Source organism: Nocardia sp. NPDC051981 (genome assembly GCF_040680715.1).
Taxonomy (GTDB): domain Bacteria; phylum Actinomycetota; class Actinomycetes; order Mycobacteriales; family Mycobacteriaceae; genus Nocardia.
This window is the reverse complement of record NZ_JBFAXK010000028.1, coordinates 1-113,752: the sequence shown is the minus strand read 5'-3', so window position 1 is coordinate 113,752 and position 113,752 is coordinate 1. Positions and strand designations below refer to the sequence as shown.

Below are 113,752 nucleotides of genomic sequence, written 5' to 3'. Positions count from 1 at the left end.
GGATGGCCAGGTTGTCTGCCTGTGTCCGGCCGCGCGGGGTCAGGTCGGGTCCGGGCACCTTGGTATCGATCAGGCCGGAGGTGTTACCGACGGACTCGGCATGGCGCACCAGGGTGATGACCATTTCGCCTGCGCCGATGCCGCCGCTGCTGCCGGAGTTGCCCCCGGAGCTTCCGAAATCGATATCGGCGGACGCGATGCCGGTGGTAGCGGTTGTGGCTACGACCGCGGTCGCCATCACCGCAATGGAAAGGCGAAGAGATCGGATTCGCATGGGTGGGAATGCCTTTCATCGTGGCGAACGCCACTTCAGGTATGCCGAAGAACCGGAATTTGGAGTGTCGCGTCTCACAGAAGCAGCTATTTGCCCGAATCGACTACGAGGTATCCCGTTCATCGGGATCCTTCGCATACCGGACCACGCGCAGGCGAAACCACCGGTAGCGGAGGTGCTGGCTGCAGAATCCTGACCGCCGCGAGCGTTGCCCCCGGGTCTGCCGGTCGTGGAAGGCGTGTCACCCGTCCGTGGCACGCAACGCGCGGGCATGTCGGGTCGGTCACTGCACCATCGACATGCAAGGTGCCCGCCGACCATGTCCTGCCAATGCCCACGCGGCCACGCGTGTCGGCCACACCGTAACCGCGACAACAACCTGATCCCGATGTCGCTCACTCGGTGGAGCAATGTGTCGACTGGATGCGAAGTGCCGCAGAGATTCCCGGCAACGGAATCATTGGGTTCTTCCACCTCGGCTGACGGTCGACGTCTTGTACCGCCGTGGCCGGCATTGACCGAATTGGCTGCGGTTACTCCGGCGGAGGATCAACCGACTGGGCCGATCCGTGGTGGGGTCGAACGTACTGTCATGCCGCATACCGCGCTGACCGAACCGGCCAGCACGGGCGGCGGCCGTCGGAACAGACTGCGGCGCAGGAACGTCCGCTACTGCCGATGAGCGTGCGCTCGCTTCGGGAGAAGTGGCGCCGATGTGCGGATGTTCGAGAACGGCAACCCAATACGATCGGCGGGATGGATGTCTATGAGGCTGTGCAGAGCAGGCAGTCGATTCGTGCGTTCTCCGACCATCCCGTGTCACGCAACATTCTCGACAGGGTGCTGACAGCCGCTGTCCGCACACCATCGGGCGGCAATCTGCAGCCGTGGCACATCTACGTTCTGAGCGGTGACCGGCTGGCGGAGCTGAAGAAGCGGATCGCCGAGCGTGTGGCCTGCGGTGATACCGGCGACGAGCGCGAGTTCGCCTTCTACCCAGCGCAACTGGGGTCACCGTATCGGGAGCGCCTGGCGGATATGGGTGCTCGCCGATACGGCGCGCTCGGTATCGGCGTCGATGACGCACAGGCCCGGGCGCGAGTTCGAGCCGAGAACTGGAACTGTTTCGGCGCTTCGACGGTGCTGTTCTGCTACCTGGACCGCGACATGCCAGCGCCACAATGGGCAGATGCGGGCATGTTCCTCCAGACGGTGATGCTGCTCCTTCGCGCCGAAGGGCTACACAGCTGCACGCAGATCGCTTGGGCGGAATACCACCACACCGTCAACGAGATGATCTCTCCACCGAACGAGCGAATACTCTTCTGCGGCATGTCCATCGGCTACGCAAACCCTGCCTCGACCCATCCCTCCATCCCTCGAGCTCCCCTCGCCGAAACAGTGACGTTCCTGGAGTGACCAACCGTCTCAACCAACCAGACAGGCGCACGACCGACATCCTGTATTACCGCATCCCGCGCTGACCGAACAGCCGGGCGTCGTCCGGCACTCCATGGCGTAGTTATCCTCGCCGGCCAGTCGCAGCTCGACCACGCCTGCGGCTTCGAGGTCCCGGAGTCGATCACCAGCACCAGGGGCGTTATCCCCTCGATCCGAAATCCTCGGCGTTCCCGCTCGCGGTTGGATCGATGTCGTCGATCGCGCGCGTCAGGCGTGCCGCCACCTCGCTGTGGTCGTGAACCGACAAGGCCTGGTTGACGATCAGCCAATCTGGGATGTCGTCACCGTGGACGTACTTGCAAAAACAGTTGTAGATCGCGTAGTAGGCGAACTCGACCGGGTCAGGGAAGACCAGATCGTCGTCCTGCAGCGCGGTGATGGGCTCGAGGTATCGGCCGCCGATATCCGCGAGATCCACACCAGCGCGAGCGGAGCGAAGGGCATCGGCCGGAAGCTCGACATCCACGTGGTGCCTCATCCCGACAACCGAGTCCCGGTAGCGAAGCCGGGCGGGCCCGCCCCGGACGTAACCGAGCCAGATCGGAAGGGCGTCCTCGCACAGCGATAGGTGAACCTGTCGTCGGCGATCAGCGCCCAACTGGAGGAAGAGTTGCCTCGGCGTCATGAGCGATTCTAACGAAACCTCAGGACTCGGCCGACAACCTGCGTGCCGTGGCCAACAATCACACTCATTTGCCGCTGACCGCGCTGACCGAAGCGGCCGGGGCGCCGCTGTCGCGGCGTAACACGTTGACCTCGACCACGATCCAAGCTGGCATACGGGCAGGGTGAGGAGACGACGGCATGAGAAGACCATGCGGGCGCCGGCTGTGGTGGGCGCGGGTCGCTACAGGCGCGGTAGCGGCGGTGGCGCTGATCGGCGGTGGCTTGATTGCTTTCTGGTCCAGTGACAATCCGGCACCTCCCGTGACCGAGCTTCCGCCTGTCACCGTGCCGCTGCCCACGAAACACTGGGTGGACAGCGGGAACTGACATATCCGAGGACCTCGTTCGAAGTTTCCGAAGAGAGCCTGACCGACCCACGATAATGCCGCATACCGTGCTGACCGAACCGGTCAGCGCGTGGCGCCGGCGGTCGGAACCTGTTGCGGCGCAGAACGTCCGCTACTGCCGATGTGAGTGCATTTGCGGTCCGGTGGACGACCCCGATTCAGTGAGAGAGCAGGAAACGTTGTCGCATAGTCGTTTCGAGCCGATAGCGTAGCGACGCGGAAAGGAGATGCGTGGCGCACATATGGGTGACGGTGTGCCTGCCACCGGTGGCCATCGACGACGTTGCCGGCTCGCTCGGGAGGGCGCTGGCCCCCTTCGAGATGTACCGCGGCTATGGGTACCGCGAAATGTGGAACTATTGGCGCATCCGGGGTGGCGGTGAGGGCAGGGGGTTCGTCGGCACCGTCAAGGATCTTCCTCGGCCCTGGCCATCGCGGCCCTCGGCATCTCCGCCGGCACCGCCTATGCCGATCCCGCCGCCGTGGCCCCTCGGCTCCCGGGATCCACTGGGACACCAAGATCGAGTGTGGCGATCGACCCGTAACGACCCCCGTCGGCCACCGCACTGGTGATCGCCGAAGATCCAACGGGACTCACGCCAAGTCCGCGGGCTTTGGCCTTGGCGATGCTCCTCCAAACCCACCTGATGCCAGACCAATTCGACTGCGACGCAAGACGTTTGCATGTGTAACGGACGGGGCTGGCTGCTCGATACGGTCATAAAGTTCATTTCCGTGACCGGATCCAACACGAGAAGATAGGGTGAAATGTTTCGAGTAAATCGCCTCGTCGTTCCTGGCGCGCTACTGACCGGTGCAGTGCTGATGTCCGTCGCCCCCGCGCAGGCCGAGACACCAATCGGGCCCCAGGCGAGCGAGACGCAGGCGATCGCCAACAGCGGAATTGCCAGTGGTTCGGCCGATCTGAACGACCTCTTCTGCGGAACTATCTGGCGTCCTGCCTGCTTCCCCAACGGGCTTCCGCACTGACCTGACTGGAGGACAACCCCAGCAAATCTTCGGCGGGTACACGGATGGCAGTCGATGGGATGTTCATAGCGTTGACCGCACCCGCCGCTGATCGGACTCGGTTGAACAGCGATAATCCCGAGGATTGTCAACCGAGCCCAACCCCGGATCGCACCGAATGAAAAGGCTGGACCTGCAGATGCTCGTCCGCGCGAAGCCTGATCTCGCCCCGGGAGCGAATCCTGTGGAGCCGCTGATCAACACGACACCAAAATCGCGAAGTTGGGGCCGATTCGAGGATCGACCCGCGTTGACACCGGCCGACCACGCCACTCCTCGCCTCGGGAATGCAATTCAGCGAGACCGGGATGAGGTCGGCCCACCGTCGGCGTGCGCCGACACAGCGACCGTGATTCCAACGGCCGCAGAACGGTGGCGGACAACGATTTCAACGCAGGTACACCTCCGATCGGCCACTGAAACCCGAGTCGTTCCGAGGCCGACACCGGTGCCCGTTCAGGGAAACGATTGCAACGGAAGGGATTTACTCTCGCCAGCGGGCGCCGACAGGAATCGGCAAGGCTCAGCCGCCCGGCCTACGCCGTTCGCGTGCGGCCGGTAAGCGATCATCTCGCTGCCCCGAACACACCCCCACTTTTGGGGGCAGTTAGTTCAGATAACGGAGTTAGAGGATCATCCGACGAACAGGCCATGAGTCCGAAAACTTGGAAGGTTCAACAGCTCTCAAAGGGGGGTTGGGCCGCGCGCGGGAGCCGTCTCGTGGCAATCGCATGTGGAGGCGTTGTGCTGCTCGCAGCCTGCGGCACTACGGTGGACAGCTCGCCGAGCCCAAGTGGGCCAGTGTCGGCGACCCATGCCGCTACCACGACCGCTGATACCGGCGGGGTATCAGCGCCGCCGCAACCAGCTCCGGCTGACGATGTCGCCACAACGCCCGCGAACACCGCACCTCCCACCACCGCAGTGGGAAACCCTTCCACCACAACGGCACCCACCGCCAATTCCGTGTGGGACGCCTGTTCGCTGTCGGAATCCGCGCTCAGCGCCGCGGGTTTGAATACGTCCTCCAAGACTCGGGTGCCCGATGCCGGGAACCCGGCCTCGCGCGTATGCAAGTGGCAATCCGCCGATCAGTCCTACGAACTGATCGTTACCGCCTCCGACAGCACCCTGGACGATCAGCTCGCCTCCGGCAAGTACAACGACGTGCACAGGACTCAGTACTACGGCCGAGACGTGGTCGTGTATCGCGCGGTGCAGGACACCAACAAGCTGGGTTGCTACACCGGAACGCCGGCCGCTTTCGGCAGCATCGTGCTCACAGTGCGCAATGCACGGGTCCAGACCGGCGAAGGCGAACCCTGCGCCGAAGCGAACCGTCTCGGAGCAGCCCTTCTCAGGTCACTCCCTTAATCCGCATCACCGGACATCCGAACGAAAGGTCCCACGATGATTCGAAAGACGATGCTGGCGGTCACGGCAGGCATCCTCATCACCACCCCAATGACAGCCACTGCCGGGGCAACACAGCCCGAGGTCACCACCCCGTCGGTTGTCGGCGCACAGGACATCGCGATCAGCACCGGGTCGGGCGCGGCGGATGCGTTGATCAACGGCCTGATAGCGGCGATCTTCGGCCCCAACGATCCGTCCACGTGCAAATTCCCCTACTGCTTCTGATTGTCCCGTCAGAGGCGACATTCTGATGTCGCCCTCAGATTGCGGATCAGGACGTCCGCTGGGCATCGGGTCATTTTGGGTGCAGTGCCCCCCTGACACGCCGCGCCCGTCTGCGGGGGACCAATAAGTGGTCCGACCGCTACCGTGGCGAGGGCGCGCAGCCAGCAGGTTCGTCGATGAGCCACTGCACCTCGCCTTTGGCGCTGGCTTGGTCAGTGAACCGCTGAGGATTCTGGTCGCGATGGGCGGCACATGTGCCCAGTATTGCGGTATGCCGACTGATCTTGCCCGCCGATGCGCCGGGTCCCCTGAGCCGGACCACGGCCGCGAATCCCAGCAGTCGGCTGGTGTTCTTCGGTCAGGCCGCATAGGTGTATGCCGGGGTTATCTCTGCACGCGCCATCGTTTCACGGTGACAACGGCGGGCGAAATCGGTTGAGTATCGGCGAATTTCGAGGGCACACCGATCGCGTCGAGGCCTCGACGGTACAGGTGCTGCGTCACTTGGGGGGTAGCGACGTCGATCACCACCGGACGGGGCGGGCCGGTGCTGGTGTTGACCAGGATTGGAGACAGCCACCGGATTTCCGGGGTGGGCGCTTCCCGCGGTCCTGTCCAGTAGGTGTGCCAGTGTGGCCGGCGCAGATGAGGGTGCATGCGTGAGTGATTCCGACGGGTTGACTCGCGATCGACCGACCCTGGAAACGAGCGGGCCGTTCATCGCACTCATACTGGAGGATGAGGGCGGGCGTGATGGTCACACCTGTGAGTGATTGTTCGTGTGCGATGGCCGACGATGAGATTCGTTCATGACCACAATGACTCGTCATCGGCGGCAGGCAATCACCGGGGTCACAGCCCTGATGGCCGCGGCCGCCCTGGCTGCCACGGGATGCGAAAGCGCTGCGAATCCTCCGCACTCACCACAGTCGGACGGCGGGCGCGGGCAGCTCGTTCAGGCCGAGCATTTGCGCACCTACACCGTCGATGATGTGCGGAAGGCACTCGGCGACAACGGGTTCGACGCGGGGGCAACGCAATTCGGGGTCGAAACCTATCGGCTGGTTTATCGCACAATCGATCCCGGCGGCCGGGAGACCACGGCGAGCGGGTTGCTTGCGCTGCCCACCGGCGTCGGACACGAGCTTTCGACGGTGGCGTACGAGCACGGCACACAGCCGACCAAAGCCGACGCCCCCTCTGTCGCGGGGGATGGTGGGGATGTACCGGCGGTGCTCACCTACGCGAGTGCCGGGTTTGCCGGTGTCGCACCCGATTACCTCGGCTTGGGGCTGGGACCCGGGTTGCATCCCTATCTGGATGTCCCTTCGGAGACCACAGCGTCACTGGATATGTTGCGAGCCGCGCGAAGCGAGGCCACCGCGCTCGGACAGCAGTTGGGCGGCAAGATTTATGCCACGGGGTTCTCGCAGGGGGGACCGGCCGCGATGGGGCTGGCGCGGGCGTTGCAGAACGGTGCCGACAACTCCTGGCGAGCCGCCGCGGTCGCGGCGATCGGTGGTCCGTTCGCCCTGAGGAGCGTGCAAATGCCCGCCGCGTTGGATCACAACACGCTGGACCCGGCCTCCGCCGGCTTCTATGCTGCATATTTCTTGGTGTCCTGGAATCACTTACACCATCTGTACGGCTCGCCGAGTGAGGTATTCCAGCCGCCCTACGACGCCACGATGGATCAGTTGCTGGACGGCTCGCATTCCGGCGATGAGCTACACCAAGGCTTCCCGGAAAGCATCGATCAGCTGTTGACTCCGCACGCTGTGGGAATGTTGCGCAATCCGACCGGCACACTGGCCGACGCCTTGCGCGTCTCCGACAGCACCTGCACTGACTGGACCCCACGGATGCCCATCCGGCTATATGTCGGAGAGAAAGACACCGACGTCGCTGCGGACAACAGCTCACAGTGCCGTGCCGCATTGCAGCAGCGCGGCGCCGACGCCCCGATCGTCGACGTCGGTCCGGTCGACCACAACGGGTCCGGAATCGGCGGAACAGCTCAGGTCGCGCGCTGGTTCACGCAGCTCGAGGCCGGGCGATAACACCAACCTGAACCGGAACCTCGGTCGGGGACCGTCTCACGCTGATCCTTTCCAAGACCGGCAACAGCCACGCCCGCCACCTGCTGGTCGAAGCCGCCTGGTACCACCGCAAGACCTACCGCGCCCCCACTGCCACCATGGGTGCACGCTGGGCGCTGGCACCCGCCGCGGCCCGCGCCCGCGGGCACGCCGGCAACCACCGCCTGCACCACCGGTGGGAACAGTTCACCGCCCATCACAAACGCCCCGTGATCGCCAACGTCGCCATCGCCCGCGAACTCGCCGGCTGGTGCTGGTCACTGGCAATTCTCGACGGCTGAATACTTGGCCCCAGACCGCGGCCGAGCGGGGAAACTCCGGGTCGGCGTGCGGGACGACCCGCGCTACAGCTATGGGCAGCAACACCTTTCGCGTCGCGACGCCCACGGACAGACCCCGCTCGACCGCACACGAAAGCGGTCCCGGCAACCGCCGTTACCGGGACCGCTTTCACCTGCCACTTGACAGAACCCGCCTACATATCAGCTATTGCGGATCAGGACGTTAGTGACAGATCGGGATCGTTACTACGTGGTGGCTGACGCTGTGAGGTTGTGTTGGGCCGGGGTCTGCGTGGTGGCGAGCAGGTTGTCCAGCAGCGACCGGGTGTGGGCCAGTCGTTCGATGTCGTGGGTGATCCGGCGGCGTTCTGCTTCGAGACGTACGCGGCAGTTGTCCAGTAGCAGGGATTCGCCGGACAGGCAGGTCAGGATCTGGCCGATGAGGTCCATGCCGAGGCCCGCGGCGAGGAGGGTCTGGATGTGCACCACCTTGTAGACATCGGATTCGCTGAAGATCCGGTATCCGCTGGGGGTTCGATCCGGATTCAGGACGCCTTTCTCCTCGTAGTAGCGCAGCGCTCGCACGCTGACGCCGGTCCGGTCTGCCAGCTCGCCGATCTTCACCTGGCCGCTCCGTTCGCTCCGCGGGCTTGACTCTCACGTTGACGTGAGAGTTTAGCGTGCCAGCATGCTTCGACTTGCGATCCTCATGCTTTGCGTCTTCAGTATCACGACCGGCGAGTTTGTGGTGGCCGGAATCCTGCCCGAGGTCGCCACCGATCTCGGGGTCGCCGTCGGCACCGCAGGCCTGCTGGTCACGGCCTACGCCGTGGGCATGATCATCGGTGGCCCGGTGCTCACCGCGGTGACCGCCGGGATCGACCGGAAGCGGCTGATGCTGGCGCTGCTGATTGTCGCGGTCGTCGGGAATGCGGTCTCGGCCCTCGCCCCCGGGTTCCCCGTGCTCCTGGCCGCCCGCGTGCTCACCGCGCTGGTGACCTCGACATTCTTCGCCCAAGCCATCGTGATCGCCGTGCAATCCGCGCCACCCGAGCGAGCCGGGACCATGGCGGCCCGGCTGGCGTTCGGGATGAACCTGGCCATGATCCTCGGAGCGCCGATCGGCACTCAGATCGGCCACGAATGGGGTTGGCGCGCAACATTCGCCGCGATCGCGGTTGCCTGCCTGATCGGGCTGGGTCTGGTGTACTGGCTACTCACCCCGCCCAGCGATGCGAGTCGAACCTCGGCGGTCTCGGAATTGCGGGTGTTGCGACAGCGGCCGGTGCTGGGGGCGCTGGCTATCACCGCGGTCGGCAACGTCGGTGTTCTCATGGTCTTCAGCTATCTCGCCCCGCTGCTCACCGATCTCGGCGGCCACCCCGCCGCCCGGCTGCCGGTCCTGCTCCTCGCCTACGGCGTCGGCGCGACGATCGGCAATCTGCTCGGCGGCACGCTCTACGACCGCAACCCCGGACTCTTCCAACCAGCCCTGCTCGGGCTGCTGACCGTGATCCTGGCGAGTACCTGGTTCGTCGCCACCTCGACCACACTCACCGCGGTCGCGGTCGTCGCGATCGGAATGCTCGGCTTCGCGATCATCCCCGGCATGCAAGCACGCGTCATGACGACCGCCTCCGAAGCGCCCACGTTGGCCATGGCCGTCAACGCCTCCGGTTACCAGGTCGCGGCCGCCTGCGCCGGCTTGTTCGGCGGACTCATCGCCGACTCCACCGCCGGACCCAGACCCATCTACCTCATCGCCGCGGGCTTGACCATGTGTGGATTACTGCTCACCGCCGCGGCTACCCGCACCCCACGTGGGACCCGCCGCGAAAACGCCGGAGCGCAGCGGGCGGACGTCCGCCCGTAGGCTTCGGCCCGAGCTGGCCGAGGGCTTGCGAATGCAGTCGATCGGCTTGACGCCTCCCAGCTTTGGGAACAACGCGGCCCATTGAGTCCTCGATTGGTTCCATCATGTCGAAGCGTTACCCGCCCGAGGTTCGGGCTTTGTTCGCGCGGGAACTGTGCGCCACGAGGCGCTGGAGTGATCGAGAGGTGGTGAGAGACCGTCTCCCTCGGGTCGCTGCGATGCGGAAGATCAACTGGCCGTGCGTATCCACGGCTGGCCGAACGCGCCGTCAGGCCGAGCTGAGGGCCGCTCGGAAGGCAGTGAGGGTGGTCTCGCCGGGGGTCCGGTCCAGTATTGCGAAGGTGATCTCGTCGAAGTGCCCGTTGAACCGCCCGCCGTCGGCTAGCAGTGCATGGAAGACACCGGCCACCATGCCTGGGTCGTTGCCGTAGGCGCCGCAGCCCCAGGCGCCCAGCACCAAACGCCGGTAGCCGACGGCTGTTTCGAGAATGCGCTCGGCGCGGGTGGCCAGCACCGCGGGTATTCGATACGCCTCGCTCGCCAGCTCCTGCACGATCACGTTGGTCCGGGGCGCCGGGCACGTGAGGAAGCCGACCGTATAGGGGCTGTCGAGCAGGATGCCCGTGTCGTCGCGGAAGACGGGCACGGCGGGAGACAGGATCACGCGATCGCTGTAGAAAGGGTCCGGTGTGCGGCGGTGGTGCTCGTAGTACTGCGGCACGGCCAGCAGGGTGGTGTACAGCGCCGACGCTCGGCACAGGGCTTCTTCTTGGGTGCGGGCGCCGGCGAGGTAGTGGCCGCCGGGATTGCGGGCGGACGCGAAATTCAGAACGGCGACCGGCTCCGGATCGGTGTCGAGCATCCGGCGCGCCGCGGCGAGGCTGCTCTCCCCGGTCACCGTGATGACGGTGGCGGCCTCGCTGCGGGTGGTTACCGGGACCGGGCCGGGACCGTACATCCGGGTGCCCTGGACGGCGGCTTGTACCCCCGATGTCAACGACACATAGTGTCCGCTCGGCGTCCGGTAACCGCCGGCTGCGATGATCCGCTCGTTGTCGGCGGCGATGGCTCGCAGGCGTTCGGTCACGCCCGCAATGCTCTCATGGCTCGAGTCGAACCGGATACCACCGCCGGAGGGGAAGTGCGGGCCGCCACAAAACCAAAACACGACGCCCAATCTTCGGCTACGCACACAGCCCCGTAACACGCTGTGGGCCAATCTTCTTCGGCGATGCGCTGCCGCGCATGGCTGCGGCACGTCCGTTCGAGGGGCGGAGGGGGTACCAATGCACCCCCGGATCTCGCGCGAATGATCACATCACTGGCCCTCACGGGCCGTCCCCGCCAGAGCGAAGTCGGATGACGCTGGCAGCTTCTCACTCTAATGTCACTGCGACACAGGTGTTTTCGATGCTACTCGGCTCTTACTCCTCGTCACTCACGGTTACGGTGGCGGTGTATTCAGACATGCCCAGCAGCCTCTCCCGTGCTCAAGCAACCATGGAAACAGCGAGCGACCAGGCGATCATGCCGATCGCTTCCCGCTGCACGGCACCAGAACGTCCGCTACTGCCGCATACAGCGCTGACCGAACCGGCCAGCGTGAGGTATCGGAAGATCAACTGGCCGTATCGATCCGAGGTCGGCGAAACGTCCGCTATCGCCGAGTTGAGGGTATTCACCTGGGTTCCTCAGGACCTACCCCGCCCGGTTCCGGATCAGGACTCGGCCATCGTCCATCGGGCACGTGTGCTGAAGCGCCATGAATTCGAAGCACGTCGGGCCCCCTCTGATCGGGGCACCGGAACCCGTGGCTGTCTGCGGGACAGCGATCTTGGAACAGTTGCGAGTGCTTTTCCATTCCAACAGATGGGTTTTCACACGATGACTACTGTTCGGTCTGCTCTCCGTACCGGCCTGGTGGCCACGGTTGCCGCGGCCGCGATCGCGGCGGGCTCCGCGGTTGCCGCCGCCTCTCCCACCTCGGCCGACGGGGTTCCCCTGGAACTCGCGTCGCCCGGAGGCCAGCCAGCCGTCGCCCAGCCGATCTACACACCGGACAGCGGCAGTGCCGTGATCAACCTCCTCAACCTCCTCACCGGCAGTGCTGATCGGCCGTGCAACAGCGCCGCCACCTGCCTCTGATTCGATCTTGTGTAAAGGCCGGCCATCCTCGGTTTCGTTCGATCTGCCCGCAGCGCCCCTGCTTGCCACAGGCGTGGTCTGAGCGGGCCGAGATGGATGGCCGGGTACTCGCGCCACAAGTGAAGTCGAATGAACCGTCCCGCGTTTGGGGCCGCTGGGCAGTGTTCACACTTGATCACCTTTGTGTCTCAACGGTTTTGAAGATTATGCGGGTGGTCGGCACAGTCATCGACGGCAGCTGTCAATTGGGTTCGGTGTGGCGGTTGTAGCGGGTGCGGGCTCGATTGTGGGCGTTTCGGAGGAGGGTTCGGATTGGGGCCTCGGTTCGGGGGCCGGGGTTGACGACGGCTAGCCAGGCGGCTGAGGCGTAGATCGGGTGGGGGATCAGGGTGTCGGTGGTGGTCGGGTCGAGGGAGCCTGGTTCGCGGGGAGTGTGGCCTGTCCACTCGATGAACTCGGCCCTTGATGTGTTGATGTTCAGGCGGAACGTGTTAGGGCGGTCGAGCTGGGAGGTGGTGTCGTCGGGGTAGTTCTTCGTGATGAGGGTGGCGAAGGGCTGGACTGTGGTGGGGGTGATGCCGTCGGGGGCGTAGTAGAAGAAGTAGTCGCCCCAGGCGATTTCGGGGGTGCCGTCGCCGGGGGCCGGGTGGAGGGTGAGGACGCCGCCGAGGGATTCGATGTAGGTGGCCAGGTCTTCGATGGTCATGAGTTACAGCGTTACATTGAAGTGCTCGTGTGGACTTTTCCCTGGATATAGGGAGGTGGGGAGTTGCCAAGTCGCAACTCGGGCCGATTGCGAACGGTGGATGTGGCGCGGCTTGCGGGGTGCTCGGTGCAGCAGGTCCGCAACCTGGAGAACGAGGGTGTGCTGCCGTCCGCGATCCGCACGGACGCGGGTTACCGGATGTACGGTGAAGCCCATCTGTGGTCCGTGCGGGCGTACCGGAGTCTCGCGGCGGGCGCGGGGCCGGGGGCGGCCAAGCAGATCATGCGGGCCGCGCAAGCCGGAGCCGGCACCGAGATGCTCGCGTTACTGGATGCGGTGCACGGGCGGCTCGACGGCGAGCGGCGGGCACTCGAAATCGCAAGGGCCGCAGCCAGGTTGATCGCCGAAGAACCCATCACGGATGCGCGGCCCTCGGACGAGATGGGCGTGACCGAGTTGGCGGAGGCACTGGGGGTGCGGGCCTCCACGCTGCGGCACTGGGATGCGATGGGGCTGGTTGTGCCCGGACGTGCGGACAGCCGGGGTGCGCGCAGATATGCGCCGGCCGAGGTGCGGGATGCGCGGATCGTGCATCAGTTGCGGGCCGCGGGGTACCGGATTCCGCAGTTGCAGGAGTTGATGCCGCAGTTCCGGGGTGCGCGGCGGTGGGATGCGGTGATGGCCGGGCTGGCGGCACGGGACAAGAGCATCGAGAACCGGTCCCGGGCGCTGTTCGAGGGCACGGCGGCACTCAGTACGGCTATTTCGGCGACGACCGGTGAGGGAAGATCAACTTCTCCTGAAGGACCGGCGGTTTCGGACTGAGGGAAGAATTTGCTAGCCGCGCTCTGCCGTATCCCGGGCTGTTCGGGACGGCCGAGCAACCACCGATTGCCCTGCGCAGCAGGGATTTGTGTCGCATCCGAAGATGGACTACCTCGGCTGCCGCCGCGATGCGAACCTGCGAGCGGTTCGGTGACCAGAGCGCATCCGAGGGTCATGCATCGACGAAAAGTATTGTTATCGGCCAAATTCGGCATTGGCGACGCCCTTGATGAAGGCGGACCATTCGGCGGGGTTGTAGTCGAGGGTGGTGCCGTGGGGGTTGGTGAGCGTCGCACCGCCAGCGGCGGAGATGGCGACGGACAGGTGGTCACCAATTCGGCCGGAGTTGCCGCTCAGCACGAGATCCAGGAAGGCGGGCCAGAGTTCAGGGGCGATCGCGAGCACTGGTTGATCGTGAGAGGGGCCTGCGTACTTGCTGTCGCGGATCAGTACACGGTCAGCGCCGTGGGCGACCTCGACGCAGGTCCCGTCCCCGCCGCTGAAGGTGGACTTGAAGAATTCGGCACTCACGGTTTTCACCTTAGTTCTGGCCGGCAATCTCCTTCATCAGCTCGAGCGAGCGCTGGTGGTCGAGTGCGATCGATTGGATCTGCTCGAAGAGGTACTCGAGTGCGGTGACTCGCTTCGGATCATCGACGATCTCGAAGTAGGCAGCGGCTTCGATCCAGCCCAGCGTGGGAAGGCGCGCACTCTTGAAGTCCAACAGGTGAAAGGTCGCGGAGTTGAGACTCGCGATAGCGCCGCCCGCCTCGTACGGAATGACGCGGATGTCGAGAGTGCCCGAATGCCTCTCTGCCATCTCAATCAGGTGCTGCAGTTGCCTGCTACGAATGTCGTCGTTGCCGACCTTGTACATCAGGGCCGCCTGGCCCATCACCACGGATAGCTCGAGCGGATCGGGACCTTCGAGTAGCCGCTGCCGCCGGAGCCGCGCGCCGACACGTGGCTCGACCTCGGTTGGCCTACCGGTGGTTACCCGAGCCTTCATGAGAACGCGCGTGTAGTCCTCGATCTGGAGCAGACCGGGTATCACGATGTTCTCGAAGCTGCGGATGCTCTGCGCACCGGCCTCCAGGCCGTAGTAGCGCATGAGCTGTTCGTTGAACAGGGCGGAATACTCGGCGAACGGATGGCGCCCCTTCGCAATGTCGCGAAGCGCCAACAACTCTGCTCGCTCGTCGACGTCGAACTCGAGCAGACCCATGAGGTCCTTCAGCTTCTCCTCGGCGAGCGTGCCTCGCCCCCGGGTGAGTGCGGACCAGTACTGCTGGCTGACATCGAGCGCCTTCGCGATCGTGCTCGTCTTCACTCCGCGATCGTCAGCCCGGTTCCTGATGCGCAGCATCAACTCCCAGTTGGCGACCGTTGGAGACGTACCAGTCATCTCGATCCTTCCTGCGAAGAAACCGCCAACACCGTATAGCACCGGCCAGATCCGGAGTGCCGCTTCAAGGCTTGCTGGTTGTAACAACTAGGCGTAACGTGTGATTTGAACAATAATCATAAGCCGCGGTGGCACATGGACCGCACGGCATCGAAACCCAAGATCCGCAAGCGCATTCAGCGAGGGGCTGGCGTAATGGTTTGGGACATTTGGTTTTTACTTCTGATTACCGCTACCGGAACCGCACTTCTGGCTGTCGCACGGTGGGGATTCGGCGATGCCCGTACGGCCGCACCGGGTCACGCGGGGCTGGTTGCGGGCAGATTTGCCCGCGTGCCGCTACATAACCGCTACCGCGTGCGTGGCAGACACCGCGCGTGGTGACAACGTGCCCTCTTCCCGTCGGATGAACCGGAGTCGATGGTGACCAATCCCTATATCGCGCCCGCCGATCCACCCGCGCACGACCGGGCGGCGGCGCTGCGCGACCATCCCGCATGGCACGCCGAGCCCTCGCGCGGCACGGTGTTCTCCGATCGAGAGATCGAAGCCCTCTTGCACGCCCACAGTGAGGCGTGCGAGAAGGCCGGCTGCGCGCTGCGCCGACACCTCGTGCGGTTGCGTGACGAGCGTGAGCGGGAGGGGCAGCGACCATGATCAGACTGCCCGATTGGGTGAAAGTGGGTGCGCCCGTGCGGTTCCGGATGACCGGAAGGGACGACGCGGACTGCGTCATCACCGCGATCACATCGGCCGGGCGAGTCACTCTCTGCAATGGCGAGTGCTTCGACTCGACCCACCTGACGTCCGGAAGTCACGATGCCGCACGATATTTCGAGAAGCTCAACCGCTTGTCGAGAGTGACGAAATCGGTGCGCAAAGCCTGACTCGAGGTGCCGGCGGCCGCGCTGGAAGATGCGCGCTTCGTTCCGAGGTCATCACACGCCGATGTGGAGCGCGCTGACAGCGCGCTCCACAGGATCATGAAGTGGGTATTCAGTCGATCTTGACGCTGAGGCCGTAGTCGACGGTGCTGTGACTGGGCGAGGACACGGTGAGCCGGTAGGAACCGTTGACCGGCAGGGTGACCGAGGTCCACTGGCGCTGATAGGACAGGGTTCCGGTGGGGCCGGTGATGGTGACCGTCGCGTCCGACCAGTAGGGGGTGGCCTCGACCACCATGACCTGGCCGCCGCGAGCGTCGACCTGGTAGGTGTCGTGGCTGAAGCCGGTCAGGCGCCCGCTGACGTAGCCGTTGTCGGCGCCGTAGGCGAAGTAGATCTGGTGCACGTCGTCCGCGGAGGCGGGGCCGGCGCCGAGGATGGTGGCGGTCGAGGCGGCGGCGAGGACGGCGGCGGCGAGGAATTTCTTTTTCATGCTGCCGAGAGTGAGCGGCGGCACCAATCAGATTCCAACCGAACACTATTGGCGCATATCAGCGCCACCGCTCAGCGGCCGGCGCTCTCGCGGTAGCGGACTCGTATGGAGCAAGGACACACCCATCCCAGGGTTGGAGGTCCTCACACCGACCTACTCGCGCCATTGTTGGAACGTGGAATCCCCCTGCAAAGGTGCTCACACCTTCAATCCGTACGCACTCTGAGCGACTGCCCGGGTTCGCCGCGTGAGTGCGCGCCGAACCCGGGCCCGGTCCGGCAGCCCCCACCGGACGGTTGACAGTCGTTGCGCAGGACGGGTCAGGCCGCGCCGGACTCGAAGGCCGTCATGGTGCCGACGGTGGCATCCGGCTTTTCCCAGGGGGCCGGATCCGGGAAGTAGGTTTCCAGGAATTCCGAGACGGCGCGGACCCGTTCGGCCTCCGGGACCTCCGGGAAACTGCCGTCATTGAGGCAGAAGAAATCCACGTTGCGGCGTTTGGCCAGGCCATCGAGCAGGGCCAGGCCCGTGTACATGGTGGTGTCCACATAGCGCATCTTGGCGGCCTCCTGCGGGACCGCGCGGCCCGTGAGCAGGGCGTAGTAGTGGTACAGGGAATTCGTCACCGAGATATCGGTGGCGGCGCGGAAGCGGCTGGCTCGGGTACGCGCGAAATCCTCGGCGAAGACCTGCTCCATTTCCACGAGCACACTGCGACGCAAGGGAACCGGCGTGTGCTCCAGGTGGCGGGTGATGACATGGCCGAAACGCTGGGTCAGCAGGGCGCGGTTGACGCGGGCCGCGTTCTCGAAACCGCTGCGGCGTTCGTTGTTGGCGCCCGGGCCGATTCGGGTGCCCGCTTCAATATAGCGGCTGATGCCCGCGGGAGTGAAGAACATGGACGGGCGCACGGGGCGGGCGAAGAACATGTCGTCGTTGGAGTAGAGGAAGTGCTCCGACAAGCCCTCGATGTGCTGCAGTTGGCATTCGATCGCATGGGAATTGAACACCGGCAGGTCGCTGATGTCGGAGAAGTGGTCCACCGCACGGACAATGGTGACCTTCGGGTCGTCGGCCAGCCAGTCCGGAATCCGGGAATCGGTGGCGATGAAGATGCGGCGGATCCACGGCGCGTTCTTGTGCACCGAGCGCAGGGCGTAGCGCAGTTCGTCGATCTGGCGGATGCGGGCGTCCGCCTCGTCGCCCTCGCCGACCACCACCTGCGCCATCATTCCGGCACGGCGGGCGCGGAATTCGGGGTCGGTGCCGTCCACCCACGAGAAGACCAGATCGATGTCGAAGCCGACATCGGTCGGGTTGGGGGTGAACATCCCCGCCAGGGTGGGCCAGCTGGCGTCGTAGAGCAGCACGGTGGCGGGTTCCACGTCGGCGACGTCGAAGACCATGCGGGTCAGGGCATTCGGGCGCGGGCACTCGACGGTGTCGCCGTGGTACTCCCACAGCTCGAGCTCCACGTGATGGGCCGGGTCCAGGTCGCGACCGAGGCGGAAGACATTGTGCGGCTTCTCGTTGCAGGAGAAGCCCGCGACCATCGCGGCGCCCAGCACCCGTCTCAGGGCCGACCGATGACCGCTGTCCACGGCCAGTACCAGCCGATGGTCGGCGTCGCGCACCAGCACGAACGGCACGTCCGCGGCGGCCAGTTCGCCACGCAGGTAACGCAGATCGTCGATGACCGCATCCGATACCACCAGATTCGCCGCGGTCGCGCGCCCCACCATCTCCACCATTTCCGGCTGCTGCCCCGAACCCAGATCCGCCATCACCATCTCCGCTCTCTTCGCGCTGTTCACCTCACATCTGCAGCCCCGCACCGGCGCGACCGGACGCCGGGCGGACCCGGTACCGGCAGCGTCGTGAAACCTGTTGGGCAGTCAGAAGAACGGAGCGGACAGGGCGGTGCGAGGTGTATTCCACGGTCGTCGCTGATACGGCCGGAATCCCATTCGCACTCACCTCACTCGTTCACATGGCGCCTGCCGCGCCGGTTTGGGAAAAGCTGCTGCGTTCGTCGACACCCGGATGGGCGGACGATATTCACCGGGCGGTCATCGGCCGGTTACTCGCATGACCTCGTTCAGTCGAGGGACTGTAACGAATGATGCAACCGTTATCGCTTCTCGTCAATCTGTTTCCACGCAGGTCCGGCGGTGTTTTCACAGTCGTAACGGACGAACCTCGCGGAACCGGCACGCCGCGGGTCCCGATCGGACGCCAGCGGGCCAGCGCGGCAACGGCATACACTTGCGGCAGCACAGTCCAGCTCGCTGTGTGGAGCCGATGGTGAGGTGACGGGGATGGTAGCCGAAGCGCGGGAACGTCAGGAGCCCTCGACAGTGACGGAGCCGGACGACACCGAGCCGACAGCACATCCGACCGACCACCCCGAACTGGACGCCCTGCCCGAATGGCCGCAGGACACCATTGCGGTCCTCGTCACCACCGATCCGGCACCGCACGCCATCCCGGTCTCCTGGCCGGTGCGCGCCGGTGATCGCCGAATCCTGCTCAGCCTCAAGTTCGATCGCGGCTCGCTGGCGCGGCTGCGGGAACGTCCCGAGATCGCGCTGCTGATTCTGGGCGGCGGCGATGTGGCGCTGTGCGCCCGCGGCACCGCCACCGTGATCGCCGATCCCATGCCGGACGCGGACGACTATGTGGCGGTGGAATTGACCGTCGAGGTGATCGACGACCACCGGCAATCAGCATTCTCGGTCGCCACGGGAATTCAGCGCACCGTCCTCGACGACAGCGAACTACGCTATCTGGAGAAACGAGTCGCGACGCTCAAAGCGATGGCGGCCGACCGCAACTGAGTATCGAAGGAGTCCGTGTGTCTGTCAGCTTGGCCAAGGGCGGAAACGTTTCGCTGTCCAAACAGGCCCCCAACCTGACCAAGGTCGCGGTGGCGCTGGGCTGGGACGTGCGCACCACCACCGGCGCCGATTACGACCTGGACGCCAGCGCACTGGCTTGCGGATCCAATCAGCGCGTGCTCTCCGACGCGCACTTCATCTTCTACAACAACCTGCGCTCCCCCGAGGGCACCATCGAGCACACCGGCGACAACCTCACCGGCGCGGGCGACGGTGACGACGAGGTGATCAATGTCGACCTGGCCGCCATGCCGCCGACCATCACCAATATCTTCTTCCCGGTCTCCATCCACGAGGCCGACGTCCGCCGCCAGTCCTTCGGCCAGGTCCGCAACGCCTACATCCGCGTGATCGACGCCGTGACCAGTTCCGAACTGGCGCGCTTCGACCTCACCGAGGACGCCTCCACCGAAACCGCCATGGTCTTCGGCGAGCTCTACCGCCACGGCCCTGAGTGGAAGTTCCGCGCCATCGGCCAGGGCTACGCCTCCGGCCTGGCCGGCATCGCCCGCGACTACGGCGTGAACGTGTGATCATCGCCTTCTCCGTGACCCCGCTCGGCGTCGGCGAGAACGTCGGCCGCGCCGTCGCCGAAGCGGTCCGGATCGTCCGCGCCAGCGGCCTCCCCAACGAGACCAATGCCATGTTCACCACCATCGAGGGTGAATGGGACGAGGTCATGGCCGTCGTCAAGCAGGCCACCGACGCGGTCATGGCAGTCGCCCCACGCTGCAGCCTCGTCCTGAAAGCCGACATCCGCCCGGGCGTCACCGATGCCATGAAAGCCAAGGTCGAAACCGTCGAACGGTACCTCGCCGAAGACTGAACCCGCAGACAGATCCCTGTCCTGATGTCCTAAGTTTTAGGACACGAGCCAGACTTGTGTCCTAAGATTCAAGACAACAGGACATGGAGGACAGCCATGCTCTACTCCACACCCGAAATGGATGACGTCGACACGACCGTGTTGGCCGGCATCTACCAGCGGCGGGACACCCTGGCATCCGCGATGCGAGTACCCAAGCGGTGGCCTGGGCTGTTGCGTCGCAACCTCATGGCCCGCGCCATCCAAGGCTCGAACAGCATCGAGGGCTATGTCGTCAATACAGACGATGCGGCAGCCGCAGTGGACTACGAAGAGGCACTCACCGCCGACGAACGAACCTTCGCCGAAATTCGGGGTTATCGGCAGGCACTGGGTTACGTCCTCACCATGGCCCAGGGCAACACTGCGATCGACGAATCGGCGCTCAAAGCCCTGCACTACATGATGCTAGGCCACGATCTCGGCAAGAGTCCGGGCCAATATCGCACCGGGCCGATCTACGTGCGGAAAGACAACGGCGACACCGTTTACGAAGGCCCCGGATCGGCAACAGTGCCGGGATTGATGAGTGAGCTCGCAGAAACCCTTGCCACGGAGGCTGATCCGATCATCGCCGGGGCAATGGCACATTTGAATCTGGTAATGATTCACCCCTTCCGGGACGGGAACGGGCGTATGGCACGGGCGCTACAGACGCTCGTGGTATCGCGCGGCGGCCTGGCCGAGCCGACCTTCTGCAGCATCGAGGAATGGCTCGGGGTGAATACCGAGGACTACTACAGGGTCCTCGCCAAAACGGGCGCGGGCAGTTGGAGTCCCCGCCGCGACGCCCGTCTGTGGGTTCGGTTCAACCTGCGCGCGCATGACATCCAGGCGCAGACCGTCGAGGGCCGCATGCGGCGCACCGCCGAAGCATGGTCGCGTCTCGACGATCTAGTTGCGGCTCAGAAGCTTCCGGATCGGGTAACCGACATCCTCTACGACGCCCTGATCGGCTTCCGAATCCGCCGTCACGGCTACCTCACCCGAGCTGATATCGACGAGCGCACCGGGTCCCGGGATCTGAAGGCGCTCACCGATATCGGACTGCTGGCCGCCCGAGGCGAGACACGCGCCCGGCACTATGTGGCGGGTGAGAGGCTACTCGAGCTGCGAATGAGTCTGCGCGAGAACGTTCCTCGCACCATTGTCGATCCCTACCCCCGGCTGCGCGCCGAATTGTTCGAACCCGAATAGGAGCGATCTTGGCGAGGAGTAGTCATGTTTGTCGTCGTCAATGAGTTGTTCGTGGCGGACGCGGATCGAGAAGTGTTCGAACGGAACTTCGGGGCGAGCATGCGGGGGACGCTGTCGGCGGTGCCAGGGCTGGTGGGGGCGCGGCTGATGCGCGCCCGGGAGGTCGGGCGCGGCTACGTGTCGATGCTCGAATTCGCCGATGAGGCCGCATATATCGGGTACCTGGAGTCGGATGCGTTTCGGGCGGCACACGACTGGCCCGACCACGCGCCGATCGAGAGCAACGTATTGAGCACCTATTCGGTGATCACCGACATGGTCGAGAACGTCCGGCCCTGAGCGGTCCGCGCGGTCAGGAGATGCGCTGGCGGAGCCAGGTGGGGATTTCGTCGCCGGCGCGGGGGTAGGTGGCGAGTTCGCGGCGGCATTCGTCGGGTTCGGGGATGGGGAGCCAGTCGGGAATTTCCTTGAAGGACAGGGTGAATTCGGCCTTGGTGGAGGCGGCGCGGAGGACGACCTGGCCGCTGAGCCAGGTGCCGGTCATCTGGTCGTAGCAGACTTCCTTGAGCCGGTTGAGGAGGGTGAGGATCTCCTCGGAGGGCTGGAGCTCGTCGGTGTGATCGGCGTCGGGGTCGGTCAGTTCCAGCTGGATGCCGGCGTGGCCGTCGTCGCCGACCAGGGAGAACCACAGGACCGCGAGATTCCAGCCGACGGGGAGCGCTTCGGTGAGGGCGCTCACGAGCGCGCTCTCCACCATGTCGCGATCGGGTGAGCGGGGCGCGGCCGGCGGCGCGTCGGCGGGCGCGTCCTCGACGGCACGCACCGACAGACCGGGATGATGCTCCCGCATCACGTCCACCACCATCGGCACCGGCACCGGCAACCGCTCGGCCACGATGAACAGCCGGCGGTCCGGATTGCGGCGCATGGTCACATCGCCGAGTGCCTGTACGCGGTCACGGAATTCGGCCGGATCGCGCAGCACCACCTCGGCGAACATCTCCGCGCGACCGCCCTTGCGCAGCCGCCCGATGCCCAGCCGCACCCGCTCCACCTCCGCCCACGCCACATGCGGAAACCCGCGATAGGTGAAGCCCTGGTCGGTGACCAGCAGGGTCGGCTGCGGGCGGAGCAGATCCTCGAGCATGGCGTACACCCCGAAACCGAACAACGCCATGGCCAATCCGCCGAGCACCCGCATGACCAGCTGCTCACTGCCGTCGAACACCACGAAACCGGGTAGCGCGGTCATCAATAGGAAGAAGACCAGCGCGATGATCGCACCCGTTCGTGGCGGGTAGTACTCGGTTATCGACTCGCGCCCCGAAGCATGCACCCCTCTGACGCTAGCCGAAACGAGCCGAAGGCAACACCGCCGTTATCGCCCGGCATCCCGACCGCGACGCCCGATCCGTCCGCGGTGCCGGATCCCGATCAGCCGCGCGGCCAGTACCGGTACCAGTCCGCGGCGGCCAGCGCGCGCCGCTCGCCCCGGTCGATTTCCGCGGCATCCTCGGCGGCGCGGATGGCGGTGGCGAACGCGAGAGTGGCCTTGCGCAACCGCTCTTCGGCACTGTCCGGCCCGCCGAGCTCCACGACACGCAGAGCGCCGGGAATCAGCTCCTCGGGTAAACCCGCCTTGATGCCTCGCGAGCGAACCTTCTCCGCCAGGGCCAGCGCGGGCTGCGCCATGGCAATGCCGTCCAGGCAGGAGCGCCGCGCCTTCTCGGCGGATTTGCGCTCCTCCCAAGCCTTTTCCTGGGCCGCGATCTTGTCGGCGACCGCCGCGGCCGGATCGATGCCGTATTCGCCGGGGCCGTGCTCACCGATCAGATGCGGACTGCGGTGCACCAGCTTGGACACCAGGGCCGCGGCTACGTCCGCCACGGTGAATTCCCCTGCGGCCTCGGCGATCCGGGAGTGGAACAGCACCTGCAGCAGCAGATCCCCCAGCTCCTCCTTGATGGTCTCCGCGTCTTCGGCCTGAATGGCGTCCAGGAGTTCGTACGTCTCCTCCAACAGGTACGGCCGCAGCGAATCATGCGTCTGCGTCACCTCCCACCCGCCGAAGTTCCACAGCCGGTCCATCACCTCGACCGCCTCGCCCAGCGCCGCGATCATGCGCGCGGTATCCGCCGCGGATTCGGCCGCCATCGCCTCCCGCCCCGCCTCGCCACGCCCGAAACTGCATCCCGCGCTGGGCCGTTCCGAGGCCCGCCGGACCGACTCGCCCGGCCGGGCCGACTCCGCTCCCGCGCCGTTCCCGGTACTCATCACGCCACCGCAGCCGCGGGCCGGACGCACGAAGCCGTCGGCGAGACGGCCCACCCTGCGGACGCCCGTGGCGGGATTGCGTTGGTCGGACAACTCATCGGGGAGCCAGCACCTCGGCCGCGACCTTGACATCCACTGCGCCCGGGGCCTTTCCGTCCAGGGCGAGCAGCAGGTCCGCGACGAACTGGAGCAGCTGCACGTCACGGACGCGGGCCGCGCCGACGCTGTCCTCGACGCGCGGCAGCGGCAGCTGGACGATGCCGGTCGCCGGGCGGTAGGTGGCGTTGGGGTACAGCCGCTTCAGCCGCAGCTGCTTGGAGTCCGGGAGCTGCAGCGGCGACACCTTCAGAGTGGTTCCGGTGACACCGATCTCGGCGATGGCGTACTCGCGCGCCAGCAGGCGCAGCTTGGCGACCGAGACCAGGCGGCCGACCTCCACGGGGAGCGGGCCATAGCGGTCCACCAGCTCCTCCACCACGGCCGAGAGCGCCGAATCGTCCTGGGCGGCGGCGAGTTTGCGGTACGCCTCCAGGCGCAGGCGGTCGGAGGCGATGTAGTCGGGCGGAATGTGGGCGTCCACCGGCAGGTCGATGCGGACCTCCTTGACCTCCTCGTCCACCGAGATCGGGCGGCCGTCGGCGGCGGCCCGGTAGGCCTCCACCGCCTCGCCGACCAGGCGCACGTACAGGTCGAAGCCGACGCCCGCGACATGGCCGGACTGCTCGGCGCCCAGCACATTGCCGGCGCCGCGAATCTCGAGGTCCTTCATGGCCACCGCCATGCCGGCGCCCAGATCCGAGTTCTGCGAGATGGTCGCGAGCCGGTCATAGGCGGTCTCGGTGAGCGGCTTCTCCGGCGGGTACAGGAAGTAGGCGTAGCCGCGTTCCCGCGAGCGGCCGACCCGCCCGCGCAGCTGGTGCAGCTGCGAAAGGCCCAGGGCGTCGGCGCGTTCCACGATCAGGGTATTGGCATTGGAGATGTCGAGACCGGTCTCGATGATGGTGGTGCACACCAGCACATCGAATTCTCGCTCCCAGAAGCCCTGCACGGTCTTCTCGAGCATGTCCTCGTTCATCTGCCCGTGCGCGACCACCACGCGCGCCTCCGGCACCAGGTCGCGAATCCGCTTGGCCGCCTTGTCGATCGACGACACCCGATTGTGCACGTAGAACACCTGGCCGTCGCGCAGCAGCTCACGGCGGATGGCCGCGGCCACCTGCTTGTCGTTGTAGCCGCCCACATAGGTGAGCACCGGATGCCGCTCCTCCGGCGGGGTCAGGATGGTCGACATCTCGCGAATGCCGGCGAGCGACATCTCCAGCGTGCGCGGAATCGGCGTGGCGGACATGGTCAGGACGTCCACGTGGGTGCGCAGCGCCTTGATGTGCTCCTTGTGCTCGACGCCGAACCGCTGCTCCTCGTCGATGACGACCAGGCCCAGGTCCTTCCAGCGCACCCCGGTCTGCAGCAGACGATGGGTGCCCACCACGATGTCGACATCCTTGGTGGTCATGCCCTCCAGGATTTCCCGCGATTCGGCCGCATCGGTGAAGCGGGACAGGCCCTTCACCACCACCGGGAAACCGGCCATCCGCTCGGTGAAGGTCTGCAGATGCTGTTGCGCCAGCAGCGTGGTCGGCACCAGCACGGCCACCTGCTTGCCGTCCTGCACCGCCTTGAAGGCCGCGCGCACCGCGATCTCGGTCTTGCCGTAGCCGACGTCACCGCAGATGACGCGGTCCATCGGGACCGCCTTCTCCATATCCGACTTCACCTCGGCGATGGCCGAGAGCTGATCGACGGTCTCGGTGAACGCGAAGGCGTCCTCCATCTCCTGCTGCCACGGCGTGTCCGCGCCGAAAGCGTGGCCGGGCGCGGCCTGCCGGGCGGCATAGAGCTGCACCAGCTCGGTGGCGATCTCGCGAACCGCCTTGCGCGCCTTGCGCTTCGTATTGGCCCAGTCGGAACCGCCCAGTTTGGACAGCGAGGGCATCTCGCCGCCGACATAGCGCGACAGCTGATCCAGCGAGTCCATCGGCACGAACAACCGGTCCCCCGGCTGGCCGCGCTTGCTGGGCGCGTACTCGATGACCAGGTACTCGCGGCGCGCGCCGCCGACGGTCCGCTCGATCATCTCCACGAAGCGGCCGATGCCGTGCTGGTCGTGCACCACCATGTCGCCGGCGGTCAGCGCCAGCGGATCGACCTGGTTGCGCCGCCGCGCGGGCAGCTTCTTGCCCTCACCGGGCGCGGTGACCCGGTTGCCGGTGAGGTCGGATTCCGCGATCACCACCAGCTTGGCGTCGTCGAACACCACGCCGTCGTGCAGCGACCCGCACAGCACGCCGACCAGTCCGCGCACCGGCTCGGCACCGGCCTCCAGCGCCGCCGCGGGCACCTCGGCATCGGCGAGCCGCTCCAGAATGCGTTGCGCCGTACCGTGTCCGGCCACCACGATGACCGCGCGACCACCGGTCGCGACATGCGCGCGCAGCGAGGCGAAGATGGTGGCGACCAGCTCCTCCGAACCGCGCGCCGAGGCGGCGGCCAGCACCGGCAGCGCGATCTCCTTCGGATCGTCGGCGGCCAGCGGGCTCAGCGTCCACCAGGGCAGGCCGCGCCGCTCGGCATCGGCGTGCACCACATCCAGCCCCCGGTAGCCGGAGGCGGCCAGATCCAGCCCGTGCGCGCCCAGCGGGGCGGCCCCGCCGAAGGAGGCCGCCGTCCACGACGCCTCCAGGAACTCCTGCCCGGTGCGCACCAGGTCGGCGGCGCGGGTGCGGACCTTCTCCGGATCGCACAGCAGCACATGGGTTTCCGCTGGCAGCGCGTCCACCAGCAGTTGCAGCTCACCGGGCTGCAGCACCGGCAGCAGCGCCTCCATGCCCTCCACCGGGACGCCCTGGGAGATCTTCTCCAGCATCTCCACCAGCGCGGCATCGGCCGGATTCTCGGCGGCCACCTGGGCGGCGCGTTCCCGCAGGGCGTCGGTGAGCAGCAGTTCCCGGCACGGCGGCGCGACCACCAGATCGATCGGCACCTCGTGGATCGAGCGCTGGTCCTGCACCGAGAAGGCGCGCACCTCGGAGACCTCGTCGCCCCAGAACTCCACGCGCACCGGATGATCCGCGGTCGGCGGGAAGACGTCCAGAATACCGCCGCGCACCGCGAACTCGCCGCGCTTGCCGACCATGTCGACCCGCTCGTAGGCGAATTCCACCAGCCGCGTGAGCAATTGGTCGAAGTCGAACTCGGCGCCGCGGCGCAGCACGATGGGTTCGATCTCCCCGAGCCCCGCCGCCATCGGCTGCATGAGCGAGCGCACCGTGGTGACCACCACCCGCAGCGGACCCGCGAACCCCGGGTCCTCCGGATGCGCCAGCCGGCGCAGCACCTGCAGCCGCCGGCCCACGGTGTCCGCGCCCGGCGAGAGCCGCTCGTGCGGCAGCGTCTCCCAGGACGGGAACAGTGCGACCGTGTCCCCCAGCATCTCCGTCAGCTCGACGGCCAGATCGTCGGCCTCCCGCCCGGTGGCCGTCACCACCAGCAGCGGGCGGTGCCCGGCAATCGTCGACGCCACGAACGGCCGCACCGCCGACGGCGCGACCAGCATCGCCGACTTCCGGCCGATCAGGCTCGCGACCTGCTCCAGCGCGGCATCGGCACCGGCCACCGCAGCCAGTCCCGCCAGAGGTGGACGTTGGGTGGTCATGGGGCAGACTCCTCGGCGCAGATCAGCGTTTCAGACAGCCAACTGAGTCTAGTCACCCGCTGTGACAGCTTCACCACGCAGACGCTTCTCGGCCCCCGGGCGCCCCGGCCGTGCTTGGATGGCGGAATGTCCCATGCGAGCGATCCGCGGGTGGACGCCTACATCGACGCCCTGCCCGGCTGGCAACAGGCCATCTGCTGCCAGGTCCGCGACCTCGTGCACGCGGCCGACCCGGCGGTCGAGGAGACCATCAAACGCACGGTCCGGCCCTACTTCGTGCTCGACGGCAATATCTGCGCGCTGCTCGCCACCAAGAAGGCCGTCGACGTCTTCCTCTACGACGCGGCCATCGTGCCCGATCCCGAGGGCATCATCACCGGTGGTCACGACAACAAGACCGCCCGCATGATCGCCGTGGCGGAGGGCGAAACCCTCAATGCTCCAGCCCTTCTCGCCATGTTCCGGCAGATCATCGCCAACAACCGCGCGGGCGGCCGGCGAAAACTCGAGGGCGAGTAGCCCGTCCCGGGCGCTGCCGCCGATTTCGCCGACCTACCGGCGTCGGGGCCCTGTGATAACAATGGTCCCCGCGGGGAGGAAGTCCGGGGCTCGACCCGCTGCGACCAGAACGCCCGGGTCCAGGGGACAGCATGACCACACCGCCACCCGCGTCACCCTCCGGCGGGCAACCGGATCACCACAGCAATCCATCGCAGTCGGACAGCCAGTGGGCACCCACCCAGCAGTGGCACGGGCAACCCGCTCAGACGCAGTTTCCGCCACAGCGCCAGTTCCCATCGCAGCAGCAATTCGGGCAACCACAGCAGCAGCTCGGACAGCCCCAGAACTTCGCCCCGGGGCCGGGTCACGATGTTCCGCAGCCGGGGTTCCCGCCACCAGGGTTCGGTTCGCCGCAGGGACCGGGCTTCGATCCGCAGTTCGGTTCTCCGCAGGCACAGTTCGGTGCCCCGCAGGGCCAGTTCGGTATGCCGCAAGGACAATTCGCGCAGCAGCAGCCCTTCGCCGCACCGGGTCAGTTCGGCGCACAAGCGCCAGTGGTCACACAACCGGTGGGACGCAACAGGAATCGGATGATCCTGGTGGCGCTGGCCGGAGTCGCGGTGCTGGTCGTGAGTGCGGTGATCGCCGTGGTGGCGACGCGGTCGGATGATTCGGGCGGCACGCAGGCCCAGTCCCCGGAGACGTCGAGCGCGGCCGCCACCACGAAAACTGGAGCGGGCACGAGCGATCCGGCGGCGATGGTGCTGGCCGTCGACGACCTGCCGGTCGGGTGGACCGAGGACACCAAGAAGGAACAGCAGACCAACGACGGCACCGATGAGGCCAGGGTCTCGGGTGAGACTCCGGACTGCACCGCGAAGCTGAAGAAGGAGGCCGCCCCGCCCGCGACCAAACCGGCGGCGAAGGCCACCTCCGCCTTCGGCCAGAAGGGCGGCTACGGCGGGGCGTCGGTGACGACGACGGTCGCGTTCCGCACCCCCGCCGAGATCAAGAGCGAATTCGACGAGGAGAAGGACGCCTCCGACAACTGCCCGACAGTGATCTACGACGGCATGCAGATCGTGTACACGAAGATCTCGAACATTCCGGCGGTGGGCGACGAGATCATCGGCTACCAGATGGACGCCACGGCGGCCGGCGGCGGCCAGGCCCGCGGCCTGCACTATGTCTGCCGGTCGGGCGGGAAGATCTGGTACTTCGACTACAACGCCAACGTCAACGACTACCACGCCGACGAGGCCAACCGCCTGTTCACCAAGGCGCTCACCAAGTGGCAGGCGGGGCTCTAGTAGCCGATTCGCGAAACCCGCAGCACCGCAACACTGCCCGCTATGTGCTCACACGCACCGCACGGTGCTCACCACACTGCACCGTGCAGAGTCTGACTGCACCGTGCTCGGTCTCACTGCACGTAGCGGCGCAGGCGCCGAGCCGCGAATTCGCGGAAGTAGGCGACCTTCTCCTCGGGCACGATGCTCGGCAGCAGGAAGTACCAGGCCCGCTCCATACGAGTCGCCATCTGATCGATGGACTCGGTGCTGACCGCGACGATATGGACGCCGCTGGTTATCTCCTGCAGCAGCATGCCGATGGTGTCGGGATCCAGGTCGGGTTTGAGATCCCCCTGGGTGATCGCGCGTTCGGCGAGCAAACGGTGCGTCTCACCCCAGGTCTTGGCGATATTGTCGCCGGTCGCGCCGCGGTAGTCGCCGATCTGGTGGGTCAGTTTGAGCATCGCGCCCACCATCGGATCGTTCATGGTGAGGTCGGCGACCACATAGGTGATCCCGATGCACGCCTCCAGCGCCGGCACCCGCGGATCGAAGAATCCCTGGCATGCGCTGACCAGTCGCTCGTTGCCCTGATCGACGACCGCGCGCGCCAGTTCTTCCTTGGATCCGAAGTGAAAGTACAACGCGCCCTTGGTCACATTCGACTGCGCGATGATCTCGGACAGGGACGCGTTCGCGTAGCCCAGTCGCAGAAAGACATCGGCCGCGCCCGCGAGCACGGAATCGCGAGTGATCTCCGCACGCGCCTGCCTAGCCATCAGAGCCGCCTGTCATCAAACCAGCCATCCTGAAGTAGACCGATATCCCGAAGTTGACCGACATCACAGTTCGAACAGCACTCGAAGGATGGGTGAACCGTACCACCCGGCTGCGTGCTGCCAGTCGATTCGAGCATTCGACCCGTCCTCCTTCGCAATTCGCTGGTTAACTGTCCAGTTCTGCCCCGCTAGGACAGACATATCAGACCTGAATTCAAACCGCCGGGTTCTATAACCCCTTGCCGCTCGGCCATTCCGACGCCAGCTGGGGTTCCGCCTCCAAATGAGTGAGGCCGTTCCAGCACAGGTTCACCAGGTGCGCGGCCACCACTTCCTTGGATGGCTGGCGCTCGTCCAGCCACCAGGTCGCCGCCGTCGCAACCATTCCCACCAGGGCCTGCCCGTACAGCGTCGCCAGCGTCGGATCCAGCCCGCGCCGCTCGAAATCCCCGGCCAGAATGTGCGCCACCTGATTCACGGCCTCGTTCAGCAGACTCGAGTAGGTGCCCTCCGCGGCCGACACCGGCTGATCCCGCATGAGGATCCGGAAACCGTCGGTGCGCTCCTCCATATAGGTGAGCAACGCCAGCGCCACCTGCTCCAGCCGCACCCGCGAACGATTCTGGGTGAGCGAGGAGGTAATCATCTCCAGCAGCGTCGACATCTCCCGGTCGACCACCACGGCGTAGAGCCCCTCCTTGCCGCCGAAGTGCTCGTACACCACCGGTTTCGACACCTGGGCCCGCGCCGCGATCTCCTCGATCGAGGTGGCGTCGTACCCCCGCTCCGCGAACAGCGCCCGGCCGATCTCGATGAGCTGCTGGCGGCGCTGAGTGCCGGTCATGCGCGCCCGCGCGGGCCGATTGCCCTCACCGCCCGTCATCGCTACCGCCTCCCTACTCCGCCGTCAGACCGCTCATAACTGTTCCAGACTCTCCAGGAGAATGCGGCCAGGGGGCACTCGCCGTCCGTATTCGCCAACGTAACAACTGATTTGTCTCGATCGGGGCAACTCCCGGGGTACGCGGTGAGTCCGTTGCGTCGTAACCGCCGGTCCGCGACGCGAACCGGCCCCGCACGTGACTCGTCGGCAAGAAACACGGAGAGGCGGGGGAGCACAGTTCGACGTAGAGGCGTACTTCATGCGAGGATCAGACCCGCATGACGCGCCAATCCGCCGTGGTGTAATGGCAGCACAACTGATTTTGGTTCAGTTTGTCCAGGTTCGAGTCCTGGCGGCGGAGCTCACGAGCAGGGTCGATATGGTGGGCCCGCGCAGAATCGCTGACCACGCTGTGGGTGCTGACCCACTGTGGCCCAGCACAACCTGACTCAGCACACGATGACCGGCAGCCGAGGGAGATCCATGCCACAGCAGACCGCCGTCGTCGTTCTCGCCGCCGGAGCCGGAACCCGAATGCGGTCCAAGACACCCAAGGTGTTGCACCCGCTCGCCGGTCGGAGCATGCTCGCGCACGCGCTGCATGCCGCGCACGAGATCGACCCGACGGCGCTCATCACCGTGATCGGTCACGATCGCGACCAGGTCGGCGACGCGGTCGGCAAGGTGGGAGCCGAACTGGGCCGCCAGATCACCCTGGCGGTGCAGGAGGAACAGCGCGGTACCGGGCACGCCGTGCAGTGCGCGCTCGCCTCGCTGCCGGAGAACTTCGACGGCGACGTCCTTGTCACCTACGCCGACGTGCCACTGCTGGACGGGCACACCCTGCACGCGCTGCTCGACGAGCACCGCAGCTACTCCGACGGATCCGCAGTCACCGTACTGACTTTCGAGCCCGAGGACCCCAACGGTTACGGCCGCATCGTGCGCGACGCCCAGGGTCACGTGCTGGAGATCGTCGAGCACGCCGACGCCAGCCCGGCGCAGGCGGCCATCACCGAGGTCAACTCCGGGGTCTACGTCTTCGACGCGGCCGTGCTGCGAATCATGATCTCGCGCATCGATACCGCCAACGCCCGGCATGAGCTGTACCTCACCGACGTGCTCAAGCTGGCCCGTGAGGCCGGACATCCGGTGCACGGCGCGCGGCTCATCGATTCCGCCAAGGTCACCGGCGTGAACGATCGGGTCCAGCTGGCCGGCGCGGCCCGCACCCTCAACCGCTACATCCTGGAACGGCACATGCGCGCCGGGGTCACCATCATCGATCCGGGCAGCACCTGGATCGACAGCAATGTGGTGATCGGCCGCGACGCCGTCATCCGGCCGGGCGTACAACTGTTGGGCGACACCGTGATCGGCGAGGACGCCGAGATCGGACCGGACTGTACGCTCACCGACGTGACCGTCGGCGACGCCGCCAAGGTGGTGCGCACGCACGGCGAGAAGTCGAGCATCGGCCCGGGCGCGAGCGTCGGCCCCTTCGCCTATCTGCGGCCCGGCACCTCGCTCGGCGCGGAGGGCAAGATCGGCGGCTTCGTCGAGACCAAGAACGCCACCATCGGCGCGCACTCCAAGGTCCCGCACCTCACCTATGTCGGCGACGCCACCATCGGCGAATACAGCAATATCGGCGCGTCCAGCGTTTTCGTCAATTACGACGGGGTCAAGAAGCACCACACCACGGTCGGCTCGCACGTGCGCACGGGCAGCGACACCATGTTCGTCGCGCCGGTCACCGTGGGTGACGGCGCGTATTCGGCGGCGGGTACTGTACTGCGCAGAAGCGTTCCCCCGGGAGCGCTCGCGGTGTCGGGTGGAGCACAACGCAACATTGAAGGCTGGGTGCAGCGCAATCGCCCCGGCACCGATGCAGCCCGCGCGGCCGAAGCGGCGCTCGCGGCTCTCCCGGATCCGCCGGGAACCACCGAGATATCCAACGAGCAAAAGGATGGCGAACGTCAGTGACCGCGTTCTCTACCGATAACCAGAAGAATCTGATGCTGTTCTCGGGGCGCGCTCATCCTGAGCTCGCCGAGGCGGTGGCCAAGGAACTCAACGTTCACGTCACTCCCCAGACCGCGCGCGACTTCGCAAACGGTGAGACCTTCGTCCGGTTCGAGGAATCGGTCCGCGGCTCCGACGCTTTCGTGCTGCAGAGCTTCCCGGCCCCGCTGAACCAGTGGGTCATGGAGCACCTGATCATGATCGACGCGCTCAAGCGCGGTTCGGCCAAGCGCATCACCTCGGTGCTGCCGTTCTACCCCTACGCCCGTCAGGACAAGAAGCACCGCGGCCGCGAGCCCATCTCGGCCCGCCTGATCGCGGACCTGCTCAAGACCGCGGGCGCGGACCGCATCATCACCATCGACCTGCACACCGATCAGATCCAGGGCTTCTTCGACGGCCCGGTCGATCACATGCACGCACAGGTGCAGCTGGCCGAGCACATCCGCAACAACTACGACCTGTCCAACATCACGGTCGTCTCCCCCGACGCCGGCCGCGTGAAGGTCGCCGAGAAGTGGGCCAACTCGCTGGCGGACGCGCCGATGGCATTCATCCACAAGACCCGCGACCCGCTGGTCCCCAACCAGACCGTCTCCAACCGCGTGGTCGGTGAGGTCGAGGGCCGCACCTGCATCCTGATCGACGACATGATCGACACCGGTGGCACCATCGCCGGCGCGGTCAAGGTGCTCGAGCAGGCCGGCGCGGGCGACGTGGTCATCGCCGCCACCCACGGCATCCTGTCGGACCCGGCCGCCGAGCGTCTCGCCAGCTGCGGGGCCAAGGAGGTCGTGGTGACCAACACCCTGCCGATCGACGAGGCCAAGAAGTTCCCGACGCTGACCGTGCTGTCGATCGCCCCGCTGCTGGCGCAGACCATCCGCGAGGTCTTCGAAAACGGTTCCGTCACCGGCCTTTTCAACGGGAACGCATAACCGGGACTCTCGTAGGCTCTCAGGGGCTCCGCCCCTGAACCCCCACGGCAACCGGGGCTCTGCCCCGAACCCACCGGGGCGGCCATCACAATCGTTTCAACGAGCGCCCCTCCCACTTCCGGGAGGGGCGCTTCTGTGCGAAATGGGGATGGCAATGGATGTCCGTTTCTGAAGGTAAGCGGTAGCGTTGGATCGAACTCAGGGGTTGCTACTGGTGCGCTGACTGCGCGGAGAGGTGGTGCCGAATGGCCGGCCGGCCCGACGAGGACGATGCCCGCCTGATGGACGAGATCTTCGACACCGATCAGGTCTTCGACAGCGATGTCGACAACCTCGACTACGACCTGGGCGACGACGATCAGGAGGACGAGATCCGCGAGTACACGCGGTTCATCACCGATCCGCCCGAGGACCTCGTCATCCGCGACCGCGAGAGCGCCGACACCGGCAGGCTCGGCATCGGAGCCGAACTCGACCAGGAGTGGAGCCGCCGGCGGCAGCGCGAGGAGTTCGTGGCCGAGGACGACCGGCCCGCGGAGGTCGCAGCCATGGACATCGTGGAGGAACTCGGCGATTAGGACTGTTGCGTAGCACGTCCCGCAGAGAGATATCCCTGAAGACGCACACCACGATCGAGGAGGGCGCGATGAGCACGCCGCCGCACGAGCCCGGCAAGCCGTCCGACGAATCCGGCACCGGACCGGCCGACATGTTCAAGAAGGAATCCGACACGCCAGCGGCGGACACGCCGAAGGACGCCTCGGGCGCTCGGCCCAGCGACGAACCGCCGCAGGACGACATCACCTTCCGGTACATCCCGGGCACTCCCCCGCCTCCCGGTCAGCCCGACCCCACTCAGTCCGATCCGGCCGCGCAGTCCGAGCCTCCACCGGCCCAGCAGCAGTACCCGGCGGGCGGGATGTACGGATACCCGCCACAGGGCGATCAGCCACCGGCCGCCTACCCGGGCGGCGGCTTTCCGCCCTACCCGAACGCTCCCTACCCTCAGGGGTCGCAGCCTTCTTACCCCCAAGGTGCGCAGCCGCCGTACCCGCAGCAGTTCGGACCCGGTCAGGAGCCCTACGGTCAGCAGCAGCCCCACGGTCAGCCGTACCAGCCGTATCCCGGTGGCGCGAATTTCGGTGCGCCGCCGCCGCGCAGCGGGCCGCAGACCTTCTCGATCATCGGATTCGTCTGTGCGGTCATCGCGCTCATCTTCTGCCCACCGCTGTTCGGCATCGCGGGCATCGTGCTCGGCGTGATCGGGCACAGCAAGGGCGAGCCGCTGGGCAAGTGGGCCGCGGTCGCCTCCGGGGTGGCGCTGGTGCTGGGCATCATCATCGGGGTCGCGATCTACGGCTCCGGGGTCATGCCGAACACTGATTGACATGACCGCATTCACCGGATTCCCGCTCGCCGGACTCGACTTCTACGAGGATCTGGAAGCCGACAACAGCAAGACCTTCTGGAACGCCCACAAGCAGGTATGGGAGGAGTCCGTCCGGGATCCGATGAAAGCGCTTGTCGCCGAGCTGGAACCGGACTTCGGCGAGGCCAAGATCTTCCGGCCGTACCGGGATGTGCGCTTCGCCAAGGACAAGTCGCCCTACAAGAACCATCAGGGCGCGGTGGTGTACAGCGCGCAGTACTCCGGCTGGTACGTCCAGATCAGCGCTGCCGGACTGCGGGTAGGCGGCGGCATGTACGCCGCCGAGAGCGCCCAGCTGGCCGCGTTGCGGGCCGCCATCGACGACGAGGTGCGCGGGACGGAGCTGGAAGGGCTGATCGCACGGCTCGTCTCGGCCGGATACCAGATCGGCGGGGACAAGCTGGCGACCAAACCCAAGGGCTACGACATCGATCACCCGCGCATCGAGCTGCTGCGGCACAAATCCCTCACCGCCGGAAGGGATTTCGGCGCACCCAAGTGGCTGAGCACCCCGCGCGCCGCCCGGGAGGTCCGGGCGGCGTGGGAGGAGATGCGGCCACTCATCGAGTGGCTGGCGGCGGTGACGGCGCAGAAGTAGCCGCCACCGCCCGCATACCTACCTGCGCTCGGCGAGCACCAGGGCGAACCGCTCGGCGGGATCGGTCCACACCAGCTCGGTGGTGAAACCGGCTGCGTCCAGCTCGCTTTCGAGGACCTCGCGGCGGAACTTGGCGGAGATCTCGGTGCGCAGCTGCTCGCCCGCCGCGAAATCGACGGTCAGGTCGAGCTGCGGGATGTGGACGGCCATGGCCTCGGTGGCTTCGAGGCGCATTTCGATCCACTCCCGCTCGGCGTCCCAGATCGCGACGTGCCTGAACTTCTCCGGTTCGAAGTCCGCGCCCAGCCGGGTGTTCAGGACATGCAGCACATTGCGATTGAATTCCGCGGTGACACCCGCGGCGTCGTCGTAGGCGGGGACCAGGACCGCCGGGTCGATGACCAGGCCCGCGCCGAGCAGCAGCTGCTCGCCCGGTTCCAGGACATCCCGGATGCCGCCGAGGAATTCGGCGCGCTCTGCGGGGATCAGGTTTCCGATGGTGCCGCCCAGGAAGGCGACCATACGGCGGCCGCCGCCGGGCAGGTTGTCGAGGGTGGCGGTGAAATCGCTGACCACGCCGTGCACGCCCAGGCCGGGGAACTCCGCGGCCACCTCGTCCGCCGCCATCCGCAGCGCCGAGACCGAGACATCCTGCGGCACATAGCTCTTCAGCGGACCCTCGGCCTGCAACGCGTTGAGCAGCAGCCGGGTCTTGGCCGCCGAGCCCGCGCCGAGCTCGACCAGCACCTCGGCCTGCGCGGTCCGCGCGATCTCGCCGACCACCCGTTCCAGCAGGGCCCGCTCGGTGCGGGTCGGGTAGTACTCGGGCAGCTCGGTGATCTTCTCGAACAGCTCGCTGCCGCGCGCGTCGTAGAACCACTTGGGCGGCAACCACTTCGGTTCCGCGGTCAGCCCCTGTCGCACGTCCGCGCGCAGCGCGGTCGTCAAATCCTCGTCGGTCAGATGAATTTCCAGCGTAGCCGCAGTCATGAGCCAGCCTTTCCGATCTCGATATCCAGTGGTTCCACCGACACCCGCCCGTCCCGCACGCTCAGCAACTGCCGATCGGCAATCGGCCGCCACCGCGGATCGTCATCGAACGGTTCCGAGGCCACCAACACGAACCCGTCGGTCTCCAGCACCGACAAAGAGTGATGCCACGTCGTCCCCCAAATCCCCGCCCCATCCCCCATCAGCAAGTTCAACCGCGCGCGGGGCGACCGCGCCAGCACTGCCGCCATCACCAGCCGCAATACCTCCCCCGGATCTCTCGTCCGCGCGCCGTGGAGCGCCGCGCCGGCCGAGCCGTCGGAGGTCGTGGCCGACCCCCAGGTCCGAACCTTCGGCGCTGCACCGGAAGCCGAGGTGACACCGATCGACGACCGGGACGTCACCGTCGCGCCGAAACTCCGCGATTCGCCGATGCCCGAATGCTCGACGCCCACAGTGGTGTCGCCACCACCGTCGAGCAGTCCGCGCAGGATCACCCACAGGGCGGCGGAGTCGGTCAGGGACTCGGCCTCCAGGAGCGGTGGCGAACCCAATTCGGCGGCAACCGCACTCAACGCCCGCGGCCAGTCGGGGATCGCGCCGTTGTGGCTGAAGGCCCAGCGGCCGTGGGTGAACGGGGCGCAGGCTGCTCGCTCCACCGGCATTCCCACTGTGGCGGAACGGATCGCGGCCAGTACTGCTCCGGACCGAATCTGCGGCAACACCTCGTCGACCGCCGGATCCGTCCAGATCGGTGCCGCATTGCGATACCGGCTGACCACCGGATCCACATCCGCGGCGACGGATCCGGCCTGATCCGCCTGAGCGCCGACGGATTCCGCCGCAGCCCGGATATCCGCCGCCGTGCCGCCGTGCCAGACGACGCCGGGTCCGTGGTCGGGCGCGGCGGCATCGGGGTGGTGCCACCAGGCGACGCCGAAACCGTCGGCGTTGATGGTGCCCCCGCCGCGCATGTCGCGCGGAGCCCAGGATTGGGTACGCAGGGAATTCGAGCCCCGGGTCAGGAGCACCCCTACCGGGGTGGGTGGGCCCAGGTAGGCGAGGTGACGGCACATCAGCGCTCGTCCGATCGCAAGTCCCGGGCGAGGCGGAAGCCGGCGAAGATCTGGCGGCGGATCGGGTGATCCCAGTTGCGGAAGGTGCCACGGGAGGCGACCTGGTCCGCGCCGAAGGAACCACCACGCAGGACGCGGTAGTCGCCGCCGAAGAAGACCTCGGAGTATTCCCGGTACGGGAAGGCGCGGAAGCCCGGGTAGGCCTCGAAACCCGAAGCGGTCCATTCCCAGACGTCGCCGATCAGCTGATGGACACCGGCCGGGGACGCGCCCGCGGGGTAGGCTCCGACATCGGCCGGCTCCAGGTGGTGCTGGCCGAGATTCGCCAGGGTATCGGTGGGATCGATGTCGCCCCAAGGGTATCGGCGGGAGCGGCCGGTGGCCGGATCGAAGCGGGCGGCCTTCTCCCATTCCGCCTCGGTGGGCAGGCGCTTGCCAGCCCAGTTCGCGTAAGCCTCGGCCTCGAACCAGCAGACGTGCACCACCGGCTGGTGGGCGCGCAGCGGCTGCATGGTGCCGAAAACCCGACGCCACCAACGCCCTCCGGCGTCCTGCTCCCAGAACTGGGGCGCGGTCAGCCCCGCCTCCACGCGGTGCGCCCAGCCGCGTTCGGACCACAGCTCGGGCCGCTCGTAGCCGCCGTCGTCGACGAAGGCCAGATACTGCTCGTTCGTGATGGGCGCGGCGTCGATGGCGAAGGCGTCGACGTGCACCGGGTGCGCGGGCCGCTCGTTGTCCAGCGCCCAGGGATCGGAGTCGGTGCCCATGATGAATTCGCCTGCGGCAATGACGACTTCACCGGTGACCGCCACCCGCGCGGCGGGGGTGGGCGGGGCGGACAGCACGGCTTCGCCGGTCCGCAACTGATGGGTGGCGAGCATGGTCTCGTCGTGCTGCTGCTCGTGCTGAGCGATCATGCCGAAGGCGAAACCGTCGTGGACCAGGTCATTGCCGCGTAAGGGGCTGCGGTCCAGCACATCCCACACCTTGTCCCGCACGGTGCCGACATAGTCGCGGGCCTGCGCCGGATCCAGCAGCGGCAGCGCGGGCCGGTCCGCCCGCGCGTGCCGGAAAGCGTCGTAGAGGTGATCGATGTCCTGCCGCACGGGTTCCCGCCCGCCCACATCGCGCACCAGCCAGAGTTCCTCCTGGTTGCCGATGTGCGCGAGATCCCAGACCAGCGGGCTCATCAGCCGCGAGTGCTGCGCGACCAGTTCGGCCTCGTCGACGCACTCGGTCAGTCCGATGGTCCGCCGGCGTGCCCGTTCCAGCGCGTCCGCGATCCGTCCGCGCAACGCCTCGGTCTCCGCCCGATCCGAACCCGGCAGATGCTGAACAGTCATGAGAGAACTTCCGATTCTGTCGGGGTGCGGCCGCTGCGACATCGGTCGGCCGCGGCAGCCAAATCCTTGGCCGCCTCGGGAGTGGCGGCATGCGCGGTGGCCAGGTCGAGCAGGGCGACCGCGGCTGCCCGCAGCTCCGCGTCGGCCAGCCCGCGGCGGGCGGATTCGGACCAGAGATCCGCGGTGGAGGCGGCCAGAGCCGTTGCCTCCGTGATGGTTCCGGGATCGGACAGCAGCGCGTCGATGGCATGCACCGGCACCGACCACCCGTCGCCCGGCTGCGTGTCGAGGTAGCGGACCTCGAGGTGCCCGGCCGCACGGACCGGCGGGAAGAGGGTAGTGAGGTGGTAGTCCAGATCCCCCCGGTCCGGGCGGCGGCCGATCTCCTCGTCGAGCGCCCCGCACAGCCAGTCGGCGAAGGTGGCCCCCGGCGGGGCCGACCAGTCACCGGCCTGCGGGTCCAGCGACCGCACGCACAGCAGCGGCACGTCCAGCGCCCAGCGCGCGTACCCGGTGATCGGGTCGGCCCAGTCGTGCACGGGCGGCCGGGTGCGGAGCTGATCGAGCCGCTGCCAGGCCCGCATGCGCTGCGAGGCCCAGTCACCGGGCGGGGCGGTGTGCAGCCCCGGTGAGCAGGCGAAAGCGGCCAGCAGGGCCGGACCCACGGCGTACAGGACCTGCCAGCGGGCGGCGATCTCGGCAGGATTCGCGCCCGCGTCGACGCTCACCTGGGTGGCGGCGGTATTGCACATCATGAGCGCGCCGAATGGGCCGATGCCGGCGAAGGACCGCTCCATGGCCCGATAGCGCGGCAGCTGCAGCACACGAAGCGGCCGCCGAGTGGCATCGGCGGCGGCGGAAATAGTTCGGATTTCGCGGGATTCGAGCAGCTCCCGCAGGCGTATCGAGTCTGCCCGCAAGCGCTCGCACAGTTCGGCGGCGGTGCCGAACGGGGCACTGGACAGTTCGATCTGACCGCCGGGTTCGAGGGTGACCCGGCTGCCTCCCGGCAACGGAACGGCCGGGGAATCGGGGGAAATGGACCGTGGCGCATACGGTCCGAGAGCGTCCGCGAGGACCCTCGGGTCCGGACGCGAGTTGGTCGCCGAAAGTTCACCTTGCGCGGTGAGCCACTCCAGTTCGGCGCCGATGAGCAGCGGTGGGCCTTGTTTGAAACAGACTTTTCCGACGTAAGCCTCGGCGGCGGCGCGTGACGTGAATTCGCCGCCCGGCTCCGATTCGGCCAGGCCACTGTGCAGCACATCGGTCGGTGACGCCGTGACAGCCATTGCCAACCTCCGTCTGATGCGGTCGCCGCTGGGGATCGCACGGCGACCCAAACAAGAGTAGCGAGCGACGGTGACAAGAAATCTGACGAAATGGAGAACGCCTGCAGAGGAACAGCCGATTCCCCAACCTGCCAATCAGGGCCGCACCGAGAGCACGATGGCCCCGGCATCGCGGCGTTCCTCCAGCTCACGATGCGCATCCGCGGCCCGTTCCAGCGGATGGCGGGCATGGATCCGGGGCCTCGGCTCACCACGGCCCGCTGACGCGGTGGATAGGGTCGAACGTGTGAGAGACAACGCCACACTGGACATCGCCCGTCTGCGCGCCGACACGCCGGGGTGCCGGAATCAGGTCTTTCTCGACAGCGCCGGGTCCTCGCTCCCCCCGCGGATCGTCGTCGACACCGCCATCGACCACCTGCGCCGCGAGGCCGAGATCGGTGGCTACCGCGCCGCCAACGAGCGCATCGACGACCTGCACGGCGTCAAGACGGCCATTGCCGAACTGATCAATGCCGACCCGGCCGCGCTGGCCCTCAGCGACAGCGCCAGCCGCTCCTGGAGCGACTTCTTCTACTCGGTTCCGCTGAGCCCCGGCGACCGCATCCTGATCTCCGGCGTGGACTACGGCAGCAATGCCATCGCCGCCCTGCAGCGCGCCCGGCAGACCGGCGCGGTCGTCGAGGCCATTCCCAGCGACAGCAGCGGGCAGCTCGACCTCGACGCCCTGGACGCCATGATCGACGAGCGCGTGAAACTGGTGTCGCTGGTACATGTTCCGACCAATGGCGGCCTGGTGAACCCGGTCGCCGAGGCCGCCCGCATCGCACACCGGGTCGGTGCGCTGGCGCTGCTGGACGCGTGCCAGTCGGCCGGTCAGCTGCCACTCGATGTCGCCGAACTCGACGTGGACGCGCTGTCCGCCACCGGCCGCAAGTGGCTGCGCGGCCCGCGTGGCACCGGATTTCTGTATGTGCGGCCCGACCTGGCGCTGAGTCTCGAGCCCGGCCGGCTCGACCTGCACAGCGCCGAGTGGATCGCCCCCGACGACTACGTGCTCTCCCCCGACGCCGGTCGCTTCGAATTCTGGGAATGCTCGGTCGCGAGCCGCCTCGCGCTGGGCGCGGCCGTGCGCTACCTGCTCGACCTGGGTCCGGCGCAGGTGTACGCGGCGATCGCCGAACGCGCCGAGTACCTGCGCAAGGCCCTGCAGGAGATTCCCGGCGTCGACGTACGCGACCGGGGCATCCAGCACGCGGGCATCGTGTCCTTCACCGTCGACGGCCTGGAACCGGTCCAGGTGCGCGATCGGCTGGCCGCCGAGGCCATCACGGTGACGGTCAGCCACCGCGGCTCCACGCTGCTCGATATGACCGCCAGAGAACTGAACTCGGTGGTCCGTGCCTCCCCGCACTGCTTCGTCGACTACCAGGACCTGGATCGCTTCGTCGGGGCGGTCAGGACCTTCGTCTGACCGCCGCCCAAAACTCCGAAACGGTTAACAGCCCGCACCGGGCGCGGGATCATTTGAGGTGCTGGTTCGGCGTTTGAGGAGTCGATCGTGAGCCGATTCACCGACGAAATGTATGCCACCGCCCGCGTTTCCCGGAGAGGGCTGGTGACCGGTGAACCGGATGCGCCGGTGCGGGACGACTGGGGCCGGATCCATGACATCGCCCGCCGGATGGCCGGCGGCCTGACCGCCGCCGGGATCGGCCCGGGCGACGCGGTGGGCGTGCTGGCCGGCATGCCGGTGGACATCGCGCCCGCCTGCCAGGCGGTGTGGATGCGCGGCGCCTCGATCACCATGCTGCACCAGCCGACCCCGCGCACCGATCTGCAGGTGTGGGCGCACGACACCGAGACCGTGCTGGGCATGATCCAGGCGCGGGCCGTCATTCTGGGCGCGCCGTTCGAGATCGCGGAACCGCTGCTGCGCGAACGCGGTATCGCGGTGGTGACCATCGCCGCCATGCGCACGGGCGAGCCGATCGAGCCGGTGCCGACCGGCGAGGAGGATATCGCCCTGCAGCAGTTGACATCCGGATCCACCGGGTCGCCCAAGGCGGTGCAGATCACGCACGGCAACTTCTTCGTGAACGCCCACGCCATGTTCGATCGGGTGAAATTCCAGCTCGACGACGACGTGATGATCAGCTGGCTGCCGCTGTTCCACGACATGGGCATGGTCGGATTCCTCAGCGTGCCCATGCAATTCGGCGCCGAAGTGGTGTGCGTGACCCCGCTGGACTTCCTGACCCGCCCCATCCTGTGGGCCGAGTTGATCTCGAAATATCGCGGAACCGTCACCGCCGCACCGAATTTCGCGTATTCGCTGCTGGCCCGCCGACTGCGGAACGCGGCCGACGGTGCGGTCGATCTGAGCAGCGTCCGTTACATGTGGAACGGCGCGGAACCCGTCGAGGCCGACACCATGGACGCCCTCGCCGAGGCCGGAAAACGCTTCGGCCTCAACCCCATGGCCCTCACCCCCGTCTACGGCATGGCCGAGACCACCCTGGCGGTCTCCATCCCCGATCCGGGCCTCGGCCAGGTCCTCGACGTCGTCGACGCCGACCTGCTGGAGGCCCTCGGCAAGGCCGTCCCCATCCGCGATCCGGAACACCATCACGGCGGGGTGCGCCGCCTGCCGACCCTCGGCTACCTGGTCGACAACCTCGAGGGCCGGATCGTGGACGCCGAGCGCCGGCCCCTCCCGGTGCGCAGCGTCGGCGTCATCGAATTACGCGGCCCCGCGGTCACATCCGGATACCTCACGGTGGACGGCTTCCGCGCCGCGCAGGATCCCGAGGGCTGGCTCGACACCGGCGACCTCGGCTACTTCACCGACGACGGACTGGTGGTGGTGTGCGGCCGCATCAAGGACGTCATCATCATGGCGGGCCGCAACATCTTCCCCACCGACGTCGAGCGAGCGGCCCTGCGCGTCAAGGGAGTTCGACCCGGCAATGCGGTGGCCGTGCGCCTCGACGCCGGACAGAAACGCGAAAGCTTCGCCGTCGTAGTCGAATCCAACGATCACCAGAATCCCGAGGAGGTACACCGCATCGAGCACGACATCGTGCACGCGGTCTTCTCCGAGGTTGGGGTCCGGCCCCGCAGCGTGACCGTTCTCGGCCCGGGCGCGTTGCCCAAGACCTCCTCCGGCAAGCTCCGGCGCTCGGCCACCGCCACCCACCTCGGCTGAACCGACCCGGGGTGGGTCGCGGCACCGGCTATTCGGTTCCGGCGACCAGGAGTTCGAGGGTCAGCTTCGGCATCTCCTTGGTGATGTACTGCAACCGCCACTTGTCGCTGAACAACGCGAGCAGCGCGCCGTCGGTGCGGGTGAAGACCTCGACACCGCGCTGACGGTTCAGTTCCTCCGCCGATTCCGCGTCGGTGCGCCGGGCCAGCTGGTACGGCAGGTGATCGAGCTGGGTCTCGACATTGAACTCGGATTGCATTCGGGCCGTGACGACTTCGAACTGCATGGGACCGACCGCGGCCAGTACCGGCGACTGGTCACCGCGGGCGTCATTGCGCAGCACCTGCACCACGCCCTCCGAGTCGAGCTGGTCGATAGCCTTGCGGAACTGCTTGTACTTGCCCGCGGTCTGGGCCCGCAAGGTCGCGAAGTGCTCCGGCGCGAAGGACGGGATCGGCGGGAACTCCACCTTCTTGTCCACGAACAGGGTATGCCCGGGAGCCAGCGCGGTGGCGTTGACCAGACCGACCACGTCACCCGGGTAGGCGGTGTCGACGGTGGTGCGCTCGCGGCCGAACACCGTCAGCGCGTACTTGGTGGCGAAGGGCCGCCCGGTCTGCGCGTGGGTCACCACCATGCCGCGCTCGAACTCACCGGAGACGATGCGCATGAACGCCAGCCGGTCGCGGTGCGCGGTGTCCATGCCCGCCTGCACCTTGAAGATGACAGCGCTGAACGGCGCGGTGGTATCGCGCGGATTGCCCTTGATGTCCTTGCGGCCGCGCGGCGGCGGCGCGAGCTCGACGAGCGTGTCGAGCAGCTGGCGCACACCGAAGTTCAGCATGGCGGAGGCATAGATGACCGGCGAGGTGTGCCCGGCCAGGAACAGTTCCTGATCGTGGTCCTGCCCCGCGGCCGAGAGCAGTTCGCTCTCCTCGGCGGCGGTGGCCCACACATCGCCCTCGCGCTCGGCGGCCTGCTCGGGCGTGAAGTGCTCCTCGGGGGCGATGGTCGCGCCGCCCGCGGTGCGGGTGAAGTGGATGTACTCGGTGGGCGTGCCCTCCTCGCCGCGGCGCAGCAGGCCGCGGAAGTCGCCGGCGATGCCGACCGGGAGGAACAGCGGGGTGGGGGTCAGACCGATGCGCTCCACGATCTCGTCCAGCAGTTCCAGCGGCGCCTGGCCCGGGCGGTCCCACTTGTTGATGACGGTGATGACCGGGATGCCGCGATCGCGCGCGACCTGAAAGAGCTTGAGCGTCTGCGGTTCCAGGCCCTTGGCGGCATCGATGAGCATGACCGCAGCGTCCACCGCGGTGAGCACGCGGTAGGTGTCCTCCGAGAAGTCGGAGTGGCCGGGGGTGTCCACCAGGTTGATGACGCAGTCGCCGTACTCGAACTGCAGGGCCGTGGAGCTGACGGAGATACCGCGCGCCTTCTCCATCTCCATCCAGTCGGAGACGGTGGACCGGCGACCGGCCTTGCCGTGGATCGCGCCCGCCTCGGAGATCATCTTGGCGTGCAGCGCCAGCGCCTCGGTGAGCGTCGATTTACCCGCGTCCGGGTGGGAGATCACCGCGAAGGTGCGCCGCCGCGCCGCCTCGTCGGCCAGCCGACCGGCGGTAGCTGAGGGGGCAGTCGGGGAACTCACGGAAGACTCCTTTTTGTGCAGACGAGGCAACCGCCCCAGGGTACGTGACCGGCCCCTCTGCCCGACCGGCCGGTCCAGCGCCGTCCGGTCCGGCACGCTATTCGCCGATCTGCCCGGCGAGGTGCCGGGCGACGGCCTGCGCGACCAGCGCTTCGATATCGGTCCCCGGCGCGATCGCCTCGATACTGCGATTCGCGACCACCACCGCGATACCGTGCAGCTGGGTCCACAGGCTCAGGGCCCGCTCGTCCGCGCCGTCGCGCACGCACTCGGCGACCAGCGCCCGCCAGCTGGCGAACATGGGCAGTGTCGTGTTCACCCGCAGGTTCTCGCCCGCGCCCTCCAGCAGGTCGTGGCGGAACATGAGGGTGAACATCTCCGGCCTCGCGGCCGCGAAACCGATGTAGGCCAGGCAGGTGCGCCGCACTCGCGCCGGCGCCGTATCACCCTGCACCGCATCGATTTCGGTCCGCAGGTCGGTGTAGCCACGCGCGGCGATGGCAGCCAGCAGGGCACTGTGGGTGGGGAAGTATCGCCGGGGGGCGCCGTGCGAGACCCCTGCCTCGCGGGCGATGGCGCGGAGGCCGAGCTCGCCGGAGCCGACCTCCTCGAGCAGGGCGACACCCGCGGTCACCAGGCGTTCCCGCAGCGGCTCGAGTGCAGTCATGCGTCACATTCTCCCGATAAGGGTAGACAGTGTCTACTCCGGTCCGGTAGGAACAGTGAGTAGACATTGTCTACGGCCACGATTCGGGAGGCATTCCATGTGGTACTGGCTACTGAAGCAGGTATTGGTGGGGCCGGTGCTGCGACTCCTCGGGCGACCGAAGATCGAAGGGCTGCACCATGTCCCGAAGGACGGCCCGGTGATCATCGCGGCGAACCATCTGGCCGTGGTGGACTCGTTCTACCTGTGCCTGGCGCTGCGCCGCAGGGTCACCTTCATCGCCAAGCAGGAGTACTTCACCGGGAGCGGCTTCCGCGGCTGCATCAAACGCTTCGTCATGAACGCCACCGGCCAAGTGCCGGTGGATCGCAGCGGCGGCACCGCGGGATCGGATTCACTGGCCGCCGCGGTCCGCATTCTCAGGTCGGGCGGCATCTGGGGCATTCACCCGGAGGGGACCCGCTCACCCGACGGCCGCGTCTACCGCGGACGCACCGGCGCGGTCCGGGTGGCCATGGAGACGGGCGCTCCCGTCATCCCGGTCGTGCTGTCCGGCACCGATCGGGTCAATCCGCGCAATCGGCGTTTCCTGCGTCCGGCGAAGGTGGGCATCTCCTTCGGTCACCCGCGCTATATCCCGCCCGCCGATCCGCCGGCCGTGCGCCAGGCCACCGACGACCTGATGGCGGATATCGTGCGCCGCTCCGGCCGCCCGTACGTCAATTGCTACGCGGCCACGTTCAAGGCCGCAGACGCCGCGTAATCGACAGGGCCGGGTATATCGAGACCGCCCGGTAAACAGAACGGCCGGTTGCTCGGACCCCCGCGCGGGTTCCGTGCAACCGGCCGTCAGCCGGAACGTCAGCCGACCGAGGTAGCGGTGCCGCTGGCCGTCGAAGTGCCGTGGGCGCCCAGGCTGCTCAGAATGTTGTTGACGAGCGGGCCCAGGCTGGTCGAGCTGCTGCCGGTGCTGGTTCCGCCCGGGGTGGACGGGGGGCAGTTGGCATTCGAATCGGCCGCGGCGACCGGGGCGGTGAGGGCGACGGTGGCGGAGACGGCGGCGATGCCCACGGCACTCAGACCGAACCGGCGGATGTTCTTCATCAAACTGATCCTTACTCGGAAGACACGCTACTGAGCGTGTCGTTCGAATTGCCCGGCGCCGGAAATGGGAGCGCATTTCCCTATGGCGCAAAGCATTCCCCGCGAGGCGGAGTGATGCGAAATAGTAGTGTGTCAGATTGCGGGAAACAAGAGTGAAAACATTCCTGTGCAATTCCTGGGAACGCACGCCCCGCACCCGGTCGCCGAGGGGGTGCGGCAGAGCCGTTCCGGCCGCGTGTTAGAGTCTTCAGGTTGTCTCGGCGAGGGTGTGGCACCCAACTGCCCACCGTGATCGACGCGGCTCGGCCTATACGGCCGTCCATGTTGGTCTTCGCCGACGAGCAGACCAACCTCAGCCAGGGCGGCCCCGTCGCCTGGCGACACGCTGACATTACAGCCGGACGAGCCGTAGGGAGTAGACAGTCATGTCCGACGCCAACCTTCTCGAAGCCACCGTACGCACCGAGTTCGGCAAGGGTGCCGCCCGCCGTACCCGCCGCGACGGCAATGTCCCGGCCGTGCTCTACGGCCACAACGAGGAGCCGCAGCACCTGTCGGTGAACGCCCAGGCGTTCGCCGCCATCCTGCGTGAGCACGGCACCAACGCCGTCCTGAACCTCGACATCAACGGCAAGAAGCAGCTGGCGCTGACCAAGTCGGTCGTCGTCCACCCGATCCGCCGCTACATCGAGCACGCCGACCTGCTGATCGTGCGCCGCGGCGAGAAGGTCACCGCCGACGTGCTCGTCGCCCTGGTCGGCGATGCCGCCGCCGGCACCCTGGTCACCCAGGACGCCACCACCCTGTCCATCGAGGCCGAGGCCCTGAACATCCCCGAGTCCATCGAGGTCTCGATCGAGGGCGCCGAGGCCGGCACCCAGATCACCGCCGGCCAGATCGAGCTGCCGAAGGGTGTCACCCTGGCCGGTGACGCCGAGGCCCTGATCGTCAACATCATCGCCGCCCCGGCCGCCGCCGCCGAGGAAGAGGCCGAGGCCGCCGCTTCCGAGGAAGCCGCGGAGTAACTCCCTACTCCCACAACGGTTCTCGATGACCGAGGCAATGGCCGGGCCCGCGCTGGTGGTCGGTCTGGGCAATCCCGGATCCGAATACGAGCGCACCCGGCACAATGTCGGTTTCCTGGTCGCCGATGTGCTCGCGGAGCGTGTCGGCGGCCGCTTCACCGTGCACAAGAAGTCCGGCGCGGATCTGCTCGAGGCCCGCCTGGACGGGCGCAAGGTGCTGCTGGCCAAGCCGCGCACCTACATGAACCTGTCCGGGCGGCCCGTCGCGGCGCTGGCCAAATTCTTCTCCGTGCCCGCCACCGAGGTGATCGTCGTCCACGACGAGCTCGACCTCCCCTTCGGCGCCATCCGCCTCAAGCGCGGCGGCGGCGAGGGCGGGCACAATGGGCTGCGCTCCATCTCACAGGCCCTCACCACCAAGGACTATCTGCGCGTCCGCTTCGGCATCGGCCGCCCGCCGGGCCGCCAGGATCCCGCGGACTACGTCCTCAAGCCCTTCTCCGCGCCGGAACGCAAAGAGGTTCCGGTGATCGTCGAGCAGACCGCCGACGCGGTCGAACTGCTGCTGCGCGTGGGCTTGGAAACCGCGCAGAACCAGCTGCACTGACGCGCAACGCATTCGGCGGCGGCGATAGTGACACGTTCGGCGCGGTGAGCACGGCCGGTGCCGTCAGCCGATCGTGCCCGTCCCCTCCGAGCTGGGTTCGGTGCGCGGCGATTCCGCGGGTTCGCGAGCGATGAGCCCCCAGCGGCTCGAGGTCAGGCGCAGGCTGGGCAGATCCGACAGGGACAGCACCACCTCATAGGTGCGCTCGTATCCGGTGTGCGCGATGCGCCACTGCCCGTCGTCGCAGCGGACGTAACGGTCCGAATAGAACGCCGCGCCGCGGAGCAGCATGTTGTGCCCAGGGATGAGGACGGTGTCGGCCAGGTACCAGGTGCCGGTCGCCTCGTCGCCGTGAACGTCGATTTCCGGGTGGTCGCAGCGGTGTTCGGTGATGACGTGCGGGCCCAGGGTGTTGCGCATGAAGGCCAGGAAGGCGTCGCGCGATTCGAACTGGAGGTACTCGCTGTAGGTGGCGGTGGCCTCCGGAATCATCGTGTCGGCGAACTCCTCCCACGCCTTCGTGTCGAGCGCGCGCAGGTAACGGAACTTCAGCCGGCTGATCGCCGCGACGGCATCGGAATCCATACCTTCAACCATCCCATCAGGTGTAGGAAACCTTCAGGGATCGGCACGGATTTGTACCGGATCGCTATCAGCCGGATACCGACTCAGCCGTTGATGCTGAAGCAGGTGTTGCAGAAATCCTCGCCGAACTCGGTCAGTCGCAGACTCTTTCGCACGATCTTGGGCACGCGACCGGCCTTTTTCAGCGCCTGCTCCACGACCGGCTGCACCTCGAGCACCATGTATCGCGACAAAACGACCGGATCTTCCGAGGTCATGGTGAGGCCGAGGCGGTTCAGATTGATCAGGTAGTGCCGGGCCCGGTCGGGGTAGCGGACGCCGGACTGCTCCGGAACCGAGGTCAGGTCCCCTGCGACCAGTTCGGAACCGATGCCCAGCGGCCGGTTGGTGCGGACGTCCACCGACGGCTGCGGACCCTGCAGCGCCATGAAGCGCAGAATCCGAGCCTCGTCGGGGGCCAGCTGATCGAGGATCCGGTCGTAGGCCGGGTGCACGTCCTCGGTGAAATAGACGTCGGCGGACCGGGCCAGCAGCGCGTCGCCGCGCCGGCGCAGGTCCTCGTTGGTGACCGAGCGCACCAGGCCGTTGGTGATGGCCGCCTGCGGCGCGCCCATGGGAGTCGGTACGTAACTGACGATCTCGCGCACCGAACCCTCGGTGACACCGAGCGCGCTGCGCGCGATGGACCGCAGCGCCGCCCCCGTGCGCTCGGCGATATCGGCCGACGACTCGCCGTCCAGCGCGGCCTGGGTCAGCTGTTTGGTGATCTCGAAGCTGGTGCCGACCGCCCACTCGGTCCCCCGCACCGCGGTGCCGACCGCCAGGCCGGCGGCCCGGAAGGCGCCGCGGATCAGCCGGGCCTCATTGCTGATCTGCCGCTTCTCCACATCCGAACTGCGTTCCACGGCACGGGGTCCCGGACGGGCCACGTCCTGCCCCGGGATCCTGTCTTCCGCCACGTCCATCTCCGAATATCGCCAGGTGAACACAATCGTCCACAGATTATTGCCCCCGACGGACCTTCGGGCACGTTGAACCCGCGAGCCAGACGAAGGTTACCCCAGTCGACGTCCGCCGCAGAACGACGCACATGACCCCCAACACGACCGCACAGGGCGCGATATGGATGTGGTCCGTGCCATTCTCGTGTTCCTATCGAGAGAGAGGAACATCGAGCCCGGCCAGTGTGACCGAGATCTCCGACTCAGACACTCCCCGCTGGACTCGATTCCGAAAGAACCAGTAAGGTCCGAACCGCCGAGGGGTTGTCAACGCCAACGGCGGTGCGTTGCGGGTCGGCAGGAGGGTGTCGTGTTGGAAAGTGTCTTTGGGGTGCGTCCGACCATCCTCTTGGAATTGATCACCATCCCGTTGTTCACGGGTGTGATCGGCTATATCACCAACTGGACCGGTGTGCTCATGCTGTTCAAGCCGATCCGGTTCCACGGATTCCGGCTGCCGGGGCTGGCGGCGTTGTTTCCATTGCTGCCCAAGCGCATTCAGGTGCTGCCGTTGCTGCAGTACGACGGCCGGATCGGCTGGCAGGGGATCGTGCCGTCGCGGGCGGACAAGATGGCCAGCATCGCGGTGGACAAAGGGCTGGCGAAACTCGGCAGCGTCGCGGATTTCTATCGGGAACTGGAACCCGACAAGCTCGCTGAACATTTTGTTGAAATTGCGGACCTTCAGATTCGCGACATTGTCGAGGACATCCTGAAGCGCGAACATCCGCAGCTCTGGTACAACCTGCCGACCGGTCTGCGTGAGATGGTGCACAGCCGCGTGCGCGAACAGTTGCCCGATATTCTCCGGGAGCTCACCGATGAACTCGGCAAGAACATCGATCAGCTGCTGGACGTCAAGTCGATGACCATTCGCTACTTCCAGGCACGGCCGCAGATGCTGAACTCGGTGTTCCAGGTGCTGGGCGCCAAGGAACTGCGATTCATGCAGAACTTCGGCTTCTACTTCGGTGCGCCCATGGGTCTGGTTCTGGTCGCCATCCTGCATTTCACCGGCTGGTCGTCACTGGTGGTGCTGCCGGTCGGCGGGGTGATCATCGGCTGGGTGGTGAACTGGATCGGCATCAATCTGATCTTCGAGCCGGCCTACCCGAAGTGGTGGTGCCCGTGGCGGCAGGGCCTGCTCATCAAGCGGCAGCCGGAGATCACCGAGGGGTACGCGGCCCTGGTGGCCAGCGAGATCATGACGGTCGCCAATATCGGTGACGAGCTGCTCAACGGGCCGCGCGCCGACCGCACCATGCAGATGCTCCAGGACACCCTCAAGCCGGCGGCCGACCGGGCGCTCGGACCGGCCCGGTCGGTGGTCAAGTTCGCGCTGGGCAGCCGCGAGTACGACTCGCTGCAGGACACCTTCACCTCCGAGGCGATGACCATCGCACCGATCGCCTTCGCCGACCCGGCCTTCAATGTCCAGCAGGGCAAGCAGGTGCAGGAGTACATCGCCAAACAAATGTCGGCGCTGCCCCCGCCGGAGTTCGTGGACATGCTGCGTTCGGCCATCAAACAGGACGAATGGCTTTTGTTCGTCCATGGCGGCGCGCTGGGCCTGTTCGCCGGTTACGCTCACCTCCTGATCTTCGGAACAGGAGTGGCCACCTCATGGATATGACCGACCCGTCCACCGGTGGGCGCGCCGAATCAGGTTCGGGCGAGGACGATCCCGCCGATACCGGCACCGACATCGCTGTTCGCCAGGCCGCGCCGGTGCCGATCGACACGACCGAGCGCCGGGGCGCGGCCGGGCCGGTGCGCGCCGCCACCGGGGTGGTGCGAGTGGCGATGTCGGCCGCGGTCGAGGCGAGCTTCTGGAGCCTGCAGACCGCGCTGGGCGTGACCTCGGTGGTGCTGCGCGGCAGCATGGCCGGGCAGCCGCCGCGCGAGATCCTCTCCGATGCCGGTGCGCAGGTGCGGCATTCGGTCCGGCAGGCGCTGGGCGTAACCGCGCCCGAGGCCGCCGAGATCGCCCCCGAGTCCAGCCCCGCCAGCGTGCTGCGCGCCCGCGGCGCCGAATTGCTGCGCCGCTCCGCCGATTTCCACACCGAGGACGACAACCACCATCACACCGCCTACGCCCGCATCCTGGGCGAGCTCGCCCCCGACGAGGCGCGCGTGGTGCGGCACCTGTATCTGGACGGGCCGCAGCCCGCGGTGGAGGTGAAGACCGGGCGGACCGCCTACCGCGGCGTTTTCAACCTGCTGGGCGAGGATGCGGCGCTGCGGTATCCGAACCGGATCGACGAATATCTGACGAATCTGGACCGGCTGGGCCTGATCGACATCACCCGCGAGGCGCTGGGCAATCCGAACCGCTACCAGTTGCTCGAGGCCATGCCGGAGGTGCGCCGGCTGCTCAAGCGAGCCAGCTTCGGCACCAAGGTGATGTACCGGACCATCGAATTGACCTCGTTCGGCGCGGGATTCACCCGCACCTGCCTGCCCGTGCCCTCGCTGGACCCCCCCGCCTCCCCGGGACTTCAGCGGGCGGCAGGGGAGCCGTAAAGCGCCATGCTCCCCCGCCTCCCGGGACTTCAGCGGACGGCTGGGGAACCGTAAAACGCCATGCATCCGTGCTGCGGTCGGGTGCCGAACCGAGTTTGGACGTACCCGGCGAGTTACCCCGACCGTTACGAAATCAGTTGTCGCCTTGGCATACGCAAGAACCACGGCGGGCGTGACGGTTGGGCCGTACCTGTGTGACCCTGGCTCAGGCGTTGTCGGCTAGTTCGAGCCAGCGCTCTTCTGTGGCTTCCTTTTCCGCTTGTACCTGCTTGAGTTCCGTGCCGAGCGTGACCAGCTTGTCCGGCTCGGTGGCCGCCTCGGCCAGGGCCGTGTGCAGCTTGTCCTCGCGGTCGGTGAGTTTTTCCAGGGTGCGTTCCAGCTTGGCCAGTTCCTTGCGGGCCGCGCGGTAGGCGGCCGAATCCGTCGCCGGGACAGTGGAATTCGCGCCGGCCGCGGACGCGGCCTTGACCGGAGCGGCCGTCTTGCCCGCGGTGAGGCCGGCGCGCTTGCGCAGGTACTCCTCGATGCCGCCGGGCAGGTTGGTGAGCTTGCCGTCGCCGAACAGCGCCCAGGTGGAGTCGCAGATGCGCTCGATCAGGTAGCGGTCGTGGGAGATCACCACCAGGGTGCCCGCCCAGCCGTCGAGCATGTCCTCGAGCTGCTGGAGGGTGTCGATGTCGAGGTCGTTGGTGGGCTCGTCGAGCAGCAGCACATTGGGCTCGGCCATCAGGATGCGGGTCAGCTGCAGGCGGCGGCGTTCGCCACCGGACAGATCGCCGACCGGGGTGCGCTGCTTGGCCGGGGTGAAGCCGAGCCGCTCGGCCAGCTGGCCGGCGCTGATCTCCTTGTCGCCCAGCATCATGCGCTGCGCCACGTCCTGGACCGCCTCCAGCACCCGCATGTTCAGCGGCAGGTCGTCGAGTTCCTGACGCAGCCAGCCGATCTTGACAGTCTGACCCTGGATCCGCTTGCCGGACTTCGGGTCCGCGTCGCCGGCGAGCGCGCGCAGCAACGTGGTCTTGCCCGACCCGTTCACGCCGACCAGGCCGACGCGCTCGCCCGGGGCGAGCCGCCAGGTCAGGTCGGTCACCAGTTCCCGGCCGTCCGGGGTGGCGAGGGTGGCGTCCTCGAGCTCGATCACCACGCGGCCCAGGCGCTTTCGCGCGAAGGAGGCCAGCTCGACGGTATCGCGCGGCGGCGGCACATTCGCGATCAGGGCCTCGGCGGCCTCGATGCGGTAGCGCGGCTTGGAGGTCCGGGCGGGCGCGCCGCGGCGCAGCCACGCGAGTTCCTTGCGGGCCAGGTTCTGGCGGCGGGCCTCGCTGGCGTCGGCCTGGCGGACGCGTTCCGCACGGGCGAAGATCCAGTCGTTGTAGCCGCCCTCGTAGGTCTCGACCCGGCCGCCCTGCACCTCCCAGGTGCGGGTGGCGACGGTGTCGAGGAACCAGCGGTCGTGGGTGACGACGACCAGCGCGCTGCGGCGGTTCAGCAGGTGCTCGGCCAGCCATTGCACGCCCTCGACGTCGAGGTGGTTGGTGGGCTCGTCGAGGACCAGCAGGTCGAGGTCGCGGACCAGGGCGGCGGCCAGGGCGGTGCGGCGGCGTTCGCCACCGGAGAGGTTGGCCACGGGGGTGTCCATGCCGAGGTCGGCGATGCCGATGCCCTCGACCACGGACCGGATGCGCGGATTGGCGGCCCATTCGTGTTCGGCGACACCGTCGGTGCGCTGGTCCTCGGCCAGGCCCGCGAGCACGACCTCGCCGACGGTCGCGCCCTCGGGCAGCACGCCGCGCTGGGTGACGACGGCCATGCGCAGATCACCGCGACGGCTGACGCGCCCCGAGTCGGGGTCTTCGATTCCGGTCAGCACTTCCAGCAGCGTGGTCTTGCCACCACCGTTGAGACCGACGACACCGATCCGCTCGCCCTCCTGAACCCCGAGGGAGATGTTGTCGAGCAGCGGCTTGATACCAAAGCTCTTGGAGACCGCTTCCAGGTTGATCAGGTTGGCCATGAACAATTCCGCCTCTCCGCGCCTTTCGCCGAACCGAAAGAGCCTACTCACCTCACGTTGCGGACCGGCGGTCGCGTACGGGGAGACTTGGCCCGTACCCGACGAGTTACCCGGAACCTTACGAAATCAGTTGTCGCCTGCGATGCGCCGCGCGCCCGGGACCGGGCCGTGGGCGGTACGGACGCTGCGGCTGACTCCGGCGCCCGCGAGTTCGGCGGCTACGGTGACCGCGGCCTCCTCGCTCTCGCACAGGAAGGCGCAGGTCGGGCCGGAGCCGGAGACGATGCCCGCGAGGGCTCCGGCGGTGACGCCGGCGCGCAGGGTGCGGCGCAGTTCGGGTTTCAGTGAGAGCGCCGCGGCCTGGAGGTCGTTGCCGAGCAGCGGGGCGAGCTGTTTGGCCTCGCCGGAGGCCAGCGCCTGCAACAGCTCCTCCGGGCTGCCGAGTCGCGGCGGGTCGCCGGCTTCGCGCAGGCGGTCGAGTTCGCGGAAGACGGCCGGGGTGGACAGGCCGTCCTTGGCCAGGGCCAGCACCCAGTGAAAGGTGTTGCGGGACAACACCGGCAGCAGTTCCTCGCCGCGGCCGCGGCCGAGGGCGGTGCCGCCGTGCAGGGAGAAGGGGACGTCGCTGCCGAGTTCGGCGGCGATATCGGACAATTCGGTGCGGCCGAGACCGAGTTCCCACAGGTCGTTCAGGCCGACCAGGGCCGCGGCGGCGTCGGCGCTACCGCCGGCCATGCCGCCCGCCACCGGAATGCCCTTGGTGATGGAGAATTCCACCAGCGGGGCGCGTCCGGCCATATCGGCCAGCTTGACGGCGGCCTGCCAGACCAGATTGCCGCGATCGGTGGGAACCTCGTCGGCCCCCTCGCCGACAACCTTGACACGCAGCGCCGAGGACGGCGAGATCTGCACGTCGTCGCTGAGCGATAACGCCTGGAACACCGTGGTGAGGTCGTGGTAGCCGTCCTCGCGCAGGTCGCCCACCCCGAGGTGCAGATTCACCTTCGCGGGCGCGCGCACGACGAGGGGGCTGGGCACAACTGAGAGCACGCGCACAGCCTAGTCGACAGATTTCCCGTTCGAGTACTTGCGCCAGGTACCCATGGGGGGTATGTTTCTGGGTGTCGGGGATACCCCCTCACCGTATTAATAGCGAGCGAAGGAGACCACCATGGCCACCAGCACCTACACCGTCACCGGCATGACCTGCGGCCACTGCGTCGGTTCGGTGCAGAAGGAGATCGGCAAGATCGACGGTGTCACCAGCGTGGATGTGGATCTCGCCACCGGCCTGGTCACCGTCGAGTCCGGCGCCGCGCTCGCCGACGCCGATGTGGTCGCCGCCGTCGACGAAGCGGGTTACGAGGTGACGGTGTGAACGATCGGCTGAGGTTCGCCGCCTTCGGCGGCGGACTGGTCGTCTTGTTCGGAGCCGCGCTCGGCATCGGCGCCCTGGTGGGCGACCGGTCCGGCGCGGCCCCGGCCGAGGCCGCCCCCGACCACAGTCGGCATGAGGCCGCCGCGGCGACGGGCCTGCAGGACAGCCTCTCCGGCTACACCCTCAGCGATATCACCGCTCCCGCCGCCCCCGATCAGCAAGGCGCACTTCGATTCCGGATCACCGGACCGCAGGGCGCCGTAACAAGCTACAACGACCTGCACGAGAAGGACCTGCACCTGATCGTGGTCCGCTCGGACGCGAGCCAGTTCCGGCACGTGCATCCGGCCCGGGCCGCCGACGGCACCTGGTCCATCGACTGGAAGTGGGCCGAACCCGGCAGCTACCGCGTGTTCGCCGACTTCTCCCCCGCCGGCGGGCCCGGCGAACTGGTGCTCAGCCGCACCATCGCGGTCGCGGGGAACGTGACCGGCAAGCCACTGCCGCCGGTCGCGAAGACCGCCGAGGTGGACGGCTACCACGTCACCCTCGACGGTGACCTGACCACCGCGGGCAGCGAACTCACCTTCACCATCACCCGCGACGGCAAGCCGGTGACCGATCTGCAGCCCTACCTGGGCGCGTACGCTCACCTGGTGGCGCTGCGGGCCACGGACCTGGCCTACCTGCACGTCCACCCGGAGGGCGAGGTCGGCAAGACCGCACCCGGCCCCGACGTCGTCTTCCACGCGCAAGCACCGAGTGACGGCAACTACCGCCTGTACCTGGACTTCCAGCACGGCGGCGCGGTGCACACCGCGGAATTCACCGACGAAGCATCCACTGCCGCATCCGATTCGGATGCGCCCGCCCACCACGGAGGAGGTCACTCATGAGCGCCCCGGCCACCGAGCGTTCGATCGAACTCGATATCGGTGGGATGACCTGCGCCTCCTGCGCGGCCCGGATCGAGAAGAAGCTCAACCGCATGGACGGCGTCACCGCGTCCGTGAACTACGCGACCGAGAAGGCGAAGGTCAGCTTCCCGGAGTCGGTGACGACCGATGATCTGATCGCCAAGGTCGTCGACACCGGCTACACCGCCGCGGTGCACCACACCGAACCGGTGAAAACCGAGGCGGCCGAATCCGATTCGGCCTCGTCGGCGGCGGATCAGTTGCGGCACAGGCTGTTGGTGACGCTGGCGCTGGCCGTGCCCGTCGTCGCCATGGGCATGTTCCCGCTGCTGCAGTTCACCAACTGGCAGTGGCTGTCGCTGACCCTGACCGCGCCCATCGTGGTGTGGGGCGGGTCGCAGTTCCACCGGGCCGCGTGGGTGAACGCCAAGCACGGCGCGGCCACCATGGACACGCTGATCTCGCTGGGCACGCTGGCCGCCTTCGGCTGGTCGGTGTACGCACTGTTCTGGGGCACGGCCGGCATGCCCGGCATGAAGCACCCGTTCAGCCTGGCCATCGAGCGCGGCGACTCGTCGTCGGCGCTGTACTTCGAGGTGGCGGCGACGCTGATCACCGCGATTCTGGCGGGCCGCTACTTCGAGACCCGGTCCAAGGAGAAGGCGGGATCCGCGCTGCGGGCGCTGCTGGAGCTGGGCGCGAAGGACGTGTCGGTGCTGCGGGCCGGCGTCGAAACCCGTATCCCCGTCGGCGATCTGCGGGTCGGCGAGCAGTTCCTGGTTCGTCCCGGCGAGAAGGTCACCACCGACGGTGTGGTGGTGAGCGGCAGTTCGGCACTCGACATGAGCATGCTGACCGGCGAATCGGTGCCGGTCGAGGTGGGTCCCGGTGATCAGGTGGTGGGCGCGACCGTGAACGCGGGCGGCCTGCTGACCGTGCGCGCCACCCGGGTCGGCGCGGACACCCAGCTGGCGCAGATGGCTGCGCTGGTGGAGGAGGCGCAGAACGGCAAGGCCCCCGTGCAACGGCTGGCCGATCAGGTGGCGGGCGTGTTCGTGCCGATCGTCATCGCGATCGCGGTGGCGGCGCTGGGCTTCTGGCTCGGCACCGGCGCGGCCGTGGCGACCGCGTTCGGCGCGGCGGTGGCGGTGCTGATCATCGCCTGCCCGTGCGCCCTCGGCTTGGCCACGCCCACGGCCCTGCTCGTGGGCACCGGACGCGGCGCGCAGCTGGGCATCCTGATCAAGGGCCCGCAGGTACTGGAGTCGACGCGGCGCATCGACACCGTGGTGCTGGACAAGACCGGCACCGTCACCACCGGCAAGATGACGCTCGCCGAGGCGATTCCGGGCGCCGGCGTGGATACCGACGAGCTGCTGTCGGTGGCCGCGGCCGTCGAGCACGGCTCCGAGCACCCCGTTGCCAAGGCCGTGGTCGCCGGTGCGGCCGAGCGCGGACTCGACACCGAGAAGGTGGAGCAGTTCGTCAGCCACGGCGGCAAGGGTGTGCAGGGTCTGGTCGGCGAGCGGGCGGTGGTCATCGGACGCGTCGAGTTGCTCGAGGACTGGTCCATCGCGCTGCCGGAGTCCTTGGCGGACGCCAAGATCCAAGCGGAGCGGGCGGGCAAGACGGCCATCGTGGTGGCCTGGGACGGGCAGGCGCGCGGCGTGCTGGTCATCGCCGACGCCGTGAAACCCACCAGCGCCCAGGCGATCTCGGAGATGAAGGCGCTCGGCCTCACCCCGGTGCTGCTGACCGGAGACAATGCGGCCACCGCCCGCACCGTCGCGGATCAGGTGGGCATCGAGCAGGTCATCGCCGAGGTGCTGCCCAGCGACAAACTGGACGTGGTCAAGCAGCTGCAGGACGAGGGCAAGGTGGTCGCCATGGTCGGCGACGGCGTCAATGACGCGGCCGCGCTGGCCCAGGCCGATCTGGGCCTGGCCATGGGCACCGGGACCGATGTCGCCATCCAGGCCGCCGACCTCACCCTGGTGCGTGACGACCTGCGCGCGGTGCCGACCTCGATCAGGCTGTCGCGGGCCACGCTGCGGACGATCAAGGGAAATCTGTTCTGGGCCTTCGGTTACAACGTGGCCGCCATCCCGCTGGCCGCCGCCGGCCTGCTGAACCCGATGCTCGCCGGCGCCGCCATGGCATTGTCCAGCGTGTTCGTGGTCAGCAACAGCCTGCGACTGCGCCGCTTTCACGGATGAGGGACACCGATCGCTCGTCCCGCGATACCGGCAGGACCGCCCCGATCACCGGATCGGGGCGGCCCTGTCGCATCGTGTTGAATGGCGGGTGACCACCGCCGTCCCCTCGCGAGGAGCCCCGTTGACCACCATCGCCGAATACCTGGCCGCCGCCCAGATCGAGGCCGCCCCGGTCGACCCCGCAGCTCCCGGCGCCCCCAAGGTCGCCGTCGGTATTCCCGAAGGCTGGCAGCAGGTTCCGCCGAGCATGTTCCCCGGCTCCTACGGCGTCTGGACCCAGACCCCCGTGAACGGCTGGGCCGACAACGCCGTCGTGCTGGTCGCCACGTTCACCCCGCCCGTCGATGCCCGCGAACTGCTCACCCACGCCTTCGACGACGCCCGCCGGCTCCCCGGCTGGGAGGACCTCGAAACCGACACCACCGACTTCGAGGGCTGGCCGTCCGCCGGCATCACCGGCACCTACAACGTCGAGCAGCTCACCCTCTGGGCCTACAACCGCTACATCATCATCGAGTCCGAGAACGGCCAGTACCTGGTCCAGCTCACCATCACCACCCGCAGCGACAGCGACGGCGCCGGCCCCACCACCTTGCTCCAGGGCCTGTCCATCTCGGCCTGACCCGCCACCTAGCGCGGCTCGAGTTTGCTCGAGCCGCGCCTGCCACGCAGCCGTCGAACCGCCCGGAATGCCAACCGGCCCAGCCCGATCAGCACGATCAGCAGCACGATGAAGGCGACCACCGGGACCGCCAGCGCCAGAATCGTGAGTGCCAGTGAGACTCCGTCCTCGGCGGTGGAAACCACTGGATTCCCCACGCCCGCAGTCGTTCCCGTGACCAACGGTCGCGCCACCGTCCGACCGGCGTGCACGCTGCCCGCGGTGACGGCGCCCAGGACGGCGGCGACCGCGGGCGGCAGATGCGAGGACAGACTGGTCTCGGCCGTGAACAGGATCGCCCCCGACACCGGAGCCACGAGCGTCCCGATGCCGTGCAACACCGAATCCAAGGCCGGGATCTTGTCCCCCACGAGATCGAGCACCAGCAGTACCGCGATACCGATCAACGCCGGGGTCGACGACAACCACCCGTACGAACTCCCCAGATCGATCCACCCGGCCCGATCCGCGACCCCCACCACCAGCAGCGGCAGCCAAGCATTCAAACCCGCCGCCCCCGAGAGCCCGAAGGCCCCGAGAACCGCCCCCACCGCCGACGTGATCTCCATGCCCCCAGTGTGAGCGCCGAAGCCCCGGACAGTCGGATGCCGCGATCGGCGAGTAGCGTTGAGTGGCGGTTTGCCGACCGGTTGCCTTATCCCCGCGGTACGCGTGAGGAAGGACGAGAGTCATGAAGCGAGGCGCACTGAAGATCGCAGCAGTACCGATCCTGCCGATGTTGGCGTTCTTGGTACCGGCCGGTCCAGCAACTGCGGACCCCCTGAATTTCGATTCGGCTCAGGTCACCGGTTCCACGCCGGGGTGCTCGGGCACGGCCGACGCCCAGCTGTCGGCCAATCAGGGTCAGACGGGCGATAACTTCGTCGACAGCTCGGCCACGGTGACGGTGAACTTCACCCCCGACACCAATACCCTCGACTCGTTGCTGGCATCGCCCGGAAGCTGCGAAATCTCCGCCACCGTCACCATGCAGAACCTGGACAACGGCACGAGCACGACAGAGACGAAAACCACCGAGTACGACAGCCATTACGGCTGGCACGCCGCCCTCTTCACCCTCGAAGGCTCGGGCCGGGTCTCCGCCCAGGTGAGCACGAACCCCAGCCCATCCGAGCTGACCATCGACGTCCCCGCACCGATCTGATCACGACCCAGCACACCCGGACAGACCGGGTGCCATAACCGCACACTGCCGGCAAACCGCGAAGAATCCCGCACGTCGATCTTCCGCGTGACCGCGTCGACCGCTTCGGCCGGCGCGGTCACGCATGGACATGTGACGGAAACGCGCTCAACCTCGCCGACGGACCGATCACCCGAGTCTTCGGCTCATTCCTGCTGGGCAAGACGGACGTAGGCGGCCGTGTCGAGGGTTTCACCGCGGGCGGTGGGCGCGATTCCGGCTGCGGTGAGGCGCTTTTCGGCTTCGGCGGCGGAACCGGCCCAGCCCGCGAGAGCGGCGCGGAGGGTCTTGCGGCGCTGGGCGAAGGCGGCGTCGATGACGGCGTAGACGCGGCGGCGGAAGGATTCGTCCTGGGGCCAGGGGGATTCGGGGAAACGGTCGATGCGGACCAGTCCCGATTCGACCTGGGGTACGGGCCAGAAGATCTGGCGGCCAACGGTTCCGGCGCGGCGAACCGTCCCGAAGAACCCGGCCTTGACGCTGGGCACGCCGTAGATGCGGCCGCCGGGGGTGGCGGCGAGGCGGTCGGCCACTTCCAGCTGCACCATGACGAGAGTGGTTCGGATGCTGGGGAATTCGGCCAGCAGGTGCAGCAGCACCGGCACGGCCACGTTGTAGGGCAGGTTGGCCACCAGCGCGGTCGGCGCGGCGGGCAGGTCGGCGTGGGTGACCTTCATGGCGTCCATGGGGACGACGGTCAGCCGATCGGCGAGCTCGGGGGCGCGGGCGGCCGCGGTCTGCGGCAGGTGGGCCGCGAGGGTCGGGTCGATCTCGACGGCGATGACCCGGTCGACCACGTCGAGCAGCGCCAGGGTCAGCGAGCCCAGGCCGGGACCGACCTCGAGCACGGTGTCGTCGCGGTGGACGCCCGCGGTGGCGACGATGCGGCGCATGGTGTTGGCGTCGTGGACGAAATTCTGCCCGAGCTGCTTGGTCGGGCGGACGCCGAAACGCTCGGCCAGCTCACGCACTTCGGCGGGCCCCAGCAGGGCGGCTTTTCCACGACCAGCGACTTCGGGTTCGGACATTCTGGAAAACCTATCAAGCTGCGTGAATCACCCGGCACCCGGTCACACCGTGAGGGCGATGGCGCGCGGAGTCTAACACTTGAGTTAGCTATGCATTTGCCAACTCGCTCGTGCGGGCGTGGCGGCCGCGCGCGCCGGACCAAATCCGCCATGTCGCACGGTCTTTCACCAGGTATCCGAGTAGCGTCGCCCCTTGGGAACACAACCGTGAAGGAGAGTGCATGCCCGCTCGGCGGATTCGACGGCTCGTCCTGGGCGCGACGCTGCTGACCGCGGCGGTCACGCTGCCCGCGGGACCGGCGAATGCGGACACGGCCCCGGGACTGGACCGCTTCTACCACCAGACACTGGAGTGGAAGGCGTGCGACAACGCGGCCCTCGACGCCGCCGGCGCGCGGTGCGCGGGCGTCCTGGTACCGCTCGACTACAACAATCCGGACGGTCGCACGCTCACCGTCGCGATCTCCCGCATCGCCGCCACCGATCCGGCACGCCGTCGCGGCATCCTGGTCACCAATCCGGGCGGTCCGGGCGGCGCCGGCCTGGCGATGACGGTCAACACCCAGAAGGCCATGACCGCGGACGTCCGCGCGCAGTACGACCTGATCGGCATGGACCCGCGCGGCGTCGGCCGCTCCGACGCCGTCAGTTGCACGATTCCGGTGCCCACCATGCTCTTCTCCGCCGGATTCGACGTGTTCGGCTATGCCCGCGACACCGCCGTGGCCGCGGCGCTGGCCACCGCATGCGTGGGCACCGACCCGGAAAAGGCCCGCAAGATCACGACTCGCAATACCGCGCGCGACATGGACCTCATCCGAAGCGTGCTCGGCGAGAAGAAGCTCAACTACTTCGGCGCGTCCTACGGCACCTACCTGGGCGCGGTCTACACCCAGATGTTCGGCGACCACGCCGACCGCATGGTCTTCGACAGTGCCGTCGACCCGGACCGCTATTACGTCGGGCTCTACCAGGACATGGGCGCGATCAACGAGTACGCCCTCGACGACTGGGCGAAATGGGCGGCCCGCCACGACGATCAGTACCACTTCGGCAGCACCCCGGAGGCGGTGCGCGCCTGGGTCGAGGACCTCATCCGGCGGTCCGCGGGTCACGAGATCTACGGCAGCGGGTACCTGGTCGACGAGCACACCATTCCCATGATGCTGCTGGCGCTGCTGCCGAACCCGCGGCTGAACCCCAATCTCGCCGAGGTGCTCACCATGGTGGCATCGGGCGTGGCGGGCGGCCCGATCGACATGGACGCGCTGAAGGCCAAGATCGTCGCCGTGGTGCCGCTGGAGGCTGCCGGCATGGCCGCCATCTTGTGCGGCGACAAGGCCGCGCCGCGCGATCCCGCCTGGTACTACGGCAATGTCGAGGCCGCGCGGCCGACGCAGCCGGTGTTCGGTGCATTCGCCAATAACATCACCGCCTGCGCCTTCTGGCCGGACCCGGTGGAACCGCCCACCGAGATCCGCAATGCGACCCCGGTGCTGATCTTGGCCAATGTTCACGACACCCGCACCGCATACTCGGAAGGGCTTGCGCTGCACGCGGATCTGACCGGGTCACGCTTGGTGACGCTGGCGGACACCAGGATTCACGGTGCGTTCCGGCCGGACCTGAGCCCGTGCCTGAACAATATCGTGAACACCTACTTCGCCACCGGTGTCCGCCCGGACCAGGACGTCACCTGCGAACCCGATTTCGGCTGGTTCCCGAAGTAAGTCGTTGGAGGCCCGGGGTTTTCACCCCGAGTCCCCGAAGAGATCACGCGGCCATCGTCACGGCACGGTGGGCGTGGCCAGGATCCGATCGCTGAACGCGCCGATGGCATCCCACATCTGCGGGTTCAACTGGACGTGGGTGCCGGTGCCGACCACCGTCTGGAAGTTCACGCCATTGGCGCGGAACTGCGCGGCCAGCGCCGCGTGCAGCGGGGACGGCACGGTGGTGTCATTGGTGTTGAGCAGCAGCAGAATCGGCGCGTTGTAGCCGTTGACCGGCACGGCCATGTACTCGTTCATGGCGGCCTGGAATTCCGGGGTATCGAGCCGCCGCGACAGCATGTCACCGATGCCCATGCCGTCGACCACCTTCATGATGTCCGGCAGGCACAGGGTCTGTGACGCATCCACGGCCTGCTTCCCGCGCGGGGTGAGATAGCTGTCGACATCGACCTCGGGGTGGGTGGCGCGCAGCCCGGCCAGCATGCTGACCACGAACCCGTTGACCGCGGCCCCGCCCTGACCGGGGAGCTCCGGCACCCAGGGGCCGACGAACGGGGCGATCTTCTCCAGGTCCGATTCCGGGTCGACCGCGATGGCGCCGCGGAAGTCGAGGTCGGGGGTCTGCGACACCTGCAGGTGCGCGGTGCCCAGCGCTGCCTGACCGCCCTGCGAGAAGCCGGTCACCGCCCAGGTGCGCGAGAGCTCCGGATTCGTGGCGCGGGCCGCCTTGACCAGGTCGATGGTGGCACCGGCCTCGGTGCTGATCTCCAGATACGGGTGCGGGCCGGTGTCGAAGCGGCCCAGGCCCAGGTAGTCCGGCGCGACCACGGCGAAGCCCTTGTTCACGAAGTACTGCAGCACCTGGTCTTCCTTGACCCGGCTCACCTTCGAGGTGTCGGTCTGCCCGCCGCAGCCCGGCCCGATACCGGAGGTGCCGTGGTCGTAGGCCATGATCGGCCAGCCGTCCGCGGGCGCGGGGCCGGACGGAACGAACAGCGCGCCACTGGCTTTCACCGGTTCGCCATTGGAGCGGGTGGTCCAGTAGTCGATGATGGTGCCGTTCGGCAGGCCGCGGAAGCCGTCCGGTAGCGCGGTGGTGGCGAAGGCGGTGCCGGCCGTTTCGGCGTGTGCCGCGGTTCCCGGCAGGACCAGCAGCGTGCCCGCCGATGCTATGGCCGCGGTGAAAATCCGTGTACGCCAACCAACCGACCGCATGAATCCTCCATCAGTCCCGACCCGATGACCATTCCTGTTCGGGGCCCGAGTTTATCGATTTGGACGGAGGACCAGTATGAGAAGACTCTGGCAAACGGCGACGCCCGGTTGGGCGCCGACCCATTGACGCGCCTTGAAACTTGTTCTAATTTCTCGCCATGTCGCGCAGATACGAAGGCCGCCGAGTACTTGTCACCGGAGCGGGATCGGGCATCGGACAGGGCGTGGCCCTCCGACTGCTCGAAGAGGGAGCCCACCTGGTCGCCGCCGATGTGAACGAGGCCGGACTGGCCGCCACCGTCGACGCCGTCCCCGCCGATCAGCGCGAACGCTTGCGCACCCTCACCCTCGACATCTCCGACCCGGTGGCGGTCCGCGCCGTCACCGCCGAGGCCCTCGAATTCCTCGGCGGCCTCGACGTTCTGGTGAACGCCGCGGGCATCCTGCGCGCCGCGCACACCCACGACATGCCCCTCGAGGACTGGAACAGGGTCATCTCGGTCAACCTGACCGGTACCTTCTTCATGATCCAGGCCGCGCTGCCCGCGCTCATCGAATCCGGGCACGGCGTGATCGTGAACTTCTCCTCCACCTCGGCCTTCGGGTCCAATCCCTACATGGCCGCGTACTCCGCGTCGAAGGCGGGCGTCAACGCGCTCACCCACTCCATCGCCCTGGAATACGTGAAAAAGGGCCTGCGCGCGGTCAATATCGTGCCCGGCGGCATCAGCACCGGCATCACCTCCGGCCTGGAACTGCCCGCCGACGCCGACTGGACGCTCATGGCCCGGCTGCCCGGGTGGATCGAGGGCGGCGCGCTCGGCAAACCCGAGGACATCGCGGGTGTCGTCGCCATGGCCGCCTCCGATGACGGCCGCTATATGACCGGCACCGAGCTCCGCGTCGACGGTGGCGCACTGATGTAGCGACACCGCCCATTTCCATTCGCGACCGGTTGGTACGGAGTTAGGCTGACAAACGCTTCAGCAGCTTCATAACCACGTTCCAGCGGACCGGACGGAGAGTTATGGGATACCGGCGGAGTTTCGGCGTGCTCATCGCAGCCGCGGCGTTGACGGTCGCCGCAGGGTGTGCGTCGTCGAACGATACGGGGTCCAAGGAGCCCGGATACGCCGCGACATTGCGGCCCATCATCACCGAACTGATGAAGGACAACGCCATTCCGGGAGCGGTGGTGGTGGTCAAGTCGCCCAAGGACGGCGACTGGACCGCCACCTTCGGGACCGGGACCATCGGCAAGGACGATCCGATGACGGTGGACGACCACTTCCGGATCGGCAGCAATACCAAGACCATGACGGTGACGGTCCTCATGCAGCTCGCCCAGGAGGGCAAGCTCTCGCTCGACGATCCGATCGGCAAGTACTGGCCGGGCGTGCCGAACGGGGACCGCATCACCCTCGCCCAGCTCGCCGAAATGCGCAGCGGCCTCTACAACTACACCTTCGACTACGACTTCAGCGCCGCGATCGACAAGGATCCGCAGAAGGTGTGGACCCCGGAGGAATTGCTGGCCATCGCCTTCGCGCATCCGGTCGATTTCCAGCCGGGCGAGAGATTCGAGTACTGCAACACCAACACCATCCTGCTGGGACTGGTCATCGAGAAGGTCACGAATATGCCTGTGGCCGACAACTTCCGGCAGCGCATCTTCGAACCGCTCGGGTTGAAGCACACCTCGTTCCCCGCGCCCGCGGACTCCTCGATGCCGGATCCGCATCCGCAGGGCTACGCCTTCGGCACCATGGTCTCCACCATCGACACCTTCGCACTGCCGCCGGATCAGCAGGCCGCCGCGCTGGCGGGCACGCTGAAACCGGGCAACCAGACGACCGCGAGCCCGTCGTGGACCTGGACCGCGGGTGCGGCGATCTCGACGGTCGACGATATGACCACGTATACGAAGGCGCTCGTCGACGGCAAACTGCTCGACGCCAAGTTCCAGAAGACGCGGATGGACAGTATCCAGCCGATCGACCCGGCTGATCCGGCCATGGCCGGGTACGGCCTGGGCCTCGTGCGATTCGGTGAGCATCAGTTCGGGCACGACGGCCAGATCCCGGGCTACATGACCTACATGGCGTCGGACCCGGACTCCGGCCTCACCATCGTGGTCGCCACCAACCTGGCGGCCGTCCCCTCCGGCGAAGGGTCGGCGCTGGTACTGGTGAAGGGCATGCTGCCCACCTTCTACGGCTCCGGTCCGGTGCCCGGACACGATCCGGCACAACGTAATTCGGCCACGAACCACCCCGCGGCGTCCGTATCACCGACAGGTTCGACCCGATGGACGACACCGCGGTAATCATCGCGGGCGCCGGACCGGTCGGCCTGACCGCGGCGATCGAACTGCGCCGCCGCGGCGTGCCGTGCCGGATCGTCGACCCGCTGCTGAAACCTCCGCAGTACGCGAAAGCCGTTGGCATCCAACCGCGTGCGCTCGAAGTGTTCGAGCAGATGGGGGTGCTGCGCCGGATCCTGGACGCGGCCATCCAACTGCACGGGCAGCTGGCCTTCGTCAATGGCGAGCCGGGCCCGCGCATCGAGCTGACGCTGCCGCCGGGCGTGCCTTTCGGATTCGTCGGCCTGCCGCAGTACGAGACCGAGCGGATTCTGCGGGATCGGCTCACCGCGCTGGGCGGCGCCGTCGAACGCGGTACGCGGGTCGCGGCTTTCGAGCAGGACGCCGACGGGGTCACCGTGACACTCACGAGCGAAACGGGTGAGCAGACCACGCGGGCAAGCTATCTCGTCGGCTGCGACGGCGCGCACAGCACGATCCGCAAGGCGCTGGGTCTCTCCTTCGAGGGCGCGGCCTTCACCGAGCACTACATGCTCGGGGACGTGGAACTGAGCTGGTCGATGCCGCGCGGCTACAACATCCGCGCGAGCCACCAGACCGACGGCGTCACCGATGATCTGCTGGTCTGCATCCCGCTCCCCGGCCGGCACCGGTACCGGATCTCCATGCTCCTCCCCGACGGCCGGACACCCGACCACGCGACCGGGGACGACGGCGTCGAGCACGGCTTCACCACCGGGTGGACGCCCGATCTACCCGATCTGCAAGCGGTCGTCGACCGCCTCGCCCCCGAGCCGGCGCAGGTGTCGAACCTGCGCTGGTCCTCGGTCTTCCGGATCAGCCACCGCATTGTCGATTCCTACAGCCGCGGAAGGGTTTTCGTGGCGGGCGACGCCGCCCACATCCACCCGCCCACCGGCGCCCAGGGCATGAACACCGGCATCCAGGACGCCCACAATCTGGCCTGGAAACTGGCCCTGGCACTCACCGGCGACGCCTCCGACGCCCTGCTCGACTCCTACGATGCCGAACGCCGCCCGGTGGGCGAGGAGGTCGTCGGCCGCACGGTCCGCAGCGCCCGCGAAGGCATCGGGGCGGACTCCACCGACCCCGGCTACGTCCTGCGCCGGGAGGCCCAGCTGCTCATCGACTACGCCGGCAGCCCGATCGTCGCGCCGTCCCCGCCCGGCGAGCCCGAGCCGCTCGCGGGCACCCGCGCCCCCGACGTCCGCGGCCTGACCCGCGACGCCGTCGCCTTCGACTTCCGGCTGCTGCCCCTCATCGACGGCACCGCTCACACCCTGCTGCTCTACGCGGACGACACCACCACCGATCACGACCTGCGCGACCTGGAACAGCTGGCCGTCACCGCGACCGCTACGGCCCACGGCCACCTGGACGTCTACCTGATCGCCGTGCCCCGGGCCGGGGCGGCCGCGACCAGCCTCCCGCTGATCCGCGACACCGCGGGCGAATTCGCTCGGGCCTACCGCGCGGGCCACGGATCAGCCTTCGTCATCCGTCCCGACGGCTACCTGGGCTTCGCCCGCCGCACGGGCACCACCCCCGACCTCGTCGACTACCTCGAATCCACTTTCCGGTGACCCTGCGCGTTCGCGTCGAGCGCCGATCACCCCGGGCGGCCGATACTTCCGTTCGGTAACAACAGAACTCGCGTTGCCGACATGCCCGGTGGCAGTAACCACTACGCAAGGGAGATGCGACATGGGTTCCGCAGACCTGATGAGCTGGCTGGCCGAGGGCTACCTCAACGGTGATCCGATCCGCTACCCGCTCTATGTCGGGTTGATGTTCCTCAGCATGCCGTTCCAGCTGCTGTCCACACTGTCGGGACAGCCCTTCTAACCGATGCCGAGCCGCGAGGTGCAGGCCGGCCACGCGCCCCAACCCTGGCGGGCGCGTGTCACTTCGGCGATGGCGATCTGTTCCTCGCGGGTCGCGAGGTCGGCGCGCGGGGCGTAGCGGGTGCCGCCCTGGCGTTCCCAGGTGTTCTGGTCGAACTGGATGCCGCCGAAGAAGCCGTTGCCCGTATTGATGGCCCAGTTGCCGCCGGATTCGCATTTGGCCAGGGCATCCCAGGTGGTGCCGTTCTGCACGTCCGGGACCTCGGTGCCGGGCTTGGCGCCCTTGCGCACGGTCTTGGGCTGCGCGGGCACGATCACGGTGGACTTGATCGGATCCTTGCCCGCCTCATGGCCGTTCACGATGGAGACCGCGAAAGTCACGTCCTGCGTGCCGGGTACGCCCGGATTCTCGACGATCGTGCGGCTCATATTGAGCGTCTGATCCTCGATGATGTTCTCCGGCGGATCCAGCGGCACCCGCTCGGTGCGGTTCTCCACGATCTTGCGGGTGACGGTGATCTTCATGCCGTCGGTGAGCGGGGTGCTCGCGACCGGTTCCACGGAGTCCTGATTGATCAGTGGGCGGCCCTGCGCCTGGAGCAGCTCCCCGATGGTCGGGGCGGCGAGGCGGACCAGCGACGCGGGCGCGCCGTTGTCACTGAGTTCGACCGTGCGCGGGTTGGTGATGAGCAGTTGCGCGCCCTCGAGCGGCAGCGGGGTCGGGCGCGCGGGCGAGGTGAAGACGTCGCCGGGCAGGTTGAGCTTGGTGACCGCCTCGGCCACGGTGAGCGCGGTGGTCCATGCCTTGGAGGGCGTGCCGTCGACGATGAGCGAGACCTCTCGGGCCCGGTTCAGCGTGATGGTGGATCCATCGCTGATATGCGCTCCGGCGGAAGGGGATACGTCATCACGGCTGGTGATCGCGTACCCGGCGTCCTTGAGCGCGCCGCGGACATCCCCGCGCATGGTGGATTCGGCGAACTGCTTGCCATCGATGACGAAGGTGACCTGCTTCTTGCTCATGATGGCAACGCCGGCGCCGAAGATGAGCGTGACGAGCATCGCCGCGATAGCCCCGTACAGCAGCGGGGAACGCGACGAGTTGATCTTCGTCAATGCGTGCATCGGAAATCCCGGCATGGTCACAGTACGATAACGAGGGGGTCCGGGATTGACAACCGCTCCCGCGAAACCGCAGGAAAGAAAATTACGACCCGATATCGAACCGCAGGTAAATCACGATCGCGCTAGATCATAGTGAGCTGCGACACATACGGCGACCAAAGCCTGGTGTCCGATCCCCGACAGCGACAACTGATTTCGCAGCGCTGAGGGTAACTCGCCGGGTACGCCCGAAATAGGTTGGCCACCCGCACGCGTGCGATACCCGCGACGGCACCCGAGTCGGGCGCTGACGTCCCGGAGAGGCGGAACCGTAGCTCAGATTCCGTAGACCCGGCGGGCATTGGCGGTGGTGATCTTGGCCAGCTGCACCGGATCCTGTTCGCGCAGTTCGGCCAGCGCGCGGAGCGTGTACGGCAGCATGTACGACTCGTTCTGCGCACCCCGGAACGGATGCGGAGTCAGGAACGGCGCGTCCGTTTCGACCAGAATCAGTTCGTCCGGAACGAGTTTCGCGGCCTCGCGCAATTCGTGCGCGTTCTTGAAACTGACCGTGCCCGAGAAACTGAGCACATAGCCCTCCTCGACACAGGCCATCGCCATGTTCGCGTCGGAGGAGAAGCAGTGGAAGATCACGGTTTCCGGCGCGCCCTCGTCCAGCAGCACCGCCAGCAGGTCGTGGTCGGCCTCCCGGTTGTGGATCATGAGCGGCTTGCCCAGCCGCTTGGCCAGGTCGATGTGCCAGCGGAAGCCCTCGACCTGATCCTCGATCTCGGCGCAGCCGTCCAGCTTGCCGGGCCAGTAGTAGTCCAGCCCGGTCTCCCCCACCGCGACCACCCGCGGATCGGCGGCCAGCTGCTCGAGCTCGGCCTTGGCGGCCTCGTCGAGGCGGTTGGCGCGGGTCGGGTGCAGCGCGACCGCGGCGTGGACCCGGTCGTCCCAGTGCGCGGCGCGGACCGCGAAGCGCGCGGCCTCGAGGTCGTCGGCGACCGTCACCAGCTCCCGCACACCCGCCGCCCGGGCCCGCTCCACCAGGGCCGCAACCGATTCCGGATCGGTGGCCCCGCAGGCATCGATGTGGGTGTGCGCGTCGATGAGCGGCGACAGCGGCTCGGGCGGCTCGGGCGCAGGTCGGCGACTGGTCATGCCCATCCCCCGAAAGAAAGACGGGCGGCACCTGTCATGGGGATATTCACGCGAGCGACGTAGGACACGCAGATAGAGTAGACACACCATGAGCGCATCCGATCGCCCCGCCTTCTACATCACCACGGCCATCGCGTACCCGAACGGCGCACCGCACATCGGGCACGCCTACGAGTACATCTCGTCCGATGCCCTGGCCCGCTTCAAACGGCTGGACGGCTTCGATGTGTTCTACATGACCGGCACCGACGAGCACGGCCAGAAGGTGCAGCAGGCCGCCAAGGCCGCCGGTCTCGCGGAGCAGGAGTACGCCGCGCGCAACTCCGACGTCTTCGAGAACATGGACAAGGCGCTCGACATCTCCTTCGACCGCTTCATCCGCACCACCGACGAGGACCACCTGGCCGCGTCGGTCGCGATCTGGGAGCGCATGGTCGAGGCCGGGGACATCTACCTCGATACCTACGCCGGCTGGTACTCGGTGCGCGACGAGGCGTTCTACACGGAGGAGGAGACCACCCTCCTCGAGGACGGCACCCGCATCTCCACCGACACCAAGACCCCGGTGGAGTGGACCGAGGAGTCGAACTACTTCTTCCGCCTGTCCAACTATCAGGACAAGCTGCTCGAACTGTACGAGACCCAGCCGGAATTCATCGCGCCCGCGACCCGGCGCAACGAGATCGTCTCGTATGTGAAGGCGGGCCTGAAGGATCTGTCCATCTCCCGCACCACCTTCGACTGGGGTGTGCCGGTGCCGGGTCACCCCGAGCATGTCATGTACGTCTGGGTGGACGCGCTCACCAACTACCTGACCGGCGCGGGCTTCCCCGACACCGATTCGGCGTCGTTCCAGCGGTATTGGCCCGCGGACCTGCACATCATCGGCAAGGACATCTCGCGGTTCCACACCGTGTACTGGCCCGCCTTCCTGATGAGCGCCGGAATCGCGCTCCCGAAGCGGGTTTTCGTGCACGGCTTCGTCAACTACAAGGGCGAGAAGATGTCCAAGTCGGTCGGCAACGTGGTCGATCCCATGGACCTGGTCGACACCTTCGGCCTGGACGCCGTGCGCTTCTTCCTGCTGCGTGAGATCTCCTACGGCCAGGACGGCTCCTACAGCCACGAGGCCATCGTCGGCCGCATCAATGCCGATCTGGCCAACGAGTACGGCAACCTGGCCCAGCGCTGCCTGAAGATGGTGGCCCGCGACTTCGGCGGCGTCGTCCCGGCCCCGGGCGAGTTCACCGAGGACGACAAGGCCCTGCTGGAGCGCGCGGGCGACCTCCTGGAGAAGGTCCGGGCCGAGTTCGACCAGCAGCAGATCCATCTGGGTCTGGAGCAGCTGTGGCTCACCCTCGGTGAGACCAACCGCTACTTCTCCGCCCAGGCGCCCTGGACCCTGGCCAAGGCCGGCACCCCGGAGGACACCGCCCGCGAGGGCACCATCCTCTACGTGACCATGGAGGTGCTGCGCATCGTCTCGATCCTGGTCCAGCCGGTGATCCCCGGCTCGGCCGGGAAGATCCTGGACCTGCTCGGCGTCACCGACCGCAACTTCGCGGACCTCGCCACCCCGCTCCGCCCGGGCACCGCCCTGCCGGAACCGGCCGTGGTCTTCCCGAAGTACGTCGAACCGAAGTAAGAACCGGTGCCGCCCGCCGCCCTCCGGCGGGCGGACACCGAGTCACACCCGCCGGCCGCGAGTGGAGATTCCCCTCCGAACTCCACCATCGGAACGGGAAATGGTGCGAACACACGAACTGCCCGGTCCGAAAAGCGAATCGGATCGGGCAGTAGCTGATCTCGCCGATCAAGCATCGGTCCGGCGACTGTCCGGGTCAACCCGGCGAGGTGGCACGAATTGGGGTACCCACGCTGGGGGTCGGGTCGGCACGCGGTGTGAGCATGAACAACTGGTACGGGCAGTTGTCGGGATGCCACGCATTGTAGGAGCGCATGGTCAGCGAGATCTGCCCGCCGGATGTCGGATCCCGGACCAGCACCAGCGAATCGTTGAACTCCGTCTCGCTGAGATCGGTGGTCCAGAAGCGCTCGAACTCGGGATTCACCCGGCAGGTATCCAGGATCTGGGCCAGCCGCTCCGGCGCGACGGTGCCGGGCGCGTTCACCCGCAGGATGAACAGCAGCCGGTGCACGATCAGCTCCCAGTTGATCAGCACCTCGCGCGCGATGGGCTGGGTCATCATCTGCTCGATGACGTTCGCCGGGCGATCGGCGTCCGGCTGGGCGGGTATCAGCCACGGAAAGGCTTCGCGCGCGGCCTGATTCGCCGCGAGGATCTCGTACTCGGGCGTCCGGTGATAGAAGGCCGGGAACGGCAGCGACTCCAGATGCTCGATGTCCTCCGCCCGCAGCGCCGGCGGCCACACCCCGGCCTCCACGGCGGACGGCATCGGCAGCGCCAGCGAGCACATCTTGCGCAGCAGCCACACCGGGGCCTGCATGGCCCGCGACCAGTCGACCAGCCTATCCGGGGACATAGGCCGATCCCCCGACTCGAGCTTCCGGTAGAGCGACAGACTCACGAACATCCGCCGTGCGACCTCGTCCTGAGTCAAGCCCAGCTGCTCGCGCCGGTACCGCATGAACATGCCGAGCAGGGGCTGCTCGGGGACGGGCTCGATGGCATCGAACACCACGGTGTCCACCTCTCCGTAGGGACGCTGTCTACACGTTCGCGTAGGGATCGACGGTCGGGGTGCCGGGGTCTCGTGGTGTAAGCATGAACAGCTGATATGAGCAGCCCTGCGGGTGATAGGCGTTGTAGACGCGCATGGTGAGGGTGATGAGTTCGCCGGTTCCCGGGTTGCGGACCAGGACGAGCGAATCGTTGTACAGCTCCTCCTGCACCGGGGTGTTCCACATGCGCTCGAATTCCGGACTCGCACTGCAGGTTTCGATGATCTGCGCGAGTCGCTCCGGGGCGACGACGCCGGGCGACAATATGCGCAGGCTGAACAGCAGCCGGTGCACGATGGTGTCCCAGTTGACCAGCACTTCGCGCAGTTCGGGCACGGTCATCATCTGCTCGATGACGTTCACCGGACGCTCGGCACCCGGGTCCGCGGGGGCGAGCCACGGAAACGCCCCGCTCGCAGCCGGATTGGCCGCCAGCACCTCGTATTCGGGAAAGCGGTGGAAGAAGGCCGGGAAGGGCAGCGCGTTCAGATGGTCGATGTCCTCCTTGCGCAACATGGGCGGCCAGGCGCCACGGGCCAGGGTCGAGATCTTCGGCATCGCCAGCGAGACCATCTTCTCGAGCATCCATACCGGTGCGTCGATGGCGGCACACCAGTCCTCGAGCCGCTCGCCGTACAGCGCGCGCTCTCCGTTCTCGAGCTTGCGATAGAGCGAGACACTGACATACATGCGACGTGCGGCCTCCTCCTGGGTGATGCCCAGCATCTCGCGCCGGTACCGCATGTACATCCCGAGCACAGGCTGCTCGGGAATCTGATTGATCGCGTCGATCACCTGTCCGCCCGTCTCTCCAGCAATCCTCCCGCAAATTCTCACCCGTGGACTTCGCGAGGATTAAAATTCCGGTCCGCCAAGACTACGGAAGGACGCGAGTTACAGCGATGCCGGACGGGCCGGCCCCGCAGTCGCCTTGAGTGCAGTCCGAATGCAACGATGTGCATGTGTGGCCCAACGACACGAGGAATGGTCTTTTGTCGCGCCGGAACGGGCACTCCGATCGACATCGGGCGTGGTTGATCGAGCGTGGTGAGATTTCCCAACTGCCGCAACTGATTCCGGATCTGCGCGCCTTCACCTTCGCGGTGTTGCGGCTGCCGCGGCCGTAGCGCCCGAGATACCCGGCGGCGACTGAGGTCACCCGACCGCAATCCCGGGACGCCACCGATCCGGGCACCCACCGATAATGACCATCTGAAGCGAACGCGGTTCAGTGAGAGAGGGAATGGATGCGCGACAGGCAGGTCCACATGACGGCTCGCGCACCACAGGGGACGTTGCAGCGCACCAACTTCGACGAACGGCACCGTGCCGCCCGGGACGCCGTCCTCACCTCGCAGCGCGGCCGGCTGCTCGAGGCCATGGTGGAATGCGTCGAGGCCAGGGGCTACCACGCCACCACGCTCACCGATATCGTGGCGCGCGCCCGGGTCTCGCGCAGCACCTTCTACGAGCACTTCAGCAATAAGGAGCACTGCTTCATCGAGGCGGTGCGCACCGCCTCCGACATCATCGCGACCCGCATCGCCGACGAGCTGGCCCAGCTGCCCACCGACGCCGGCGCGTACGAGCGCATCGAGTCCATCGTGGTCACCTTCTGCGAAACCGTGGCCTCCGAACCGGATTTCGCGCGGCTGATGCTGGTCGAGGCGTTCAAGGTGGATCAGGAGTCGGTGGCGCTGCGGGATCTATCGGTGGATCGGTTCGCGGATCTGTACCGGGTCTTCTACGCCCAGGCGCGCGCGACCGATCCGAGCCTGCCGGTCATCGCCGACGAGCTGTTCGCGCTGATTCCGGATGCCATCGGCGAACGCACCCGCCGGGTCATCGTGGCCGAGGGGGCGCATCGGGTGCCCGAATTGGCGCCGCTGTTCGTGGAGTTCGTGGTCGCGGTGCTGGGCCTGCCCGCGCAGGCCTGAATCGCTATGCCTCGTCGCGAAATCCCCTGTCGCTCAGACAGTTTTCGGATCGGGCCACCGGAGCGCTCGGGTGTGACGCGGCCGGGTGAACTCACTCACAGCGAGAAGCTCACTTCGTCATCCCCGGGCCATACCGATGTCACATAACGGACGATCGCCGGGCGGTGACCACAACACCCGGCTTCCGGCGAACCCCCACTTCAGCCACGCCGCGAGCGGCCAGGCTGGGTGCGGAAATTTTGCGGCACCGCGCGTAACACTAAGCGTACGTTCACGTTTCGTCTCAGACAGCCACACGGAACGCTTCAGTTCCCCAAGCTATTACTCTCGGGTAGCCTCAGTTCATCCGAGCTTGACGAACACACATTTCACTCTCTTCCACGAGGTTTCAGCCTCCCAGTTCCAGGAGTCCCCTGTGCCGCAATCTCGATTCGAGTCCATCGGCGCCTATCTGCCCGAGAAGCGTGTTACCACAGCCGAACTGCTCTCACAATTGAAGGAGGTCCCGGAGTTCGATCTCGAACGAATCACGGGCGTCAAGGAACGCCGTTTCCGCGACACCCGCCCGGAGACGCTCGAGGACTCCTTCGCCCTGGCCATGAAGGCCGTCGAGGACTGTCTGTCCAGGTCATCCTATGCCGCAGGCGATCTCGACATCATCATCTCGACCTCCATCACGCGCAGTAAGGAGGGCACCAAGATGTACATGGAGCCGTCCTTCGCCGGTGCCATCGGCCGCGCCATCGGCGCACGAGAGGATGTCATCGCCTTCGATCTCTCGAATGCCTGCGCGGGCATGATGAGTGGCGTCTACATTCTCGACCGAATGATTCGCAGTGGCGCGGTGAAACGCGGCATCGTGGTCAGCGGCGAGGCCATTACGCCTATTGCCGAAACGGCCGTGAACGAGATTTCCAGTAAATACGATCTGCAATTCGCGTCGCTGACCGTCGGCGACTCCGGTGCGGCCGTGGTGCTCGACGAGGCCGTGGACGACAACGACAAGATCCACTACATCGAGCTCACCACCGCCTCGGAGTTCTCGCACCTGTGCCTGGGCATGCCCAGCGACAAGTCCAATGGCGTGGCGCTCTACACCGACAACCGGAAGATGCACAACGAGGCGCGGTTCCTGCTGTGGACCGACACCCAGCGCAACTTCATGGAGGCGAACGGGATCACCTTCGCCGACGAGGGTTTCGACTACATCATCCACCACCAGTTCGGCGCGGCCGCGATTCCGTTCATGAACGCGATCGCCGAGCGCGAGTTCGGCCACCCCATGCCGCCGGACCTGAATGTCATCGAGAAGTACGGAAATACCTCCAGCACTTCGCATTTCATCGTGCTGCACGATCAGCTCAGCCAGCAGAACCTGGCGGCCGGGTCGAAGATCCTGATGATTCCGGCGGCCTCCGGCGTCGTCGGCGGCTTCCTGTCCACCACCATCTCGTCGCTGAAGGTCTGAGGTACTGCCATGGGTGTGCGCATCAAGTCCACCGGAATCAGCCGGGACACCGACACTTTCAGCATCGTCGAGCTCAGCGGCCGGGCCGCGCGGCGGGCCATGGAGAGCGCGGGCATCGAGCCCGGGCAGGTCGGGGTCATGATCAACGCGGGCATCTTCCGCGACAGCAATACCGTCGAGCCGGCCGTGTCGGCCCTGATCCAGAAGGCCGCGGGCATCGGGCTCGACTACGTGAAGGAGGACCCGCGGTCGTTCTCCTTCGACCTCATGAACGCCGGCACCGGCGTGCTCAATGCCGTGCAGGTGGCGCAGGCGGTGCTGGCCACCGGCAGCGCCGAGCACGTGCTGGTGGTGTCGGGCGACACCCACCCGTCGCTGACGCGCTCCGCCGCCGACGACGAATTCCCCTACGCCACCGCGGGTGCGGCGCTGCTGCTGGAGCAGACCGGCGAGCCCGAGGGCTTCGGCCGGGTGCACACCCGCGCCGCCGCGGGCGCTCCGGGCCTGGAGTCCTACGTAAACACCGAGACCATGGGCGATCGCGGCCGCGGCATCATGACGGTCGAGCGCGAACCGGGCTACCTGGACCGGCTGCTGGCCACCGCCGCCGAGGCCGCGCGCGCCGCGCTGTCGGACAGTGCGGTCGACAAGACCACCACCGCCCTCATCGCCGCCACCCCGAGCGCCGACTTCCCGACTCGGCTGGCCGCCGAACTCGGCATCGCCGCGGACGCGGTGTTCACCCCGGACCTGACCGACGGTGACCCGCACACGGCCGCGCTCACCCTGGCGTATCACGCGGCCGCCCAGGCGGATTCGCTGGCCGGCTACCGCGATGTGCTGTTCGTGGCGGCCGGTGCGGGCCCCTCGGCCGCCGCGGTCGTCTACCGGCTCCCGGCCCTCGCCGGAGCCGCGGCGTGACCACCGCGACCTATTGGCAGGCCATCGACCGCTTCCGAGCGGTGGTGGCCGCCGATCCGGACCGTGAGGCGGTGATCTACCCCGCGGGGAAGACCGCCTCCGGCCTCCCGGACTACCGCCACCTCACCTACCGTGAGCTCGACGAGTGGTCCGACACCATCGGCCTGCACCTGGCCGCGGCGGGCGTGGGCCGCGGCACCCGCACCATCGTGCTGGTGCTGCCCAGCCCGGAGCTGTACGCGATCATGCTGGGGCTGTTGAAGATCGGCGCCATCCCGGTGGTGATCGATCCGGGCATGGGCCTGCGCAAGATGCTCAACTGCCTGCGCGCCGCGAATGCCGAGGCGTTCATCGGTATTCCGCAGGCGCACGCGGCCCGAGTGCTGTTCGGCAAGTACTTCCGGAACGTGCGGGTGACTCTCACCGTCGGCCCGCGCTGGTTCTGGAGCGGCCCGACCCTGCGCAGCTGGGGCGCGCCGGTGACCGCGGGCCGGCTCGGCAACCGGTTCCGCACCGACGGCGCGGCCGGTCCGGTCGGCGCGAAAGTCGCGGCGCGGCTGGAGGAACTGCTGGCTGCCCGCGCGGAGCGGCGGACCGCCGGCGAGCACCGGGCCCCGTTCGACGCCTTCACCCTGCGCGAGCGGGTGCCGGCGCCGGCGGACGAGGTGCTGCTCATCGCCTACACCACCGGCAGCACCGGACCCGCCAAGGCCGTGGAGATGACGCACGGCAATCTCAGCGCCATGGTCGAGCAGGTGCACGCCGCGCGGGGCCGGGTGGAACCGGGTACCTCGCTGATCACGCTGCCGCTGGTCGGCATTCTCGACATGCTGCTCGGATCGCGGTGCGTACTACCGCCGCTGGTGCCGAGCAAGGTCGGCTCCACCGATCCGGCACACGTGGTCGACGCCCTCAACCGGTTCGGCGTGAAGACCATGTTCGCCTCCCCGGCCGTGCTGATTCCGCTGCTGCGGCACCTGGAGACGCACAAGACGCCGGTGCCGACCCTGCACAGCATCTATTCCGGCGGCGCCCCCGTCCCGGACTGGTGCATCGCCGGGCTGCGGCAGGTGCTGGCCGAGCACGCCGAGGTGTACGCCGGGTACGGCTCCACCGAGGCGCTGCCCATGTCCACCATCGAATCCCGGGAACTGCTGGGCGGTCTGGCGGAGCGCGCGCACCTGGGCGACGGCACCTGTGTCGGGCGGCCCGCCGAGGGTGTCCGGGCCCGGCTGGTCGCCATCACCGACGATCCCATCCCGACCTGGGCGCAGGCCGAGGCCCGCGAATCAGAGCTGGTCGCCACCCGCGGCATCGGCGAGCTGGTGGTGTCGGGACCGAACGTGAGCACCCGCTACTACTGGCCCGACTCGGCGAACCTGGCGGGCAAGATCCACGAGGACGACACGGTGTGGCATCGCACCGGCGACCTGGCCTGGATCGACGGCGAGGGCCGGATCTGGTTCTGCGGCCGCAAGAGTCAGCGCGTGCACACCGCCGCCGGACCCATGTTCTCCGTGCAGGTGGAGCAGGTCTTCAACATACTGCCCGGGGTGGTCCGCACCGCGCTGGTCGGCGTGGGCGCCCGCGGCGCGCAGCTGCCGGTGCTCTGCGTGGAGGCCGCGCCCGGCACGGACACCGCGGCGCTGACGTCGCAGTTGCGGCAGCGGGCCAGCGAATTCGATGTCACCGCACCGGTTTCCACGTTCCTGTTCCATCCGAAGTTCCCGGTCGATATCCGACACAATGCCAAGATCGGCCGCGAACAACTCGCGGTCTGGGCGGCGGAGCAGCTCGGAAAGGACGACGGACGATGAAGGTGACTGTGCTGCGGGCGATTCCGGTACTGGGATGGCTCTACCTGGCCCTGGGGCTGCTGCTGGCGGCGGGCGATCGCGCCCCCGCCAACCGGCTGCTGCGGGCGGTGTTCTGGATCGACGCCTTCCTCAGCATCGTGGTGCACGCGGCCCAGATCCCGGCCGCGCTGAAGGCGACAGCGGGCACCGAGCACTCACCGGTCAAGACGGCGGCCATGACCCAGATCTTCGGAATCACCTGGTGGAAGACGCAGGAGGCCGCATGAACGGGTCAGGCCCGGAGGAGCCGCTCCCGCTTGCCTGCGTAACCACCCAGCGCCCCCAATCGTGCGGAGAGGATAGAGCGTGAAGGCACTGGTAACCGGGGCATCCGGGTTCCTGGGCGGGGCGATCGTGCGCCGCCTCGTCCGGGACGGCGGCTTCGAGGTGGCCATCCTGGCCCGGCCCACCAGCAATCTGCGTGACCTGTACGAGGTCATCGACGAGATCGAGATCATCACCGGCGATCTCACCGATCAGGTGTCGCTCGAACGCGCCACCAAGGGCGTGGATGTGGTGTTCCACAGCGCGGCGCGAGTCGACGACCGCGGCACCCGGGCGCAGTTCGTGGCCGAGAACGTCACGGCCACCGAGAATCTGCTGCGCGCCGCCAAGCGCAATGGGGCCTCGCGGTTCGTGTTCATCTCCAGCCCCAGCGCGCTCATGGACCGCGACGGCGGCGATCAGGTGGACATCGACGAATCGGTGCCGTACCCGAGCCGCTACCTGAACGTGTACTCGGAGACCAAGGCCGCGGCCGAACGCGCCGTGCTGGCTTCCAACACCGCCGAATTCACGGCCTGCGCGCTGCGGCCCCGCGCCATCTGGGGCGCCGGCGACCGGTCCGGGCCGATCGTGCGGCTGCTCGGGCGGGCGGCCGCGGGCACGCTGCCGGACCTGTCCTACGGCAAGCAGGTGATGGCCTCGCTGTGCCATGTGGAGAACATCGCGGAGGCGGCCGTCCTGGCGGCCCGCTCCGAGCAGGTCGGCGGCAGGGCGTATTTCATCGCCGACGGCGAGCGGACCGACGTGTGGGGCTTCCTCGGCGAGGTGGCCACCGGCCTCGGCTATCCGAAGCCGACCCGGCAGCCGAATCCACGGGTGCTCACCGCCGCGGTGGCCGCCATCGAAACCGTCTGGCGCCTGCCGTTCGTCGCCACCCGGTGGTCGCCGCCGCTGACGCGGTACGTGGTGGCGCTGATGACCCGCACCGCCACCTACGACACCTCGGCCGCCACCCGGGATTTCGGCTACCAGCCGATCGTGGACCGCGAGACCGGGCTGACCGAGTTCCTGGCCTGGCTCGAAACCCAGGGCGGGATCGTGGCATTGACCGAGAAGATCTAGGCAGGGGTACACACACATGTTCCGCCGTCCCATCTCCCCCACCGAGCTCATCTACTTCCCCATGCGGGATCTGGCGCCGCCGTTCCTGATGCAGCTGGTGGTGGAGGGCCAGGGCAGCATCGATCCGGAGGCGCTGCGGCGCGCGGTCGCCACCGCCGCCGACGCCAATCCGGGTGCGCGGCTGGTCCGCGACGGCAAGCAGTGGGTGGACAGCGGGGTCGCGCCGAGCGTGCGGGTGATGGACCACGTGCTGGAATATCCGGCGCTGGAGGCGGATCCGGTGCTCACCAGTCCGATCGGGCCGACCCCGGACGCCACCGTGGAGGTGCTGCTGCTCACGGCCGGCCTACCCGAGGGCGAGAAGGGGCCCACCACCCTGGTGTTCCGGGTCTTCCACGGCGTCATGGACGGCATGGGCATGGTCATGTGGGCCACCGACGTGCTGCGGGTGCTGCGCGGTGAGGAACCCGTCGGTGCGCCCGATCCGATCGCCGACGCCGAACTGGTGCGCAAGGTCGGCGCGCCGGGGCGGCCCACGCTCATGCTGCCGCGCTTCCGCTCGGCGGTCGGGCACGGGCGGCAGGACCCGGGCGAACCCCGGCACCTGTTGCGTACCCGCACCATTCACGCGACCGGGCCGGGCGCGCTCATGCGGGTGGCGGCGCTGCTCGCGGAGGAGGGCGGGCCGATCTCGCGCATCATGATCCCGGTCGACATCCGCCGCCACGACCCGGAACTGCGGTCCACCGCGAATCTCGCGCTGCCACTGTTCCTGGACGTGCGGCCGGGCATGGACTGGAAGCAGCTCAACGAAATCAAGCGCGCGGGCCTGAAGGAGAACCGCGAGCTCAACCAGATGGACAACGGCGGGCTGAAATACCTGCCGCAGGCGGCGGGGCGCGGGCTGCTGCGCGCGCTGAACCTGCTCGGCTCCCGTACCGGCCGGAACCTGGCCTCCGCCACCGTCTCCCACATGGGCCGCTACGACCTCGACGCACTCGCGGTCCCCGGATTCGCCCCCACCGCCATCAAGGTCATGCCGCAGCACAGCGTCGCCATGCCGCTGCTCATGGGCATGACCGAATGCGGCGGACGCACCGAGCTGACCGTCTCCGTCCGCAACGGACGCGGCATTCCGGAACGCCTGGACGCCCTGCTGGACCGCATCGTCCGCACGCTGGAAAGCGAACTGACGCCGACGAATTCGGACGCGACCGCCTGATTCTCCTCTCGACCCGAGCCCGGCCGCGGCAATAGGCCACTCGCACACAAGGATCGGAGTGCCCATGACCGTCGTCGACAGTTCCGCCGAGGTCACCGAGACCGCGGAATCAGATGGTCTCATCGCCGCCTGGGCGCGGGTCGTGGTGGCGCGGCCCAGGACCGTGCTGGTGGTCGCGGTGCTGTTCGCACTGGCCTGCGGGCTGTTCGCGGCCGGGCTGCAGCAGCGGGTGAGTTCGGCGGGATTCGTGGTGCCCGATGGTGAATCCGCGTCGGTGGATGCCTGGGTGACCGAACGCCTGGGACCGCAGAACCCGGATGTGATCGCCGTCTACACCGCGCCCGAGGGGCAGTCGCTGGCCGATGTCGGGCCGAGAGTGACCGAGGCGATCGGCAAGATCGATCCGGCGCTGTTGGATCGGCCGGTCGAGAGTTATTGGAACAGTCCGCGATCGCAGTACCTCCGATCGTCCGATGGACGGCAGGCGGTGGCGGTCGTGTTCTCGGCGGGGAACGACAATCAGCGAGTCGCGGAGTATCCGAAAATCGCGGCCGCACTGCGCATTCCGGGAATCGACACCAGGCTGACCGGATACAGCGCGCTGGCCGACACCATCAGCGATCAGTCACGGCACGATCTGATACTGGCCGAATCGATTTCGATCCCGCTGACCGCGATCGTGCTGGTGCTGGTATTCGGCGGGGTGGTGGCCGCCGCGCTGCCGGTGCTCATCGGCACGCTGGCGGTGGTGGGGGCGCTGGGCGCGGTCGGGATCATCGCGCGGGTGACCGAGGTCAGCGTGTTCGCCATGAATGTGGTGTCGCTGCTGGGGCTCGGATTGGCCATCGACTACGGGCTTTTCATCGTCGGACGGTTCCGCGAGGAGCTGGGGCGGGGACACTCGACCGAGGAGGCGGTGACCCGCACCCTGCGGACCGCCGGGCGTACCGTGCTGTTCTCGGCGCTGCTGCTCATGTGCGCGTTCGCGGGCACCTTCGTGTTCCCGCTGGCCGTGCTGCGCTCACTCGGCATCGGGGCCATCGCCGCGGTCGGGCTGGCCGCGCTGCTGTCGGTGACCGCGCTGCCCGCGATCCTCACCCTGCTGGGCTCGCGCATCGGCAAGTGGAGCTGGCGCGCGGACGCCTTCGAGCGCTCGGAGGAACGGGCGCAACGATTCTGGGGACGGGTCGTCACCGCCGTCATGCGCCGGCCGGGCACGGTCGCCATCGCGGTCGGTGCGATCCTGCTGGTCCTCGCCGCACCGCTGTCGGGGGTCCGGCTCGGCGATATCGACCACACCGCACTGCCCGCCGATAATGAAACCCGCACCGCCGTGGAGGAATTGAGCGCGCACTTCCCGGCCGCCAACAGTGGCGCGACCATCCTGCTGCGCGAAACCGACGGCAGCGCACCGACTCCGACCGCCGTCAGCATCGCCCTGCGCGAGATCAGCGGCGTCCGGGGTGTGCGCCAGGCGACGGCGCTGGACACCCGCGACAACACCACCGTCATCCACGCGGCGCTCGCCGCTCCGGACCGCTCGCCGCGGGCCCAGGACGTCGTGCGCGACCTGCGGGACCTGCGCCTGGACGGACTCGACCTGCGGGTCGGCGGCGAGAGCGCCAGCACCGTCGACAGCATCGCCGCCGTCCTCGACCGGTTGCCGCTCATGATCGTGGTCATGGTGGCGGTGACCCTGCTCATGCTGGCACTGGCCTTCCGCTCGATCGTGTTGCCGCTCAAGGCCGTGCTCATGGCGTTCCTGAGCCTGACGGCCACCTTCGGGGTGCTGACCTGGATCTTCGATCAGGGCCACCTGGCGGGTGCACTGCACATCAGCGTCGGGCCACTGTCGGCGGGCATGATGGTGCTCATCATCGCCGTGGTCTTCGGGCTGTCCACCGACTACGAGGTGTTCCTGCTCTCGCGAATGGTGGAGGCCCACAACGCCGGTGCCGACACCGAGGAATCGGTGCGCATCGGCACCGTGCAGACCGCCCGCGTGATCACCGCCGCCGCAACGCTGCTGGTGCTCATCACCGGGGCGTTCACGCTCTCCCCGCTCACGCCCATGCGTTTCCTCGGCCTGGGCATGGTGATCGCGCTGGTCATCGACGCCACCCTGGTGCGCATGCTGCTGGTTCCGGCCCTGGTCAAGCTGATGGGGCCCGCCAACTGGTGGGCCCCGGGTAATCGGAGAAAGCTTCAGCCGAAGAATTCGATCAGCGCGGGTGCCAGCACGGGCGCCTTGACCAGGTGAGTCTGGCCGGGCAGAACCCGGTGCGAGGCACCCGGAATCGCCTGGGCCAGTGCGGCATTGGCATTGCGCATCCAGGCGGGGCTCTTGCTGCCCGCGATCACGGCGACCGGCAGGTCGAGCCCGGCCCAGCGATCGGCCGGAAGCCTGCGGCCCCGTTGGAACGCTTGGACGTACTGGATGTCGTAGGCCATGGTCGGAGCCACCGTCTTGAGGTGACTCCAGCCCGGGAAGAGCGGGAACGCGGCCACCATGAGGGCGGGCAGATGCACTCCCGCTCGCATGAAGTACTTGACCGCATCACCGTTCTTGCCCTGGGCCAGCAGAGAAGTCAGGTGCTCGACATAGTCGGCCGGGGCCGGCGGGCGGGTGTTGTCGTCGACCACGAACGGCACCTCGTAGAGCGCGACCTTGCGCACCGTGCGGCCGCTGCGCAGGTAGTCCAGGACCAGGCCGCCGCCCGACGAGATGGCATACAGCATCACCGGTCCCCCGGCCAGGTCGATGACCGCGTCGAGATCCTCGAATTCGCGCTCGATGTCGACCGGCCGATTGTCGCCGCTCCCGCCCCGGCCCCGCCGGTCGTAGGTGTAGACGGTGTATCGGCTCGAAAGCGCCTCGGCGAGTGACTTGTTGGGGCCGAACTCCTGGGCGGCGAGCGCGCCGTCGATGAGCACGACCGCCGGGCCCGAACCGTATCGGGTGTAGGCGATGCGGGTGCCGTCCTTGGAGTCCACGAAGCCTCTGGTGGGTTCCATCAGTAGTCCTTGGTGTAGGTGAGAGCCTGGATGCCACTGCCGAAAGTGGTCGCGGCGGTGAGTCGTAACGGGAGCCGGGGGCCGTTGCCGGGGAACATCCGTGCGCCCGAGCCCACGACGATGGGGTGCAGCATGACGACGAGGTCGTCCAGCAGCCCGTGCTCGAGCAGCGTCCGCACCAGGGTGATGCTGCCGTGCAGGGCGATTGCGAGGCCCGGCTGTTGCTGGAGCTCGGTGAGCTCCTCGACGAGCCGGTCGGGGGCGAGCACGGTGGTGTACTTCCACTCCGGATCCTGAAGCGTCGATGACACCACGAGTCTCGGCGTCAGGTTGAACCAGTCGGCCATCTCCCCTTCCCGGTCCGGCCAGGCGGCGGCGAAGATGTCGTAGGTCTTGCGGCCCAGCAGCAGGGTGTCGGCGGCGCGCAGGCCCGCCATCACCGCTTCTTCGGTTGCGTCGTCGTGGTACGGAAAGTGCCAGTTCTCCGGAGCTTCCACCACGCCGTCGAGGGACAGGTAGACATTGGCGGTGATGCGGCGGCTCATGCCGCGGCCTCCTGCCGGGTGTAGACCACGTTCACCACACCGCAGTCCAGGGCACGGCAGTCGGTGAGCGTGAAGGTGGCCGGCATCTGGTCCGGGGTGAAGAATCGCGCGCCCGGACCGCCCAGGATCAGCGGAAACACCAGCAGGTGCAGCTCATCGAGGAGGTTCTCGGCGATCAGGTAGCGCACCAGGGTGCCGCTGCCGCCGATGCCGATGTGCTGATGCCGGTCCTTGAGCGCGCCGATCTCCTTGGCCAGGTTGTCGCGCAGAATGGTGGTGTTGGCCCAGTCGGTGGACTCCATCGTCGTGGACACCACGTACTTGGACATGGCGTTGACGGCGTCGAAGTACGGGCCGGACTGGCTGGTGAAGAAGGGTTTCAGGCCCTCGTAGGTGGTGCGGCCCAGGAGCATGGCGTCATTGCCCGCCATGATGGCGCCCACCGCCTGCTGCACCTCGGCGTCGTTGAAATACGGCCCGGTGTGCGGATCGGTCGGTGAGATCGACGGGGCGAGACCGGTCCAGCCGCTCTCGGTCACGCCGTCCAGTGAAAGGTACTGCCCTGCAACAATTTTTCCCATGCGTCCACGGTCGCAGTTTCGGAAAGCCCAAGGAATTGCCGGGTTCGCAAGACAGCGATGCCGCAGCGGAATGAATGCGGGGCGGGCATACTCGAGCGCATGGTCGAGCCGCTGCCTCGGACCCCCGAGGGCGTGGAACTCCGGCACCTGCGCGCCTTCGTCGCGGTCGCCGAGGAATTGAACTTCGGCCGCGCGGCGCAGCGGCTCTACGTCACCCAGCCCGCGCTCAGCCGGACCATTCGGTCACTGGAAAAGCTGGTGGGCTGTGACCTCTTCCATCGCAATACCCGCAGCGTGGGCCTCACTCCCGCGGGCGCGGCGCTGCTGGATCGAACCCGTGATGTGCTCGCCGGCCTGGACAGCGCCCTGACGGCGGCCCGCGCGGCGGGCGGCGAGCTCTCGGCCCGCATGGACCGGCTGTGGAGTCCGGTAGAGGAGACCTTCAACGGCGACCTGGCGCCCATGCGGTCGGCCTTCGAACTCATGCACGCACAGTTCCCCATCCCGGAGGGCGTGCTGCTGGAGCCGGTGAACGCCGGCGGGGTGCCCGGCATCCAACTCGCGCGCCCCGAGGACTCAGAGACCGTCGCCGTCTACGCACATGGCGGCGGCTTCATGATGGGCTCGGCCTACGGGTATCGCGGCATGGCGGGCGCGGTCGCCGACGCCGGACGCACCCGGGTACTCGTGCCCGAATACCGGCTCGCCCCCGAGCATCCCTTCCCAGCCGCCCGCGACGATGTGTGCACCGCCTACCGCTGGCTGCTGGAGTGCGGTAAGCCACCGGAAAATATTGCGCTGGTGGGTGATTCGACCGGGGCCATGCTGATCCTGTCGGCGCTGCTGCATGCCCGCGAGTGCGGCCTGCCCATGCCGCGCGCGACCGTGCTGCTGTGCCCCGCCGTCGACTTCTACGCCCCCGCCGACGACCCGCCCGCCGATGTCGAACAGCACATGCGCTTCCAGACCGCCTACCTGGCGGGCCGCCCGGTAAGCGATCCGGAGGCCAACCCCATGTGCGCCGATCTCACCGGCCTACCGCCGACCCTCGTGCAATCCGGTGAGTTCGACAGCCTCGGGCGCAATACCAATGCGCTCGTCGAGCGGCTGCGAGCGGCCGATGTCGCGGTCCGGCACGACAGCTACCCGGTCGACGGGCACGCCTTCCAGATCTATTGGTCGTTCCATCCGGAAGCGGCCGAGGCCATCGGGCAGGTCGGCGACTTCCTCCAGAAGCCGGCCCCGCTCACGCCCTGAATGTTCCTGCCACGCACCGGTACCCCGGTGACGCAACTGCATGCCACGGATACCGCACATGACACACAGCTGCGCTGACCGGGCCGCCACGCTCCTCGTTGAACGCGGCGCACCCGTGAACCGGGCCGGACCCGATACCGGCGGAAACCGATTCGGCCGGCGCGCGTCGGCCCGCGGAGATGGGCGCACAACCCCCTTCGTCGTGCGCACATCTCGACGGGCCGGCGCCCGGTTCAGGGGCGAAGCCGCACCGGCAGGGCGGTGAGACCTCGCACGATCAGGGATTTGCGCCAGGTCAGTTCCGCTCCGGCGGCCAATTCCAGATCCGGGTAGGCCGCGAGCAAGCGGCTCAGCGCGATTCCGCCCTCCATGCGCGCCAGGGGCGCGCCGACACAGCGGTGGACGCCGTGGCCGAAGGCGAGATGGTTCTTATCGGTGCGATCCAGGTCCACGCGGTGCGGATCGGCGAAGCGGGCCGGGTCGCGGTCGGCGGCGGCCATGGACACCAGAAGGCGCTGGCCGGCAGGGATTTCGACGCCGCCCAGGGTGACCGGGACGGTGGTGTAGCGGAAGGTGGCCTCGCTCGCCGGCGACTCGTAGCGCAACACCTCCTCCACGAAATCCGGTACCCGATCCGGGGTGTCGGCCAGTGTGGTCCGGACGTCCTTGTCCGTCAGCAGGATCGCGACCGCGTTCGAAATGAGGTTCACGGTAGTCTCGAAACCCGCGACCAGCAGCAGGAACACCATGCTGATCAGCTCGCGGTGCGAGAGCCGGTCGCCGTCCTCGCCGGCCGAGATGAGTTCGGAGAGCAGGTCATCGGAGGGCTCGTCGCGCTTGGCGTTGATGAGCTGATCGATGTAGGCGAGGAACCGCTGTACCGCGGCCGCGCGGGCCTCGACGGTCTCGTCATTGGAGACCAGGGTGGTGGACCAGGCGCGGAAGTCGTCGCGATCCGCGTGGGGCACACCGAGCAGTTCGCAGATGACCAGCATGGGCAGCGGGAAGGCGTAGCGGTCCAGCAGATCCTGATCGACGGCGGCATCGGCGGCCAGGTCGGCGAGCAGGTCGTCGGCCAATTCGGTGATGCGCGAGGCCAATTCACGCACGGCACGGCCGCTGAAGGCCCGGTTCACCAGGGTGCGCAGGCGGGTGTGCTCCGGCGGGTCGTAGAAGAGCATCATGTCGCCGAACATGGCGCCGGCCGCCTGGGCGCCCGCGCCATCACCCGCCAGGGCCGTGCGCGCGCCCTCGGATTTGAGGGCCTTGCTGATGGCAGGATCCAGGAAGGCCGCCTTGGCCGCCCCGTAGTCGGTGATCAGCCAGCCGGTGCCGCCGTCCGGGAAACGCACGAAATGCGCGGGCCCCCGCGCACGCAGCAGGTCGTATGCGGCGTGCGGGTGCTGATAGAAGTCATCGGTCAGCACGAACGGCTCGATCGCCAATTCGCCTGCCGGGACATCTGTTTCGTGCACCATGATCGGGCACTCTAACAGCGGCCGGGTTGACGGGTCCCGCCATCGGCCACCCCAGCCGCTGCATGCACTCGGAGTGCACAAATCTCGGCCGTCTGCCGATCATCCGGCTGCGCGGGCGCCCGATCCCCGGCGCGAAATCCACACGGCCGCACCGACGATCAGCGCCGCAGCAGCGTAGTAGTACAGCTGCGGCAGGCCCAGTGTGTCGTCCCCCATCACCAAGTACAGCGCCACATTGATCAGCCAGTGCCCGACGGTGCCGATCAGCACCCGCTGCGAGTAACCGCCGACCGCGAGAAACCCCAGCACACAGGCGAATCCGAGCACCGCCGCCAGGAACGCCGCCGCCACCGCCGGTCCCGCCGCGAACGCCTGCACATGCCACATCGCCCAGACCACGCCGGTGATCCCGATCGCCACCGGCCGGGCATACCGCGCCTCCAGCACCGGCTGCAGGAATCCGCGCCAGCCCGCCTCCTCCCCCGCCGCCCCGACCAGCTGGAGCAGCATGAACACCGCGAAGGGCACCCCGCCCACCGCCACCGGACCGTGCAACTTCATCGAGTCGGAGGCCATGGCGGCGGTCAGCAGGCCGGTGGCCGCACACGAAACCACCACCGCCACCCCATGTCCGCGCACCACGTCCCACGACACCGGCGCGGGCAGCAGGGCGGCCAGGCGCTGCCGCCACACCAGGGCCACCACCCCCACCGCCACCGCGGGCCCGAATTGCGTCAACGACAACGCCGCCGGGTCGATCCCCGAATTCGCCTGCACCACAAGCAGAACTCCGGACGCCAGAAACGCCAGCACCACGTAGGCGCCGACCATCGCGCCGATACTTCCCGACCGGCGCACCTCATTCGAGATCACCTCGCGATGGTCGCACCGCGATTCTCGACGGTCCTCACACCCGAGAGTGATTCCCGCACCGCGATATCAGACTCGAGAGCCAGTCCCGAGCCCTGCGCGGCTACCCGAGCCCTGCCCGGCTACCCGGCGGCCCGCGCGGCGAGCACCGCGTCGTAGAGTTCGCGGCGCGAGGCCCCCGTGGCCGCGGAGACCTCGGCGCACGCGTCCTTGAGCCGCAGCCCGGAACCGATCAGCGCCTCCACCTGGCCCACCAGGTCGGCGGGCTCGGCGGAAACCGGTTGCGCGCCTTCGAGAACCACGGTGATCTCCCCCCGCGCGCCCTCGACCGCCCACGCCGCCAGCTCGGCCAGCGTGCCGCGCACGACCTCCTCGTAGGTCTTGGTGAGCTCGCGGCACACCGCGGCGCGGCGCTCCGCGCCGAGCACCTCGACCGCATCGGCCAGGCAGTCCGCAAGACGGTGCGGGGCCTCGAAGAACACGACGGCCCGCGACTCCGCGGTGAGCGTCCGCAGCCATTCCTTGCGCTGACCGGACTTGCGGGGCGGGAAGCCGTCGAAACAGAACCGCTCGACCGGGAGGCCGGACAGCGCGAGCGCGGTGGTCACCGCGGACGGGCCCGGCAGACAGGTGATCGGGAGGCCGCGCTCCACGCAGGCCGCCACCATCCGATAGCCCGGATCGCTCACCGACGGCATCCCGGCATCGGTGACGAGCAGCACGGTACGACCGGACTCGATCTCCTCGAGCAGCATCGGGATCCGGGCGGTCTCCACGTGGTCGTAGAAGCTCACCACCCGGCCGGTGATCTCGATGTCCAGGGCCTTGGCCAGTGACCGGGTCCGGCGCGTGTCCTCGGCGGCCACCACCTCGGCGGTCGCCAGCGCGTCCCGCAGCCGCTGCGAGGCATCGCCGATATCGCCCATGGGAGTGGCCGCCAAGACCAGCCGTCCGGCGGCACTCGGCTCCGCGCTCATGGTGCTCCTACTCCTCGAAAGGTCCGCCAACTCGCCCCCGACTCTATCGATGCGCTCGACCGGCGCCGCCAACCTCCATCCTCACCGCGGCGGGACTCGGGGGCGGGTACCGCTTACGATCGACGGCGTGACCCAGGTGACCGACGTGCGACCGGCAGCGGTGGGGGCGGAGACGGCGGCGCTGTCGAGTCCGGCTCCGCTGGTGCCCTCACCCGATTTCGGGCCCACGGACTGGGCTCGGGGGTGGGTGGTCACGCTGTTCCTCACAGCCGTCGCCGCCATCACCCGGTTCCTGTTCCTGAACTATCCGACCGATCTGCACACGCCCGTCTTCGACGAGAAGCATTACGCGCCGCAGGGCTGGCAGGTGCTCACCGGCGGCGGCGTGGAGGACAACCCGGGCTACGGGCTCGTAGTGCACCCGCCGGTGGGCAAGCAGATGATCGCGCTGGGCGAGGCCATCTTCGGCTACTCCCCGTGGGGGTGGCGGTTCACCGCGGCCGTCTCCGGAACGCTGATCGTGCTGCTGGTGATCCGCATCGTCCGGCGAATGACCCGGTCCACGCTGATCGGCGCGTTCGCGGGCATTCTGATCATCTGCGACGGGCTCACCTTCGTGTCGTCCCGCATCGGCATGCTCGACATCTTCCAAGCCCTGTTCGTGACAGCGGCTTTCGGCTGCCTGGTGGTGGACCGCGACGACATCCGGGCGCGCATCGCGCTGGTGGCCGCGCAGGGCCGCATCGACGACAGCCCGTACGGGCCGCGATTCGGGGTGCGCTGGTGGCGCTTCGGAGCGGGCGTCCTGCTCGGGCTGGCCTGCGGCACCAAATGGTCCGGCGCGTACTGGATCATCGGTTTCGCCGCGCTGTCACTGGCCTTCGATCTCTCGGCCCGCCGCGGCTACCGGGTGCAGCGGCCGTGGTGGGGAGTGGCCAGACGGGATCTCGGGCCCACCGTCTACGCGCTCGCCGTCATCCCGGTATTCGTGTACCTGGCCTCCTTCTGGGGCTGGTTCGCCAACGAGACCAGCTACGACCGGTACGCGGTCGGGGTGAAGGTCGGACGCGGCGGCGACTTCTCCTGGGTGCCGAGCGCGCTGCGCGGGCTCTGGTACTACGGCGGCGAGGTGCTCACCTTCCACTCGCAGCTCACCAATTCCGCCGGCAATCACCATCCCTGGGAATCCAAGCCGTGGACCTGGCCCATGGGCCTGCGGCCGATGCTCTACTACTACGCCGACACCAATGTGACCGGCTGCGGCCAGCCCACCTGTGTGAAGGCCGTGATGGCGATCGGCACCCCGGCGCTGTGGTGGGTGGCCTTCCCCATGCTGGCGTGGGCGCTGTGGCGCAGCGCGGTGCGCCGCGACTGGCGCTACGCGGCGGTCCTGGTCGGCTACGGTGCGGGCATCCTGCCCTGGTTCCTGGACCTCGACCGCCAGATGTACTACTTCTACGCGGTGCCGCTGGCCCCGTTCCTGGCCATGGGTGTGGCGCTGGCGCTCGGCGACATCCTCGGCCACGCCCCGCCCCTAGGGCGTCGGCTGTCGGGAGCCCCCGGCTGGCAGCACTTCACGCCGCTCAGTGAACGACAAGGCCTGGGCCTGCTACTGGTCAGCCTCTACCTGGCCCTGGTCATCGCCAATTTCATCTGGCTCTGGCCGATCCTGACCGCCCAGCCCATCACCCCGGGCAACTGGCACGACCACCTCTGGCTCCCGAGCTGGCGGTAGGACTGACGTCAGGTCGTGGGGGTAACCCCCGCACCCCCGAAAGACTTGGGGCCAAGCCCCCTAACCCCCAGGTAGTTGCTCGGCGCGGATCCACCGAAACTAAGGAGCGGTAGGAGTTTCGCCGAGCGCCGCATGCAGATAGCGGACGGCTGCCGCGTCGTCGAGGCCGAGTCGGCGGATCACCCCGACATACTCGGTGGCGGCGCGGCCGGCCAGGTCACGGGTGGGGTCGCCGGAGGAGGCGATGAAAGAGCCCAGGCGGCCGCGGGTTTCGAGGACGCCGTCCTGCTCGAGCTCTCGGTAGGCGCGGGCCACGGTGTTCGGGGCCAGCTTCAGCGTCGCCGCCAGCGCCCGGACCGTGGGAATCTTGGTCCCGGCCGCCAGTTCGCCGGAGCGGACCCGGGTAATGATGCCCTGGCGCAGCTGCTCGTAGGGCGGGACCGTCGAGTGGTGGTCGACCGGGATGTCCAGCATGGCTTCATCACACCTCGTCACGCGACAGCGGGCAGGACAGGCAGCGCGGACCGCCACGGCCGGAACCCAATTCGGAGCCGGGGATGCGCAGCACCTCGATTCCGGCATCTTCGAGCCGCGCATTGGTGTTCTCGTTGCGCTCGTAGGCGACCACCACGCCGGGGGCCAGGGCGAGGGTGTTGTTGCCGTCGTCCCACTGCTCCCGCTCGGCGGTGACGCCGTCCAGACCGGTGTCGACCACCCGCAGCTTGCCGATGCCCATGGCCTCGGCGGCCACGCGCAGGAAGGGATCCGGGCCGGAGATGCTCACCCCGTGCCCCTCCTGCTTACGAATGGTGAAGGCGCACAACTCATCCTGGATGGCGGGGTACATGACCACCGCGTCGACGTCCACCATGGTGCAGACGGTGTCGAGATGCATGGTCGCCCGGGTCTGGGCGATCGGCACCACGAGCACGGTGCGCGCCAGATCGTCCTCGAACAGGCTGCGCGCCAAGGCTTCCGCGCCCGCCGCCGTAGTGCGCTCCCCCACCCCGACCGCCACCACGCCCGGCGCGAGCAACAGCACATCGCCGCCCTCGATCGGCGCGGTGTGCGATTCGTAGGCCCGCCGCACGCCCAGGAAGCGGGGGTGGAACGCGTAAATCAGGTCGGTGAGCGAGGTTTCGCGAGCGCGGGCCGGCAGCGCCAGCGAGGTGATGGCCACCCGCGGCCCGATCCAGAAGGAGGAGTCCCGGGTGAACAGCAGATTGGGCAGCGGGTCGATGACGAAGTCGTGCCCGTGGTGCATGCGCCGCACCAGCGAGGTGGCGTCCGCCCCGAAGGGCAGCTCGTCGAATGTCATGCCGGACATGAGGATCTGCGCCAGTTCCGGCGCGGGCACCCCGCGCAGGTAGGCCGCCAGCTCGTCGGCGAGCAGGTGCCCGAGCCGCCGCGCGTCCACCGCACCCGAGATGCCCTGTACCCGCGCGGCGCCGCTGACCTGGATGGTCTCGGTCAGCACATCGGCCAGCAGCAGCACCTCCACGCCACGCCCGCGCAACACCTCGGCGAAGATGTCGTGTTCCTGCTGGGCACGCTCGACCCAGGGAATGGCGTCGAAGAGCAACTGGTCGTTGTTGCGCGGGGTGAGCCGGCGCAGCTCGTCGCCCGGCCGGTGTAACAGCACCGTGCGCAGCGCGCCGACCTCCGAGGTCACGGAAAACGGTCGCGCCGTGGGTGCGGCCTTTGTTCCCATGACATGACGGTAGTTCCCCGCGGCACGGATGGCATGGAATTCGCGTCTCGAGTCGCCCCCGGGAGAACCCTGGAGTCGCACCGGCGAAAAACCTGGAGTAATGTTCAGGTATGCAGACCGCGTCGTGGCAGGCGAAGGAGCTGACCCCCGGTCAGCTCGCCCAGCGAGCCGGAGTTTCGGTGTCCGCCTTGCATTTCTACGAACGAGAGGGCCTGATCACGGCCCGCCGCACCAGCGGGAACCAGCGCCGCTACCCCCGGGAAACCCTGCGCCGGGTGGCCTTCATCCGCATCTCACAGCGGGTCGGCATTCCGCTGGCCGAGATCCGCCGCGCCCTCGACAACCTCCCCGACGGCCGCAACCCCACCCGCCGCGACTGGGAGACCCTCTCCACCACCTGGCGCGCCGACCTCGACGACCGGATCGAACAGCTGATCCGGCTGCGCGACAACCTCACCGGCTGCATCGGCTGCGGCTGCCTCTCACTGGGCGTCTGCAAGATCTTCAATGCCCACGACCGCCTCGGCGACGAGGGCCCCGGCGCGCGCGTGCTGGACACCCACGCCGCCGAGAACTGCGCCAAGGCCGTCTGCGCCCCCGCGCCCGACCAGGCGTGACTACTGGCGCGGCAGGAACGAGGTGAACAGGTCGTTGGCGCGGCGCATGGCGAACTCGTAGGGCCAGGCGAACTTGCGGGACCACCAGTAGCCGAACCGGATGTCGAACTGGGTGTGGATCAGGTAGGTGCCCTTCTCGACACCGCGCAGGATCGCCTCGGCCACCTGGTCGGGCGACTTGGCGTGGTGGCGGAAGCGCTTGATCCAGGCCTGGATTCGCGGGTCGTCGCGATCCACGCCGACGATGTCCACGGTCTGCACCAGCGGCGTGTCGACCGCGCCGGGCACCACCAGGTGGACGTCGATGTCGTGTCGCGCCAGATCGAAACGCAGCACCTCCGACACGCCGCGCAGGCCGAACTTGCTGGCGCTGTAGGCGGCATGCCAGGGGAAGGCCATCAGACCGGCGGCCGAGGACACATTGACCAGCGCACCACCGCGTTTCGCCTCGATCATGGGCGGCACGAAGTTCTCGATGACATGGATGGGGCCCATGAGGTTCACATCGACCAGGCGTTTCCAGTGGCGGTGCTCGAGATTCTCCACCGTCCCCCAGGTGGAGATACCGGCGATGTTCATCACCACGTCCAGCGAGCCGAGCTCCTCGTGCACCTTCTCCGCGAAGGCGGTGACAGCGTCATAGTCGCTGATGTCGAGGGCGGTGGCGACCTCGACGATGCCGCCGGTGGAACGGATGGTTTCGACGGTCGCGTCCAGCCCCTCGGCATTGACATCGGTGAGCACCAGCCGCGCGCCCCTGCGAGCCGCCGCGAGTGCCGTCGCCCGGCCGATGCCGCTCGCCGCGCCGGTAATCAAAGTCTTCTTGCCCCTCAGGCTACGATCACGCACGTCGATCCATCCCTCACTTCGACAGCCCTGTCAGACCGCACGCTACTACGCGAACAATCCTGTTCGCGAGCCGGGCGAGTACCCGTTACGCCCCTATTTTCCTGGGCGCACGCACCCCGGTCCGGGATTTCCGCGCGCGGTGCGGGGACGTTAGGGAGTCGCGCCCATCCGGACCGCCGGACCGTGACCCCCGGATCGCCGGACCCTGACTCAGGACGGCCCCGGCAGCACCGACCGGCTGGTCCCCGGCAGGTCCAGATCCAGCGCGATCCGCCCCGCCGCCAGATGCTCCTCGACCTCCCCGCCCGGCATGGGCCGCGCGATCAGGAACCCCTGCGCGCGGTAGCAGCCCAGCGCCACCAGCGTGCGCGCCGCCACGGTGGTCTCGACACCCTCGCCGACCACCCCGAGACCGAACGAACCCGCCAGCCCCACAATCGATTTCACGATCGCCAGATCATCGGCGCTGGCACCCAGCCGCTGCACGAAACCCCGGTCGATCTTCACCGCGTCCACCGGCAGCGCCTTCAGGTGCGACAGCGAGGAATACCCCGTCCCGAAGTCGTCGATGGCGATCTGCACGCCCATCCGCTTCAACCCGCGCAGGGTCACCTGCGTGCGCGCAAGATCCTGCACCACAACATGTTCGGTGATCTCCAGGCACACCGACGACCCGTCGATGCCGTACCGCCGCAGGATGCCCTCGATGGTCTCCACGAAATCCAGCGAAACCAGCTGCACCGGAGACACATTGATCCGGATCACCACATTCGACGCCAGCCCCCGCCGCCGCCACTGCGCGAACTGCTCGGCGGCCGTGCGGATCACCCAGCGACCCAGCTCCCCCGCCAGATTGGTGGCCTCCGCGACACCCACGAACGCACCGGGCGGCAGCAGCCCGCGCGTCGGATGCTGCCAGCGTACCAGGGCCTCCAGCGCGACCACCCGGCCGGTGCGCAGATCCACCTCGGGCTGATAGTGCAGCACCAGCGAACCGTCCGACACCGCGCCGCGCAGATTCAACTCCACGTCGTCCTGCAGCTCGAACTGCGCGCGCATGGCATCGGTGAACACCGCGACCCCGTTGCCGCCGCTCGACTTGGCCGACAGCAGCGCATGATCCGCGCGCCGCAGCACGTCGGCGACCGTGGTCTCGCCCGGAATACCGAGCGCCACGCCGACGCTCGCGCCCCGGCTCACCGTCTCCTCGCCGACGGTCACCCGCCGCGCGATGAGCTGCTGAATCCGGCTCGCCTCCCGCTCGGCCGCCCCCGCGTCCATCGGCTTGGCCGGCACGATCACGAACTCGTCGCCGCCCAGCCGGGCGATCACGTCACCCGGATCCAGATTCTCGCGCAACCGCGTGGCGAGCGTGCGGATGAAATTATCCCCGGCCGTGTGCCCGAGAAAGTCGTTGAGCGCCTTCAGCCGATCCAGATCCAGGAAGAACGCCGCCACCGGCCCCGGCCGTCCGGGTCTGAGCCGCTCCTCCATGTGCTCGAGCAGCGCCCGCCGATTCGCCAGTCCGGTCAGATCGTCGTGCATGGCGATATAGCGGAGCCGTTCCTCGGCCTCCACGCGTGCTTGCAACTGGGCGAACAAGGCGGCGATCGCCTTGAGCACATTGACTTCCCGGGTGCTCCAGTCACGATCGCCGACCTTGATGAAACCGAGCAGACCCGTGGACATGTCACGCGACACCAGCGGCACGGCGGCGGCGGACACCTGTGAATACCCCGTCGATTCCAGGATGAACTGCTGATAGTCGGGGAACTCGCCACTGTCCCGCAGCACCATGGGCTCGGTCGCGTGTTCGAACTGGGCGAACACCGAATTGGTCTGGTCGAAGTAGGCCACCCGCAGCGGATCCGGGTCGACGGCCACCGGCCGGGGCGGCCATTCCGCGATCAGGATCGAGGCCCGCTGCTTCTGGTCCGTGTAGCGCAGGAAACTGAAATCAACATCGAAATGCTCGACCAGCCAGGACAGCACCCGCTCACTCGCCGACGCCATAGTCGTAGCGTCGACTGCCATCAACTCCGAGGCGACCTGGGTCACCAGTGAGTCGAGTGTTCGCCGAGGCACCGTTATTCTCCGATCACGCTAACCGCGGGTTTCCGCGCCCGGTATCGGAAGTCGCCTGCTTCGAACCGTGGGCGCCACCGCATAGCTGAGGCGAAGCACCACCGCCATTGTCTCGTTGTCAGGCACTCCCAACAGGCCCAGGAAGCGGCCCTGAACTGACGTTAGTGTATCGGCGAACTCCGGGGAAACCCTGTGCACTTCCTCGGGGCGTCGCACGTACAGGAAAGCCGGCGAGACCGGCTGGACCGCGAGACCGTGCCGTTCGGCCTCGATCCACACCCGCTGAACGGCCTCCCCGGCCCGTGCGTAGGCCACCAATTCGGCCGTGTCGTCCGGCAGCGGCGCGGGGAAGGTCACGGCCACCACGGCCGAGCTGGTCCGGATCCGGCCGCGGGAAGACTCACCCAGCGCGAAACCGCCCTCCCAGGCACGCACCAGCTCCATGACATCGGCCCGGCGGGCGATCTCGAGCTTGGCCAATTCGTCGGCGGCGAGATCCAGGGTGCGCAGGTCCATGCCGGTCCGCGCGTCATCACCCGGCCACCGCAGTTCGGACAGCATCTCCCGATGCATGCGGGGTGTCAGATATCGGACCCGGTCGGACTCGCCGAGCAGCAGGGCAAGGCCCTCGATATCGGCGGGATCGGTCACCGAGCGCAGCACCACACCGGCATCCGCGGCGACGGCGGACAAGGCTTCCAGCGCCGGTGCGGGCATCGGCGCACCGCTGCCGAAGTGCCGATTTGTTCGGCGCGCGAGCAAGGCCGGGTAGTCGCGGGCCAGCACCGGATCGGTGTTCGTTCCCGGCCGCAGCACCGCCGCGAGCCGTCCCGGTCCGTCGACACGGAACTCGCTGTCCCCGAGAATGCCGAGTGCGGCAGCTGCGGCCTTGGCGTTGTACAGCGCCGCCCCCACCGCCATCGCGCTGCCGCGGTAGGCGATGTCCACGATCGACGAGCGTTCGGGCGCAAGGGAAATCGTGACGGACCCAGCATCGACACCAAGGGTCCACGGCTGTGCATTGCCCACCGAGGGCGCACGCTGGGCACAGAACAGGACGGCTGCGATTCCGGACTCCGGGGCGGGCTCCTCGGGCGGCAGCTCGGCCCAGACCAGATCGTCGAACGGGTCCGGTTCGGCGAGCCTGTCGAGGCTGCGCTCCAGGTCCAGCCGGGTCCGGCCGGACGGCAGCTTCAGGCCCAGGCCGAGACGGCGCACCGCGGTCGCGACGCTGGAACCGCCGTGCAGTACCTCCGAGCCGAGTTGCGGCCAGCTGTTGAGGCTTTCGCCCAGCTCGACCATGCTGGCCGCGCCACGGCTGGACAGGTTGCGGCCGTCCAGGATGCGAATGAGGTACGGCGCTTTCTCCCGAGGGGTCAGCCCGCGCAGCTCGGCGGTGCCGATATCGCCGATCAGCCCGTGGAACGGCGGCCGTTCCGGCTCCAGGTCGAACCGTTCCACATCGAGCAGACCACGGTCGCTGGTCTGCATGAGCAGAGGTATCCGGCGATTGCGGGCGCCCTCGCGCAGCGCGAGTTTGATGTCGAAGGAGTCGCATTCGTCGACCACGATCGACAGATCCGTGAGGAACGCCTCGAGGTTTTCGTCGGTCACACCCTCCTGCCACACCTCCACCGGCAGGTACGGATCGAGCTCGGCGATCCGCCGGGCGGTGACCACCGCCTTGTTCTGGCCGATATCGAACAGGGTGCCGGGAAGGCGATTCAGATTGATCAGTTCGACTGCGTCGAAGTCCGCAAGCCGCAGCCGGCCACAGATGCCTTCCAGCGCAAGGGTGTACGCGACCGCGTGGCCGACGCTCTGGCCGACCACGCCGACGGACAGGGTGCCCAGTCGTTCCTGTTCGGCGTAGGTGAGATTGTTGCGGTTGCGATCGAGACGGACTACCCGCAGCAGTTGCGGGCCGGGCAGTCCGAGGACGACATTCCGCCACGGGTAGAAGACCCAGCGATCGAATTCCGGCCCCTCGGACAATTCCGGCGGGGCGATCAGGGATTCGAATTCGGCGCGCAGCAAATCGCGCAAATCTGAAAATTCAATTGTCGAATCGGCACGTAATGCGGTGAGCCGATCGGCGTCCCGGGGATTCGATTCATCGAGCAATAGCGGTCGGTATTCGCCGGCCGCGAGTAGATCCGATTCCATTGTTACGCGAGGCCCTCACTCGGGACCCAGGTGGTCGGCAATTCCTGGCCCGATTCCATGAATTCCGACAATTCGGCATCCATCAGCCGGATCTGAGATTCCGTTGCCACGGACCGATAGGTCTGCATGTCGTACCACACCGGCACGGTGCGATAGCGGTCGTCAGGATACGAGGAGGCCGGGATCCACCACGCCACGCGCGCGCCGCTGCTGCGGTAACACCGGAGGGCATGTTCGGGCGCCACGCCGACCTGGTATCGCACGCCGAGCAGCACCATCGAGTGGACGTATGCCCGGGCGATCCAGTCGACCAGGGCGCCGCGGTGTTCGACATCACGCGCGGTCCAGCCGGCCTTACCCTCGATCACACCCTCGGGAATCTGATCGGCAACCATCCGCCGGAAGGCGATCTCACCGGGCAATCCCGCCCAACTGGCCACCGCGTGCACCTCGTCGACATGCCGGTACGGACCCGAGACGCGCATGCCCGCGATGGCCCGGCCGTCCGAGTCCAGCGCGACACCGAAAAGTGTGGTGGAGCGACCGTCGATCACTTTGTCGTATTCGAGCGCTTCCTCAGTGCCGAACTGGCGGTAAACCTCACGCGCACCGTCCATACACCGGCGCCACAAGCGGAGATCCGCCTGCGGCGGACCGATCACGAATGTGTACCCCGACTGCGGATCCGTAGATTGGAACATGCCGTCACCAGGCCCTTCCGCCGGGACGAGCGAGACCGGTTCGACTGCCATAAAGTTCCGCTCCACTAATGCGCTGAGGTCGCGCGATCCTCCTGTGTCCCCGCCCGATATGGCCGTGTATCGGCCATGCCCGGCACGGGCACCTAGGGGAGTATCCGTCAGCGAACTGAAATTGTCCAGGCAACCGGCAAATGCTCCGAAACCCATAGGTGGATCCAGCAATCTCTCCCGGTCAAACCATTGCTATCAGTCATGAAATACAACGACAAGACCGGTTGGTACCCATCCGGTTAATAGTTAGCAATCACACCAGGATGGAGATGAAAAGCTCCAGTTCGGTGGTGCCGTGCCAGATCTCGATCTCCTCGCGGTAGGCGCGGGTGATCTCGGCGGAAGCGGTCGCGTCGTCGACCTGAGCCCAGACGTCCTCGGCCGGATCGTGATAATCGCCATTGGGCCGGAAGCGGGCGTAGACGCCCTTGGGGACGCGGATGAGGACGTCGCCGACCGGGACGTCGTCGGGCCCCTGGTACTCGTAGGAGACCAGCACGTTGTAGTTGCCGGCGGGGTCGGGAACGTAGACGGTGGCCAGCGGGCGCTCGGCGCCCTCCCGATCACGCAGGCGGTCGCGCAGGAACTCGATGAGCTCGCTGTTGGAGACCTTGAAGCTGGGGCGCACCCGCGGAACCACCAGGCCGCCGTAGACCCCGCCGGGCCGGACCACGATCGAATAGGTCATGACGGCTCGACCGCCAGGTACAAATCGATCTTGTACGCGTGCGGGTAGGTCTCGAAGTCGCCGGTGTGAATGCGCTTGATCTGCTTGTGTTCCTCCGCGTAGGCGATCTGCGTCCACAGATCGGTCATCACCTGGGGGAAGTTGCCGACCGAGGAGAAGCGGGCGTAGGTGCCGCGCGGCAGGCGGGCCACCACGTGGCCGCGGGTCACCTCGTCGAGCGAGCCGCACTGGTAGCCGACGATCTGGGTGTTGTAGGTGCCGAGCTCGGCCGCGTAGTCGGTGTAGGCCGAGGCCAGCGGACCACCGAGTTCCTGGTGCAGGACCGCGGCCCAGGCCACTTCCAGATCGTGGTCGCGCAGTTCACCGAGCGCACGTTTGGGACTGCGCACCGGCAACCCGGCAACCCACGTCTCGTCCCGCTCGACGATCTCGAACTGCATTGGATGGAAACTCTCTCGAGGTGTGATTCACAGCCAGTCGGCCAAGCCTTCGCCATGCTATCAATCAGCCCGGACCGTACCCGGCGACACGACTCAGGTGCTCGTCTCCCCCGCGCGCGGGCGCGTCGCTCACCCGTCGCGGCGGCGGTGCGGGCGGGCCATCGGGGCGTGCCAGTGCCGGAACAGCGCGATCAGGCGCAGGCCGACCGCGCCCGCCCCAGCCAATCCGCCTGTCCAATATGTGTATTGGCCGTAGTGCAGCAGCAGCGCCGTCGCCGCGGAACCGAGCAGGGCCGGCACGGCGTACAACTCGCCGTCGCTGAGCACGCTGGGGGTGACACCGGCCAGAACATCGCGGATCACACCGCCGCCCACCGCGGTCACCAGGCCAAGCGCCGCCGCCGAGGTGGCCGACATGCCGTGCTGGAAGGCGGTCACGGTACCGGTCACACAGAAGATGCCGAGGCCGATGGCGTCGGCGATATTCAACGGGGTGCGGACCAGGCGCACCGGCGGATGCCAGAAGAAGATGACGGCCGCGGCCAGCAGGGCGACTCCGGCATAGGAGACCTGGACGAAAGCCAGCGGCGGCGTACGGCCGATGACGAGGTCACGGATCACACCGCCGCCGGTGGCGGTGGCGACCGCGAGCACCGCGATGCCCACCACATCGAAGCGGCGACGCACCGCGAGCAGCGCGCCCGACACACCGAATGCGAACACGCCCAGCAGGTTTCCCACACTCTGTGCCGCGTCGACAGGGGTACCGAGTTCGACGAGATCACTCATGTGTGGCCCACTTCCGTTTCTATCGCTAACTTTCGGCTACCGGCGCACAGTATGCCCGGCCCGCCACACCGGCACTCCGCCGCACAGTCGGGGGCGCTTTATGGTTGAGTCGCCCCTGTGTGCCGCACAATTGCCCAGCTAGACGCGGAACTTACCGCGTGTCGCGCCTGCCCCCGGCTGGTGGCATGGCGCGAGCAGGTCGCACACGAGAAACGGGCCGCCTTCAGTGACGAAAATTACTGGGGCAAGCCGGTTCCCGGCTTCGGTCCCGCGGACGCCCGCCTGCTGATCGTGGGCCTGGCGCCGGCCGCCCACGGCGGTAATCGCACCGGCCGCATGTTCACCGGTGACCGCAGCGGCGACGTCCTCATCGCCTGTATGCACGCCGCCGGTCTCGCCAACCAGCCCACCAGCGTCTCCGCCGACGACGGCCTGCGACTGCTCGGCACCCGCGTCACCGCCCCGGTCCACTGCGTCCCACCCGACAACAAACCCACCCCCACCGAGCGCGACACCTGCCGGCACTGGCTGACCACCGAATTGACCCTGCTGGCACCCACCCTCCGCGCGATCGTCGTCCTCGGCGGCTGGGGCTGGCAAGCCCTCCTGCCCGCCCTGGCCGAATCCGGCTGGGCCATACCCAAACCCAAGCCCCGCTTCACCCACGGTGCCCGAATCGAGCTGGCCCCAGCCGTCCCCGGCCGCGCCCCCCTCCACCTGTTCGGCACCTACCACCCCTCCCAGCAGAACACCTTCACCGGCCGCCTCACCCCAGCCATGCTCGAGCAGGTCCTCACCGACGCCGCCCACGCCGCCGGCCTACCTGTCCACCGCCCCTGAACCCGGCCGACCGTGGCGGGCAGGTCGATTCGGCTGTCCACGTCTGGCATTCAATGAGGTCACCAGCCCCGGAGCGGGCGACTCGGCTCGGCTGGCCAGACTGGGCATCCGGCGAGATCGCCGTCACCGAGCCGGGCGGCACGATTCGACTGTCCGGACTCGGCATCCAGCGAGATCGCCGTCACCGAGCCGGGCGGCACGATTCGACTGTCCGGACTCGGCCCTCACGAAGGTCGCTGGCGACGGTACGGGCGGGTGCATCAGCCAGGGGCACGGCGCTCTCGGTGGTGGGGTCGCCGGACCGGATACGATGCGGGCGTGAGCAGGGCCTATGACGAATCCGACCGGGAGGGGGCGGCTGCCGATGGGGCGGCCGGGGGTGTGAAGGCGCGCCGTAGCCGGGCCGGGACGCGGCAGCGGCTGCTGGACGCGGCGTTCGAGGCCTTCGCCGAGGAGGGATTCGGCCGGTGTTCGGTCGAGCAGGTGTGCGAGCGGGCCGGATTCACGCGGGGCGCGTTCTATTCGAACTTCACCTCACTGGAGGAATTGTTCCTGGCCATGTGGGAGCAGCGGTCGGCGTCGATGCTGGCCGAGGCGGCAGCGATGCTCGATACGCCCGGCGGAGCGGGCGGCGATCCGCGGCGAGCGGTCGAGCAGGTGCTGGCGGCAGTTCCGGTGGATGACAAGTGGTTTCGAATCACCTCGGAATTCACCGCCCACGCTTTGCGCAATCCCGCGTTGCGACAGGTGATGGTGGCGCGAGAGGAGGCGATCGCCGCAGCCCTCATCCCCGTGGTGGTCGCACTCATGCGCCGCAACGGCCGACGGGTACCGGATCCAGCTGCACTGGGCCGGGCACTGGTGGCAGTGCACGACGGCACGCTGGGCCAGTGCCTGCTGGAACCGGACAACCCGGCAGTGCGCGAGTACCGCCTCGACCTGTTCCTGCGGGTGCTCGACTCCTACAGCGAGCCCATCTGAGAGCTCGGGCTGAGGGCTCAGGCCGGCACCTCAGTCCTGAATGGAGAGCGATGAGTCGGGTCGCCGGGCACCTGCCCACCTCCATCCACAGAAACCGCCTCCAACCAGCCGATTCGTCGACTCCCCATCCCACCTGCTAAAGTTCTCCAGCGCGGGCCGGAAACGTCCCCGCGGGGCTATAGCGCAGTTGGTAGCGCGTCTCGTTCGCATCGAGAAGGTCAGGGGTTCGATTCCCCTTAGCTCCACATAACAGAAAACCGCCCGTGACCTCGGAAGAGATCGCGGGCGGTTTGCGTTTTCAGGGCTATTCGGATTGGTGATCGTCGGTTCCCGTCCGCAGTGTGTCCGCAGCTTTCGCAAGTGCGGACCGCGCGGCAGTGTCGAGAGCATCCGCAACGGATTCGAGGTCGTCCGGAAACAGGTCGGCGTAGGTGTCCAGGGTCATCGCCGCGGACTTGTGACCGAGCATGGTCTGCACCGCCTTTGGGTTCGCGCCGGCGCTGATCGCCAGAGATGCGGCCGTGTGCCTGAGGTCGTGAGGGCTGACGTATGGGAAACAACTCTGTCGCCCGGGTGTCTCCCTGCCTGTCCCCCTCATCAATCAAGGAGACAGCGAGACGATGGCTGCTATCTCCTTGGTGGCGCCGAGTCTGGCTGACACCACCCACATGTCGCGCGACTGTCGCAATGTCGCCGGCGGTGAGGTAGCCGTCACAGACGTAGGTCCCGTTCTCCTGGCAGCCGACAGTCTGTCGCATCCTGTAATGCCGAAAGTCGTGAGGCTGTGGGTCGACCGGACCGTGCCGCAAACTACTGCCGACAGCATGCGGAGGGCGTTGCGCTGTGGGGGTGGGATCTCGCCGGGCGACCTGCCATCGAATGGCAGCGCCAACCTGTGATATCCCTTAGACCTGTTCTCTGCGAACACATTACAAACAAGAAGGCAACACATGAAAGCGATCGCCGTAGTCGGCGCAACCCTTGCCTGCCTGTGCGCTACCGGGCTGACCGCGCCAGCGGCTTCGGCCGACGTCACTTCCAACTATGGACTATTCACGGTGGGCGGTGAGGATCTGCGGGTAGGTTCCACCTACACCATCTACCTGGGAGATCTTCGTGGGTATCGATCGGTAGGTCTCGTGGAAAAGGAAGCCAACCCCCACGACACGATCGACAGGCTGGTCCACATGGTCGACAACGTCATCGGCTTGAAGATCTCCTGGACTCCACGTACGGCGGGGGTGCGGACAATCGTCTTGTCCCCTTCTGGCGATGCGGATGGACCCGTGATCGATTGGGCGCGTGTCCGCGTCCGTTAGGACTGTGAACCAGCAGTCGTCGCGGACATGAGCAACGCTGGGCTTGGGCAGTTCCTTCCTGCCTGGTACACCGGCAAAGAACGCCCCCTGCGATCTTTCGGCACTGGGCGGGCAAGCAATCTGGACTGATGAATCACGTACTGTTCGGCTTGATAACCGCCGACAGAAACGTGCGCAATTGCCATATACCGCGCTGACCGGACCGGCCAGCGTGGGGCGCCGGCGGCTGGAACCTGGTGCGGTGCAGAACGTCCGCTATTGCCGAGTTGCGGATGACGGTCCAATCTCGCACGATCGGCCGTCGAATCGCAATTTTGCGCCAATTCCTCAGCCGTAGTGCGCGCTTAGAACGGTTGCACTGCGATCGGTTCGCGCATGGCAGTGCACGCTCATGCCGCATACCGCGCTGACCGAACCGACCAGTGCGGTGCGGCCGGTTCGGCGAGACCGACGGCGGCCCAAAACATCTGCTACTGCCGAATGGCGTAAGCACGGGATGCGGTGCGTAGGAAATCAAGCTGCTATTCGGGATGCTCGACCGTATCGTGCCGGAGTGCTCACCGACATGCGATGCGGGATATGCGGTACGACAGTATGGACCAGCCATGTGTGGCCGAAGAACCCGAGAGTCCGGGGAAACAACTCAGGCTGGCTGTGCTTTTCCTGCATCGAACGGGTCAAAGCGGCTGGTCCATGGCAGATCCGGCGCGCTGCCGCAGTGTCCGCACGGCACGACGCATTAGTCATGCAGTTTCCCCAGCTCGAGACGGTCAAGGACACGCGGGCAGTGGTCCAGTTGCGGGGACGTATCGCGGGACGCCTGGTTGAGATTCGGCTGCGAACCCGCGTTAGGCGGTACTCGAATGAGCGCTACATCTTTCATGTCGAGTACGACCCGTCGGCCCCCGAGCTTACGGCTTCCGAATTGGGACTTCCGGACAAGCTTGCCGCGCTGTTGTCCTCGGAGCCGCCGAAAACAACCCGCACCGAAGTGCGATGGCTTCGCGTTGCTTTCGCGCACCTGGGCAAACTGGACACCATTGCCGCTCTCGAGCACCTGATCGCGCTCGCGGCGACACCTGCAAGACAGGAGACCGAGTAGCCGCGGAAACAAACACACGCTCATGCCGCATACCGCGCGGTCCACAGCGGCCGGCGCTCAGCCCGCATTGCTTTGCGCGCAGTGTTGTGCCGGTAGGGTCGCGCTGTGACGGGCGATTCGACTCTCAAGCCGATTGAGCCGTTTGCGACGGGGATGCTCCCGGTCGGCGACGGGCACGAGATCTATTGGGAGACATCGGGGAATCCCGACGGTAAACCGGCGTTGTATCTGCACGGCGGGCCTGGCGCCGGGATGGGCTCGGGGTACCGTCGTTGGTTCGATCCCCGCACCTATCTGATAGTCGGGTTCGAGCAACGCGGGTGTGGTCGCAGTCGGCCGCTGGCCCGTGCAGACGCGGCCACTCTTTCGGTCAATACCACGGCGCATTTGATCGCCGACATCGAGGCGTTGCGGACCCATCTCGGTATCCGGCGATGGCTTATCAACGGTGTGTCCTGGGGTACGACGCTCGCCCTCGCCTATGCACAATCGCATCCAAGCGCGGTCAGCGAACTGGCTCTCATGGCCACCACGTTGACCACTCCCAATGCCGTCGAATGGATCACCGAGACGGTCGGACAGCTGTTCCCTGTCGAGTGGGACGCATTCCGTGCGGCCGCCGGTGCTGAGCCTGGCCAGCGGTTGGTCGACGCCTACTACGAGTTACTCACCGCAGCCGACGAACAAGTACGGACTCGGGCGGTGGATGCATGGGTGGCCTGGGAGGACGCGCACATGTCTCTCGGCACGAAACCGGCGCTCGCTGAGCGTGATCCGGACTGGCGCCGAGTGTTCGCCACTCTGGTGGTGCACTACTGGAAGCACGCCGCCTTCCTGCCACCATCAGCACTGCTCGATGGAATGCCCGCGTTGCGAGGTATCCCCGCGGTGCTGATTCAGGGCAAGCTCGACGTCAGCGGCCCGGCCGCAGTGGCCTGGAACCTGCACAAGGCATGGCCGGGAAGTCAATTCGTCCTGATCGACGACGAAGGACATGGCGGACCGAAGATGGTCCAAGCCATGGTGAACACGATCGCCGACTTCGCCGGCAACATCTGAACGACTCGCACGCAATGCACAAAGAGCACTGCCAAACCCGGCTCGGGCTATCGATCGCACGATAATGCCGCTGGTCGCGCTGGCCGAACCGGCCAGCGCGGGGCGCCGGCGGTCGGAACCCGCTGCGGCGCAGAACGTCCGCTATTGCCGATTCCAGGTCGTCGGTGTGCCGCGCCAAAGCCATGAGGTCCGCTCATGGTGCGGCAAGTGCCCCATATGTCTGCTCAGGTGAGGTAGACGGCCACACCGATTGTTGCGGCACACGCCAGGGCCAATGACTGCAGAGTGCGGTCGCCCAGCACGATCTCTCCGGGTTCACCGGCTCCGGCCCCATCTACGTCGACCGCGTAACGCAGGATGCAGATTGTAAAGGGAATCATCGAGATTGCGAACCACGGGTTGTCCTTGTGGTCGGCCTCGAACGCCCACAGCCCATAGAAGACGTGCGCGAAACCATCGCTCAGGCGCGCGATACCGTTGATGGCACAGCCGTTGGCGAGCGAATTCTCGCCGGCGACCTCGCCCTGCAATTTCTGCTATTCGGTGAAACGCGCTTGGAGTTGATTGAGACCCGCGCTGCCGGCTTCAGCATGCCGAAGCTCAAGGATGGCGAGACTGCGGTCATCGGCCATCTCGTAATTGATGTTGACGACCTCGAAAACACCAAAGCCGAACTGACACGCCGAGGGATCGTCTTGCAGGGCGAACGCAAAACCGACGAGGTCCACTATATTTTCACGGCGCCGCAGACGACGTTCGGGGTGACCCTGCAGCTCATGGAGCACAAGCGCTGCGGAACGGGCGCGTGAGCGCTGAGGGGTCCAACGTTGGCGGGCGTCGCGATGTGAGACAGCGTCAGCCGAACAGGGACTCCCAGGTCGCAGGTGCGCCTCCTTGGGATGCTGTCAACCGTCGCCCCAGTTCGGAGCATCCTGCGGACCGGGATGGTCGGTCGGCGGCGGCAGGCTGCGTGAAATGCCTTGTGCCGTCACGTGCAGCGCCGCGGTGAGGCGGGCGCGATCGCGGGGCAGTGCGGGAACCACGATACCCAATGCGGCGATGTCACCGGTGTCGCGGCCGGGAGTGTGGACGGGGACGGCGACCGAGCACGCCCCCAGCGTCATCTCTTCGACGGTGGTGGCGTAGCCGTGACGGCGAACCGCGGACAGTTGAGCGGTGAGGCGTGCGGGCTGGGTCACCGTGTACGGGGTGAACCGGGGCAATTGTTGTAGGACACGCTCACGGATCCGTGGTGGTGCATAGGCCAGCAGCACTTTCCCCACGCCGGTGGCGTGCAGCGGGAGTTTGCTTCCGGCCCAGCTGAGTACGGGCACCGACGCGTTGCCCGACAGCCGTTCCACATACAGCACTTCGGTGTCTTCTCGGATCGCGAGATGCACGGTCGCGCGAGTGGTCGCGTAGAGATCCTGCAGGAACGGCGAGGCGACCTGGCGCAGGTCGGTCTGCACCGGCGCCAGCAGTCCGAGCTCCCACATCTTGTGGCCGATCATGTACTCGCCGTGACTGTTTCGGGCCAGCACACCACCGGCGACGAGCTCTCCGGTGTGCCGGTACACCGTCGCGGGAGACAGGCCGGTGCGGCGTGCGAGCTGGGTGAGAGTGAGGCGGCGGTGATGCTCGTCGAAGGCACCCAGCAGCGCCAGAACGCGGGAGATCACTGTGGCGCCCGCGGGCGTGGTGTTGCCTGCCATGGACCCTCCTGTTTTTCACTCAGCGAAATCCTAATCTCGACCAGCCACACCGGGGCTACTAAAGTTCGGCCACCTACACGACAAGATCGAGGTGCGCGCGGTGAGCCGGTTCAGATTTTTTGGCGTTGTCCAATCGGCAGCAGCCTTGGTGGCACGGGCGTTCGTGCCCCGCACCGCGGCCGGTCAGCCGGTCGACTTCGCCGACGGCGGACAGGCCCGCTACAACCTGGTCTACGCGACCGTCGGCGCGGGCCGAGACCTCGCACTCGATCTGTTCCAGCCACCGGCGCCACGCTGGACCGGCCCTCGACCGCTGGTGATCTACATCCACGGCGGTGCCTTCGCCCTGATGGGCAAGGAGGGCTGGCTGCCCATCGTCGGCGGGATCCGTTTTCCTCGAAGCATTTTCGCCGATCTGGTCGACCGCGGATACGCCGTGGCCAGCCTGGACTACCGCCTCTCCGGCGAGGCGCAATTCCCGCTGCCCCTGCACGACGTCAAGGCTGGCGTGCGCTGGCTACGTGCCCACGCCGAGGAATTGAATCTGGACCCGCACCGCTTCGCCGCCTGGGGCGAATCCGCCGGAGGATGGTTCTCCGCCATGCTCGCCACCACCGGCGATCTCCCCGCTCTCGAAGGGGACGAAGGCCTCACCGGCGTCTCCAGCAGCGTCCAGGCCGCCGTGGACTGGTACGGGCCGACCGACTTCATGAGCATGGACAGTCAAGCAGTCGCGCCGATCGCGCTCTCACACGGCGTCGGCAGCCCCGAGGCGGCGTTTCTGGGATGCCCGCCCACCCAATGCCCCGAACTCAGCCGCACCGCCAGCCCACTCAGTTACGTCAGCCCCGCGACCCCACCCATGCTTATTCAGCACGGCAGCCTCGACCACATCGTCCCGCCGGGACAAAGCACGCTGCTCGACCGAGCACTCACCGCCGTCGGCGCACCACACCAATGCATCATCTACCCGCTCACCGACCACGGTTTCCTCGGCGCCGGAACCCTGAATCCCACCACAGTCCTCGACACCTTCCATACCTTCCTCGACACACACCTCGACCCCACCCACTGATCACCTGCGGGCAGCCTGCCTCATGCATCGGGCGCTGCACCATCCCCGAACACTTCGGCCAGCACCTTTCGTCGGTCTTGCCGCGAGTCATTGACGGCCCCAGCCCTTCCCGCCACTTTCTAGGAAGCGGCATACCGCGCTGATCGAACCGGCCAGCTTGAGGCGCTCGCATCCGGAACCTGGTACGGTGCAGAACATCCGCTACTGCCGAGTTTGGTGCATGGGCATCTTTGCCAGAGCGAGGGGACTGGCGCGGATCCCACCACGATCCGCCCTCACGGACGCTCGATTCGTGGGCTGTACCATCCGCGCATGCAAGCCGATCTCGATGGGGCCGTTCGTATCGTCAATGCCGCTGGTGCCTTCAACTGGACGTGGGCGGACGGGGACTTGAAGCGGTTCTGCGACCAGGTGGGTTGGGCCGTCATTCATTCAGGCCCCGACGGCGCTTCGATCGAAACGGATCTTGAGGTGTCAGTTCCGAAGGCGCATGCCTTCTTCAGTCACAATGTGATACGCGTCCTCGCTGATGCTGGCGAGACCATCGAGTGGATAGTGGCTTGGGTGACGGATATCGCCGATGACGAGGACTCGGATGAGCAGGATGCCCGGTTGATCGAGCCCGATGCTTACTTGATCCGGGCCTTCGAGCAGTTACGGGATCTGATCGGCAGCGAGCTGGGCGTTCCACTCGGCGAGGAGGTTGATGAAGACCTCCGCCATGAGATCACCTGGGAAACCGGAACAGTTGTGATCAAGCTCGCGCTCAGCACTCAGGTAGTGAGCGTGAGCCTGGTGAATCCGCGCTATCACGAATGGGCAAACGATGGAGCGGACGACGATCACGACGAGTAGTCATGATCATTCATGTCTGGCGATCGGCCGAAGCATCGCTGCGATGTAGTGCACCAACGCACTATTTTGCCGCATACCGCGCTGTTCGGATCGGCCAGCGCGGCCCTGCGGAAGACCAACTCCGTGAGATCTGGGGGCCTTTTCGGCTGCTGGCGACACAGGGGCGTGTTTCAGGCCAGCAGCTCGAGGGCGTCGAAACGGTGCGTGGCCCAGATGCGGCGTGAGGGCTCGTGCGGGTACGGCCGATCGGTGGCCGTGATGCCGTAGACGCGGGTGGTACGGGTGCATGGATTGTAGGGTGCCCAGCCCGGGTCGCCGCTAGCGGCGAAAGTTGCCCAGTCGGTGCGCATCTGATCGCCGACCTGGGTGAGTTCGTATGCGGCGTTGGGATGGGCGTGAGGGTGCGCGGCGACTTCCGTGGGGCTGAGCGTGCCGAAGACGAGCAGGAAGTCCAGGCAGTGCGAGGCGCCCTGTCGGGAGTTGAAGCCCCAGGCCAGTTCGTAGAACCAGACGCATCCGCCGCCAGCATGCGCGGCATCGGCCAGGTGCAGGCTCGGCATCCGGAACAGCCAGTCGCTGTTGAGGATTTCGAACCGTTGGGCGGGTGTCGCCTCGGGGTAGGCGATGCGGTAGCGCTGTTCACCATCGAGCGGCGCGAGATGCTGGAATGCGACGGCGATCTGCGGTGTGGTCGGTTCGCTACCGGGTCGTGTTGTGTAGAGCCGGAATTCGTCGCGGGTGTGGCCGACGAGCACGTCGATATCGCGTGCAGCCCCGCCGGCGAGCCCACTCCACGGCGTGCACGGCAGAATGTCGCCGTCGACCACGGGAGAAAACGGTGTGGGCGTGAGGGCCATCGGGCCCCAGGTATCGACGAACTCAGGCATTCTCGCGATCACGGCCGCTGTCGCGTCGGTCAGGGCCCGCGGCGTCACGCGGGCGAGGTCGTCGACGGTGGCTCGGACCCCGAGGTGTTCGGTGATCGTCTCCGCGATCACGGTGGCCAACTGCGGGGTGAAGTAGGTGCCGGGCATGCTCTGGCTGATCGCCCGCCGGAACAGCCCGGTCGCCGACGGCATCACCAATAGTGCGGCGATACACGCACCGCCGGCGGACTGGCCGAAGACAGTGACGTTGGCCGGGTCGCCGCCGAAGACCGCGATGTTGTCCTGGACCCAACGCAGTGCAGTGATCTGGTCGAGAATGCCGCGGTTGTCCGGAGCGCCGTCGATGCGTGCGAAGCCGTCGGCGCCGACGCGATAGTTCATACTGACCACCACCACACCGGTCCTGGCGAGCAGGGCGGCGTCGTAATGCGGGTTGCGGGTGTGGTTTTCCAGGTAGGTGCCGCCTTGGATCCACACCATCACCGGTAGACCTGAGGCACCAGGGT

The 113,752-nt window shown here is 67.4% G+C and carries 108 protein-coding genes, 2 tRNA genes and 3 pseudogenes (1 of these 113 cut by a window edge); 60 read left to right on the top strand and 53 right to left on the bottom strand.

The genetic code is table 11. From position 1 onward, the window contains the following. Positions 1-238 carry the 5' end (the start) of a histidine phosphatase family protein gene (locus AB0L60_RS34840; RefSeq protein ID WP_364623137.1) on the bottom strand. 485 nt of this gene lie to the left of the window's left edge, so 238 of the gene's 723 nt are visible here — the first part of the coding sequence; the start codon lies at positions 236-238; its stop codon lies off the left edge, out of view. Positions 239-1,030: 792 nt separating this feature from the next. On the opposite strand from AB0L60_RS34840, the gene AB0L60_RS34835 reads away from it, so the two are divergent. Beyond that, positions 1,031-1,693, top strand: a complete 663-nt coding sequence (locus tag AB0L60_RS34835; protein ID WP_364623133.1) for a nitroreductase — start codon at positions 1,031-1,033, stop codon at positions 1,691-1,693. Between the two features lie 181 nt (positions 1,694-1,874). Here AB0L60_RS34835 and AB0L60_RS34830 read toward each other — a convergent pair whose 3' ends face one another. Further along, complete coding sequence (locus AB0L60_RS34830) at positions 1,875-2,201, bottom strand: hypothetical protein (RefSeq protein ID WP_364623130.1); 327 nt, start codon at positions 2,199-2,201, stop codon at positions 1,875-1,877. Between the two features lie 2,320 nt (positions 2,202-4,521). Between AB0L60_RS34830 and AB0L60_RS34825 the strand changes: the two genes are divergently transcribed. From AB0L60_RS34825 to AB0L60_RS34810, 4 genes and pseudogenes are all read left to right on the top strand, one after another. Further along, positions 4,522-5,151, top strand: coding sequence for a DUF3558 family protein (locus tag AB0L60_RS34825; protein WP_364623128.1), 630 nt, complete (start codon positions 4,522-4,524; stop codon positions 5,149-5,151). 36 nt (positions 5,152-5,187) lie between these two features. Continuing rightward, positions 5,188-5,418 carry a hypothetical protein gene (locus AB0L60_RS34820; RefSeq protein ID WP_364623126.1) on the top strand — a complete coding sequence of 77 codons (231 nt, stop codon included), beginning with the start codon at positions 5,188-5,190 and terminating at the stop codon, positions 5,416-5,418. An 809-nt stretch (positions 5,419-6,227) separates the two neighbouring features. Continuing rightward, on the top strand, positions 6,228-7,478 hold the full coding sequence (locus tag AB0L60_RS34815; RefSeq protein ID WP_364623124.1) for a hypothetical protein: 1,251 nt from the start codon (positions 6,228-6,230) through the stop codon (positions 7,476-7,478). A gap of 47 nt (positions 7,479-7,525) precedes the next feature. After that, positions 7,526-7,798, top strand: a pseudogene (locus AB0L60_RS34810) (IS110 family transposase); the annotation flags it as partial. Between the two features lie 246 nt (positions 7,799-8,044). Here AB0L60_RS34810 and AB0L60_RS34805 read toward each other — a convergent pair. After that, positions 8,045-8,422, bottom strand: coding sequence for a MerR family transcriptional regulator (locus tag AB0L60_RS34805; protein WP_364623121.1), 378 nt, complete (start codon positions 8,420-8,422; stop codon positions 8,045-8,047). 64 nt (positions 8,423-8,486) lie between these two features. Here AB0L60_RS34805 and AB0L60_RS34800 point away from each other — a divergent pair, with 64 nt between their 5' ends. Next, positions 8,487-9,671, top strand: coding sequence for an MFS transporter (locus AB0L60_RS34800; RefSeq protein ID WP_364623118.1), 1,185 nt, complete (start codon positions 8,487-8,489; stop codon positions 9,669-9,671). Positions 9,672-9,939: 268 nt separating this feature from the next. On the opposite strand, the gene AB0L60_RS34795 is transcribed toward AB0L60_RS34800, so the two are convergent. Beyond that, positions 9,940-10,758 carry a TIGR02452 family protein gene (locus AB0L60_RS34795; protein WP_364623115.1) on the bottom strand — a complete coding sequence of 273 codons (819 nt, stop codon included), beginning with the start codon at positions 10,756-10,758 and terminating at the stop codon, positions 9,940-9,942. A gap of 403 nt (positions 10,759-11,161) precedes the next feature. After that, on the bottom strand, positions 11,162-11,353 hold the full coding sequence (locus AB0L60_RS34790) for a hypothetical protein (protein ID WP_364623112.1): 192 nt from the start codon (positions 11,351-11,353) through the stop codon (positions 11,162-11,164). A 202-nt stretch (positions 11,354-11,555) separates the two neighbouring features. Here AB0L60_RS34790 and AB0L60_RS34785 point away from each other — a divergent pair, with 202 nt between their 5' ends. Further along, positions 11,556-11,816 (top strand): hypothetical protein, encoded by a 261-nt coding sequence (locus AB0L60_RS34785; RefSeq protein WP_364623109.1) that lies wholly within the window; start codon positions 11,556-11,558, stop codon positions 11,814-11,816. A 241-nt stretch (positions 11,817-12,057) separates the two neighbouring features. Here AB0L60_RS34785 and AB0L60_RS34780 read toward each other — a convergent pair whose 3' ends face one another. Further along, a complete protein-coding gene (locus tag AB0L60_RS34780) occupies positions 12,058-12,522 on the bottom strand; it encodes a DUF6194 family protein (protein ID WP_364623106.1) in 465 nt (154 codons plus the stop codon). Positions 12,523-12,585: 63 nt separating this feature from the next. Here AB0L60_RS34780 and AB0L60_RS34775 point away from each other — a divergent pair, with 63 nt between their 5' ends. Further along, the gene (locus AB0L60_RS34775; RefSeq protein ID WP_364623103.1) at positions 12,586-13,347 is read left to right on the top strand and encodes a MerR family transcriptional regulator; all 762 of its coding nucleotides are present in this window, start codon (positions 12,586-12,588) and stop codon (positions 13,345-13,347) included. Between the two features lie 195 nt (positions 13,348-13,542). Here AB0L60_RS34775 and AB0L60_RS34770 read toward each other — a convergent pair whose 3' ends face one another. Both AB0L60_RS34770 and AB0L60_RS34765 read right to left on the bottom strand, forming a co-directional pair. Continuing rightward, a complete protein-coding gene (locus AB0L60_RS34770) occupies positions 13,543-13,878 on the bottom strand; it encodes a DUF397 domain-containing protein (RefSeq protein ID WP_364623100.1) in 336 nt (111 codons plus the stop codon). 10 nt (positions 13,879-13,888) lie between these two features. Next, complete coding sequence (locus tag AB0L60_RS34765) at positions 13,889-14,752, bottom strand: helix-turn-helix transcriptional regulator (RefSeq protein ID WP_364623097.1); 864 nt, start codon at positions 14,750-14,752, stop codon at positions 13,889-13,891. A gap of 423 nt (positions 14,753-15,175) precedes the next feature. On the opposite strand from AB0L60_RS34765, the gene AB0L60_RS34760 reads away from it, so the two are divergent. Then, positions 15,176-15,409, top strand: a complete 234-nt coding sequence (locus AB0L60_RS34760) for a hypothetical protein (RefSeq protein WP_364623094.1) — start codon at positions 15,176-15,178, stop codon at positions 15,407-15,409. Between the two features lie 339 nt (positions 15,410-15,748). Here the strand turns inward: AB0L60_RS34760 and AB0L60_RS34755 are convergent, their stop codons facing one another. Continuing rightward, entirely contained in the window at positions 15,749-16,129 is a 381-nt protein-coding gene (locus AB0L60_RS34755) for a hypothetical protein (protein WP_364623091.1), read from the bottom strand. A gap of 320 nt (positions 16,130-16,449) precedes the next feature. Next, complete coding sequence (locus AB0L60_RS34750) at positions 16,450-17,880, bottom strand: stealth family protein (protein ID WP_364623168.1); 1,431 nt, start codon at positions 17,878-17,880, stop codon at positions 16,450-16,452. 606 nt (positions 17,881-18,486) lie between these two features. Here AB0L60_RS34750 and AB0L60_RS34745 point away from each other — a divergent pair. From AB0L60_RS34745 to AB0L60_RS34725, 5 genes are all read left to right on the top strand, one after another. After that, positions 18,487-18,966: a hypothetical protein gene (locus AB0L60_RS34745; protein ID WP_364623088.1), complete on the top strand. Its 480-nt coding sequence runs from the start codon at positions 18,487-18,489 to the stop codon at positions 18,964-18,966. Between the two features lie 17 nt (positions 18,967-18,983). Further along, positions 18,984-19,559, top strand: coding sequence for a TerD family protein (locus AB0L60_RS34740; protein WP_354833161.1), 576 nt, complete (start codon positions 18,984-18,986; stop codon positions 19,557-19,559). After that, entirely contained in the window at positions 19,556-19,852 is a 297-nt protein-coding gene (locus tag AB0L60_RS34735; protein WP_364623083.1) for an MTH1187 family thiamine-binding protein, read from the top strand. Before AB0L60_RS34740 ends, AB0L60_RS34735 begins: the two co-directional genes overlap by 4 nt. A gap of 228 nt (positions 19,853-20,080) precedes the next feature. Next, positions 20,081-21,088, top strand: a complete 1,008-nt coding sequence (locus AB0L60_RS34730; protein ID WP_364623080.1) for a Fic family protein — start codon at positions 20,081-20,083, stop codon at positions 21,086-21,088. 24 nt (positions 21,089-21,112) lie between these two features. Then, entirely contained in the window at positions 21,113-21,427 is a 315-nt protein-coding gene (locus tag AB0L60_RS34725; protein WP_364623077.1) for an antibiotic biosynthesis monooxygenase, read from the top strand. Positions 21,428-21,440: 13 nt separating this feature from the next. Here AB0L60_RS34725 and AB0L60_RS34720 read toward each other — a convergent pair whose 3' ends face one another. From AB0L60_RS34720 to mfd, 3 genes are all read right to left on the bottom strand, one after another. Next, the gene (locus tag AB0L60_RS34720; protein WP_364623074.1) at positions 21,441-22,424 is read right to left on the bottom strand and encodes a hypothetical protein; all 984 of its coding nucleotides are present in this window, start codon (positions 22,422-22,424) and stop codon (positions 21,441-21,443) included. A 98-nt stretch (positions 22,425-22,522) separates the two neighbouring features. After that, a complete protein-coding gene (locus AB0L60_RS34715) occupies positions 22,523-23,242 on the bottom strand; it encodes a MazG family protein (RefSeq protein ID WP_364623165.1) in 720 nt (239 codons plus the stop codon). A gap of 214 nt (positions 23,243-23,456) precedes the next feature. After that, entirely contained in the window at positions 23,457-27,074 is a 3,618-nt protein-coding gene (gene mfd / locus AB0L60_RS34710) for a transcription-repair coupling factor (RefSeq protein WP_364623071.1), read from the bottom strand. Positions 27,075-27,200: 126 nt separating this feature from the next. Here mfd and AB0L60_RS34705 point away from each other — a divergent pair, with 126 nt between their 5' ends. After that, on the top strand, positions 27,201-27,593 hold the full coding sequence (locus AB0L60_RS34705) for a DUF1801 domain-containing protein (protein WP_364623068.1): 393 nt from the start codon (positions 27,201-27,203) through the stop codon (positions 27,591-27,593). A gap of 152 nt (positions 27,594-27,745) precedes the next feature. Here AB0L60_RS34705 and AB0L60_RS34700 read toward each other — a convergent pair whose 3' ends face one another. Then, positions 27,746-28,123, bottom strand: a complete 378-nt coding sequence (locus tag AB0L60_RS34700) for a hypothetical protein (RefSeq protein WP_364623066.1) — start codon at positions 28,121-28,123, stop codon at positions 27,746-27,748. 21 nt (positions 28,124-28,144) lie between these two features. Here AB0L60_RS34700 and AB0L60_RS34695 point away from each other — a divergent pair, with 21 nt between their 5' ends. Then, positions 28,145-28,885: a hypothetical protein gene (locus AB0L60_RS34695; protein ID WP_364623063.1), complete on the top strand. Its 741-nt coding sequence runs from the start codon at positions 28,145-28,147 to the stop codon at positions 28,883-28,885. A gap of 113 nt (positions 28,886-28,998) precedes the next feature. On the opposite strand, the gene AB0L60_RS34690 is transcribed toward AB0L60_RS34695, so the two are convergent. Then, positions 28,999-29,646, bottom strand: coding sequence for a TetR/AcrR family transcriptional regulator (locus AB0L60_RS34690; protein WP_364623060.1), 648 nt, complete (start codon positions 29,644-29,646; stop codon positions 28,999-29,001). Positions 29,647-29,875: 229 nt separating this feature from the next. Continuing rightward, positions 29,876-30,490: a TetR/AcrR family transcriptional regulator gene (locus AB0L60_RS34685; RefSeq protein WP_354836545.1), complete on the bottom strand. Its 615-nt coding sequence runs from the start codon at positions 30,488-30,490 to the stop codon at positions 29,876-29,878. A gap of 329 nt (positions 30,491-30,819) precedes the next feature. On the opposite strand from AB0L60_RS34685, the gene AB0L60_RS34680 reads away from it, so the two are divergent. The 6 genes from AB0L60_RS34680 to AB0L60_RS34655 all read left to right on the top strand — a co-directional run bounded on the left by AB0L60_RS34680 (position 30,820) and on the right by AB0L60_RS34655 (position 35,519). Further along, positions 30,820-30,890 (top strand) — tRNA-Gln (locus tag AB0L60_RS34680). A 122-nt stretch (positions 30,891-31,012) separates the two neighbouring features. After that, on the top strand, positions 31,013-32,515 hold the full coding sequence (glmU, locus tag AB0L60_RS34675) for a bifunctional UDP-N-acetylglucosamine diphosphorylase/glucosamine-1-phosphate N-acetyltransferase GlmU (protein WP_364623057.1): 1,503 nt from the start codon (positions 31,013-31,015) through the stop codon (positions 32,513-32,515). Continuing rightward, entirely contained in the window at positions 32,512-33,492 is a 981-nt protein-coding gene (locus AB0L60_RS34670) for a ribose-phosphate diphosphokinase (protein WP_364623054.1), read from the top strand. Before glmU ends, AB0L60_RS34670 begins: the two co-directional genes overlap by 4 nt. 245 nt (positions 33,493-33,737) lie before the next feature. Beyond that, positions 33,738-34,070 carry a hypothetical protein gene (locus AB0L60_RS34665; protein ID WP_364623051.1) on the top strand — a complete coding sequence of 111 codons (333 nt, stop codon included), beginning with the start codon at positions 33,738-33,740 and terminating at the stop codon, positions 34,068-34,070. 68 nt (positions 34,071-34,138) lie between these two features. Then, entirely contained in the window at positions 34,139-34,879 is a 741-nt protein-coding gene (locus AB0L60_RS34660) for a hypothetical protein (RefSeq protein WP_364623048.1), read from the top strand. Between the two features lies 1 nt (position 34,880). Then, complete coding sequence (locus AB0L60_RS34655) at positions 34,881-35,519, top strand: DUF2461 domain-containing protein (RefSeq protein ID WP_364623045.1); 639 nt, start codon at positions 34,881-34,883, stop codon at positions 35,517-35,519. Positions 35,520-35,537: 18 nt separating this feature from the next. Here the strand turns inward: AB0L60_RS34655 and egtD are convergent, their stop codons facing one another. Genes egtD through egtA form a run of 4 tightly spaced genes read right to left on the bottom strand, consistent with a single transcriptional unit; the run spans position 35,538 to position 40,217 of the window. Next, complete coding sequence (gene egtD / locus AB0L60_RS34650; RefSeq protein WP_364623042.1) at positions 35,538-36,509, bottom strand: L-histidine N(alpha)-methyltransferase; 972 nt, start codon at positions 36,507-36,509, stop codon at positions 35,538-35,540. After that, positions 36,506-37,585: an ergothioneine biosynthesis protein EgtC gene (locus tag AB0L60_RS34645; RefSeq protein WP_364623039.1), complete on the bottom strand. Its 1,080-nt coding sequence runs from the start codon at positions 37,583-37,585 to the stop codon at positions 36,506-36,508. Before AB0L60_RS34645 ends, egtD begins: the two co-directional genes overlap by 4 nt. After that, on the bottom strand, positions 37,585-38,928 hold the full coding sequence (gene egtB, locus AB0L60_RS34640; RefSeq protein ID WP_364623036.1) for an ergothioneine biosynthesis protein EgtB: 1,344 nt from the start codon (positions 38,926-38,928) through the stop codon (positions 37,585-37,587). The genes AB0L60_RS34645 and egtB overlap by 1 nt, the downstream gene beginning before the upstream one ends. Then, positions 38,925-40,217, bottom strand: a complete 1,293-nt coding sequence (egtA, locus tag AB0L60_RS34635; RefSeq protein ID WP_364623033.1) for an ergothioneine biosynthesis glutamate--cysteine ligase EgtA — start codon at positions 40,215-40,217, stop codon at positions 38,925-38,927. The genes egtB and egtA overlap by 4 nt, the downstream gene beginning before the upstream one ends. Positions 40,218-40,503: 286 nt before the next feature. Between egtA and AB0L60_RS34630 the strand changes: the two genes are divergently transcribed. Both AB0L60_RS34630 and AB0L60_RS34625 read left to right on the top strand, forming a co-directional pair. Continuing rightward, entirely contained in the window at positions 40,504-41,691 is a 1,188-nt protein-coding gene (locus AB0L60_RS34630; protein WP_364623030.1) for an aminotransferase class V-fold PLP-dependent enzyme, read from the top strand. An 87-nt stretch (positions 41,692-41,778) separates the two neighbouring features. Continuing rightward, positions 41,779-43,425, top strand: a complete 1,647-nt coding sequence (locus AB0L60_RS34625; RefSeq protein ID WP_364623027.1) for a fatty acyl-AMP ligase — start codon at positions 41,779-41,781, stop codon at positions 43,423-43,425. 28 nt (positions 43,426-43,453) lie between these two features. Here AB0L60_RS34625 and AB0L60_RS34620 read toward each other — a convergent pair whose 3' ends face one another. Then, complete coding sequence (locus AB0L60_RS34620) at positions 43,454-45,073, bottom strand: peptide chain release factor 3 (RefSeq protein WP_364623024.1); 1,620 nt, start codon at positions 45,071-45,073, stop codon at positions 43,454-43,456. Positions 45,074-45,170: 97 nt separating this feature from the next. Further along, the gene (locus tag AB0L60_RS34615; protein ID WP_364623021.1) at positions 45,171-45,740 is read right to left on the bottom strand and encodes a TetR/AcrR family transcriptional regulator; all 570 of its coding nucleotides are present in this window, start codon (positions 45,738-45,740) and stop codon (positions 45,171-45,173) included. A 97-nt stretch (positions 45,741-45,837) separates the two neighbouring features. On the opposite strand from AB0L60_RS34615, the gene AB0L60_RS34610 reads away from it, so the two are divergent. Next, positions 45,838-46,503: a lysophospholipid acyltransferase family protein gene (locus tag AB0L60_RS34610; RefSeq protein WP_364623018.1), complete on the top strand. Its 666-nt coding sequence runs from the start codon at positions 45,838-45,840 to the stop codon at positions 46,501-46,503. A 98-nt stretch (positions 46,504-46,601) separates the two neighbouring features. Here AB0L60_RS34610 and AB0L60_RS34605 read toward each other — a convergent pair whose 3' ends face one another. Beyond that, complete coding sequence (locus tag AB0L60_RS34605) at positions 46,602-46,844, bottom strand: hypothetical protein (RefSeq protein WP_364623015.1); 243 nt, start codon at positions 46,842-46,844, stop codon at positions 46,602-46,604. A 425-nt stretch (positions 46,845-47,269) separates the two neighbouring features. Here AB0L60_RS34605 and AB0L60_RS34600 point away from each other — a divergent pair, with 425 nt between their 5' ends. After that, positions 47,270-47,869: a 50S ribosomal protein L25/general stress protein Ctc gene (locus tag AB0L60_RS34600; RefSeq protein ID WP_364623013.1), complete on the top strand. Its 600-nt coding sequence runs from the start codon at positions 47,270-47,272 to the stop codon at positions 47,867-47,869. Positions 47,870-47,894: 25 nt separating this feature from the next. Continuing rightward, positions 47,895-48,476: an aminoacyl-tRNA hydrolase gene (gene pth / locus AB0L60_RS34595; protein WP_364623010.1), complete on the top strand. Its 582-nt coding sequence runs from the start codon at positions 47,895-47,897 to the stop codon at positions 48,474-48,476. 63 nt (positions 48,477-48,539) lie between these two features. On the opposite strand, the gene AB0L60_RS34590 is transcribed toward pth, so the two are convergent. Together AB0L60_RS34590 and AB0L60_RS34585 are read right to left on the bottom strand one after the other, a co-directional pair. Further along, entirely contained in the window at positions 48,540-49,061 is a 522-nt protein-coding gene (locus AB0L60_RS34590; RefSeq protein WP_364623007.1) for a nuclear transport factor 2 family protein, read from the bottom strand. Positions 49,062-49,144: 83 nt separating this feature from the next. After that, positions 49,145-50,026, bottom strand: coding sequence for a DUF4393 domain-containing protein (locus AB0L60_RS34585; protein WP_354836060.1), 882 nt, complete (start codon positions 50,024-50,026; stop codon positions 49,145-49,147). A gap of 157 nt (positions 50,027-50,183) precedes the next feature. Here AB0L60_RS34585 and AB0L60_RS34580 point away from each other — a divergent pair, with 157 nt between their 5' ends. Together AB0L60_RS34580 and AB0L60_RS34575 are read left to right on the top strand one after the other, a co-directional pair. Then, on the top strand, positions 50,184-51,695 hold the full coding sequence (locus AB0L60_RS34580; protein ID WP_364623004.1) for a hypothetical protein: 1,512 nt from the start codon (positions 50,184-50,186) through the stop codon (positions 51,693-51,695). Then, positions 51,686-52,585: an Abi-alpha family protein gene (locus AB0L60_RS34575; RefSeq protein ID WP_364623001.1), complete on the top strand. Its 900-nt coding sequence runs from the start codon at positions 51,686-51,688 to the stop codon at positions 52,583-52,585. The genes AB0L60_RS34580 and AB0L60_RS34575 overlap by 10 nt, the downstream gene beginning before the upstream one ends. Before the next feature lie 205 nt (positions 52,586-52,790). Here AB0L60_RS34575 and AB0L60_RS34570 read toward each other — a convergent pair whose 3' ends face one another. Together AB0L60_RS34570 and AB0L60_RS34565 are read right to left on the bottom strand one after the other, a co-directional pair. Next, positions 52,791-54,599 (bottom strand): ABC-F family ATP-binding cassette domain-containing protein, encoded by a 1,809-nt coding sequence (locus tag AB0L60_RS34570; protein ID WP_364622998.1) that lies wholly within the window; start codon positions 54,597-54,599, stop codon positions 52,791-52,793. 126 nt (positions 54,600-54,725) lie between these two features. After that, positions 54,726-55,649 (bottom strand): 4-(cytidine 5'-diphospho)-2-C-methyl-D-erythritol kinase, encoded by a 924-nt coding sequence (locus AB0L60_RS34565; RefSeq protein ID WP_364622995.1) that lies wholly within the window; start codon positions 55,647-55,649, stop codon positions 54,726-54,728. 121 nt (positions 55,650-55,770) lie between these two features. On the opposite strand from AB0L60_RS34565, the gene AB0L60_RS34560 reads away from it, so the two are divergent. The 4 genes from AB0L60_RS34560 to AB0L60_RS34545 all read left to right on the top strand — a co-directional run bounded on the left by AB0L60_RS34560 (position 55,771) and on the right by AB0L60_RS34545 (position 59,732). After that, positions 55,771-55,977, top strand: coding sequence for a cation transporter (locus AB0L60_RS34560; protein WP_364622992.1), 207 nt, complete (start codon positions 55,771-55,773; stop codon positions 55,975-55,977). Further along, on the top strand, positions 55,974-56,873 hold the full coding sequence (locus tag AB0L60_RS34555; RefSeq protein ID WP_364622989.1) for a hypothetical protein: 900 nt from the start codon (positions 55,974-55,976) through the stop codon (positions 56,871-56,873). The genes AB0L60_RS34560 and AB0L60_RS34555 overlap by 4 nt, the downstream gene beginning before the upstream one ends. Beyond that, the gene (locus AB0L60_RS34550; RefSeq protein ID WP_364622986.1) at positions 56,870-59,110 is read left to right on the top strand and encodes a heavy metal translocating P-type ATPase; all 2,241 of its coding nucleotides are present in this window, start codon (positions 56,870-56,872) and stop codon (positions 59,108-59,110) included. Before AB0L60_RS34555 ends, AB0L60_RS34550 begins: the two co-directional genes overlap by 4 nt. Before the next feature lie 121 nt (positions 59,111-59,231). Further along, entirely contained in the window at positions 59,232-59,732 is a 501-nt protein-coding gene (locus tag AB0L60_RS34545) for an LpqN/LpqT family lipoprotein (protein ID WP_364622983.1), read from the top strand. A gap of 8 nt (positions 59,733-59,740) precedes the next feature. On the opposite strand, the gene AB0L60_RS34540 is transcribed toward AB0L60_RS34545, so the two are convergent. Next, positions 59,741-60,340 (bottom strand): DUF4126 domain-containing protein, encoded by a 600-nt coding sequence (locus AB0L60_RS34540; protein ID WP_364622980.1) that lies wholly within the window; start codon positions 60,338-60,340, stop codon positions 59,741-59,743. A 122-nt stretch (positions 60,341-60,462) separates the two neighbouring features. Between AB0L60_RS34540 and AB0L60_RS34535 the strand changes: the two genes are divergently transcribed. After that, positions 60,463-60,936: a hypothetical protein gene (locus AB0L60_RS34535; RefSeq protein WP_364622978.1), complete on the top strand. Its 474-nt coding sequence runs from the start codon at positions 60,463-60,465 to the stop codon at positions 60,934-60,936. A 185-nt stretch (positions 60,937-61,121) separates the two neighbouring features. Here the strand turns inward: AB0L60_RS34535 and rsmA are convergent, their stop codons facing one another. Next, positions 61,122-62,003, bottom strand: a complete 882-nt coding sequence (rsmA, locus tag AB0L60_RS34530) for a 16S rRNA (adenine(1518)-N(6)/adenine(1519)-N(6))-dimethyltransferase RsmA (protein ID WP_354836082.1) — start codon at positions 62,001-62,003, stop codon at positions 61,122-61,124. A 221-nt stretch (positions 62,004-62,224) separates the two neighbouring features. On the opposite strand from rsmA, the gene AB0L60_RS34525 reads away from it, so the two are divergent. Then, positions 62,225-63,733, top strand: a complete 1,509-nt coding sequence (locus AB0L60_RS34525) for an alpha/beta fold hydrolase (protein WP_364622974.1) — start codon at positions 62,225-62,227, stop codon at positions 63,731-63,733. A 57-nt stretch (positions 63,734-63,790) separates the two neighbouring features. On the opposite strand, the gene AB0L60_RS34520 is transcribed toward AB0L60_RS34525, so the two are convergent. Beyond that, the gene (locus AB0L60_RS34520; protein ID WP_364622972.1) at positions 63,791-64,951 is read right to left on the bottom strand and encodes an alpha/beta fold hydrolase; all 1,161 of its coding nucleotides are present in this window, start codon (positions 64,949-64,951) and stop codon (positions 63,791-63,793) included. Positions 64,952-65,109: 158 nt separating this feature from the next. Here AB0L60_RS34520 and AB0L60_RS34515 point away from each other — a divergent pair, with 158 nt between their 5' ends. The 4 genes from AB0L60_RS34515 (at position 65,110) to AB0L60_RS34500 (ending at position 69,140) form a co-directional block, all read left to right on the top strand. Continuing rightward, on the top strand, positions 65,110-65,877 hold the full coding sequence (locus AB0L60_RS34515; protein ID WP_364622969.1) for an SDR family NAD(P)-dependent oxidoreductase: 768 nt from the start codon (positions 65,110-65,112) through the stop codon (positions 65,875-65,877). 101 nt (positions 65,878-65,978) lie between these two features. Further along, the gene (locus AB0L60_RS34510) at positions 65,979-67,277 is read left to right on the top strand and encodes a serine hydrolase domain-containing protein (RefSeq protein ID WP_364622966.1); all 1,299 of its coding nucleotides are present in this window, start codon (positions 65,979-65,981) and stop codon (positions 67,275-67,277) included. Beyond that, positions 67,259-68,878 (top strand): FAD-dependent monooxygenase, encoded by a 1,620-nt coding sequence (locus AB0L60_RS34505; RefSeq protein WP_364622963.1) that lies wholly within the window; start codon positions 67,259-67,261, stop codon positions 68,876-68,878. Before AB0L60_RS34510 ends, AB0L60_RS34505 begins: the two co-directional genes overlap by 19 nt. 121 nt (positions 68,879-68,999) lie before the next feature. After that, entirely contained in the window at positions 69,000-69,140 is a 141-nt protein-coding gene (locus AB0L60_RS34500) for a hypothetical protein (RefSeq protein WP_354836094.1), read from the top strand. Here AB0L60_RS34500 and AB0L60_RS34495 read toward each other — a convergent pair. Continuing rightward, positions 69,137-70,264 carry a transglycosylase family protein gene (locus AB0L60_RS34495; protein ID WP_364622959.1) on the bottom strand — a complete coding sequence of 376 codons (1,128 nt, stop codon included), beginning with the start codon at positions 70,262-70,264 and terminating at the stop codon, positions 69,137-69,139. The two genes, AB0L60_RS34500 and AB0L60_RS34495, sit on opposite strands and share 4 nt — an antisense overlap. Before the next feature lie 315 nt (positions 70,265-70,579). Next, positions 70,580-71,407: a TatD family hydrolase gene (locus tag AB0L60_RS34490; protein ID WP_364622956.1), complete on the bottom strand. Its 828-nt coding sequence runs from the start codon at positions 71,405-71,407 to the stop codon at positions 70,580-70,582. An 88-nt stretch (positions 71,408-71,495) separates the two neighbouring features. Here AB0L60_RS34490 and metG point away from each other — a divergent pair, with 88 nt between their 5' ends. Beyond that, positions 71,496-73,052, top strand: a complete 1,557-nt coding sequence (gene metG / locus AB0L60_RS34485; RefSeq protein WP_364622953.1) for a methionine--tRNA ligase — start codon at positions 71,496-71,498, stop codon at positions 73,050-73,052. A 196-nt stretch (positions 73,053-73,248) separates the two neighbouring features. On the opposite strand, the gene AB0L60_RS34480 is transcribed toward metG, so the two are convergent. Both AB0L60_RS34480 and AB0L60_RS34475 read right to left on the bottom strand, forming a co-directional pair. Then, entirely contained in the window at positions 73,249-74,070 is an 822-nt protein-coding gene (locus AB0L60_RS34480) for a helix-turn-helix domain-containing protein (RefSeq protein WP_364622950.1), read from the bottom strand. A gap of 28 nt (positions 74,071-74,098) precedes the next feature. Further along, positions 74,099-74,905: a helix-turn-helix domain-containing protein gene (locus AB0L60_RS34475; RefSeq protein ID WP_364622947.1), complete on the bottom strand. Its 807-nt coding sequence runs from the start codon at positions 74,903-74,905 to the stop codon at positions 74,099-74,101. A 452-nt stretch (positions 74,906-75,357) separates the two neighbouring features. Between AB0L60_RS34475 and AB0L60_RS34470 the strand changes: the two genes are divergently transcribed. From AB0L60_RS34470 to AB0L60_RS34435, 8 genes are all read left to right on the top strand, one after another. Beyond that, positions 75,358-76,047 (top strand): helix-turn-helix domain-containing protein, encoded by a 690-nt coding sequence (locus AB0L60_RS34470; RefSeq protein WP_364622944.1) that lies wholly within the window; start codon positions 75,358-75,360, stop codon positions 76,045-76,047. Positions 76,048-76,462: 415 nt separating this feature from the next. Beyond that, a complete protein-coding gene (locus AB0L60_RS34465) occupies positions 76,463-77,515 on the top strand; it encodes a 3-oxoacyl-[acyl-carrier-protein] synthase III C-terminal domain-containing protein (RefSeq protein ID WP_354836108.1) in 1,053 nt (350 codons plus the stop codon). Positions 77,516-77,524: 9 nt separating this feature from the next. After that, positions 77,525-78,436 carry a hypothetical protein gene (locus tag AB0L60_RS34460; RefSeq protein ID WP_364622940.1) on the top strand — a complete coding sequence of 304 codons (912 nt, stop codon included), beginning with the start codon at positions 77,525-77,527 and terminating at the stop codon, positions 78,434-78,436. Beyond that, complete coding sequence (locus tag AB0L60_RS34455; RefSeq protein ID WP_364622937.1) at positions 78,433-80,253, top strand: fatty acid CoA ligase family protein; 1,821 nt, start codon at positions 78,433-78,435, stop codon at positions 80,251-80,253. Before AB0L60_RS34460 ends, AB0L60_RS34455 begins: the two co-directional genes overlap by 4 nt. Next, positions 80,250-80,519: a hypothetical protein gene (locus AB0L60_RS34450; protein WP_364622935.1), complete on the top strand. Its 270-nt coding sequence runs from the start codon at positions 80,250-80,252 to the stop codon at positions 80,517-80,519. Before AB0L60_RS34455 ends, AB0L60_RS34450 begins: the two co-directional genes overlap by 4 nt. A gap of 79 nt (positions 80,520-80,598) precedes the next feature. Next, on the top strand, positions 80,599-81,639 hold the full coding sequence (locus tag AB0L60_RS34445; protein ID WP_364622932.1) for an NAD-dependent epimerase/dehydratase family protein: 1,041 nt from the start codon (positions 80,599-80,601) through the stop codon (positions 81,637-81,639). Between the two features lie 16 nt (positions 81,640-81,655). Continuing rightward, entirely contained in the window at positions 81,656-82,861 is a 1,206-nt protein-coding gene (locus AB0L60_RS34440; protein ID WP_364622930.1) for a peptide synthetase, read from the top strand. Positions 82,862-82,982: 121 nt separating this feature from the next. Further along, a complete protein-coding gene (locus AB0L60_RS34435; protein ID WP_364623161.1) occupies positions 82,983-85,121 on the top strand; it encodes an MMPL family transporter in 2,139 nt (712 codons plus the stop codon). On the opposite strand, the gene AB0L60_RS34430 is transcribed toward AB0L60_RS34435, so the two are convergent. From AB0L60_RS34430 to AB0L60_RS34420, 3 genes are read right to left on the bottom strand one after another with little or no spacing between them, the layout of a single operon-like run. Further along, positions 85,067-85,876 carry an alpha/beta hydrolase gene (locus AB0L60_RS34430; protein WP_364622928.1) on the bottom strand — a complete coding sequence of 270 codons (810 nt, stop codon included), beginning with the start codon at positions 85,874-85,876 and terminating at the stop codon, positions 85,067-85,069. The two genes, AB0L60_RS34435 and AB0L60_RS34430, sit on opposite strands and share 55 nt — an antisense overlap. Beyond that, the gene (locus AB0L60_RS34425) at positions 85,876-86,421 is read right to left on the bottom strand and encodes a dihydrofolate reductase family protein (protein ID WP_364622925.1); all 546 of its coding nucleotides are present in this window, start codon (positions 86,419-86,421) and stop codon (positions 85,876-85,878) included. Before AB0L60_RS34425 ends, AB0L60_RS34430 begins: the two co-directional genes overlap by 1 nt. Then, on the bottom strand, positions 86,418-87,002 hold the full coding sequence (locus AB0L60_RS34420) for a dihydrofolate reductase family protein (protein ID WP_364622922.1): 585 nt from the start codon (positions 87,000-87,002) through the stop codon (positions 86,418-86,420). Before AB0L60_RS34420 ends, AB0L60_RS34425 begins: the two co-directional genes overlap by 4 nt. 99 nt (positions 87,003-87,101) lie before the next feature. Between AB0L60_RS34420 and AB0L60_RS34415 the strand changes: the two genes are divergently transcribed. Further along, positions 87,102-88,259 carry an alpha/beta hydrolase fold domain-containing protein gene (locus AB0L60_RS34415; RefSeq protein WP_364622920.1) on the top strand — a complete coding sequence of 386 codons (1,158 nt, stop codon included), beginning with the start codon at positions 87,102-87,104 and terminating at the stop codon, positions 88,257-88,259. A gap of 233 nt (positions 88,260-88,492) precedes the next feature. Here the strand turns inward: AB0L60_RS34415 and AB0L60_RS34410 are convergent, their stop codons facing one another. From AB0L60_RS34410 to rsmI, 3 genes are all read right to left on the bottom strand, one after another. Further along, entirely contained in the window at positions 88,493-89,737 is a 1,245-nt protein-coding gene (locus AB0L60_RS34410) for a cytochrome P450 (RefSeq protein ID WP_364622917.1), read from the bottom strand. Positions 89,738-89,836: 99 nt separating this feature from the next. Then, positions 89,837-90,610 (bottom strand): type II CAAX endopeptidase family protein, encoded by a 774-nt coding sequence (locus tag AB0L60_RS34405; RefSeq protein ID WP_364622914.1) that lies wholly within the window; start codon positions 90,608-90,610, stop codon positions 89,837-89,839. Positions 90,611-90,729: 119 nt separating this feature from the next. Then, the gene (gene rsmI, locus AB0L60_RS34400; RefSeq protein ID WP_364622911.1) at positions 90,730-91,584 is read right to left on the bottom strand and encodes a 16S rRNA (cytidine(1402)-2'-O)-methyltransferase; all 855 of its coding nucleotides are present in this window, start codon (positions 91,582-91,584) and stop codon (positions 90,730-90,732) included. Positions 91,585-91,765: 181 nt separating this feature from the next. Between rsmI and AB0L60_RS34395 the strand changes: the two genes are divergently transcribed. Further along, on the top strand, positions 91,766-93,319 hold the full coding sequence (locus tag AB0L60_RS34395; protein WP_364623158.1) for a phospholipid carrier-dependent glycosyltransferase: 1,554 nt from the start codon (positions 91,766-91,768) through the stop codon (positions 93,317-93,319). Positions 93,320-93,418: 99 nt separating this feature from the next. On the opposite strand, the gene AB0L60_RS34390 is transcribed toward AB0L60_RS34395, so the two are convergent. Beyond that, a complete protein-coding gene (locus tag AB0L60_RS34390; RefSeq protein WP_364622908.1) occupies positions 93,419-93,793 on the bottom strand; it encodes a GntR family transcriptional regulator in 375 nt (124 codons plus the stop codon). A gap of 7 nt (positions 93,794-93,800) precedes the next feature. Beyond that, complete coding sequence (arcA, locus tag AB0L60_RS34385) at positions 93,801-95,030, bottom strand: arginine deiminase (protein WP_364622905.1); 1,230 nt, start codon at positions 95,028-95,030, stop codon at positions 93,801-93,803. Between the two features lie 110 nt (positions 95,031-95,140). Here arcA and soxR point away from each other — a divergent pair, with 110 nt between their 5' ends. Next, positions 95,141-95,647, top strand: a complete 507-nt coding sequence (soxR, locus tag AB0L60_RS34380) for a redox-sensitive transcriptional activator SoxR (RefSeq protein WP_364622902.1) — start codon at positions 95,141-95,143, stop codon at positions 95,645-95,647. Here the strand turns inward: soxR and AB0L60_RS34375 are convergent, their stop codons facing one another. The 7 genes from AB0L60_RS34375 to AB0L60_RS34345 form a co-directional block, all read right to left on the bottom strand. Then, complete coding sequence (locus AB0L60_RS34375) at positions 95,648-96,496, bottom strand: SDR family oxidoreductase (RefSeq protein ID WP_364622899.1); 849 nt, start codon at positions 96,494-96,496, stop codon at positions 95,648-95,650. Between the two features lie 210 nt (positions 96,497-96,706). Further along, positions 96,707-98,530, bottom strand: a complete 1,824-nt coding sequence (locus tag AB0L60_RS34370; protein WP_364623155.1) for a sensor domain-containing phosphodiesterase — start codon at positions 98,528-98,530, stop codon at positions 96,707-96,709. A gap of 69 nt (positions 98,531-98,599) precedes the next feature. Then, positions 98,600-100,747 carry an Rv1355c family protein gene (locus tag AB0L60_RS34365; RefSeq protein ID WP_364622897.1) on the bottom strand — a complete coding sequence of 716 codons (2,148 nt, stop codon included), beginning with the start codon at positions 100,745-100,747 and terminating at the stop codon, positions 98,600-98,602. Positions 100,748-100,749: 2 nt separating this feature from the next. Then, positions 100,750-101,655, bottom strand: coding sequence for a hypothetical protein (locus tag AB0L60_RS34360; RefSeq protein ID WP_364622895.1), 906 nt, complete (start codon positions 101,653-101,655; stop codon positions 100,750-100,752). Positions 101,656-101,752: 97 nt separating this feature from the next. Continuing rightward, entirely contained in the window at positions 101,753-102,187 is a 435-nt protein-coding gene (locus AB0L60_RS34355) for an effector binding domain-containing protein (protein WP_364622892.1), read from the bottom strand. Beyond that, entirely contained in the window at positions 102,184-102,627 is a 444-nt protein-coding gene (locus tag AB0L60_RS34350) for a GyrI-like domain-containing protein (RefSeq protein WP_040861458.1), read from the bottom strand. The genes AB0L60_RS34355 and AB0L60_RS34350 overlap by 4 nt, the downstream gene beginning before the upstream one ends. Before the next feature lie 129 nt (positions 102,628-102,756). Beyond that, positions 102,757-103,416, bottom strand: coding sequence for a trimeric intracellular cation channel family protein (locus AB0L60_RS34345; RefSeq protein WP_364622887.1), 660 nt, complete (start codon positions 103,414-103,416; stop codon positions 102,757-102,759). A gap of 117 nt (positions 103,417-103,533) precedes the next feature. Here AB0L60_RS34345 and AB0L60_RS34340 point away from each other — a divergent pair, with 117 nt between their 5' ends. The 3 genes from AB0L60_RS34340 (at position 103,534) to AB0L60_RS34330 (ending at position 105,482) form a co-directional block, all read left to right on the top strand. Further along, positions 103,534-104,256 carry a uracil-DNA glycosylase gene (locus tag AB0L60_RS34340; RefSeq protein ID WP_364622884.1) on the top strand — a complete coding sequence of 241 codons (723 nt, stop codon included), beginning with the start codon at positions 103,534-103,536 and terminating at the stop codon, positions 104,254-104,256. A gap of 381 nt (positions 104,257-104,637) precedes the next feature. Then, a complete protein-coding gene (locus AB0L60_RS34335) occupies positions 104,638-105,237 on the top strand; it encodes a TetR family transcriptional regulator (RefSeq protein ID WP_364623152.1) in 600 nt (199 codons plus the stop codon). Positions 105,238-105,409: 172 nt separating this feature from the next. Then, positions 105,410-105,482 (top strand) — tRNA-Ala (locus AB0L60_RS34330). A gap of 59 nt (positions 105,483-105,541) precedes the next feature. Here the strand turns inward: AB0L60_RS34330 and AB0L60_RS34325 are convergent. Next, positions 105,542-105,793: pseudogene (locus AB0L60_RS34325) on the bottom strand (tyrosine-type recombinase/integrase); the annotation flags it as partial. 394 nt (positions 105,794-106,187) lie between these two features. Here AB0L60_RS34325 and AB0L60_RS34320 point away from each other — a divergent pair. The 3 genes from AB0L60_RS34320 (at position 106,188) to pip (ending at position 108,717) form a co-directional block, all read left to right on the top strand. Beyond that, positions 106,188-106,556: a hypothetical protein gene (locus AB0L60_RS34320; RefSeq protein WP_364622881.1), complete on the top strand. Its 369-nt coding sequence runs from the start codon at positions 106,188-106,190 to the stop codon at positions 106,554-106,556. 553 nt (positions 106,557-107,109) lie between these two features. Next, positions 107,110-107,658 (top strand): hypothetical protein, encoded by a 549-nt coding sequence (locus tag AB0L60_RS34315; RefSeq protein WP_364622878.1) that lies wholly within the window; start codon positions 107,110-107,112, stop codon positions 107,656-107,658. Positions 107,659-107,763: 105 nt separating this feature from the next. Continuing rightward, on the top strand, positions 107,764-108,717 hold the full coding sequence (pip, locus tag AB0L60_RS34310) for a prolyl aminopeptidase (protein WP_364622875.1): 954 nt from the start codon (positions 107,764-107,766) through the stop codon (positions 108,715-108,717). Between the two features lie 224 nt (positions 108,718-108,941). Here pip and AB0L60_RS34305 read toward each other — a convergent pair. Further along, positions 108,942-109,160, bottom strand: a pseudogene (locus AB0L60_RS34305) (decaprenyl-phosphate phosphoribosyltransferase); the annotation flags it as partial. Here AB0L60_RS34305 and AB0L60_RS34300 point away from each other — a divergent pair. Continuing rightward, positions 109,161-109,526: a VOC family protein gene (locus AB0L60_RS34300; protein WP_364623171.1), complete on the top strand. Its 366-nt coding sequence runs from the start codon at positions 109,161-109,163 to the stop codon at positions 109,524-109,526. Between the two features lie 96 nt (positions 109,527-109,622). Here AB0L60_RS34300 and AB0L60_RS34295 read toward each other — a convergent pair whose 3' ends face one another. After that, the gene (locus AB0L60_RS34295) at positions 109,623-110,429 is read right to left on the bottom strand and encodes an IclR family transcriptional regulator (protein WP_364622872.1); all 807 of its coding nucleotides are present in this window, start codon (positions 110,427-110,429) and stop codon (positions 109,623-109,625) included. 148 nt (positions 110,430-110,577) lie between these two features. Between AB0L60_RS34295 and AB0L60_RS34290 the strand changes: the two genes are divergently transcribed. Next, complete coding sequence (locus AB0L60_RS34290; RefSeq protein ID WP_364622869.1) at positions 110,578-111,504, top strand: alpha/beta hydrolase; 927 nt, start codon at positions 110,578-110,580, stop codon at positions 111,502-111,504. A gap of 312 nt (positions 111,505-111,816) precedes the next feature. Next, positions 111,817-112,359 (top strand): DUF6301 family protein, encoded by a 543-nt coding sequence (locus AB0L60_RS34285; RefSeq protein WP_364622867.1) that lies wholly within the window; start codon positions 111,817-111,819, stop codon positions 112,357-112,359. 170 nt (positions 112,360-112,529) lie between these two features. On the opposite strand, the gene AB0L60_RS34280 is transcribed toward AB0L60_RS34285, so the two are convergent. After that, on the bottom strand, positions 112,530-113,752 hold a 1,223-nt coding region (locus tag AB0L60_RS34280; protein WP_364622864.1), incomplete at its 5' end, for a carboxylesterase family protein.

Bases quoted from the DNA above. Each gene is read 5' to 3' on its own strand.
- AB0L60_RS34835 (WP_364623133.1), top strand. From the start codon at position 1,031: ATGGATGTCTATGAGGCTGTGCAGAGCAGGCAGTCGATTCGTGCGTTC.
- AB0L60_RS34820 (WP_364623126.1), top strand. From the start codon at position 5,188: ATGATTCGAAAGACGATGCTGGCGGTCACGGCAGGCATCCTCATCACC.
- AB0L60_RS34815 (WP_364623124.1), top strand. From the start codon at position 6,228: ATGACCACAATGACTCGTCATCGGCGGCAGGCAATCACCGGGGTCACA.
- AB0L60_RS34800 (WP_364623118.1), top strand. From the start codon at position 8,487: ATGCTTCGACTTGCGATCCTCATGCTTTGCGTCTTCAGTATCACGACC.
- AB0L60_RS34785 (WP_364623109.1), top strand. From the start codon at position 11,556: ATGACTACTGTTCGGTCTGCTCTCCGTACCGGCCTGGTGGCCACGGTT.
- AB0L60_RS34780 (WP_364623106.1), bottom strand. From the start codon at position 12,522: ATGACCATCGAAGACCTGGCCACCTACATCGAATCCCTCGGCGGCGTC.
- AB0L60_RS34765 (WP_364623097.1), bottom strand. From the start codon at position 14,752: ATGACTGGTACGTCTCCAACGGTCGCCAACTGGGAGTTGATGCTGCGC.
- AB0L60_RS34755 (WP_364623091.1), bottom strand. From the start codon at position 16,129: ATGAAAAAGAAATTCCTCGCCGCCGCCGTCCTCGCCGCCGCCTCGACC.
- AB0L60_RS34750 (WP_364623168.1), bottom strand. From the start codon at position 17,880: ATGGTGGAGATGGTGGGGCGCGCGACCGCGGCGAATCTGGTGGTATCG.
- AB0L60_RS34730 (WP_364623080.1), top strand. From the start codon at position 20,081: ATGGCCCGCGCCATCCAAGGCTCGAACAGCATCGAGGGCTATGTCGTC.
- AB0L60_RS34725 (WP_364623077.1), top strand. From the start codon at position 21,113: ATGTTTGTCGTCGTCAATGAGTTGTTCGTGGCGGACGCGGATCGAGAA.
- AB0L60_RS34715 (WP_364623165.1), bottom strand. From the start codon at position 23,242: ATGGCGGCCGAATCCGCGGCGGATACCGCGCGCATGATCGCGGCGCTG.
- mfd (WP_364623071.1), bottom strand. From the start codon at position 27,074: ATGACCACCCAACGTCCACCTCTGGCGGGACTGGCTGCGGTGGCCGGT.
- AB0L60_RS34705 (WP_364623068.1), top strand. From the start codon at position 27,201: ATGTCCCATGCGAGCGATCCGCGGGTGGACGCCTACATCGACGCCCTG.
- AB0L60_RS34690 (WP_364623060.1), bottom strand. From the start codon at position 29,646: ATGGCTAGGCAGGCGCGTGCGGAGATCACTCGCGATTCCGTGCTCGCG.
- AB0L60_RS34685 (WP_354836545.1), bottom strand. From the start codon at position 30,490: ATGACCGGCACTCAGCGCCGCCAGCAGCTCATCGAGATCGGCCGGGCG.
- glmU (WP_364623057.1), top strand. From the start codon at position 31,013: ATGCCACAGCAGACCGCCGTCGTCGTTCTCGCCGCCGGAGCCGGAACC.
- AB0L60_RS34665 (WP_364623051.1), top strand. From the start codon at position 33,738: ATGGCCGGCCGGCCCGACGAGGACGATGCCCGCCTGATGGACGAGATC.
- AB0L60_RS34660 (WP_364623048.1), top strand. From the start codon at position 34,139: ATGAGCACGCCGCCGCACGAGCCCGGCAAGCCGTCCGACGAATCCGGC.
- AB0L60_RS34655 (WP_364623045.1), top strand. From the start codon at position 34,881: ATGACCGCATTCACCGGATTCCCGCTCGCCGGACTCGACTTCTACGAG.
- egtD (WP_364623042.1), bottom strand. From the start codon at position 36,509: ATGACTGCGGCTACGCTGGAAATTCATCTGACCGACGAGGATTTGACG.
- AB0L60_RS34645 (WP_364623039.1), bottom strand. From the start codon at position 37,585: ATGTGCCGTCACCTCGCCTACCTGGGCCCACCCACCCCGGTAGGGGTG.
- egtB (WP_364623036.1), bottom strand. From the start codon at position 38,928: ATGACTGTTCAGCATCTGCCGGGTTCGGATCGGGCGGAGACCGAGGCG.
- egtA (WP_364623033.1), bottom strand. From the start codon at position 40,217: ATGGCTGTCACGGCGTCACCGACCGATGTGCTGCACAGTGGCCTGGCC.
- AB0L60_RS34615 (WP_364623021.1), bottom strand. From the start codon at position 45,740: ATGACTGCACTCGAGCCGCTGCGGGAACGCCTGGTGACCGCGGGTGTC.
- AB0L60_RS34610 (WP_364623018.1), top strand. From the start codon at position 45,838: ATGTGGTACTGGCTACTGAAGCAGGTATTGGTGGGGCCGGTGCTGCGA.
- AB0L60_RS34605 (WP_364623015.1), bottom strand. From the start codon at position 46,844: ATGAAGAACATCCGCCGGTTCGGTCTGAGTGCCGTGGGCATCGCCGCC.
- AB0L60_RS34600 (WP_364623013.1), top strand. From the start codon at position 47,270: ATGTCCGACGCCAACCTTCTCGAAGCCACCGTACGCACCGAGTTCGGC.
- pth (WP_364623010.1), top strand. From the start codon at position 47,895: ATGACCGAGGCAATGGCCGGGCCCGCGCTGGTGGTCGGTCTGGGCAAT.
- AB0L60_RS34590 (WP_364623007.1), bottom strand. From the start codon at position 49,061: ATGGATTCCGATGCCGTCGCGGCGATCAGCCGGCTGAAGTTCCGTTAC.
- AB0L60_RS34585 (WP_354836060.1), bottom strand. From the start codon at position 50,026: ATGGACGTGGCGGAAGACAGGATCCCGGGGCAGGACGTGGCCCGTCCG.
- AB0L60_RS34580 (WP_364623004.1), top strand. From the start codon at position 50,184: ATGGATGTGGTCCGTGCCATTCTCGTGTTCCTATCGAGAGAGAGGAAC.
- AB0L60_RS34575 (WP_364623001.1), top strand. From the start codon at position 51,686: ATGGATATGACCGACCCGTCCACCGGTGGGCGCGCCGAATCAGGTTCG.
- AB0L60_RS34570 (WP_364622998.1), bottom strand. From the start codon at position 54,599: ATGGCCAACCTGATCAACCTGGAAGCGGTCTCCAAGAGCTTTGGTATC.
- AB0L60_RS34560 (WP_364622992.1), top strand. From the start codon at position 55,771: ATGGCCACCAGCACCTACACCGTCACCGGCATGACCTGCGGCCACTGC.
- AB0L60_RS34550 (WP_364622986.1), top strand. From the start codon at position 56,870: ATGAGCGCCCCGGCCACCGAGCGTTCGATCGAACTCGATATCGGTGGG.
- AB0L60_RS34540 (WP_364622980.1), bottom strand. From the start codon at position 60,340: ATGGAGATCACGTCGGCGGTGGGGGCGGTTCTCGGGGCCTTCGGGCTC.
- AB0L60_RS34535 (WP_364622978.1), top strand. From the start codon at position 60,463: ATGAAGCGAGGCGCACTGAAGATCGCAGCAGTACCGATCCTGCCGATG.
- rsmA (WP_354836082.1), bottom strand. From the start codon at position 62,003: ATGTCCGAACCCGAAGTCGCTGGTCGTGGAAAAGCCGCCCTGCTGGGG.
- AB0L60_RS34525 (WP_364622974.1), top strand. From the start codon at position 62,225: ATGCCCGCTCGGCGGATTCGACGGCTCGTCCTGGGCGCGACGCTGCTG.
- AB0L60_RS34520 (WP_364622972.1), bottom strand. From the start codon at position 64,951: ATGCGGTCGGTTGGTTGGCGTACACGGATTTTCACCGCGGCCATAGCA.
- AB0L60_RS34515 (WP_364622969.1), top strand. From the start codon at position 65,110: ATGTCGCGCAGATACGAAGGCCGCCGAGTACTTGTCACCGGAGCGGGA.
- AB0L60_RS34510 (WP_364622966.1), top strand. From the start codon at position 65,979: ATGGGATACCGGCGGAGTTTCGGCGTGCTCATCGCAGCCGCGGCGTTG.
- AB0L60_RS34505 (WP_364622963.1), top strand. From the start codon at position 67,259: ATGGACGACACCGCGGTAATCATCGCGGGCGCCGGACCGGTCGGCCTG.
- AB0L60_RS34500 (WP_354836094.1), top strand. From the start codon at position 69,000: ATGGGTTCCGCAGACCTGATGAGCTGGCTGGCCGAGGGCTACCTCAAC.
- AB0L60_RS34495 (WP_364622959.1), bottom strand. From the start codon at position 70,264: ATGCACGCATTGACGAAGATCAACTCGTCGCGTTCCCCGCTGCTGTAC.
- AB0L60_RS34490 (WP_364622956.1), bottom strand. From the start codon at position 71,407: ATGACCAGTCGCCGACCTGCGCCCGAGCCGCCCGAGCCGCTGTCGCCG.
- metG (WP_364622953.1), top strand. From the start codon at position 71,496: ATGAGCGCATCCGATCGCCCCGCCTTCTACATCACCACGGCCATCGCG.
- AB0L60_RS34470 (WP_364622944.1), top strand. From the start codon at position 75,358: ATGCGCGACAGGCAGGTCCACATGACGGCTCGCGCACCACAGGGGACG.
- AB0L60_RS34460 (WP_364622940.1), top strand. From the start codon at position 77,525: ATGGGTGTGCGCATCAAGTCCACCGGAATCAGCCGGGACACCGACACT.
- AB0L60_RS34450 (WP_364622935.1), top strand. From the start codon at position 80,250: ATGAAGGTGACTGTGCTGCGGGCGATTCCGGTACTGGGATGGCTCTAC.
- AB0L60_RS34440 (WP_364622930.1), top strand. From the start codon at position 81,656: ATGTTCCGCCGTCCCATCTCCCCCACCGAGCTCATCTACTTCCCCATG.
- AB0L60_RS34430 (WP_364622928.1), bottom strand. From the start codon at position 85,876: ATGGAACCCACCAGAGGCTTCGTGGACTCCAAGGACGGCACCCGCATC.
- AB0L60_RS34425 (WP_364622925.1), bottom strand. From the start codon at position 86,421: ATGAGCCGCCGCATCACCGCCAATGTCTACCTGTCCCTCGACGGCGTG.
- AB0L60_RS34420 (WP_364622922.1), bottom strand. From the start codon at position 87,002: ATGGGAAAAATTGTTGCAGGGCAGTACCTTTCACTGGACGGCGTGACC.
- AB0L60_RS34415 (WP_364622920.1), top strand. From the start codon at position 87,102: ATGGTCGAGCCGCTGCCTCGGACCCCCGAGGGCGTGGAACTCCGGCAC.
- AB0L60_RS34410 (WP_364622917.1), bottom strand. From the start codon at position 89,737: ATGGTGCACGAAACAGATGTCCCGGCAGGCGAATTGGCGATCGAGCCG.
- rsmI (WP_364622911.1), bottom strand. From the start codon at position 91,584: ATGAGCGCGGAGCCGAGTGCCGCCGGACGGCTGGTCTTGGCGGCCACT.
- AB0L60_RS34390 (WP_364622908.1), bottom strand. From the start codon at position 93,793: ATGCTGGACATCCCGGTCGACCACCACTCGACGGTCCCGCCCTACGAG.
- arcA (WP_364622905.1), bottom strand. From the start codon at position 95,030: ATGGGAACAAAGGCCGCACCCACGGCGCGACCGTTTTCCGTGACCTCG.
- soxR (WP_364622902.1), top strand. From the start codon at position 95,141: ATGCAGACCGCGTCGTGGCAGGCGAAGGAGCTGACCCCCGGTCAGCTC.
- AB0L60_RS34370 (WP_364623155.1), bottom strand. From the start codon at position 98,530: ATGGCAGTCGACGCTACGACTATGGCGTCGGCGAGTGAGCGGGTGCTG.
- AB0L60_RS34365 (WP_364622897.1), bottom strand. From the start codon at position 100,747: ATGGAATCGGATCTACTCGCGGCCGGCGAATACCGACCGCTATTGCTC.
- AB0L60_RS34360 (WP_364622895.1), bottom strand. From the start codon at position 101,655: ATGGGTTTCGGAGCATTTGCCGGTTGCCTGGACAATTTCAGTTCGCTG.
- AB0L60_RS34355 (WP_364622892.1), bottom strand. From the start codon at position 102,187: ATGACCTATTCGATCGTGGTCCGGCCCGGCGGGGTCTACGGCGGCCTG.
- AB0L60_RS34350 (WP_040861458.1), bottom strand. From the start codon at position 102,627: ATGCAGTTCGAGATCGTCGAGCGGGACGAGACGTGGGTTGCCGGGTTG.
- AB0L60_RS34345 (WP_364622887.1), bottom strand. From the start codon at position 103,416: ATGAGTGATCTCGTCGAACTCGGTACCCCTGTCGACGCGGCACAGAGT.
- AB0L60_RS34320 (WP_364622881.1), top strand. From the start codon at position 106,188: ATGAAAGCGATCGCCGTAGTCGGCGCAACCCTTGCCTGCCTGTGCGCT.
- AB0L60_RS34295 (WP_364622872.1), bottom strand. From the start codon at position 110,429: ATGGCAGGCAACACCACGCCCGCGGGCGCCACAGTGATCTCCCGCGTT.
- AB0L60_RS34285 (WP_364622867.1), top strand. From the start codon at position 111,817: ATGCAAGCCGATCTCGATGGGGCCGTTCGTATCGTCAATGCCGCTGGT.